Source organism: Acetivibrio sp. MSJd-27 (genome assembly GCF_018918095.1).
Lineage (GTDB): Bacteria > Bacillota > Clostridia > UMGS1840 > HGM11507 > HGM11507.
In genome coordinates this window covers 1-115,343 of sequence record NZ_JAHLPV010000007.1, presented here as the reverse complement: position 1 = coordinate 115,343, position 115,343 = coordinate 1, and the positions used below count along the sequence as shown (strand labels likewise).

Sequence of the window (115,343 nt, the reverse complement as noted above, 5' to 3'; positions counted from 1 at the left end):
CATATGCCCTGCACTTGTTAAATTCCTGCTTTTTGAGATTGTCGGTCTTGCAAGGCGCCAGCCTTGCTCTCTCCTTATATACCCAAAATCGAATTTTTCCCTGCAGGCAGGGTCGCAGAGTTTTCACAGAGCAAATTTTTCGTAAGACAAGGAAAAAGCGCAGAGCATACTTGACGTATGCACGAGCATTTTGACGCAGAATTGCGGAAAACTGGCCTGTGTAAACCATGTGTGATTCAGCTCCCTAATGCTTAAAAAGAGAGTCGGTGGGCGAACATTTTGTTCGCCCGCAAACCTTCTCTTCTATATTCTGATCTATTTCAAACAGGGAATGATATCCCATTTTCCCCTTCAATAAGGGCTTGGCCCGTCATTCAACGAGGACAAGGGCACTGCATAGCAGTGCCGCAATCAGCGAGAAACTGCACTCTTGCTGATTGCGGATATGGAACCCGCCGCCTTAAGAGGCGGGGGCCATCTTGCCCGCAGTTATAGGGGTAAACAGCATCCAATCCTACTGTTTTAAAAACCGGTCCAGCATCACTGCGACCTCCGCACGGGTAGCCTGTTTTTTCGCACCGAAGCTCCCGTCCTCATAGCCGTTCACAATGCCGGCTTTAGCCATTGCGTCAACCGCCTCTTTGGCATAATCGCTGATGGTTTCCGCATCAGTGAACGTTTTCGCGTCCCCCTGAGCCAGCGTGATGCCTTCCTTCTGTGCCGCCCGGTAGGTGAGCACTGCGATGTCCTCCCGGGTGATGTCCAGTCCCGCACCGAATTCGGTGTCCGAGACGCCCTTCACCAGTCCGCTGTTGACCGCGCTTGCCACATAGGGCGCGAACCACGCGTCCGCGGGAACATCGCGGAAGCTGCACTGGGCGCTTGCGTCGTAAACGCCGAGGGCGGTTACCAGCATCTTCACATATTCCTCCCGGGTGATGTTGTCATTGGGACGGAATTTCTTGCCAGGATCCTTTGCGATGATATTCCTGCCTGCCAATTCCAGAACGCTTTCTTCCGCCCAGGGTACACTGTCCAGATCGTCAAAAAGGATTTCCGGTTTCGGCGTCACAGTCGGTTTCGGCGTTTCAATCGGTGTTTCGATTGTTCCGCCTCCCCCTCCGCCGCCGGAGCCGCCGCCCGGGTTGACTGTGCTGCCGCTCTCGGTGTCGCTGAGAGCCTTGTTGAACGCGCTCACATAGGCGTCCTTGGTGTATACCGGCGTTTTCTGAAGCTGTTTGCTCAGATTTTTATAGAAGGTTTCCTTATTCACTTTTGCATAGCGGGAACCCGTTCCTGCCGCGATTCCGATATAGTCCTCATTGTATGCCTCAAACAGCGCTTTCAGCTCTTCCCGGTTGGAAGCGTGGTTGGAGGATCCCAAAAAGACTGCCACATGCAGCGCCTCCACCGCGTCCTCCGGCGTGGAATAGCTTTTTCCGCTGACCGCTTTCACCATATCCGCTCCGCCGCCCTTCGCGATCAGGGCGTCAAAGTCTGTCCGGTCAAAGCTGTTGCTGCGGTCATAAGCGTCCAGCGCCGCGGTCAGCTTTGCCGCCGAATCCGCCTTGGAGATCATCTCCTTGAGCATGGCGCCGTTGTATGCCGCCGCGATCTCCTTCACGGCGTTCGCCTCCGAGACCGAAACGGTTTTTAAGTAGCTGCAGACCGCCTGGCTGACCGCCGGATACTCCCCGGTGGCAAAGCCCAGAATCTTTTCATAGTCTTTGATAAACTGATCCATCGCTGTGTTGCCGGACGCCTTCTGCGCGTCCTGAAAAGCCTTGAAAATGTTTTGCACATCTTCGCTGCTGGTATAGATAATCTCAAAGGGAACCGTTGCGTCAAAGCCCCTTCCGCCGACGCTGGCAGCGACCAATCCGCTGTCAAAGTGGTCGTCCACCGTGATCAGGAAGGTAAAGCTCCCTCCCGCGCCGGTTGTGCTCTGCCCGATATACTGCACCACATCTTTCACATTCGCCGAGGTGGACTGCTTTAAATCCGCCAGTGTTTTTCCGGATTTCAGGATGACCAGCGTCACCTCCTCGCCGGAAAGCCCGGTGTCTGTCGTTCCGGTCACCGTGATCAGGGAATCCTGGGTGGTATAATCCACCGTCGCCCCCAATGCCGGCACCCAGGCCAGCATCAACAGGGCAAGCAGGAGAGATAACATTCTTTTTTTCATGGGATAACTCCTTTCCTAATTCCCGAACGGATCTTCCCGGAAGTTGAAAATAAACACTTCCTGGATGGTTCCGTAACGGCTTTTCGCAAAGAGATAGGAGGCTTTCGAGCCGGACGCGTCAGCGTCGTTGATATCGTTGAAACTTCCGGTACGGACATTCATCTGTCCATTGTCCTTTTCCTCGTAAACCACATACTTGGGTTTGCCAAATTTGGAGTTGCCCTCAAAGCTCCAGTAGACGTCCTTGATGGAGCCGACCTCCATGCCGGCCGGTTTTACGAACCGGACCAGAGCGGAGCCGGAATCCTTGTATAGCACCCGCGTTGTCAGGAAACGGAGCAGATATGCGTACTCTCCGATCTCCCCTCCGTTGGAGTTGATTTCGCTTAGGAATCCTTTCCCTTTTGTGATGGAATTCAGATTCAGCTTGAACTGATCCACCGAGAACATTCGCTCCAGCTTCGATATCTTGCCGCTGCCGATCGCCATCCGAACCACATCGCCCGGACGAATGGGATATTTTTCGCTTTCATAATCGGAAGCGGTAGGATTTTTGATGGACGCGCTGTAATCCACCAGCACGGATTTCTCCGTGAAGATGTATTCCTCCTCGGTTCCGTCGTTCTTACAGTTGACCACATAAAGCTTCTTCACGATATCGCCTTCGCTGTTGACGGTGTCGGTGAGCTTTTTGACCATGTACAGGGGATTGTCATTGTCAATGTTCGGGATGGTTTCCCCCTTGACGGTCAGGCATCCAAGCACACCGGCTTTACTGCGGTCAAAACAGGATACCGTGTAAGGTTTCTCCACCTGCAGGCCGCTGAAGGAAGCTACCTTATAATCGGCTGTTTTGGTCAGATCCTCGGGGACGTTGAATATCACCGTGGAGGAGGAGACGAGATTGCCCTCGAAGGCATTTCCGCCGTAAGTTACAACGGCTTCCTTCTGTCCGTTCACCAAAATCTGTTCCAAAGCATTTTCATCCACAGCGCCGTCAATGATATCCGGAACTGCGGTGTCCAGTATCTTTACCTCGTTATCCGAGTTGGTCTGGAACCGGATAACCTGGCTCAAATCCCCCTGCCCGCCATCGTAGCCATACTTGGCTTCCCGCAGGCCGGCAAGGATCGCTTCCGGCGTGTTTCCTTTGACCGAGTCCATCACCAGCTTGCCGGAGGTGACATACTGCCCCATCTCCCCCTTCTCGGAGAAAATTTTCAGCGTCACGCCCTCTTCCAGTCCTTCCGGCGGCATAGCGCCCACCAGGAAGCCGTACTGCAGGGTGGAAATGTTTTTGGTCTTGGGTGCGACCACACAGCCGTTGCTGTCCAGCAGGAAAGTCTCGGTGGTTCCCAGCGGGAGGCTGCCGATCTTCGCACTGTTGTCCTTGAAATACTGGGAGAGTTTATAGGATTTGTCCCCGATGGTGATCCACTCGTCGGACACCTGGTTGATAACCCCTTTTACACTGCTGTCCAGCACATTTATGATATTCACTTTTCTTCCCGTGGTATTTTTGGACTGGTAAACCTCCAGCACATCGTCCTTCTCCAGGGCGGCCATAGGAAGATTGATATCGTATTTGATCAGCTTGTTTAAGTCGGTGCTGTCGCTGTCGTCATAGATGACATTGTTGGAAGCGGAGTAACGGTCAATGATCGTGTAGGCGGAAGTGCTTACCTTATCCACCACCGTCACGGTGCACGCATTGATTTTGATAATGTCGTACAGGCTGTCGCTGTCGCTGTCAATCAGCTCCATGCTGCCGGCCTGCAGGGAAAACAGGCTCTCGTCAAAGGGAGTGTAAACGCCGTTGTAAATCACGTCGGCGCCGAACAGCACCTTTGCCGTGAGCTCCCGATCCTTGTTTTCTGGATCCGCGTAGTAGGTGATGGTCCGGTTGTCGTATTTGAAAAACTGATCCGCCGTGATGGTCAGCCCATAATTCTTGTTCTCGTCCTTCTTCAGGTAAATCAGGGTTTGATCGCCGGCTTCGTCCGCCTTGGAAAAGGCCAGCACCTGGTATCCCAGAAAGCCGTCCGCATTCAAATCCCCGGTGTTGAAGAGTTTCTCTTCATTGGTTTTCGTCTGTTTGATCCGAAGTCTCCCGTCCCCCAGATAATCCTCGCTGGAAAGGGAGGTCACGCTGTTTGCCGTCACCATACCCTTGCAGGTTTCAATCCCCAGAAATTCCTTCAGGAAATCGTCCCCCTTCTCATAGATGGCGGTGCTTTCGCTGGCGCCTGTCTGGCGGTATACCGGCACGCCGATGGCATTGTATATGATCTGGGCAACCTCGCCCCGCAGAGCGGGCTGTGCATAGTTTTTGCCGCCCAGCTTTTTCATCAGTCCCAGTTCCCCCGCCTGTGCAAGATACCCGGTCGGATAGGGAACTTTGGAAGCCAGAACCTTGTATCCCAGAATATCAACAAGGATTTTCAGCGCATCCTGCAGCGCGACCGGATCTTCCGGCCCGTAGATGCCGTTTCCATAACCGCTCAGATAGCCCATCTGGCAGAGATAGTTCACCTGATTGTATGCCCAGTGGGTTTCCGGCACGTCGGAGAAGTTTCCGCTCTCCACGCCCCATTCCTCCGGAACCCCCAGAACACGCAGCATCATGGCTGCGTATTCCGCGCGGGTAACCTGTTCTTCGGGTTTGAAAGTGCCGTCCTCATAGCCCTGCATGATGGACAGGCCGGCCAGAGTTTCTATGGCGTCGGAATAGCTGTTTTCACTGATGTCCTGAAAGGAAACCGCTGCCGCTGTTCCGGAGAACAGGCAAAGCATCGCTAAAAACAGCGCTGTTATTTTGTTTGACAGTCTCATCATTTCCCTCCTCACTGTTCAATGACCGTTGGACGGCCGAAAGCGTTCATTCCGCTTAAGGAATCCCACAGCATAACGGCGATGGAACCCTTGTTGTTTTCCAGGGTGTAGTCAATGGAAAGCTCATAGCCGCCGGTGACCGGAACAACCAGAACGTTAGTCTTCACGTCCTCCACGCCGCCGTTTTCCCCGTATTTCACAACGACGACTGTCGCCGTCAGGATATCGTCGGACACATTCTTCAGCGTTGTCTTTAAGGTGACCGTGTCTCCAGCCTTTGCCTGGGATAGTCCGGAAAGTTTCTCTGCGCCCTTGTAGGCCGCGAACCGGCCGAATACCAGAGGTTCCTTGGTTGTACCCTTCAGTCCGACGCTGTCCACAGAGAACTCTGCAGCCTGGCCGCGGGGTACAAAGAACATCACCCGTGCGGTGACCGCGCCCTCCGGCACCGTGAATGTTTCCTTTTTCAGAATCCATTTATTCAGGCTTGCATCGTTGCCGGAAAAACTCTGGAAGCTGTTTCCGCTTAACAGATTCAGCTTGGTGCTGTCCACATATTTTTTGCTCTGGGTGTCATACAGTTTTCCGTCCGCGTCGAAAAATTTCACCGCGTAGCCCAAACTGTTTGCCGTGCGGAACTGGAAGCTCAAGTCAAGAGGCATGTTTGCCGATACCTCAACCGCGTCGCTCCAGACGTACACTTCCTTTTCCTTGTTGGTCTTTTTGATCTGCAGCACCTTTGCGCCTGCCTGTGCGCCCGCGTCCGCCGCGATGGCAAAACTGCAGTCGGTGTCATTGTTGGAGGAGATTGCGTTTCCGTTTTTGTCGGTGACGCCGTTCCATCCTCCGTCCGCCTCAAAGCCCGGATTGCTGACAATCAGATCCGCCGTATAGGAACCTGTCTTGATTTTCAAAATGTCCCCGTCGGGCAGGAGCAGGTTTTCGTTTTTCCCTGCCGTCACCTTGAAGGAGGCGGCGGACGCATTTCCATTTACGTCGGTTGCCGTCACCTCAACCGTCTCCGTGCCCAATGTTTTGGGACGGTAAGTCAGCACGGTGCCGTTTAAGGATCCCTTGCCGGCCTTGTAAGTCATTGCGTCCCCGTCCGGATCGGTAAACACGTTTGCAATATCCACCGTAACGGTCTCGCCGATCTTGATGTTCTTGTCGGCAATCGGGTTTGCGATCACCGGAGAAGCGTTGGTGGAGTATCCCATTTTTACATTGTCTATCTGTGCTGTAAATGTCCAGTAAGGAGAGCTCATGAAACCAACCTTCACAAGAACCGTTCCCGCCGGAGCGGTCACTTTGGTGCTGAAGCTGTTCCATTTGCCTTTCAGTGTATTGTCCAGATCGTTATAGTTAAAGATACCGTTGGTGTGCTCCCAGTCGGTGTTTTCCACTGCTGTCCATTGGTTGCCGTTCCACACCTTACCGTCTTTATCATAGAAATTCACAAAGTAGGATGCGGCGCGGGTGGTGTTATAGTCGAAGGAGAAGGTGTATTCCACCGCTTCGTCCTTGTTTTTCTCCGCAGCCGCGAAGGGAGCGGAGGCAACCTGTAAGCCATAACCCAAAGCGTTTACATTCAGCGTATCGTTCAGAACCAGCCCCTGAGAGGCTCCGTCTTTTCCTGCCGACGCGTTGAGTTCATAGTAATGGGTGTCGCTCAGATTCATCTTGCCCATCGGGTTCCAGCCCGGGAACTCGTGGTTTTTCACCGGAGTGCCGCGCTCAAATTTCGGGTTGGGCACATTCAGATACCGCATCAGAGGTGTTCCCTCCGGCGTCTCGTCGGGAACCGCTTTCACCGTGACGTTGAAGCTCACCTCGGTCTCATCCTGTCCGTCGGAAGCGAAGATGGAAATCTTCTGGCTGTTCATTCCGTCCGGCGCAAAGCTGAATTCATTTTCGGAGGAGATGGTTCCCACATTTGCGCGGAAAGTCATATCGTCCGAATCGGCGTCGGTAAACAGGCTGCCCAGGTTCAGATAGATTTTTTCATCCGCCCAGATTTCCCTGTCGCCCGTGTCACCCGTGTAGACCGGCGGATGATTGACAGCGCCGGCGTTGGGAGTTCCAGTGACTCTGACGCCTGTCGAAACGTTATTTCTGGAATCTACCGTTTTCAGAATAAAGGTATACTGGACGCCGTTTGTCAAGCCTGTGACGCTATGCTGGCAGACGCCGGAGGCGACTTTATATTCGCCGACCAAATCATCCGCCCAGACCTCCAGCTGAATGTTTTCAAAATCCTTGTCGGTGGGATCCTTCCATTTCAGGAGAACGGAGCTGTTCTTTTCCTGAACCTGCAGTTCGGTGACCTCTCCCGCCGGCGTGGTGTCCTCCGCATACCAAACCCGCACGTCCTCCACATAGTAGTCGTTGGCATAGTTCGGAGAACTTAACATGACAACCTTGATTTCAGTGGTGCCTGCCGGGGCAAGCAGTGTTGTGGAAAAGTGTTCCCACTGGTTTTGGATATACGGAACGGGGTAACCCCAGCTCTTGTAGGTTGCAGTATCCGCCGCGATATATTCGCTGTACGCGTCGGTGATGGTTTTCCATCCGGATCCGTTCCAGACCTGGCCATCCTTGTTGTAGAAGTTCAGACCCCATCCGCCGTAGTTGGAAGACTTATAGTCAAATTCCAGCGTGTACTCGATTTTATATTGCTCGTTGCCTGCCGGCACGGGGAAAGAATCCGAGATCAGCTGGATGCCGTTTCCGGTTACGTTGCCGGTTAAGGCATCGTACAGGTGCAGCGCCCGGCTGCCGTCCTGGGCGGCTCCCTCTTTCATTTCATAGTAGAGATCGCTGTCGCTCAGTTTCATTGTCCCGATGGGATTCCATCCGGGAATCGTCTGATTTTTTCCGGTGTTGCCCCGCTCAAATTTGGGGTTAGGCACGTTCAGATAGATCTTTTCGCCCTCGTTTTCCGGCCGCTCGTCGATCACCGGAATTTTTTCAAATTCCGCGTTCACTGTCACTGCCTCCTCCGGCATGGAGAAGGTGTAGGTGAGCTGTTCAGAGCTGACCGCCTCGTTCAGGGAAACCGGTGCGCCGCTGTCCCCTGTGACGGTCAGAGCGCTTAAACGGTATTTGGAAGCCGGTGTCACCGTCAGGGTAACGGTTACGTCTTTTGCAGCCATGCTGACATCGGAGGTCACACTTCCGTTTGTCATGGCGCCTGATTTGACCGCATATTTGGTGACGGGTGTGGTCCCCTTGTGGGATACTCTTACGTCGTCATACATACAGGTCTGTACCGATCCCGCCGGGGAGAACAGAAATACTCTGGCGGTTGCCGCACCCTCCGGCGCGGTGAAGCTGTCGGAGAAATCCACCCATCTCCCCTTCATGGAAGCGTCGCCGAATTCCACCACATACAGGTTCTGCGCATTTTTCGGCGGATAGACCTGGCTGACGCCGGAACCGTCGATTAAGTTGGCTTTGGTGGCGTCCACAAAGGAACTGGTTTTCACATCGTACACCTGTCCGGCCTCGTTGAAGAAGCGGAAACCATAGGACATGCGGTAGGAGGTAAAATATTTGAAGTTCAGGTCATACTCTTTTCCCGCCGTCACATTGATGGGATCGGACCAGAAGTAGTCCCCCTTGTCTCTGGGACTGGGATTGTTCAAGGTCCGCAGCATGAATTTGCCCTCCGGCGCCGCAAAAGAGCCGGGCTTGGAAAAGTCGGTCAGATCCACATGATCGGACAGGCTGTAGGTGACCGTCGGGTCTGCCGGGAAGTCAACCGCATTGCCATCCTTATCGGTCACCTTGCTCCAGCCGGGGATATCAAAGTCCGCTTCAAAATCTCCGTTGGGAACTGTGATCTCTTTATCGGTATCATAGGTGATCTTCACATTGTCATAAATCGCGTTGTACACACCCTGATGGATCGGGTTTCTGTCGGTGAAGAATACCACCCGCACATAGTCGGGTCCATAGGTCGTGCCCAGTGTACGCTCGGTGTATTTGAAGAGACGGTTCACCTTGCTCCATTCGTTGGTGACAAAGCCGTCCATGGAAGCGATCGCATTGGGGTCATTCCAGCCATAGTAGCAGCCGCCGGAGCTGACCAGACCGTCCACTCTGTCCAGAGGTGCTTTCAGATAGTATTTCCAGCTTCCGCCGGTCCGTTCGCCGGTGGAAGCATTATAGCTGCTGCCCTTTAAAATGATATCGTCCGCAGTGCCGACCTGATTATCCGGTCCCTTGCTGCAGAATGCCAGAGAATGGTAAACCCTTGTTCCCGCGTTTGCCATATAGTCAAACTGCAGATTCAGATCCTTGCCCTTCGCCTCCTCAGGAATGACGATCGGATCGGTGTAAGCAGTCAGCCAGGTACTCTTGGAATTGTTGGTGGAAGCAAAGCGCAGTGCGCGCCCGGTTTCCGTTTGGGTCTGATTGGTGATGTTTGCGTATAAGTCGGTGTTGTTCAGCGGCTCTTCCTTCCAAGCGCCGTCGTTGGTGAAGGCTTCAAAGTTCCAGCCCGGTACGGAAAGAGGCATTTCCTCAAATCCGCTGTTGCGGACGGTCAAATCCGCCGGTTCATCTCCGCCGCCTTCGGCGCCCTCATAGCTCTCCGTGATTTTTATGTTATCGTACATCAAAGTCTGTTTGAAAATTTCGGGCGCGTAGAGGAACACCCGCGCGGTGACCGCCCCCGCCGGAGCAGTGAAATCATCCTCGCAGACGGCCCACTGGTTTTTCATGGACGCGTCGCCCAGTTCAAAGTGGTACAGATTGCGTTCCTGCGTGCCGGGATAAACCTGTCCGGCGCCGGATCCGTCAATCAAGTTCGCCTTGGTAGCGTCCACGAAAGACTTGGTTTTCACGTCGTAAACCTGACCTGCCCCGTTGAAGAAGCGGAAGCCGTAGGACAGCCGGTAAGTGCTGTAAAATTGAAATTGAAGTTTATAATCCCTGCCCGCCGTCACATTCACCGGATCCGACCAGAAGTAATCGCCGGCCGTCCCCACGTTGGTGAAGGTGCGCATCATGAATTTTCCTTCCGGCGCCGCGAAGGAGCCGGGTTTTGTGAAATCTGTGGTATCCACATGGTCGGACACACTATAGGTAACCGCCGGATCCGCCGGATAGTCCACCACACCGTCGGTGCCAGTGACCTTGCTCCAGCCGGGAATGTCAAAGTCCGCTTCAAAATCCCCGTTGGTGACGGACAGCTCGCCGCCGTCATAGGCTACCTTCACATTGTCATAAACCGCATTGTACACGCCGCGGTGCACCGTGTTCCGGTCTGTGAAGAACACCACCCGGACATAGTCGGGTGCCACCGTCTGGGAGGCATCGTAAGGATCCACCCTTTCCGCATACTGAAAGGTTCGGTCAACAGACGCCCAGCTGTTTTCCTGGAAACCGTCCAAGGAAGCGATCGGATCGCTGCTGTCCCAGCCGAAATAGCATCCGCCTGAATTGGTCAGCCCGTCAATCCGGTCCAGGTCTGTCTTTAAATATTTTTTCCAGCTTCCGCCTGTCCGCTCGCCGGTGGCCGCGTTCAGGCTGCTGCTTTTTAACACATAGTCGTCCTCATTGCCTGCAATACCGTCCTTACCGGTGCTGCAGAAAGCCAGAGAGTGGTAAACCCGCGTCCCCGCGTTTGCCAAGTAGTCGAATTTCAGGTTCAAATCCTTTCCCTTTGCCTCCTCCGGAATAGCGATGGGATCGGAATAAGCCGTAAACCAAGTGCTCTTGGAAGAATTGGTGGATGTAAAACGCAGCGCACGGTTGTTTCCCGCGGTTCCGTTTGTCTGGTTGGTAATATTTGCATATAAATCTACGCTGTTCATGGGCTCCTCTTTCCATGTGCCGTCGTTGGTCATGGCATGGAAGTTCCAGCCCGGTACAGAAAGAGGCATCTCCTCAAATCCGGCATTGCTCAATGGGATATCATTGGTCACCACGGAAGCGGCGGCGGGAAGAACCGGTACCCCGCCGAAGGAAGCAGCCGTAATCGATACCGCTGTGGCTATCCCTAAGATTTTTTTCAGCATAACACTCCTCCTAATATTTCAATTTCTTTTTAAAATCCGTTGGGGTAAATCCCCGCACCCTTTTATAAAGCCGGTAAAAGGATCCCTGGTCGAAAAACCCAACTTTGTATGCAACCTCATTGATACTCAAATCCTTGGTGATCATCAGCTTTTCCGCTTCGGAAACCCGGACGGAATCAATGTACTGTTTAAAGTTCTGACCCATCACCTTCTTGAATACCTTGGAAAAATAATGATAACTCAAATTGCACATCTGCGCCATCTGCTCTACGCTCAGCTCCTCGTTGTAATGCTTGTCAATGAAGCTGATGGCCTTCTCGATATGCTTCTTGCCTGAAATATCCTCCGGGCTGTCCTCGTATTCCACTTCCTCCTCCCGCAGGAGATAAGTGATAATCTGGTAAAACCAGCCCTTGATGGAGAGCTCATTCCCCGTCTTGTTTTCCAGGTACTCCCGGTGGATATTTTCAATATAGCTTCGGAGCATTCCGTCCCCGTGACGGTCCCCGATCACCTTGTACCCCTGTTCTATGGTGAACATATCCAGAAAGGAGCTTATGTATTTGCGCTCCACCGTGCTGTTGAAAGGAACCTCAATGAACTGGGGCGCAAAAAACATGACGAAAATCAGGCTTCCCTTATCCTTGGAAAAGGTGGAATGAACCGAGTTCCCTCCGATGCAGATCAGCTCGTTTTCATGGATAATCTCGGTCTTGTCATCCACCGTCACCATGAAGGAACCTTTCATACAGAAAATCATCTCCACATGCTCGTGAAAATGCGGCGGAGAGTATATCCGGTCCTCCACCTGCCCTTCTCCCCAGAAGCCCATACGAAACGGGAACAGTGGATTGGGGTTCAATAATTCCTCTTTTTGAATGTCCATTCTTCCGCCTCCTTTGCATTTTGTAGGGGCGGATATCATCCGCCCGGACAGCACAGCGCATTGTTCTCTGTTCCTTCTTCTCTGCGCCCCGTGCGGCAGGAGCAAGCCCCTGCCCTACACTGGATTTTCCAGTATTCTCATCGTAGGGGAGGGGCTTCCATCCCCTCCCGCCGTAGGGGCGAACTGCGTTCGCCTGCCTTTTCGTACATAACACAATGTGCCGTCTTGTACTTTGTTCTCTGTGCTTTATTTCAGCTCGTTATCATACTGGTAAACGCGGATATTGTCATAGTAAGCCTTGGTCGTCCACAGGTTGGAACAGCTGCACAGAACCCTTGCGATAATCGCGTTATCCGGCACCTTGGTAGTAATTTCAATCTCCTGCCAGCTGCCCACGCCGCTCTGCACATGAACCGGTTCCTCGTAAATCACATTCATTCTGGAATCATAGAATTTGACCAGGAAGCTGGTTCTTCCCTCGGCGATAAACAAATCGGTTTTCGCGGTGAACTTCTTGCCGGGCGTCACCTCCACCGGATAGCTTTCCAGCGCCATACCGATGCTCTCGGAGCTGTCCTCGATATACAGGGACTGCTTGCCTTGGTTCGCCTTGCGGTCGGTGACCTCGTACCAGGTTTCCTTGGTCACGTCGTAAATGTTCTTCCACTTGGGTACCTCGTCGCCCAGACCGCCCATCTCAAAGCTTGGGTTCTGTATGGGAAGCAGGTATTTTGCAATCTTCTGTTCTTCCTTTTCCTTCTCCTCCCGCTTGATGCGATCCTGTTCCATTTTATAATCGTATGCGATGTAGGATTTGAAATAGCGGTTCAGGTTTGCAGCCAAGTTATCGTCAATGCCGGAAACACCGTTTCCCGTGACAATCAGACCGGAGTCATTCCAGTACACTTCTCTGCCCAGCCCCTGTTCACACAGTGCCCGCAGAGGAAGCATTGTCCTGTCGTCTATCGTCTGTGCCGGCACATCCAGCGCAATGGCTTTTCCGTCCACCGTCATCTCCGTGCTGCCGATTTTCATTGCGATGTTCTTTCCCTCTATCTGAATGGTGACGGTCTGGGTTTCCTCCTCCCATCCAACGGTTCCACCCATGTTCTCGGAGATAAACCGTACAGGAACCAGCGTTCTTCCGTCCACAACCTCCGGGGCAACACTGCTGTTTTCCGGGTCGATCCGTTTCGGCGTGCCGTTTGCAACCGCCATGGAACTTCCCACTTTCAGGGTCACCGCCTTTTTCAGCAGTTCGTCCACCGCCGGGCGTTCCGCGTCGGGAATCGGATCCTTGACCGCGGTAATTTTAATCAGCTGGGAGCCGTCAGCGGTGTACACGTTGTCATCCTTGTCCAGCGCCAGCAGCTCGCCGCTTAACCCGCTGTACTCTTTTAAATTGATATATTCCAGCGTATCAATGTCAACCACATGAATGCCCTCGCCCGACACATACAGTGTGCCGTCGGATGCAAACCGCAGGAAGATGGGCCTCCAGTACTGCCCGCTGCCCCACTGGAAGGGCTTTAAGAGAACTTCCTTCTTAATTTCCAGCGTGTCCGGATCCAAAGCGAAGAGATAGCTTCGCACCGCGCCCCAGATAAGACCGTCCGGTCCAAGCTCCAGATCGCCGATCTGCACTTTGCCGGAAGGCACTTTATCCTTCGGGAAGTTGGGCGTAAATTCTTTGATCACCTGTTTTTTCTCCACGTCAAACACAAACATGGTTGCCTCCTTGGCGACCGGGTCAATCCCCAGACCGGGAGTGATACAGGTGGAACCGTATATCTTGCCGTCCTTGTAAGCCAGACCGACGATGCTGTGATCTTTCACCACATTGCGGTACACTTCCTTTGTATTTGTCGCCTCGTCATAGATGGTCAGCGCTCCGCCCAGCTTCCCGTAATTGGGAATGGTGCCGAAGAATACCTTTCCATCCGCCGTCATCACATTATAAGGACGGTCCTGATCCTCTCCGATGGTGAAAACCTTCTTTGCGGCAGGAACTTCGCCCTGCTTTGGATTCCCCATCCGGTATACGTGTCCGCCGGGATAAACCCCGAAATACATGTAGTTTTCATTGCCGCACATGTTCTCCGCCTGCCCCAGCGCGAAGGGAGTCAGCGCGTTGGTTTCCGGGTCGTAGACAGAACCCTTGGCCGCCACGTACCCGCTCATAAATATCTTATTGAAATCCGTATTGGAGGTAATGTTATGTATCTGCACGCCGGAGCCGCTCAGCTGCGCCTCGTCCATATTGCGGAACTTGCGTGCTTCCAGGTTGAACAGGAAAGGCACCCCGCTGTAAGTGATGGTCACAAGCGTCTTTCCCGTGTAACCCTCCTCCTTCAAGTCCATCCATCCGGAACCTCTCTGACTCAGATTGAATTTCATGTCTGTCTGATTGAGCTTCCCTGTCTCCAGGTCAAATTCCTGAAGATAGCCGCCGGCTGAGAAGTAGGTCTTTCCATTGTACTCCGGCGAAACAAAATAGGCCATGGATTTGAGGGCGTAATCTTCACAAAACTGTTTTTTCTCACAGTCATAGATCAGCATAACGGGATCGGTACCTTCTACACGGTTAGCATAAATAAACAGATACTTGCCCACCGTAGTCATCTCATACAGATCCGAAAAAGTGGTGTAACCCTCCCTCTGGGGAATCTCCACCTTTTCGGATTTTCCCGTCTTGGCGTCAATCCGGTACAATTCCCCGCCGTTGCCAAAGGTTCCCGCATACAGGCTTCCATTGTAATAACCCAGACTGCGGATATATTTGTTGTCCGCTTTGGGCGGATCGTAGGCGGAAAAAGTCTTGGTCTCAATATCGTATTTGATCACGGTACCCATAGGAAAAACGCCAACATACACATTCCCCTTCTCATCCACGTTCAAATCATAGCAGGCGGTCTGCCCCATGATAGAGCCCAGGTTTTCCAACTCCTTGGTCTCCGGGGAATAGCGGAATAAAAACGCTTTGTCCTGAGAGGCCATATAGACATTGCCGTTCTGATCCACCGCGTGAGTCCAGACGCTGCTGCAGCCGGTCAGCTTGAAGGTCCTCTCCAGCTTTTTGGTATCCATATTAAATACGTTAAAAACCGCAGGCGTTCCGGCCGAGGTCGTATACAGCATGTTGTATCCGTCCTCCATACCCGTCACGCAGTGGTTGGTCTGCACCTGCTCAATGGGGGTTCCCAGTGAGTAAGCCTCCATAAATTTCTTGCTGTTGAGCTTCTCGGATTTGAATTTTCCCACGTCGTCTGCCATCCCTTTCGTCCAAAATACCGGCACCGTGCAGAGTGCCGCCAAAAGCACCGCTGTCACGCGACGGAACTGTTTTTTCATAACCACATCATCTCCTTTTTTGATTCCGGATTTATTTTAAGTGCGGAGAAGAAACCTTCCTCTTCCAAAAATTGAGCATTTTTTGTCCTTTTCTTCACATTTTATTATACTTCAATTATATATAAATTTTCAGAAATCTCAATAGATTAATCTAATTTTACCCACCTCAGAAGGATGGCAAATTATGCCTAATACAGAGAGGAAATCGAAACCGGCTTTCCGCCCTGCTTCCGGGACATCTCAGCGGCAAAAGCCATCAGATGACTGTGCAGGGAATCGTTGATGTTGGTGGACATGGAGGAAAGCTTATCCATATCGGTATGCATCATTTCCTCCACCAGCATGTGGTCGCCGCCTCCGTGACCGTTCAATGCGTCATACTCATCGTTTATCACAATGGTTTCCGTCTCCTTCCCGAAGGGAGTCACATGGATTTTTCCGCTGACCATATCTGCGGTCAGCTCCCCGCCGGTGCACATCACTTTGATTTCCCGGTTTACCTGGCTGGTAAAACCGCACATGGTCAGGGAGGCCGTCACGCCGTCCTCAAAATCCATATTGACAATCTGATGATCCACCACATCGTTGTCACAGGCAAAAACGCATCTTCCGTACGGTCCCTCTTCCAGCGCCCTGCGGATTCCATCCTCGGTCAGATCCAGGGAGAGCACGTTGACCGGCCAGGATTGATTGACCCGCACGCCGGTGACCGGGGAGCCGATATAGATTTTCTCCGCGTCGAACGGGCATTCCCCTTTGATTCTGCAGCTGCCGTCCAGGCATCGTTTCCCGGCACCCTCAGGCGCGCTTTTTTCGTTGAAGTATTTCAGAGAGCCAAAGGAGGAAACCGCCCGGCACTTCTTTCCCGCCAGCCAGTAAAGAATATCCAGGTCATGGCAGCATTTCGCCAGAATCATCGGCGAGCTTTCGCTCTCCTTTCTCCAGTTTCCTCTTATGTAGCTGTGGGCGTAATGCCAGTAGCCCACGTTTTCGCACTGGTGCAGATCCACCACGCTGCCGATTCTGCCGCTTTCCAGAACCTCCTTGATTTTCGCGTAGAAGGGGGTGTAGCGCAGAACGTGGCAGACCACCACCGCGCGGCCCGTCTGGTTCGCTTTTTCGGTGATTGCGCGGCAATCCTCCAGGCTGATTGCCATCGGCTTTTCCAGCAGAAGGTCATACCCCTTTTCCAGTGCCATAATCGCATGCTTCTTATGCTGCCCGTCCTGGGTACAGATAAAGGCAAAGTCCGACATTTTATCCTGCCGGAAAAATTCCTCCGCACTGGGAAAACGCCGCTCCTCCGGAATGCCGTATTCCTCGCCGTAATCCGCAAGCACGTCCGGCCGAAGCTCCGCCACCGCTGTGATTTTCATCTCATCGGGATGCTGCTTGGCATAGGGCGAATAAGTATACCGCCCTCTGGAGCCGGCCCCAATCAATGATACTGTTTTTGTCATTTTGCTTCTTTCTCCTTGTCTTTGAAGAGCGAATTTTGCTCAATAAGAGAACAAAAATTGCTAAATTCCTCTTTTTGGTTATTTTTTCATGTCATGCCCCTGATTTTTCTAAAACACCAATTTCAGCTTAAAATCAAGGGCTAAAAAAACAGATTTTGTTCTATTTTCAATTTCAGTATAGCACGCTTTCCCATAAACCATTAATAGATTTTTGTTCAGAATTGAGCATTTTTTGTTCATTTTTTTGTTTTTCAAAAAGTGCATGACCGCAGGATGGCATTTCTCCGCTGTTTCCAATCGTCCTCTGCCCTGCGTAGGGGTCGATGCCCACATCGACCCGCCCAGTATACCGTCTACCGTAGGGGCGGATTCCATATCCGCCCGTCATTCAGAGTTTCTTCTCTATTTGTCATTCTGAACGAAGGGAAGAATCCCAAAGCCGGCTTGCCAAGGTTTTACGCTGGGAGTTTCCTCGATTCCTCGGAATGACAGGTGGATGGCAATTTCCCGACGTCGACCTCCGCAAAAAAGCGGTGTTCATCAATCGATGAACACCGCTTTTTTTAAAGACAACGATCCTTATATTTTTCTGCCATCTTCAAAAATAACATTTTGTGCTAAATTACCACGTTTTCACTTTGCTGGAATCTATACTTGTTTTCCCGTTTCCCTGTCGGTAAAGATGACATCATAATCATAATTTAAGACTTCCGCTATTTTCTTCAAATCTTTCTCTGAAAAGTTATCCCGTTTCATTTTATCACTCATTGTTGACAGGCTCTTATTCAATTTTTTCGACAAATCGGTAAGAGTCATTTCCCGTTCAATCAAAAGTATTTTTATTTTTTTTGCCGCAGACAAGTAATCCCCTCCTTTTTTTGTAATTATACGACTTTTTCCGAAGATAGTCAAATAATAAACGAACATTCTTTCCGACAAAGCGGATTTTTGTATTGACATTTTACGTTAATAGCCTTATAATATACGTTAATAAACGAATTTATTTCTATTATTAACGTATATTATAAGGAGGTAAACTTTTTATGAACAACGAGCCTTATATTTTTCTGCCATCTTCAAAAATAAAATTCCCTTCAAAAGTTACATCGCATGCCTTTGCAATGCCCTGTAAATCCTTTTCTGTTAAATTATCCCGTTTCAGCTTTGCACCAATATTTTGTGCTGTTGTTTCCGGTTCCATTTTTCCTGCCAAATCTGCAATTGTCATTTCTTTTGCAGCAAGTAACATCTTTACTTTGATTGCCATTCCCATAATCATCAGACTCCTTTTGTATTATTGTAAACTATATCATTTAGAAAATCAAATCCAAAATTCAAAAACAAACGAATAAGTTTATTATATAAATAAATTAATTTCAAATATAAAATAATAAATTTAGAAAAGAGGTTTTTTCTATGAACAAAAATTTTGATCCGGAGAGTTCCGAATCACTGACGAAAAGAAATAAGCAAACCATCCGTTTTTTGGAATGGATCCGCCGGTATCCCGGCTGGTGGTACTTAATTTGCACCCCCGGCGACGAACACATGGACATTGGGATGATGAAATCACTTATGGAACGTCTCTCGAAAGAAGGCTTTTATGAAATGATTTTTGTTTTGCTGACGGTACACCGAAATGCCGGCTTTATGGACAGCGTATTCAAGACCATGCTTCTTGAATTGATATTGGCTGGCTGGAAAGGGGAAGCCTTCCAAAAAGAGCAATGGATACGGAACCTGACCAATCTGTTCGCATAATGAAAAATTCCGCACAAAAAGCGGACTGTATATTTTTCTGCCCTGTCCTTTGTTCTCCGTCAGAGATTCCAAGTGCCTCGGAATGACGTCTTTTCCATTATTTCCAACCACCGCCATCCGATGTAGGGGAGGGGCTTGCTCCGCCCGCACCCTCATCACACGCAGTGCATTTCTATCCCTTTTTCTTCTCACATCTCCTGCCTGTAATGAAGAGGACTCTTCCCCAGCAGCTTTTTAAACATTTTGCTGAAGTAGGAGGTGTCGGAAAAACCGGTCTGCTCGGCAATCTCATTGACCGTCAGGGTGGTGTGCTCCAAAAGCTCTATGGCCCGGTCAATGCGCAGCTTGTTGATGTATTTCACAGGGGTTGTCATATAGATTCCCTTGAACACTCTCGTGAAATGGGTGGGGGTGATTCCGCACATTTTGGCCAGCTCCTCCACATTGATATACTCCTTGTCATAATTCCGGTCAATAAACTGCATAGCCGCCTGAATGGTGTTGTAAGAATGCAGCATATTTCCCTGTATCATCTGCTCCATAAGCATGTTTCTCAAAATATCATAAAGCAGCATCTTCGTTTTGAGCTTATATCCAAAACTGCGGTATAACCATACGTTTAAGATGTCGTCAAACATCTGCATAAATTTTTCGGGTGATTTAAGGGTATAGAGATAGCTAAAGGGATAACTGTTCCGATCGCTTTGTGCAAAGTCAAAGAGGATGGTGGTGTGGCAGAAGGGGACGGAAAGGCTGGAGGACTGATACCTCGCGTTTTTGGGAATATACAGAAGATCATGCTTTTTGACGTGCATGGTCTGGCCGTCGATGGAGGCGGTGAAATCCCCCTCCCCGATAAAGACAAGCCGGTGGTAGGACTCGAAGGTGGAGGTGTGCTTCCATGCGCAAGTCATCCGCTGGATATAGATACAGTTGATATCCCGGATGGTAATGTCGGATTCCGCATATTCCGTTAAATTGACCTTACTCATCTCTTTGTGCTCCTTGTACAATTTTTCGTTTTCATGATAGCAAAATATATTGAAATTGTCAAATCTCCGCGCAAAAGAAAAAAATCTGAAAATGTCGGAAATATACATAAAATATGAAACATACACCATTTACAACCGATCGGGGGAATATTATAATGAAACTGTAAAGGAAAAGAAAGGGAGCCCCCGTCTTTCGGGCGGCGGGTTTTCCCTGCTGTTCCGCCGGAAAACGGGCGTTTTTTTGCGGAATGGATTGGACACTGTGCGGGCATACCGTCGAAAAGGCCGAAGAGCAGGAAGCTGTTTGGATTTTTTCAACCTATATCCGCAAATCTTACTGTTTTTTCATTGAAAAGAAAGGGGAGTCAATATGAAAAAAAACACTGGAAAAAGAATCCTGTGTTTTCTGTTGATTTTCACCATGTTCTGCCTGCAGGGAATGGCAGCAGAGGTAGAAAAGCCTGTTTTTGAGGTAACTACCCGAAACATTGTGATTTCCGGAAAGCTCACAGAGGCAAAACCTTATGCGAATGTCACACTGGAAGTGTACCGGCCGGACTTCTCGCCGGGCAGCATCGATCCGTCCAGTCCGGATTTCGTGCAGCAGATGAAAGAAGCTCTTTTTTATCTGGAGCAGAAAAACGCCGACCGGGAAGGAAATTTCTGCTTCACGCTGGATATGACGGATTCCGCTGTCGGGGAGTATCCGGTGCGGATTTCCGCCGACGGAGCGGCGGCTCCCTATGAAACCACTGTTTTTTATGCCACTTTGGAGCACAAAACGGAATTTCTCAAGAATATTGCAGAAGCCCAGACTGCCGGTGAAGTGCAGCAGCTTCTCTCTTTGACGGATGAGAACTGCACCGTCGCCAAGCTGTTTCAGCTGACGGATCCCCTCTATTTTTCAGCGGATCCGGTCAAGACAGCGGAACTCTTTTTTCAGCTGAATCAAAAGAATCCCATCCACACGGAGGATCCTGCGGAATTTACCGAACGTCTTCTTCTGTGCTCTGTGCTGCAAAACCTGAATCAAGGCACCGTATTTGATTTGATGCAGTATCAGGCACTGTTTGAACCAAAGGAATCCTTTGTCACTACATATAAAACCAAGCTCACAGTGCAAACCCGCAGTTCCTTTACCGCCCTGTTTCAGGGCAAAGACCTGCAAAGCGCGAAGGACCTTCAGCAGGTCTTCCAGGAAACCGTTTTTCTGAGCCTGGTAAATCGCATTCAGAACTGGTCGGATATCCTTTATGCCATCGAACACCACGGCGAGGATATGGCGCTGGACATGGCAGCCTATCAGCGGTATTCCAAAAAGGATACCCTCGCGGTGGAACTGGCGAAAAAGAGTCCTTTCTCCTCGGTAAGCGACTTTGGGGAGGCTCTTTCCAAGCTGGCTTCCAAGCCTGTTCCGACACCGACGCCCCGTCCGTCCGGCGGAGGTGGTGGTGGTGGCGGCATTGTGTCCTCCGGCGGGCAGACTCTGCCCCCCATCCCGTCTGACACCTTCTCCCCTCAGCCAACCGCACAGCCCTCCGCCCCCCTGTTTGACGATCTTGCGTCCGTCCCGTGGGCGAAGGAGAGCATTGAAGCGCTGGCGGAAAAAGGAGTTCTCTCCGGTACCGGACCGAAAACCTTTGAGCCGGAACGGGAAATTCTGCGGGAGGAATTTGTGAAAATGCTGGTTTCCGCCTTCGGCATTGAGACCGCGGACGCGCCCTCCAGCTTTACCGACGTGCCTGCCGGCAGCTGGTTTTCCCCTTACGCGGCGGCAGCACAGAAGGCCGGACTGATTCAGGGCTACCCGGACGAGCGGCTGGGTGCGGGGGAAAGGCTAACCCGGGAAGAGATGATGACCCTCGCCTACCGGACGGCAAACTACAAAGGCATCTCCCTGCCGGACAAGGCAGAGGAGCTGTTTTCGGATGACAATGAAATCGCCGGCTTCGCCAAAGAGGCGGTCTATGCGATGAAAAACGCCGGCATCGTCAGCGGTATGGAGGATGGAAGCTTTGCTCCCAAACAGCCCTGCACCCGGGCGCAGGCCGCAAAAATACTGTATGGACTGATCACACAGGGAGGTGGGCAATGATGTTAAAAAAACTGACCGCGGTTCTTCTCGTCCTGTTTGGGGTTCTCACCCTGCCCGCATTCTCCGCGGAGGAGGAATTCCCAGAAAATCCGGTTCAGCCGGAGGCCGAGGAAGCCATCTCGTTTTTAAACGCCCTTGATTTGATTGACTTCTCCATAAGCGACGGAGCAAAGCCAATCAGCCGGGCAGAATTTATCACCGCCGTCTACCGGATGAACGGCTTTCCAGAGCCGGAGGGTGTCTGGAGCGGGCAGCCCTGCTTTTCCGACGTGCCGCCGGAGGCCTCCTGCGCCATTCCGGTTTACACGGCAAAGAGCATGAATCTAATCTCCGGTTTCTCCGACGGAACCTTCCGTCCGGAGGAAAGCATTACCGCCGCGGAGGCGATGACGGTGCTCATCCGTCTTTTGGGATACGGATACCGGGCGGAAGCGCTGGGCGGCTATCCCGCCGGCTATTATGCCGCTGCTTCCGACCTCCGCCTGCTGCGCAATTACAGGGGAAGCTACCGGGAACCCCTTCTCCGCGCGGAGGCGGCAATCCTGTTTTTCAACGCGCTTCATATCGATCTGACGGTGCAGACCTCCGTGCAGGGGGACGGCATCGGCATGGAGGTCAAAAAAGGAGTCACCCTGCTGACGCAGAATTTCCGGATTCACACGGTGCAGGGAGTTGTCGACGGTGTGGATATCACCAATCTGCGCGGGGACAACACCACGCCTCCCCGCCGGATTTCCGTCGCGGGTGTTCTGATCTCCGCCGGGGATCTCCCGGTTTATGACAATCTGGGCTACTTTGTAGACGCTTACTATAAAGAAACGGAGGACGGCGGAAGCAAACAGCTTGTGTACCTCTCCAAAAAAGCAAACAAAAATCAGGAAACCATCTTAAAAGCGGAGGACGTCACCTCCATTGAAAACGGAACGGTGAAGGCGGAAGACGAAAGGGGCAAAACCGTCTCCTGCCGCTATGAAAGCTTTGCCGCAATCCTCTACAACGGCACCGCCACCACCGCCGCTTTCAACACGGAACTTTTACAGGATAAAACCGGAACTCTGAAACTGCTGGACAACAACGGCGACAACACTGCGGATATCGTCTTTATCGACGTCTATGAAAACTATGTCGTCGGAAAGAAGGACAGCTCCGCCTGGAAAATCTATGACTACTACGACAGCAGCAAGCAGCTCACACTGGATACAAAAGCGGATGAGCCCTATGTGCTGCTCTATGATGAAAAGGGGGAGGAAACCTCCTTCGGCAAAATCGGCGATATGGCGGTTCTCTCGGTCTCCGCATCTCTTCCGGACGCGCCCCAGACTCTGATAAAAGCCTATCTGTCCAATCAGAAGGTCACCGGTGTTCTGCAGACCATCACCGAGGACACCAATGCCTGTTTCGTGAACGTGGACGGCAAAGAGATTGCGCTTACCCCCCTGTGCCTCCGCCTTGCGCGCAAAGAGCTTCAGCTCGGAACGGCGGTGGAAATCGGTCTGGATAAGGACGGACAAGGCGCCTATGTGAAACCGGCTCCCTCCGACCGGGAACAGTTCGGATATCTGATGGCGCTGCAGCAGGAAGAGGGGTTGGACGAGGGAATCCGGGTTAAACTGATGGACGCCCGGGGAAATTTCGGCGTGTATGATCTTTCCGACCGGCTGAAAATCGATGACGTGGCTTATAAAAACTATCCGGACAGCATCAAAACCGTACTCAACCGCTCTGCCAAAGCCATCTCGGGGGATATACCCGCCGGCTGCGTTGCACAGGCTGTGCGCTATACCCTGGACGCCAACGGTGCCATCGACTATATCGACACCGTTTTCAACACGCCGGACGGCATCCTTGGCACCCCCGCCAATCTCTCGGGAAAAAACAAGCTGTTTATGGTTCCCTATGAAAACCTGAATTTTAAAATCAACGCCCGCTCCCTGGGCGGAAAAATCCTGATCCCCAAAACGGCAACGGTGTTCCGGCTTCCTCTTCCCAATGATCTCACGGTGGATTGCATGGACGAGGAGCTCTACGAGATCGCCAACGGCTCCTATTTCGGGGATAACAATAATTACACCGGCGTCGCCTACTATTCCAGGGACGACATCGCCGGCGCGGAGCTCATCACCATCAAAAACGACGGAAAAGGCAGCTGGGGCTCCACCGAGACCCCCTTCTCCTTCTTTATAAAGTCGGTGAAAGCCATCGACAGCGAGGGCGACGCCCTCACCAAAGTCTATTTCAGCCAGTACGGCAAGGAGCGCACCCTCTTCTGCAAGGAGGACATCACCTTCACCGCGTCCAACGCGCAGGTATTCAAGCCGGAGGATATGCGGTGCGGCGACATGTTCCGCTATATGGAGGGAATGTCCGGTTATCTCACCGCCTTCAACCTGATCTACCGGCCGGAGGACGATACCTTCTACTCCACCTTCGGCACCGACGTCTACGATGCGCAGCGCCTGGTAAAAGGGTATGTCTACGGCGCCTATGCGGACGGCTTTAAATTCAAGGTCACCGACAACCCCGCCGATCTGGCCCAGATGGACGGGATGGAGGTCGTCCGATCCGGCAGCTTCCCCGTCATGATTTACGACAGCTCCGCCGCTGGCGAGGCAAAACGGCTCAAACAGGGCTCTCTGGATGACCTGATCGGCTTTGACCGCGCCGGAAGCGCCTGCTCCCGGATTGTAATCCAGCAGCGCTACTGCGAACCCATCAGTCTTTATATTGTCAGATAGGAGGATGCATATGAAAAAAATATTACGTCCGATCGCCCTGAGTCTCTGTCTCTGTCTCGCCGTTCCGGTAAGCGGGATGGCATGGGCTACCAAAAATGAAGATGTGATCGGCGGAAGCGGACAAAGCGGAGCCCAGTCTGGCAGCGACCTGTTTTACGACGATTTCTCAGCCGACAAGGAGGGCGGCGTTCCGCAGGGATACCAGCTTTCCCTGAACGACTGCCAGATCACGGTGGAAGAGACGGATGTGGGAAACGGGCAGAAGAAAAACTGCATGCTTCTGTATGACACCCGGAACGAGGGTTCCACAGATTTTGCAGGTCCCAAGGCCGTCCGCTATTTCGAGAAACAGAGCTCCGCCTTCGCCGTGGAATTTCGTTTTAAAACCGTGAAGACCAAAACGGATATCGCTCCGATCAATATTGAAATCAAGATGGACAACGACACCGCCTATTCCATCACGACTCCATCGGACACCGGAATATTAAGCTTCAACAACGGTTCCCCGAAGCCCATCGCGGGCAATCAGAAGCTGCCATTCGACACCTGGTTCACCGTGCGCACCGTCTTTGACATGGAAGCGCAGAAGGTGGATCTGCTGATCCAGTCGGACTACCTAAAAAATTACGAGGGCACCCTCCCCTCAAATATCGATTTTGACAAAAAACTGGGAAGAATCATCCTGACCAACCAAACGCCGCGGGAAACCTTTTCGGGGACAGCGGTCAACAATATCGCAGTCTCCATGAGCCGCTGGGAGGGAAAAAACTATTTCGACTACATCAAGGTGGAAAAGGATGCGCCCCGTCTGAAATCCAATGCCTCCGGACCGGCAATGAAGCCGCCCGTGGTGGAAAATCCGGCGGCAATCCCGTCCGGCAGATACCGGAACCTGTACTATGACGGACAATACTACTTCTGGAACGATCGTCTGCTCAGCATGGAAAGCCGAACTCTCATCTCCCTTGCGCCGTTCGCAGAGCTGCTGAACTTTGAGTACACCCTGGAGGACGGAAGCATCCGCATTGCCAAGGGGGAAAAGATGCTTGTCATGACCGTCGGCAAAACCGAAGCCTCCGTAAACGGCAGTCCCGCCGCCATGGACGCTGCGGCTTTTCAAAAGAGCGGCGTGCTCTATGTTCCGCTCCGTTTCGTTGCGGAAAATCTGGGCTATGCCGTCGGCTGGCGGGAGGAAACCCAAACCATAACCATCGAGGAGGTGCAGCAGCCATGAAAAAATGTTCTATCCTGCTTGCGGCCGTCATCCTTCTGCAAACCCTCTGCACGGCTGCCCCGGTCCTGGCCGCGGAACAGCCCTGGCCGACCGAATACAATCTCCAGGGAAAAGAAATGCCCTTCCGTCCGGAGGACAAATATGTGACCGAGCAGAACCCGCCGGATTTTTCCTGGCCCTCTGTCAGCTATGCCGACAGCTACGACCTGAAAGTCTGCCGGGATAAGGATCTCACGGATACCGCCTATGAAAAGAGCGGAATCACCGACAATTTCTATAACTTCGACCAGCCCTTTGCAATCGGAACCTACTACTGGAGCGTGCGGTTCCGCTCCGCGTCCGGCAACTCGGTCTGGACGCCCGCCCGCCGCTTCCGCATCGACCCGGACGCATCGGAATTCCCGGTTCCGCCCCTTGCTAAGCTGCTGGAAAAGATTCCGGAAAGCCATCCGCGCATCTTCACCACCAAGGAAGGGCTTTCGGATTTCCGCGCCCCTCTTGCCCAAGCTGAGGGCAGCTCCTATCTCGCCAAAATCACGCAGGAAGTGCGGGAGGCCATGGCACTCCCCCTTCCCTCCGAACCCAAGGCGGAGGATTACGCCAACAGCGACGACCTGTTCTACAAACTGCGGCTGGATCATCTGACCAAAACCACCCATCCCATGCTGAAAAGCGGACTGATTTACCTGCTGACCGGCGACAAGGAGATCGGACGCTTCGGAGTGGATTTGCTGACGGCCATGTCCAAATGGGATCCCAACGGTCCCACCTCCTACACCAGTCAGGATCAGGTGCACCGCGAGATCGCCTATATGGGAGCCGTCGCCTATGACTGGCTCTGCGATCTGATGACGCAGGAGGAAAAGGACACGGTGCTCTCCATGATCAAAACCCGCACCAAAACCATGGCGGATCATCTGATTGACGCAGAGGTTTCCATCAAGGAGCGCCCCTACGAATCCCACGGCTGGACGGCCTTCGGCTATATTCTGATCATCTCCCTTGCAACCTATCATGATCTGCCGGAGGCAGAACAGTGGATGGAGTTTGTGCTCCCCACCTTTCTGAACGTGCTGCCGCCCTGGAGCAATGAGGACGGCGGCTGGTCCCAGGGAACCTACTACTATACCGCCAGCACCAGTCAGAATCAACTGCTGTATGACATTCTGAAAAACGCCGGCATCATTGACATCGGACAGAAAGCGTGGATGCGCAACGAACTCTGGTTCCCCCTGTACACCTATCCGGCGGGTTCGGTGGGCACCTTCGGGGATTCCAGCTATTCCGCCCAGGGAAAAGCGCTTATCTATGCATACAGCCGTATGGCCGGACGGTACCAATCCGGCCTCCCGAAATGGGCGCTGGAGGAGATCGGAGACATCTCCATGGTGGAAACCTTCAACGACGGCAACCTGCCCGTCCTGCAATATCTAAACATTTTGGACGGCTATCAGAACATAGAAGCCGAAATGCCTCTTACCCTGCCCTCCGCCAAACGGTTCAAGGACATCGGCTGGGCGGCCATGCACTCGGATTTGACGGATCAGAACCGGATTTCCCTGTTTTTTAAATCCAGTCCCTTCGGCTCCTTTAACCATTCCCACGCGGATCAGAACACCTTCGTGATTCAGGCCTTCGGCGAGCGGCTCGCTATCGACAGCGGCTACTACGCTTACGGGACCGACTGGGAGAACAAATATGTGCGCCAGACCTTCGCTCATAACGGAATCACCTTAAACGGCGGGAAGGGACAGACCATCAACTCCTTCCTGGCAAAGGGAAGCCTGGATGAGTTTGTCACCCATCCGGATTTCGATATGGTGAAGGGGGATGCCAGCCAGGCTTACGAGAACCTGCTGAAAAAAGCCGACCGCTATATCCTCTATGTCCGTCCCGACACCTTCATTGTCATCGACGATCTGGAGTCGGCCAATGAAAAGGGCGCCAATTACGAGTGGTGGCTCAACGGCATGTCCGGAACCATCAGCGTGTACGAAAACGGCACGGGCGCAAGGCTCACAAAAGGCGCCGCCGCGCTGGACGCGCAGATCCAGTACCCGGAAAAAGTCAACTATCAGTACAGCAATATCTTTTCCGGCGCGGATCTGGCGGAGGTCGCAAGACCGGCCGCCTACCAAAACTCGGACACCCATCAAAGAATCTGGTTTGAGACGGAGAAGCTTCCCAAAACCAAGATGGTGACAACCCTGGATGTGCACCGCTCCTCCGAGAATCCGCAGTACATCGCCTCGGTTTCCCACGGCGATTACATCGAGCTGTCCTTCGAGAACGGAACCAAGGCCTATGTGAAAACCACCGACGCGGAAACGGTGGATACCGGAAGCATTCAATTCCGGGGAGCCGCTGTTCTGGTCAATGACGCTTCGGTGATGCTGGTTTCCGGCACTTATCTGAAAGCGGGAGAAACCGTTCTGGTGGACGCGGACAAAAACCTCTCCGCGGCAATGGGGCGTGGGCTTGTCAACCTGTCCGCTCCGGACGACACCACGGTCACTCTGGGCTATGCCGGCTGTGACAGCCTTCTGGACAGCAAAGGAAGAACACTGAACGAAAAAACAGGCGTGCGCTCTCTGGAGATAGCCGAAAGCACCGTTTCCCTCTCGCTGGACAAAGGGGATTACAACCTTTGCGTGAACGGCACCAAGGCGGAACCGGAGCTTCTCTCCAAAGAAATTTCGGTCACCATAAACGAAAGCACCGCTTCGGTATCCTGCAAGGGTTCTGCCGATCCGGCGGGAAACACCGTCCTTCACGGCAGAGCAGGCAACCCGGCGGGAATGTACCAGATTGTGGATCTCTCCCCCGGCATGAATCTTGCAAACGCCGAAAAAAATGAGATCAAATATCTCCCCGCAAACGCGCGGTTTGCCGCCTACAATGACGATAATCCCAATATCGTGCTCAAAACAGTGGATTTCCCGCTCTATGAAGCGGAAAAGATAGACGACCACGAAGCGCTGAAAAAATCCTGCACCGTCTTTCTGGAGGCGGAGGATTTTGCCTCCAAGGAGGGCGCTTCCGCGAAATACGATACCCGCGCCTTCCTGTCAGGCGGCGCAGGCCTGACCCAGCTGGATTCCACCAACGATTCCGCCGCCTATGAATTTGAAATTCCGGAATCCGGAACCTACCGCATGGTCTTGAAGCATGTGGCGTGGAACGAGGGAACTCAGCGTCAGTTCATCCTGGGCACTTACACCGGCATGTTTACCTGCCCCCTGACAGACGGCTGGGGCTCCGTGCCGGAACAGTGGAAAGGGATGGAGGTAAAAAACGATTTTTATCTGGAAGCCGGTAAGCACAAATTGACTCTGCGCGGTCTGAATTATAACTGGAATGTAGACTGGATCGGCTTTGTGAAAAAATAAAGGAAAGGAGCAGAAAACCATGAAAAAACAAATCGCATTTCTCTTAACCCTGTGCCTGCTTTCAGGCACGCTCTTTCCGGCGGCTGCGGCGGAACCCACGGTATCCGCAATCACATACAGCGACGGCTCCGGTCCCATCTCCTTTCTGACGCCCGGCGGAACCGTCATCGCACAGGTCACGGCGGAAAACGTTCCGGAAGGAGAACAGGCAGTTTTCCTCCTGGCTCTATACCGGGAGAACCGAATGATCGATCTGGCCGCCGACTCAAAAACCTTTGCATCCTCTGGCTCCGCCCAGTTTTCCGCCCAGCTGACCATGCCCGGGGACATCACCGGATGCTCGGTGAAAGCAGTCCTTTGGAACGGATTGGACGAAATGAAACCTCTCTGCACCGCCGGCTTGTTTCCAAGCGGCGATACCCAGTTAAAAACCCTGCGGCTGGACGGCGTTTTCCTGCCCGGCTTTGCGCCGGAAACCGACCGATATGAATACACCGTGGCGGATAATGCCTCCGTCTCCCCGTCCATTCTGCCGGACCGGATGGACGGCAGTGCGGACATCCGCATCCAGACCACCAAAACCTTTCCGGGCAAGAGCGTGATCACCGTCACGGCACCCGACGGAACCGAAGCGGTTTACACCTTGCACTTCAAGTGCACCGGAACCCCGGAGGACTATATCACCGGTTTCCAGTCCCCCAGCGGAAACACCCTGCAATTCGAACTGAAAAACGGCAGCAGAGCTTACCGCTCCGATTCCAATGTTTCCTATGTCAACCTGTCCGAACAGCTGAAGAACGCTGCTTACATCCAGGCGGAAAGCGCTGGAAGCGGCTCGGCGGATTCCTTTACCCTGAACCGCTCCGCCACCGTCATGCTGCTAAGTCCTCAGCCACTCTCCCTGCCGGAGGGCTGGACAGAGGATGCCTCCCTGACCGCCCAGCGGTATCAGAAGGTGGATCCCTCCACCCCGGGCTACGGAGCCTATGAGGAGCTTTCCTACGGCTATTCCAAGGAATATTCCGTCACCGATTCTCCCGTAACCGTCACCCTTCCGGAAACCGGCGCCTCCTGTCTGACCGCTGTCCGTTTCACCTACGATGAAATCTGCGGAAGCCTGCTGGAACCGGAAAAACCCCGGGTAACCAACTTAAAATATCTCGGGCCAACCAATCAGGACGGCACGGTATTTGACGGACAGCCGGTGTACGGAACCAACTTCGGCAACGGCAAACAGCTTTACACTAACTATAACAATATCGTCTGCAACAGCCTGGATCCCTCTCTGGAGGGGAAGGATTATATTATCACCTTCAATCCGGTTGCGGGTACGATACCCGCCTTTGTGAAAAGCACCTGGTTCGGCGGGAAAGGTATCGACTGGCTGAGCTTCGACATCCGCCAAAATGCCACCATCCGGGTTTTCACCCAGGGCGCCATCGACGCGCTCACCTGGCCGGCGTGGGGCTTCACCGCCAACACCGCGCCAAACGGACTTTACTTTGACCGGCTGAATACCGACTGGCCCAACGCGGACCGCTCCAAGATGGACCGGATGTATACCAAATATGTGGAGGCCTCGGAGGACTCCCCCGCCACGGTAAAACTGCCTAACGCCCCCTATACCAACGCAAACAAATGGGGCTATGTGGTGGTCATTGATTTCGACGAATAATTGGTTCCGCCGTTGCTGTCTGCGGTATACCCGTAGGGGCGGATTCCATATCCACCCGAATGTTCCGCTCGCCCGTCATTCTAAGCAAAGCGAAGATTCGCCTTGCCTTCTCGCCAAGGGGTTCGTCATGTGAGATTCCCCGTCCTTCGGAATGACAGGAGGACAGCAATTTTCGGCTTCGCCATTGTAGGGGAGGGGTTCCATCCCCTCCCGCATCGTAGGGGCGAACTGCGTTCGCCCGCCTATAAAAAAAGAATAATAAAAACATCCCCATGCAATCTCTTTTTCGGACAGCAGAACCGCGGATGGTTCTCTTTCTCCTCGTTCCAGTTCCGCCGCGGCAAAACCGTCTGAAAAACAAAGATAATAAAAGAAAAGAGGTCAAAAAAATGAAAAAATGTCTGTCATTCTTCCTTGCTTTGACTTTCCTGTTTGGCATTACAGCGGCGCCCTCCTTTGCGGAAGGCCCCCACACCATCACCATCCAGATCACCGGAAACGGAACCGTCACTCCAAATGAAGGCGGCTCGGCGCTGGTAAACGACGGTGAAACCGCCACCTTCACCTGCACACCCGCGGAGGACTATTACGTGTCGGCGATCTCCTTCAACGGAAACAGCGTGATTGTCAACCAAAGCGGCCAGTACACCACCGAGCCGGTGACCGCGGACGGCACCCTCTCGGTGACTTTCTCGGAAAAATCCGCCGAGCGGTCGGTTTCCACCTTCTCCAGCGTATTCTATTCCGGTCTGGCACAGAGCATCACCTTCGGAACCGTGGCCCAGGCAAAGGGCTATGACGTTCTGGAATACGGCATTCTGTGCTCCGCTTCCGATACAAATCCGACTTTGGACACACCGGACGTGATCAAATGCGCGGCAAAAACCCCCTTCAACGCCAAGGGACAATACGGGATTGAACTGAAAAACCTGCTTCAGACGCTTCCCTCCAGCTACTATACCCGCGCCTATGCCATCTATGGCCAAGGCGGTATCCCCTCCGAGCCGGTTTACGGTTCTCTCAGCGCGCAGGTGGACGAGACATCCTTCTATCCTGTCACTGATATCCGTTACACCGGGCCGGAATCCACCGTCAATCCAAGCTTTGACACAGCGCCGGTGCTCATCAAAAGTTTCAAGGACGGCGAACAGCTCTACGTTAACACCGCGGTGCTCAAATGCGACAACCTGATGCCTCAGTACAGCGGAAAGCCTGTCATTTCTCTGTTCAACCCCATTGCCGGAACAACGCCGTCCGATCTCAAAAGCGCATGGTACGGCACGACGGGATACAAATGGCTGACCTTTTCCATTCACAAGAGCGCGACCATCCGAGTATTTTCCGAGGGAGGCATCACCCCGCTTCAAAATGCTGGCTATGGCTACGGCTACACCGAGGAGACCACAACCGAAAACGGCGGCTTTTACTTCTCACGCCTGAACAGCGATTGGCCCGATGCGGAACAGTCCAAAATGACCCATATGTATACCAAACATTTCGAGGTGACGCCGGGTGAGCCTCAAACCGTTCAGCTCCCCAACGCCCAGAATATGAACAGCAACAAATGGGGCTATGTGGTCATGATCGATTTTGATGAATCGGTTATCCCCGTCATACAGCCGGAAATCACAAACATCACCTACAAAGGACCCACGGACAGCAGCTTTGACACATCAATTGTTTCCGGCACGCTGGAAAACGGTGTTCCCATGTACACCAACTATACCACGGTATCCGCCGAAAACATTGCCGGCGAACTGACAGGACTGCCATACCTTTACACGGCAAATCCCATTGCCGGAAGCGCCCCCCAGACCATCAAGGACGCCTGGGGCAATAAACTGATTTCCTGGTACACCTTTGACATCAACAAGAGCGCAACCGTATGCATCTACACCGACGGTGCGGCGCTGGATTACGGAAATGACGGCTATACCAAGGAGACCTCCTCCACGCCTTATTTCCAGAAAAAGAACAACAGCGATTACAAAGATATGACCACAAGATACGTCAAGCACTTTGACGTGCCGGAAGGAGAGACGGTCACCGTCAGCATTCCCAATGCCCCCTGGTTTGGAACCGCGAAATGGGGTCATCTGGTGACGGTTCAGTTTGATTAATCATGCAAAAGAACACTCCCATGCCGACAATTCCTAAGAACCGGCATGGGAGCTGCTTTTTGACGGAAACACAGAAAGGAGAAGATTCGTTTATGGCATTTCCCAAAGAGTTTATCTGGGGCGCTTCCACCGCCGCCTTCCAGATTGAGGGCGCAAAGCAGGAGGACGGAAAAGGGCTTTCCGTCTGGGATGTATTCTGCGAGAAGGAGGGCGCCGTGTTAAACGGCGACACCGGCGAAACCGCCTGCGACCACTACCACCGCATGGAGGAGGACACTGGTATCATGGAACAGCTGGGGCTGCAGGCCTACCGCTTTTCCGTGTCCTGGCCCAGCATTTTTCCGGAGGGTGCCGGCAAGCCGAATCAAAAGGGGGTAGATTTCTACGACCGCCTGGTGGACAGCCTTCTTACAAAGGGCATCGAGCCCTACATGACCATGTTCCACTGGGATTATCCCTATGAGCTGTACTTAAAGGGCGGCTGGCTGAATCCGGACAGCCCCAAATGGTTCGGGGAGTATGCGGCGTTTCTGACGGAGCATTTCTCCGACCGGGTGAAAAACTATTTCACCCTCAATGAACCCCAGTGCTTTATCATGCTGGGGCATTATGACGGAGTCAACGCCCCGGGCGTCAAACTCTCCAAGCGGGATATTTTCCGCGCCATCCACCACAGCCTGATGGCGCACGGCGAGGGCATGAAAGCCATCCGCGCCAACGCGAAGCAGCCGGTCAAGGCCGGCTACGCCCCCTGCCTGTCCGCGGTCTATCCCCGCACCGAAACGCCAGAGGAGATCGAAGTGGCAAGGCGGGAAATGTTCTGCCTCAACCGGGAAAAAATCGAGGCAAGCTTCTCCCGCTTGTTTGACTTGAACAGCTGGTGGATGGATCCGGTTTATCTGGGCAGATATCCGGAGGATGCCTTCACCTATTTCCAGGAATACCTTGACTTTGTCAAGCCGGAGGATCTGAAGCTCATCGCTCAGCCGGTGGATTTCTTCGGCCTGAACATCTATTCGGGCGCGGAGATCTATCACCAGGACGGAAAGGCCGTATATTCCCCCAAGAAGACCGGAAGGCCTCAGACCTATATTGGCTGGGATGTGGAGCCAAAATGCCTGTACTGGGCGCCACGCTTCTTCTACGAGCGGTATCATAAACCGATCATCATCACCGAAAACGGGCTGGCCAATCAGGACTGGGTTATGGCCGACGGAAAGGTGCACGATCCCCAGCGGATCGATTTCCTCACCAAATACTTGAAGGAGTATGAGCGCGCCATTCAGGACGGCGTGGAAGCGGCCGGCTATTTCACCTGGTCGCTCATGGATAATTTCGAGTGGGCATTTGGTTACAGCCAGCGGTTTGGCCTGACCTATGTGGACTATGAAACCCAAAAGCGCACTGTTAAGGATTCCGGTTACTGGTATCGTAAAGTGATTGAAACCAACGGCGCATGTTTGGGATAAAAATCTTGGCTTTCTGTCATCCCAAGAACGATTGAAAGAAAAAACTCCCCGGCAAAAAGGAAAAATTCCTTTTTGCCGGGGAGTTCTTCTTGTATACAGCTCATTTTACTCTTTCCCGCCGTTCAAAGCACAGCATATTGCCCTTCGTAGGGGAGGGGCTTGCTCCTCCCGTTTTGCTTTATGTGAATTGTTCTCTGTCCTTTGTAGGGGCCGATGCCCACATCGGCCCGTTTCTCTTTATTCTCCCCTGCCCATCGCTATTTCAAATAATCAATAATCATCGAAAACACATTTTTCACGGTAAGAATACGGATTTTTTCCCGATCCCCGTTCAAGTTGAGCTTCCGTGTAACCGACGCGCCGCTGGTATGGAACCCAATATAGACCAGCCCCACCGGTTTCTCCTCGGTTCCGCCCCCGGGGCCCGCAATCCCCGTCACACTGACGCCGATATCCGCACCGGAGAGCTGTTTGATGCCCTTTGCCATCTGGATGGCCGTCTCCTCACAGACCGCCCCCTGGTTTTTCAGCACCACCGGACTGACCCCGACAATCTTAGACTTTATCGCGTTGGAATAGGTCACCACACCGCAGTCAAACACTTCGGAGGAACCGGGCAGATCGGTCAGCGTCTTTGCCACATATCCCCCTGTACAGGACTCGCAGAAGGCCACCTTCTTTCCCTTCTTCCGCAAAAGCTCCATGGCTTTGCTTGCCAGGGTGTCCCCATCCTCGCCGTAGATATGCTTTTCCAGTCTTGCATAAACCTTGTCATAAACCGGCTTCAGAATCTTTTCGGCATCCTCCGGCGTATTGCCCCGGGCGGTCAGCTTTAAAAACACTTCCCCGATCTTGGCATAGGGGGCAAGAACCGGATTTTTCGTCCCTGTCATGATATCATAGAGCAGTGCCTCAATCCCAGATTCCCCCATGCCGAACACCTTGATGGTCTTCTCCTTGATGAAGGTATGGCTGTCTTCTGTCAGATAGGGAATGACAAAATTGTGAAACATAGGCTTCAGCTCCCGCGGAGGGCCGGGCAGAAGTACAAAAACGGTTTCCCCGTCCTTCAACGCCAGCCCAGGCGCCGTACCGTAGTCATTGCGGAAAATGGTTCCGTCCTTGAACACCATCGCCTGGCGCAGATTATTGTCCGTCATGGTGCGGTTGAGCTTCAGAAAATAATCCCGGATGCCGTTCTCCACCTCCTTGGAGGGGATCAGCGGATGTCCGGAAACCTTGGAGACTGCCTCCTTTGTAATGTCGTCATAGGTAGGCCCCAAGCCGCCGATGGTGACGATTAAATCCGCTCGTTTCCGCGCAATATCCAAAATTCCAACCATCTCGTCCATCTCGTCCCGCACAGCGGTGTGAAAGGCGGTCTGAATCCCCAGATTATTCAGTTCCTTTGCAATATAAGGGGCATTGGTGTTGACAATATCCCCCGTGACAACCTCGGTTCCCACCGATACAATTTCGCATCTCATAATGATTCCTTCTTTCTGCGCTCTGCTCTTTGTTTTTCTTTCAGGATTCCTGCCGGTAAAAGCAATCCTCTTCCCATTTTAACGGATTTGTTTCAATGTATTCCCAAATTTTTTGATATTCTTTCTCGTTGCGTATGATGTGATCGTGGAATGATTTTTGCCAGATTGGCAGCCCGATTTTCTTAGTTACCGAACCTTTAAACTGCTTCATAACTCTGGAAATCGTAGGGGCGAACTGCGTTCGCCCGTCTTTATCCGGCAATATAAAGATAAGAAAATGAATATGATTCGGCATAATAACATATTTGTCAACCAAAACATTTGGATAAACACCATTTATTTTCTGTATTTCGCTTTCTATTATCATACCAACAGAAGACAAATGCATTTTCTCGCTCGGACGAACACAGTTCGCCCCTACTGTATGCTCCCACAACAATGTGATATGATTTTTTGTACATATTGTAATGAAATATGCTCCAACGGAGGAATAATCATACGCTTTCAGCCGATTCGGCTTTCGTTTCGGAAACTCCATACGCTCCACCTAAATTGGTTTGCCAATTCTTTCAACAATCTCCTTATTTCTTATATTGTAGGGGCGAACTATGTTCGCCCGTTTTTCATCGGAAAAATATACAATTACATTTCCGCTTCATACTGCAATGCAATCACTTCCGCATTCTCTACCGCCTCGTCCACCATTTTCGACATATCCACCTTTGCCTCAATGCGCTCCACCACGTCCAGCATAGGCTTGGTTTTCGGATGCTTCGGGGTAAACACCGTGCAGCAATCCTCATAGGGCTGAATGGAGATATCAAACGCCCCCATCCGGCGGGATATCCCAACGATATCCTCCTTGTCCAGCCCAATCAGAGGACGGAACACCGGCAGGGTCACAGCGGAATTGGTGACATGCAGGGCATACATGGTCTGGCTTGCGACCTGCCCCAGGCTCTCCCCGGTCACCAGCGCCCTCGCGCCTTCCCGCTCCGCAATCCGCTCGGAAATTTTCATCATATACCGCCGCATAATCAGCGTCATATACTCGGAGGGGAATTTGTCGTTGATCTCCAACTGAATATCGGTGAAGGGTACCACAAACAGCTTGAATTTATCGCAGTACCGGGTCAGCACCTTTGCCAAATCCACCACCTTCTGCTTTGCCCGCTCGCTGGTGTAGGGATAGGAATGGAAATGGACGCCGATCAGCTCCACCCCTCTTCGCGCCATCAAAAATCCCGCCGCGGGGCTGTCAATCCCCCCGGACAGCAGCAAAGCCGCCTTGCCGTTGATACCCACCGGCAGTCCGCCCGGTCCCTTCTCCTTGGAGGCATACACATAGGCGCCCTCATCCCGGATTTCCACCCGCAGAACGGCCTCGGGATGGTGCACATCCACATCAATGATTCCGTTTAAATGATCATACAGGTAATTCCCGACCTCCTGGTTGATGTCGGGTGATTTTAAAGGGAATTTCTTATCGGAACGCTTGGATTCCACCTTGAAGGTTTTTACCTTCCCCCTAAGCGCCTCCATACAACGCAGAGCTTCCGCCTTCACCTGCTCCATATCCTTTTTAAGATGCTTTGCCCGGGTGACCGACACAATGCCGAAAACCGTCAGAAGCCTTGCGATTGCCTCCTCATAGGGATAGGACGGATCCTTCGGCTCGATATAGATGGTGGCCTGCATTTTTTTGATTTTGTACTCGCCCAGCCCGTTGATTTTAAATTTGATATTCTTGATGAGCTTTTCCTCAAACAAAGGGCGGTTCTGCCCTTTTAAGATAATCTCACCGTATTTGATCATAATCACATCATTCATGTGTTTCTTCCTTTTCTGTTTTAAATTTTTTAGGATGGAAACCGTCGCCTGCCGCAAAGAGCGCAGAGGACAGAGAACAAAGGGCATAGTTTGACAATCCCTTCACCACAAGCGGTCTCCCTCCCTTACACAAGGGAAGCTATAGGGTGTGCGAAGGCTCCCTTGTGTAAAGGGAGCTGTCAGCGGAGCTGACTGAGGGATTGGAGGGCGAACGCAGTTCGCCCCTACAGTAAATAGTAGACGGTAAATGGTATACCGGGCGGGCCGATGTGGTCATCGGCCCCTACGACGGGAGGGGCTGGAACCCCTCCCCTACAACGACACCACCGGAATATTCGCCGTAGGGGACGATGCCCTCATCGTCCCGAAACAGTTCCTCTTCCCTGCGAAGGGCAAAGGACAGAAAAAATGCACTTTGTTCTTTGCCCTCTGCACTGGGATACTCACCGAATCCGCAGCTTTCTCTGCAAATCCTCCACGGCCTCCCGTATGATTATCGCCGCTTCCCGTATCTCCTGCATGGTGGTTTCGGTGCTGAAGCTGAAGCGGACGGAGCTGTCCGCCCGCTCCCGGTCATGCCCCATCACCTCCAGCACCTTTTTGTGCTTTTTGTCGTTGGAAGCGCAGGCGGAACCGCTGGACACATAGACCTCTTTCTGCTCCAGCGTATGCAGAAGAATCTCCGACCGGATTCCCAAAAAGGAAGCGTTGACGATATGGGGCGCGCAGTTATCCGGTGGAGTATTGATCTCCACCCGTTTTATCTTCCGAAGCTCCTCGATAAAATAGCGCTGTATTTCCCGCATTCTCTCGATTTTTTCGGGCAAATCCCGCATGGTAAGCTCCGCCGCTTTGGCAAAGCCGGCGATACCGGGCAGATTTTCCGTTCCGTTGCGCAGACCGTTTTCCTGTCCGCCGCCGAACAGCACCGGCTCCATCAAAAGCCCCTCCCGCACATAGAGGGCACCCACCCCCTTGGGTCCATGCACCTTATGGGCGCTGACGGTCACCAAATCCGCCCCCAGCTCCTTCACCGAAAAAGGCATCTTACCATAAGCCTGCACACAGTCGCAGTGCAGCACCGCGCCGGATTTCTTCTCCTCCAGAATCCGCCGGATCCGGGGAATGTCAAACCAGCTTCCAACCTCGTTGTTTACCTGCATGACGCTGACAAGGGCGGTTTCCTCACAGAGCTCCCGCTCCACAAAGGCATAGTCCAGACTCCCCTCCCGGGAAACCGGAATATAGGAAACACGGTATCCCTCCTCCTCCAGACGGCGGAAGATATTCAGAACCGAAGCGTGCTCCACGGCGGAAACCATCACATGGTTTCCCTTTCTCCGGTTGCGCCTGAGATAGCCGAGAATTGCAATGTTATTGGCCTCCGTCCCGCCGGAAGTGAAGGTGATTTCCTTTTCCTTCGCACCCAGGGTGGCGGCAATGGTTTTCCTCGCCTGCCTTAACGCCTGTTCGCTTGCAAAGCCCAGGCTGTGCAGGGAGGAGGGATTTCCAAACCCTTCATATAAGCTGTGCGACACCGTCTCCACCACTTCCAGGTAGGGGCGGGTGGTCGCGCTGTTATCCAAATAATACATTTTAATCACCAAATTTTATTTTACAATAATCCAGCTTAATATTCAACTAAATTCCGAAAGAAAACGCGGAAAAATCAAATTCATTCAAAACTTCAACCAGTCATCAAACGTTTTTCATTCTGCAAAGCACAATCGCGCTTTGCACATTGTTTTTTAAATAAAAAAGTTTTTCATTCCGAAAAACGCAGCCGCGCTTCGCACGCTGTTTTTTGAAACATGCAATTGCGCACGATCCCACGCAATTTCCTATGTTATAAAATATGCCGCACGCTTCTGCGTGCGGCAATATACAATCCTTTTTCTATTCAAAGACGGCGTTTGCTATCAAATTCGCGGAGTAGTATGCAAACATGTCCCCGCAGAAAAGATCCAGGGTAGAAAACTCCAGAATATGAATTCCGGTATCCGAATAGGTCATCACATCCATCACTGCGAAATCATAGGTATCGGATTCCGCAACATACTGTGAAATCCAGTAAGTATTGTTTCCAACCTTTTGTTCCGCCAGGGATTCAAAGTCTTTGACTCCGTCCCTTCCCTTCATACTGTTCTGTATCGCGCTAACCTGTGATTTCGCCTGTGAAGCGGGCAGCTGTATATCATAGGTGATCACGTCAAGCGCAAAATTGGAGAAAGTAAACTGGGAGTGGTACATCCCGGGCGTGTTTCCGTTTCCAGGCGTATATTTTTCCAGTTCCTTCTGCTCCCAGCCGCTGCTCAAATCCAAGGATATCTTTGTTTTTGGCAGAGTCATTTTTCCCAGAGTCGGTTCCTCGTCAGAGCCATCATCAATGATGATAAGTTTGTTGGGATCCACTGCTCCAAGCTGTACGGAATTCCAGATCTGAGTGAGCTGTTTGTCATCAAAATCTGCTTTTTTTGTTCCGGATGAGATCATCTGCATATTGATAAAATAATCGCCGGAAACAGCCAGAATCGCTCTCGTCCCAAAATAGATGTTTCTCGCCTGCGCGTCAAAGCTGAGTTTTGCACCTTTCACATCGCCCTGCTCAAAATTCCCGCTGTCGTTCACCGTGACGTACTTTTCATTGAACATTCCAACCAGAGAAGGCTTGATGCTGTTCTGCAGAGTTGCCGGGCTGTATTTCTCGGTGTTTTTATCGGCGGAAAAATAGATGCCAACCCGGTTGTCCCCTTTCTCCCAGGAAAAGTTTACTCTGGAATGATCGGTTTCGTTCTCCAGCTTCCAGTCCGCCGGCACCTTCATGGAAAGGCCGTTTGCCTTGTTGCGGTACTCTCTGAAATTCTGAACATCCACGTTGCTGTAGTCGGCGGCGGCTTCTTTGTTGAAGCTTCCCAGCTTCAGGTTTTCCAGAATCCCCTCAAAGGCAGCCTTGTTCGCCGTGAAGGTCTCCTGGCTTCCCGCGTTCACTGTCACCATATAATAACGGTTGTCCAGCGCGGTCAGATAAACCTTCGTATACACACTTTCCCCGACCACGGTCAGGGTTTTAAAATTCCTGCCGTTAAAGGAGGCGTCTGTCTTATCCATAATGGTTTTATCCTTGTAGGAGTCCTGGGTCTTTTTGTATATGGTGTCCAGTGTTTCCTCCCCCAAAGAATCGGCGTCAACCCGGACGCTTGCGTTTGAACCGTCAGAGAAATGGTAGACCGTCCCGTCAAAACTCCGGTAAGTAAGCCGGTAATTTTCCGGCATTTTTGTATACCAATTCAGATAACTGTCCCCGACATATTCTTTTCCGCTGTTGATCACTGCGCCGTAATTCACCGTACTTAGCGGACAAACCGCCAGCTTGCGGACCGTGACCCGAGCCGTTGCGTCGTCGTAAGAGACGAGAGAGCCGAAATTCTCACTGATAAATCGAAGAGGAACCATCGTGGTATCGTTTTTCAGGACAGGTGCCTTGAGCATTGTGCTCTGTTTTCCGTTGATATAAGCGTCCAGCCGCCCAATCCATATCTCAATCACGACACCGTCATAGGTCAGCGTAATTTTCTCTTCCGTACCTTCCCAATCAACTTTTGCATCGAAGGCCTCGGATATCACGCGCAGGGGCACTAAAGTTGTCCCGTCCTCCTCATAGGGAGCAACAACTGTCACGTCTTTTCCGTTGATACGAAGGGTATCATCCCCAATGCGGAATGTGATCTCTGTCTCAACATTGTCCACGGTCGATACGGTTATCGCTCCCCGTGCAGGTTCTGCCGGTACAGAAACCGGCGCCTTGTCCAAAGCTCTTGCATACATCGGCAGATTTACAAAATCCGGATACACCGTTTGCTGCGGCGCCGCCGCTCCCACAGCTGAAAATGTCAGCAATCCCGCCAAAGCCACACTGATGATTTTTTTCATACTCTTCTCCTTTTCTTTTTGTGTTGTTCTCATAAAGCATTAGAAAGTGGAACCCCATATGCCCTGCACTTGTTAAATTCCCGCCTTTTTGGATTGCCGGTCTTGCAAGGCGTCAGCCTTGCTGCACCCTTGCGCACCGAAAAGACGAAAATTTTCCTGCGTGCAGGGTCGCAGAGTTTCCACAGAGCTAATTTTTCGTAAGACAAGGAAATTGCGCAGGGAATACTGACGTATGCGCGAGCATTTTGACGCAGGATTGCGGAAAATTGGCCTGTGAAAACCATATTGTGTTTCACTCTCTAATGCTTAAGCATTAGAGAGTCGTATCCCATATGGGTTTCGCGCCCGAATGCTTATGAATTCCCCTATTCTTACGCATTTTCAGCGAAGCCGCCGGGCTGACGCTGAAAAAGAAAGCCCTGCTTTTTTTCGCAGGAATCTCTCGCTTTACGTTTAGCACTATTATATACTATCATTGGAACTATTTCAATAATATTCTATAATTTCCTATTATTTTGGATTTTCTATTTTTATTTGGTAATTTTATCAGAAATCTTTTCCATATGCGGGATCTTATGTATCTATGCTGTTAAGAATCCGCTTTATGATTGCTTTGGATTTTTGATTCCATTTTTCGTCCGAATGAAAAAAGTGCAGGAAATTTCCAGAAAGGAAATCCCGCACTTCGTCTCTTTCTTTGAGGAGTGTATTTCAAAGAAGTTCTCCCCTGGCATGGGCGAAAAACGCTTTCAGCAGGGCAAGGCATTCTTGTTCCATCATTCCCCCGTACACCTCAACCGGTGTCTGAAAGCAGTAATCCTGAAACAGGGTGTTCCCCCCGGCAAGCGACCCCATTTTGTCGTCATAGGCGCCAAAGTAAACCCGCCTGAGTCGGGCGTTTAAGATGGCTCCGGTGCACATCAGGCAGGGCTCCAGCGTGACATAGAGATCGCAGTCCGTCAGCCGCCAGCTTCCAAGCTTTTCACATGCCTCTTCAATCGCCAGGACTTCTGCATGGCAAAGCGCGTTTTGCTTCGTTTCCCGCAGATTATACCCGGATGCAATCACTTCATCTCCCTTTACGATGACTGCGCCTACGGGGATCTCCCCTATCCGCGCCGCTTTTTTTGCCTCTTCCAGCGCCATCTGCATATATTTCATGCTTCTTCCTCCCAGCTTCTTTTTCATCCTCTCTTCCATCTTACAGGAAAAGGGGGATTTCGTCAATCGTTCTAAAAAACATACAAACCATATCCATGCAAAGGAATGTTTTCGGTTCTTTCCCATCATTTTGAAAAATTTAGCGGTTTTCTCTTGTAAAAACAGCAGAATTGATTATAATAAATATAAGAAAACAAAAAGCAGAAGAACAAGAGAAGGGAAATATCCCCCCATCTTGCGATAAACAATAGGAGGAATGTAAAATGAAAAAGTATGTTTGCGAAGTTTGCGGCTATGTCTACGATGAAGCTTTGGGAGACGAATCTCTGGGGATCGCTCCCGGCACAAAATTCGAGGATCTGCCGGATGATTTCACCTGCCCGCTGTGCGGCGTAGGCAAAGAATCTTTTGCAGAAGAAGAGTAAGTTTCTCGAAAAGAAAACGGCTCGGTTTTAAAAAGCACTCCTCTGTGAATCCATGTGATAACATGTTTTGCAGACGGAGTGCTTTTTTATTATTTTTTCCTGTATTTTTCTTTATCTCCTTTTAAAAAGGGCGAAATATGCTTATATACGGCAAAGCTGATTATCATATTTAATAATCCTTTGATAAAAGTAAATGGTACATTAAAAACCCATAAAGCTTGCCAAAGTGTTTCTACTCTTGGATTTATCATTTGATACATACCCATTATAGTTTCCAGAGGCATAAACTGCATATAAATGGGATAAACAATAGAATAATTAGAAAAAGCGCTTAAAACAGCCATGCTGACTGCCCCACAAAGTGAACCTATCAACGCTCCTTTCCGATTATTCATTTTTTTGTATATCATTCCTGCCGGAGCAACAAAACATACCCCCAAAATGAAATTAGAGAGTTCTCCAACACCACCCGTAGTAGAAAACATCAAATTCACCAGATTTTTGACTAGACAGACTACAATACCGGAAATTGGTCCTAGGGCAAACGATGCAATCAAAGCTGGAAGTTCCGAAAAATCCAGTTTAATAAAGCTTGGCATCAATGGTACTCCAAAACTTAAAAACATCAGTACCGATGCCATTGCACCGAGAATGGCTGTCATAGTTATTTTTCTGACATTCACTCTTCTCTTTTTTTGTTTCATAAAACATACCTCACTTTTCTATATTTGAAACGGTATGTCTTCCGGCAAATAAAAACGCCCCGGGTATAACCCAGGGCGAATCAATGCGTATTTCAAAAATATGCATTTTGCTTCTTTTATCCGGACTGTACCGTTGGTTCTGGATTCACACCAGCTCAGCCGCAAAAAGCGGGTCGTGGACTTGCCGGAAAAACCGGATCACCACCAGTGAGGAATTTCACCTCGCCCCGAAACAAACATATCATTTCTCTTTTTATTATACTCCAAAATTTTCTGTTGTCAACAAAAATTAAAACAAAAATGTCGCAATGGAACGCGGCGGCATCTCCATGCTCGCCTGTTCTCTGTGATAGACAATATTGACCGGCATCTTCTTCTCCTCCCGGTTCAGCACCACCAGAACAATACCGCCGTCTGGGTTTCTCACAGCCAAAGCATCGATTTTCTCAGTATACCGGCTGGTTCCCAAGCGCTTCGCCCCCGGACGGATAAATTTTGAAAAGTGTCCGATATAGTAATAGGAATTCTCAAAAGAAATTTCATCTTTCGCCGTATCCAGAATGATCGGAGCACTGCAGTAATTTCCCACATGGTTCGGGCCGCCCTTTTCATCAAGTGCCAGATTCCAGTCCAGGAAGGTGGTCAGATTGTGATTCATATTGCCGATGATATCATGAGCGTACCGCTCCCCGACGCACCACTTGCCCAGAAATTGTTCCGCTTCCTCCTGACAGCCCTCCGTAAACACCAGCTCTTTGTCCGGATATTGACGGCTGATGAAGTCAAGGGCTTCAAAATGATCGCCGCCGTACCAGTGCACACCCACGCCGTCCACCAGACCGTCTGCAATTTTAAGGGTATCCCTCGCCCGCTCGTAAGCCATTACTTTATTGTGATCCCAAATGAATATTTTTGTGTTCAGATAAGGGCTGTTTTTCAGAGCCGGATAAAGGTAATCCCGCACAAAAAGACCTTCCTCCTCGGCTGTATAGACGCAGGAATCCCAAGTCTGCGTCGCGGCCGGTTCATTCTGAACGGTCACCGCCCAGATCGGCACGCCTTCCTTCCAATATGCATCAATGAATTTCACATAGTGCTCCGCCCAGGCTTTTTTGCATTCATCCAGCAATTTTCCGCCGTGATTGCGGTCTTTATTGGTCTTGAAATGTGCCGGCGGGCTCCAGGGAGAAACCAGCATTTTCAAGGGGGCGCCGTTTATCTCCATTGCTTTTTTCAGAGTGGGAAGGATCCATTTTTTATCCCGTTCAATGTGGAAGGTGGACAGATCCATGTCCCCTTCTTCAATACACGAATAATGCCCGGTTGAAAAATCACAGCTTCCCATATGTACCCTGCCCACGGAATATCCGATTCCATCCGGACCAAAATAAGCGTTTAATACCTTATTGCGGTTTTCTTCCGACATTTTGGACATGGTATAGCAAAAGGATTCGGTAAAAGCTCCTCCAAATCCCTTTATGGTCTGAAATTCCAGGTCGTCATGCACATTGATGACTTCCATCTCAGAGGGGTTCTTTTCAAAGGACAGATCCGCTGTCTGTGTCAGGCGCAGATCGCTGTCTTTGGCTGTCAGAAAAACTTTCATTTTCATTCTCCTTTTTCATTTTTTTGACGGAACGTTTAAAATCGCTGGGCGAGTAACCCCGGACGCGCTTGTAGATACGGTAAAAACAGGTGATATCCTTGATGCCAACACTGTTTGCCGCCTCTGAGATATTCATATCCTCGTCCAGAATAAAGCGCTCTGCCGCGGTCACCCGGACATAGTCCAGATACTGTTTATAGCTTTTTCCTACAATCCGCTTGAACAGCTTGGAAAAATAATGGTAGCTGAAGTCCATTTTATTGGACAAAAGCGTCAGATCCAGATCTTCCATGTAGTGATTGTCAATGTATTCCAGCACCTTGTTAAACGGCTTGGAATAATCTTTTTCCGCAGGGTTTTGGTTCACGCTGATGTATCCGTTGCGAAGCATGGCGGAAACCATCTGATAAAAATACCCTTTCACATCAAGCTCATATCCGATTAAGCCCGCCTTGTAAACCTCATACATCCGTTTTAAAATAGTCTCCAATTCATTCTCAGCGCCGGTTCCGCGGCTGATTCTGTATTCCCTGCCGTTGTTGAAGCATCCCAAAAACTGATTGACATACTGCACTTCCATGGAACTGCAATAGGTGGACTTGATCATCTCCGGATAAAAGCACACGACAAAACAAAGCGTTTCGCCCGGCATCAAGTCATCCGTATAGTGAATCGCCTTGCTGCGCACAAAAATAATGTCGTTCTGACTCAGTTCAAACCGTTCACCGCCGATCGCTGCTTGTGCCCGGCCTTTCACCACATAAATCATTTCCATATATTCATGCCAGTGAGGCTCTGAATGAAACCGGTAATCCCCTGTCCCTTGGAGATACACCTGCATGGGATAACTCCCCTGCTTTACATTGTTTTCCTTCGGTGCCTGCATCAAGTTCACCTCGCAATCTTTCCATTTAACTATAGCTTATTTTGCGAAAAAAAGAAATATCTTTTTTTGTTTTATTGCAATTTTAGTTTGCAATTTTTGTTTTCTAAAAAGATTTTATTTGAAATAATTTTGTATTTTTGGCTTTTTTCAACCTATTTTGGTCTAAATTATGACAAGAACAGCCATCGGATAAATTGGGGATTGCCAGGACAGCTCAGTTGATGTACAATAGAATTTGACAGAAAAAAAGGGGGGCACCTGCCAACATGAGAATGCGAAAGAAAAAACACCGTGAGGACCGGATTGAAAACTGCAAAGAATACCAGATTGAAAATTTGGAAGCATTTCGGGAAGATCCCTGCTCCGTTTTTCCGAATCCAGGACCAATTCATATCGAAATCGGCTGTGGGAAAGGGAAATTCATCACACAGATGGGGCAAAAATATCCCAACATTAACTTCGTGGCAATTGAAAAATGCCCGGACGTGATTCTGATGGCTATGGAAAAGGTCAAGGAAGCGGGACTTACCAATGTCAAATTTATCATTGGGGATGCAAAAATCCTGTCCGATTCTATGAAAGATCACAGTTTTGAGCGGCTGTATTTAAACTTCAGCGATCCCTGGAAAAAATCTGGGCAGAAAAAACGCCGTTTGACCTACCGGGATTTTCTTGCCATTTATGAGCGGATCCTGATCCCGGGAGGAGAACTGCATTTTAAGACGGATAACCGAAAATTATTTGAGTTCTCCCTCAATGAGTTTGCGGATTGTGATCTGAAAATGAGAAATATTACATTCGATTTGCATAACAGCCGTTTTGAAGAAAATGTCATGACGGAGTATGAGACCTTGTTTGCAGAACAGGGAATGCCCATATACCGCTGTGAAGTCATCTTCCGGCAAAATGAGGAGGAATAAAAATGAAGAAAAAAACGCTTTCCCTTCTGCTGGCACTTGTTATCGTCTTTGGCTATATCCCTGCCGCGGCAGAGGAAACCGTCTCCAGAGCAGAATTTGTGATGAATTTAGGACAATTTTTTGCCATTCGCCCATCCCTTTATCAGGAAATGCCATTTGACGATGTCAGCATGGAAAAAGGCTATGCGCCCTACGTCAGCTGGGCGCGGCAGAACCGTATTGTCCAGGGCAGCGGAAATAATCTTTTTTCGCCGGAATCCCCTATCACCCGGGAAGAAGCAGCGGTTATGCTCCTGCGCACCTATCAATATGCAAAGCAAGGACCTCAGGGTGCCTGGATGATTCATCTGGATTACTCCGATTTGGAAAGCGTCAGCCATTGGGCAGGCGAAGCGGTTGCATTTTGCACCTTAAAACAGGTTATTCCCCCGGTTGGCAGTGCTTTCTGCCCGCAGTCCCCCATCACCGAGGAAGAGACAAAAAATATCATCGGGAGCTTTTCCGCTCAAATAGCAAGCGGTCTGTATGCCGCGGCGGTGGAAGACGCGAAAACCATTGAACCGGAAGAAATCCTCCCTGTGGTTTCGGTAGCGGAAAACAGTCCCGACGTCACCTGGAATGAAGAAGGGAAAGTTCTGATGCTCTCTATGCACAAATATCCCGACAGTTATCCGGAGGGCACTTCCGTCACCCTGAAATGGGGGGAAGTGTGGACCTTTACCGATAAGGAAATCAAAGCCTGGTACCGCGCTAACAAAGAGGGGGTTTTCAATTGGCCCCTGCGGTTCAAACAGTTGATTGGTCTCCCTCTGGATTCCAGTTATACCCATGTGAGCGGCTTTTGGGTTTCCCCCGAGAATTTGATCCGCCCAGCCTACGAACCGGACATCTCAAAATCCGTGATGACAGATCACTTCGCCATACAGCCATCCCCTGCTTTTCTTTCCTGGTTTGAGGGGAACACGAAATGGTCCTACGAGGAAAGCGCCTATCCCTGGACCAGACTAGGCTATACGTATGACTGGGCCTATAATGGAAAAGAATACGGCCTGTCAGAATTTCTGATTCAAAAAGACGCTCAGGTGGATGTCGCCTTTACTTATACCATTGATGCATTTTTGGACTGGCTGAATCAGTAAAAATCCTATCATCATAACAGCGGAGAAAACCGTATGCAGACTCTTGGTGTTGTCAATAGCATTGCATATATCTGCGGCTTGGAACAGTATGACCAATCCGAAGTACAACTCTCCAAGTTTTTGACGAATAAAGTCTTGACCGCCTGTCAGACATATTGTAAATAGTAGAACGGAGATTTATATGAGACGCTTTATAAATAAGCTAAGAACTATGGGAATAATCGGCATACAAGCTTTTTGTATTTATCGAATAGGAAACTTTATATACTATAAAATAAAAATTCCAGGGTTAAGACATATCTTATGGTTTCTTTATTATGTTTTGGATATTGTGTTTGTCCGAATATTTGCTCATGCAGAAATTGCTCCAGAATGCAAAATCGGAAAAGGGGTCAATTTTGTACACGGAGCAAATGGCGTTATAATCAGCGGCGGCACAGTCATACATAATAATGTAACAATTTATCATCAAACGACCATAGGTGTTGTTAACAATAAAAAAGGCTCTCCTGTTATTGAAGATGACGTATTTATTGGGGCTGGAGCAAAAATACTGGGTCCAATTAAAATAGGAAAAGGCGCTAAAATCGGTGCTAATGCAGTAGTATTATGTGATGTACCGGAGTTTTCAACAGCGGTTGGCATACCTGCTAAGATAAAAAACGTTACGAATAAGATCATAAACTGACATTTTTCTCTTACCCAGAGAACATGATATTGCTTATTTGTTATCCCAGGAAAGCGGATAGTGTGATTGTAAACTGCTTTAACCATGTTAATTATGATATTTTCGGGAATGCAGGCGTTCCTATGCAGAACATTCTGCAATCGGCTCCAGAGACAGAAATCAGATGGATTTTTTCGGGCTTGCTCCACAAAACCAATCCGTCGATATTTCCTTTGCTTGCTCATGTATAAATAAAGAGAAACACTATAAAAACACTTGCCGAAAACAAGAAACGTTTCGGCAAGTGTTTTCTTTTTCCATATTGGTATATTGCTAATTCCGAATAAATTCCAAAATTATTCTGCCTTCCTCAGCGGTTCTTATCTTTCCATGCGCAATCAAGCGGTTCCCGTCAAACACAAACAGATAGGTGCTCAGCTCCCCTGTCTTGAAATTCCGGACGTCCTGTGTCTGAAACTCCAGTTCCTTTCCCATATAATCTGTAAAAATAGGATTGCTCTCTGGAATCCATTCGCGAAGAGAAAGCTGATTCAGCAATTCATCCGTGACAACCACACGCCGAGTCAGTATACTGTTTATCACAAATTCACAGTCATTCCCAATCACCGCATATTTGGCGGTCTGCATTGCGTTGCCGCCCTCGTTCCGATACGGCGGCAGTTCGGATACCCTATGGAAATAGTCCGTGAAGCTTTCCAATGTCTCCGCCGCGCTTCGGATGGCTTCCTCGGTAAAGGCCTCCATTCCGCTCCTTTCATGGAGCAGTGTTCTTCCCCCATAAGCACCTGCAAAAGCGGTGTCCGGATCATCCAAATCCGAGTAATTGTCATAAACAACGCACCGGATTTCATCCGCGTTCGGTATCAGGGCGAACAGAACCGCCATGGTCTGTTCAAAGCCCCTATAATTGAGAAAACGATAGTCCGCTCTGCTGTCTACTTTATAGTTTACGGTAATACCATATGGCTTGTGGTCTGTTTGCAGCTGAATGGTGTCTACCGGAATTCCGACAAAATCAAGCATACCGACAATATTCATTACCCCTACGTTGTCGCCTGTATAAGTTCCCTTATATTCATACAGTCTGGTTATGTCACTGGCAGGCACGGAACCGTCCGGCGCAATCCCTTTGACACTGTTTTTCACCGTGCGCGATGCCGTTTTGCTCATTTGAAGATACTCATTGCTCAGCGCTGTGTCTCCGCCTTCCCACGCCGGATGGCGCACGTCGGTCGGAATTCCGAAAACGTAGGTATATCCGTTCTCACGGAGCACGACCGTTCGTCCGCCGGGCTCGTTTGCCTCCTCGTCCGACGGGGAGCCTTCCATCCGCTGGATATAAAACAGGTCGCCCATACCGTCGCCATAGGTTTCCCGGATCGCCTTGTGATATACCGTTACGGTCTCACCGTTTTCCTCAATTTCATACCGCCCCTCCCAATCTCCGGGGATTTCCATAGAAAAACCCAAGGCTCTGTTCTGATAAACAACCGGATTGCCGCCGCAGGCGACAAAAGCACCGATCGTCAGCGTGATAAGCAGCACAACCGCAAGCAGAAAGGCTCCGGTTTTCTTTTTGTCCTTGCTGAGAATATTTGCAAAACGTTTTTTCATCTCTCTTTTTCCTCCTTTCAAGCAGGTGGAAAGCGAGGTTGCTCTTTCATTCTGAACGGCTTGAAGAATGGTTCGGGAGTAAGTCTTCCGGAATGCCAGATCACGGTTTTCCGTCACCATATCATCACAGGAAAACTCCAGATCTTGGTTGGCAAAACGAGTCATTGCATACACCAGAGGATTGAACCAATGCACCGCGTTGGCGGCAATCAGCAGCAGCTTATACCATATATCCTTCCGCTTATAGTGAGCCGTCTCATGAGACAGGATAATGGCAAGCTCCTCCTCGCCGTATTCCTTATCGGGAAGCAAAATCACCGGCCGGACAAAACCAACCAGCATGGGGCTTTTTATCTTCCTGCATATTTTAACCGGCGGATTGCCTTCCCCGGCACTGACGCACCATGGCCGGATTCTTCTTCGGAAAAGAACGTAACCGGCCAGATGCCGCAAAAGAAAGAGAGCCGCGCCTGCTGCCCAAAGGATAAAAAGCATATCCTGCAAGGAAATCGATTTGGGCGGATCCGCGGCAGGTGTAACCGTGGGTATCTTGGAAGGAGCCGCAGGCGAAAAAGCTTCCCCCTGCATTTCCTGAATGGCAGTATTCGATACCACGGGTATTCTCACAGGCGCCTCCGGCAGTGAAAAATGGATGGGGATCAACAGCCGTACCGCCACGGCGAGCCAGACAAAATATCTCCATTTCGCGGCGTACCTCTTCCCCAGCAGGGGGGACAACACAAGCAAACCCGCTATCACCACTGACATAGAGAGGGATATGCTGAAAATATTGCCGAGCATCTATTCCGCCTCCTCGATAAATTGTTTCAGTTCTTCCAAGTCCTCTTTGGAAAGATTGTTACCCTGATAGAGGGAAGCAATCAGTTTTTTTACAGAGTTCCCACACACTTTCTCCAAAAAACTCTTGCTTTCAAATTCCAGATATTCTTTTTCCGAAACAGCAGGCGTGTAAACATTGCGTTTTCCCTCCTTGCCGCTGGTCACAAAGCCTTTCCCCTCCAGCCGTTTCAACAGCGTTAAAACAGCGGAGCGCTCCCAGGATTTTTGCTTGTTGAATTCCCCCACAATGATATCGGAATTGGCGCTTTTCCCGTTTTTCCAGATAATCTGCATCACCAGAAGCTCCGTTTCAGGAAGCTTTTGCAATTTTGTCATTCTTTTCACTCCTCTTTCAATCAGTCGGGAAGCGTTTGCTTCCATTTTTTCTCGAAAATATCCTTCCGTCCGCACAAGCATTTAATTCTTTTTATACATTTGTATAAGCTAATTTCATTATACAAATGTATAATGAAATTGTCAAGTACTTTTTGAATTATTTTAAGATGCTTCCGAATCGTTAAAACTGCCTGTATTGCGAATTGGCTTTTTATGAAACAAAAGTTGCCAGCGCGCCATTTTCATGCTACACTTTTCATAGAAATAACAGAAAAACATAAGCCCGCATTGCTTGCTGTTTTTAAAATAGGCAATTACGATTCCATCCGCATCATTTCTCATGAAAAAAATTTGTGTATTTTGAAAGAATTCTAATCCAAGCTGTGTCTAAGCATCAGAAAGGGGGGAGAAACTTGGAACCGTTCACCGATATGGAAAGAATCATGGAGCAATACGGAGACGCCCTTCTGCGGATGAGTTACCTGTATCTTAAGGACTATCATCTCGCGGAGGACGCTGTGCAGGACACTTTCCTTAAAATTTACAAAAGCTATCACGGATTTCAGGGAAAATCATCTGAAAAAACCTGGGTGATGCGGATTGCGATCAATGTCTGTAAAAATTACTTGCGCACGGGCTGGCTGAGAAGAGTGGTGCCATCCCCCGTGCTTTTGGATTCCCTGTCCGCAGAAGAATTTCCAGAGGAGGATGACCTTCTGCCCCGCATTTTAAATCTGCCGCCGAAATACAAAGAAGTATTGCTTCTCTATTATTATCAGGAACTGAAAATACGGGAAATCTCTGACATTCTGTACATTCCGGAATCTACGGTATCCATCCGTCTGAAAAGGGCGCGGGAGCAGCTGAAAATCCAATTGGAAGGAGAGAATGAACTTGAACAATAAAATAAAAGAGACGATTGACTCCGCATTGCGTGAAATGCATATGAGCGGCACGCTGAAAGACAGCATCCGGAGGAAGGTTTCATACCAAGGCAAAAAACATATCCGCCCAATGATTGCCATGGGTGCCGCCTGCCTTTGTATCGTGCTGGCGGTCACAGCCTTGGCCGCCAATGCCGTGCAAAATTACACCATGGAGTTTTACCTGCGCTATCTGTCCATCGAAAAAATGGCGATGGCAGATGCGCAAGCGCAGCAGTATGGACCGGATATTTATCTGAAAGGGTTGGAATCGGACGATATCTATGAACAATACTTTTCCATCAATAAGCTGGTAGAATATTATAACGAAGAACCCATCCGGCAAAAGGCCGTCAAAGCCATTTCCCCTTTCCTGGACAATCCGGAACAAAAGCTGAAACAGGCCGCTTCTTTGGCGCTGAGCATTCTGAACAAAACCTATGACAACCCCAACATTTATCATTTGGACGAAGAGGTTAAAATTTTTACCCTTTTCCCCGACTATTCCGATTATGGAAGCCACAATGAAATATGGATGATAAAAGACGGTATTCTCAGCAAATTTTATTCCTTTCAGGAACCAAATATGTATATTACCTCTATTATTCCTTCCCCGGACGGAAAGCTTTTCGCAGTTTCCACTTGCTCCAATAAAAGCAGCTACCTGGTCATTTTCGATTCCGCCAGAACAACGGTCAGTCCCGAGCTGATCGATTCTGCCCGTCTGCGTCTCGCACAGGACAGGCAGCTAACCGTCTGGGAACGCATCGACCACGAGAATTACACTGGTCTGAACCCGAAGGATATCTCTTGGCTGTCCAACGATATCCTATCCTTTCAGGCAGATTTAAGCTATAATGGCGCAGAAATTGTTGTTCCGGCGGCAATTACGTATCACTTTTCATCAAAACAGCTTACGATCGAAGAGCTCGCTGAATAAGCGGCTCCATTTGGAAAGCCAAGGAAGGGATGCCGCTAATGCGGCATCCCTTCCTTTTCCAATATTTATTTCTTTTTATTGCTGATAGACAATCACATTGTCATAGTATGCTTCCGTGACCCACAGATTGCTGCAGGAGAGCATCACCCGTACATATTTCGCGTTGTCCGGAACCTTTGACTGTACGATCACAGTCTGCCATTGACCCTGCCCGGTCTGGACATTCTCGGAAATGGTATTCCCAATCTCATTGATGTTTTCGTCACAGAACTTTATGGAAACGCTCGTTCTACCGGAGTTGATAAACAGCTTTGTATTCAGAACCAGCGTCTTTCCCGGCGTGACCGGAATCGGATCGCTTAAGATGCCGTTGCTGGCGTCTGTTTTGGTATCGATAAGCTTAAAGCTCTGGTTTCCTTTATAGGATTTTTCATCGGAAATCCCCATGGTGAAACCTTCCATATTTTTAAACACCTGTGACCAGCCCTTCGGAATCATTGTCCCGGGTGCGCCTTCCTCAAAGTCCGCATTGGTCACCTTGCCCCTATCGAAACGATTTGCTTCGGCTTCTTCTTTCGCAATATCCTCAAGTCTCTGTGCCTCCGCTTCCTTTTGAGAATAATCATAAGGGCCGTAGCTGTGCAGATAGGAGTTCAGCTTCCGAACCGTCTCCGCGTCGGCTGTATTGTCCAAAATGTTTTCCTTATCGCTTACAATAATCAGACCGCTGTCATCCCAGAATACCTGTTTGCCGAAAGCCTGCTCCGCCAGTGCCCGCAGCGGCAGCAGTGTCCGGTCATTCACTGTCTGTGCGGGAACATCCAGTGTGACGGTATTCCCGTTTACATCCATCTGATTGCTGCCAATCACCAATTTAATCGTCTTGTCGGATGTTTTCAGCGTTACAGTCTGCGTCGCGTCATCCCAGCCGACCTCCGCGCCTAGGCTCTCCGCAATAAACCGTACCGGAAGCAGGGTTCTGTCATCCTTCGTGATGGGACGGACGGACACGTTCGCCGGATCAATCTGCTGAATTTCACCGTTTGCAACCGCGTTGGCGTCTCCCAGTTTCATGGCGATTGCGCCGTCCAACAGATGATAAAGCTCTTTTTTATCCGAGGAGGTAACCTCCGTGTTGGTCACCGCGATTTTCATCATGTTCGCCGCATTGCCAAAATAGATATTTCCTTCCGAATCAATGTCCATCAGGTTGGGCTCATATTTGGAATACTGCTTTAAGTCAATGTTCTCCATGGTTTCCGGATCGACTACATTGATACCGCCGACGGTAATATAGAGAAGACCGTTTTTGTCAAAACGAATGTGTCTGGGCTGCCACTGGTGACCGGAATCACTGAATGTTACATCGCCAATCACCTTGGACTTCACGATATTGCCGGTTCCCGGCTCTATCGCAAACAGATATCCCTTGGAAGCACACCATAACAGTCCATCCGGACCAACCTCAATATCACCGATAATATTTACATTGCCTTTCATCTCCGCCGGCCACTCTGGAATCCATTCTTTGATCTTTTCCCGTTTTTCCAGATCAAACATGAACATTTTTGCTTTTTTCTCCGGATATTCGATTCCCAAGCCGCCGGAGGTAGTTGTGGAGCCGTAAATAATGCCGTCTTTATATGCCAATCCTACAATGGATTGGTCCTTTACCACATTGCGGTACACTTCATATTCGCCGGTCTTTTTATTCATAATGGACAGAGCGCCGCCAACCTTGCCGTAAGTCGCGATACTGCCGACGATGATATAATCGCCCGCGTCGTCAATGATATACGGTCTGTCCTGATCGTTTTTGATGGTAAACAGGACTTTCGGATTGTTTTTGCTGACCTCCTGTTCCGGATCAAAATAGCGCACATCTCCCTGTGCATAGACACCGAAATACAGCTTATCGTCAATGCATTTGATATTTTCAGTCTGTCCCATAGGGAAATATCTGGTTTCTCCTGTTTGCGTATTGTATTCAATCCCTTTTGAACCCAGATATGCACCTGCATAAATCTTGTCATCGGGTCCGGTGACGATGTGTTGCATGCTCAGGTCACCGCCCTTCATCTCATCCCCGCCGGTCATGGTCTGAATTTTTTTGGATTCCATATTCAAAAAAATCGGTTTCCCGGCATAGCTGATACTGACCAGCGTATTCTTGCCGAATCCATCATCACGACCTTCAAAGTCTACCCACCAACCTTTGCGGTTTGTAAAGGTTGTTTTAATTCCTGTTGGAGTCGTTTCTAATGTTTCCAAATCCAACTCCTGGATTTGCCCGTCAAACATCAGATAGGATTTTCCATCCTTCTCTGGAGAGGCGTACAGACCGCCGCCCGCGTTTTTAAAGACCTTGTCGGTATATTCATCCTTTTCGGGATCAAAGAGCATCCACACATTGTTGCCCTTGCCTGCCGCACCGTATGTAATGATTTTGTTTCCCACAACCGTCTGTGCGTACACGTTGGTCACTTCCGTGTAGTACTCCGGGCGGATCGGAACTTCAATCACTTTTTTCTCGCCGTTTTTCGGATTGATCTTCACCATAACCGCATTTCCGGTGCCGTTGCTCCCTGCATACAGGAAACCGTTATAATAGGAGAGAGACCGCACATAGGGGTTGTTGGGATGTGCCTGTCCGTAATCGGTAAATTTCTTTGTTTTCGGATCGTATTTTACCACTGCCCCGCTGGGATACGTCCCCATATACAAATTGCCTTCCTCATCAAAGCAGCTCTGGTAAGCATTTCCGTTTCCGAGGATGGATCCAAGGTTTTCCACCTCTTTTGTCACCGGAGAATACCGGTATAAATAAGCCGGTGTAGAAGTCAGAATATAGACATTTCCATCCTTATCGATATTGTGCTCGACAGCGGAAGTACCGGTCAGCGGATAAGTCCGCAGAAGCTTCATGTTGTCCATATCATACACATTGAAACTTGCCGGTTTTCCGGTAGAAGCTGAATACAGAATATTTTTTCCGTCTTCCTTTCCAACCACACAGTCGTGGGTTGTCACCTCTTCAAACGGCTTAATCGCCTTAACTGCCTCAACAAAATGGAGATTGTTGAGCTTTTCCGATTGATACGCTGCGTCCTGCGCAGAGGCAACGGTAAAGGAACCGATTGCTACTGCTGCTGTGATACCCACAGCGATGGCTTTTCTGAACATTCTGTTCATAAGTCACACTCCCTTATAAAATTTTTATTGTGGTTTAGCCCAATACCACAGCTACATTATACAATAGTTATCGCCATTCGTAAAGATTTTATTGAAATTTTCCAACAAAAACAATTTTTTTAATTCTCAGGATGATAATAGGCGTAAATGCTTTCCGCAGCCTGACGGGAAACACACTTTGCCAGTTCTCCGGCAGTAGCCTGTTTGATTGCCGTCAGAGAACCAAACGCTTTGAGTAAGCTTTCCCTTGTCTTCGGCCCCACCCCTTTTATTTGCAGCAGTTCCGATTTGGTCGTATTTTTGGTGCGCACCAGATGGTGATACCGCACGGCGTTATTGTGGGTTTCCTCCTGCATGGCGGCAACCAGATGAAACAGAGGCGGATTGTCATAGACATGGTACTCTCTCTCATCCGAGGTAATGTCGCGGGTACGGTGTTTATTGTCCTTCACCAAGCCGAACATTGGAATTTCCAGACCGGAGAGTGCCAGCGCTTCCTTGGCAATCCGTACATGGTTCGCCCCTCCGTCCACAAAGATGAGATCCGGCAGATCGATAAATTTCAAATCCTTCGCCTCCACTTTTTCCTCTTCCAGAAGCTGCTTTTCCTCCAGATAGCGCACCAGCCTTCGGTATATCACTTCTTTCATGCACTCATAGTCATCCTGCCCGTCCACGTATTTTATTTTAAATTTACGGTATTCCTTTTTTCTTGGCATTCCGTCAATAAAGACGGTCATAAACCCGACAATATCCGTGCCCGAGGTATTGGATATATCGTAAACCTCCACCCGTCTTGGAATCGCCGGCAAATCCAGCAGCTGTTTCAGCTGTTCCAGAAGATAGGTCTTTTTGTTGTTGGAACGCTGTTTTACCGCCTCCAGCGCATTTTTATAGGCCAGATCCACCAGTTCTTTTTTCTTCCCCTTCTGCGGAACGGCAAGATAGACATTCTGCCCTTTCAAATGGCTGAAATACGCCGAAAGAACATCCATATCCTCCGGTTCGCAGGGAAGCAGAATCTCTTTGGGAATCCTGTCCGGCTCGTCATAAAACTGTTTCAAAAAATCCCCCAGCATGTCATCTGTCTTTTCCTCATCGGGAATAAACATGTTCTTGGAGCCCAGCAGCTTGCCGCCGCGGATAAAAAGAATGGTAAAGCAGGTGCTTTTTTCATCACAGCTGGTCCCAATGATATCGTAGTTTGCATCCCTGGGCGCGGAAATCTTCTGCTTTTCTAAGATACTCTTCAAATAATTGATTTTATCCCTTGTATCCGCCGCCTGTTCAAACAAAAGCTGTTCGGAATACTGCATCATTTCCGCTTGAAGCTTTTTGATGATCTTGTCGGATCTTCCCTCCAGAAAATCAATCACATCGCTGAAATTCTCACGGTACTGCTCTTTTGTGATGTAATTCATACAGGGACCGCTGCACTGTTTGATATGATAGTTCAAACATTCCCGTTCCTTACCGATATCCTTCGGCAGATTCCGGTTGCAGCCGCGGATCTGAAACGTTTTTTTCAGCAGATCAATCGTGTTCTTTACAGCGAAGGAGCTTACAAAAGGTCCGTAAAATTTCGCATTTTTGTCGTCAATCCTGCGTGTCATCAGTATCTTTGGATAATCCTCGTTTACCGTCAGCTTGATATAGGGAAACGTCTTGTCGTCTTTCAGCAGAATATTATATTTCGGCCGGTACTTTTTGATGAGATTGCACTCCAGCATCAAAGCCTCCACCTCGGAATCCGTCACAATCCAAGTGAGATCCCGGATATGGCTGACCATCGTAAGCGTTTTATTATTGTGGGATTTCGACTTCATAAAATACTGGCGTACCCTGTTTTTCAGAATTTTAGCCTTTCCTACATAGATGATATCATTGTTCTGATTTTTCATCAAATATACGCCGGGCTTTTCCGGCAGCAGCTTTAATTTCTCCTTAATTTGCTCCATTATCCGCTCCATTCCTGATTCCACCTGCCATTCATCCAAGATAATCCGCAAAATGATCCTAGCAAAAAACGCCCTTTCGGGCGTTTACACACATTATTCGTCAAAATTGGAATTGATTAAATCCACCAGCTGATTGACTGCCTGTTCCTCGTCCGGCCCCTCTGCAATCAATGTCACATTGATTCCCCGGGTGATTCCCAGTGACAAAACACCAAGAAGGCTCTTGGCACTGACGCGCCTTTCATCCTTCTCGATCCAGATAGTCGATTTAAACTCGTTTGCTTTCTGGATAAAAAATGTAGCAGGCCGCGCATGGAGGCCAACTTGATTTTGTACAACAACTTCTTTAGAATACATGAATAACCGCTCCTTTTTAAGCGTAATAGTAACTTATGGTAAGTACTAGAATACTAAATTTTTTTTCAATAGTCAACACTTTTTCTGTTTTTTCCGGTTTTCCTCTTCATTTCGTGAAGTTATTATACCACAACAACGAAGGCGGCGGAATATCGCCGCAGTATTGTGATACAATGTTCTCCGAAACTCTTCGTATTTTTAATGCGCTAGAGATTCGTGAGGTTATTATACCACATTTCCATTGTTTTAGCAACATTTTTTATCTTCTCTTTTTCAATTCCTCAAAGATATCATTCCAGGTGAGTCCCTGCTCATAGAGTACAACGCTGACATGATACATCAGATCTGCCACCTCATAGCTCACCTCGGCCTTGCTTCTGTTTTTGGCGGCAATGATCACCTCAGCGGATTCTTCTCCCACCTTCTTGAGCATTTTGTCAATGCCTTTTTCCAAAAGATAGTTGGTGTAAGAGCCTTCTTTCGGGTTCTTGTCCCTGTCGGCAATCACATCGTAAACTTCCTCTAAAATCGTCTGTGTCTTTTTGGTTTCCATTTCTTTCATATCGGTTTCCTCCACTTCTTTGTAAAAACAGGAATACTGCCCTGTATGGCAGGCAGGTCCCGCAGGTTTTGCTTTGATTAATACGGTATCATTGTCACAGTCCAGATAAATCTTCTGCACCTGCATGATATTTCCCGATGTCTCACCCTTTTTCCACAGCTTCTGCCGGCTGCGGCTGTAAAACCAGGCAACCTTCTCCCTGCAGGTCAGATCAAAAGCTTCCCGGTTCATATATGCCACCATCAATACATCACGGGAATCCGCGTCCTGCACCACGGCAGGTATCAGCCCGTCCTTTCCAAATTTCAGTTCCATTTATGCTTCCTCCTATATTCTTACAGGAATATCCCGCTCCTTCAAGTATTCCTTCACCTGGCGTATCGTCAGCTCCTTATAGTGAAACAGGGAGGCGGCCAGCACAGCGTCCGCTTTCCCTTTGACAATGCCGTCATAGAAATGTTCCAGCTTTCCCGCGCCGCCGGAGGCGATGACGGGAATCGACACCATCTCGGATATCTTTGCTGTGATCGCATTGTCATAACCATTCTTTGTCCCGTCGGAATCCATGGCGGTCAAAAGGATCTCTCCAGCCCCCAGCGCCTCCGCTTTTTTCGCCCATTCCAAAGCGTCTATACCGGTATCCTTTCGTCCGCCGTGTACATAGACCGAGTAATTGCCATCCTCTTTCCGCTTCACATCCATTGCCACCACAACGCACTGGCTGCCGAACTTCTCCGCGGCGTCATGGATCAGCTGCGGATTCTCCACAGCAGAGGAATTGATGGAAATCTTATCCGCCCCGGCACGGAGAATGTCTCTGAAATCCTCCACCGTGCGGATTCCTCCTCCAACTGTGAAGGGAATAAATACTTGGCTCGCCACTGCCTCCACCATGTCAATCACAATATTCCGGGCGTCAGAGGAAGCCGTAATATCCAAAAATACCAGCTCGTCCGCCCCCTGGCGGTCATATTCCTTTGCGATTTCCACCGGATCACCTGCGTCACGCAGATTGACAAAATTCACACCCTTGACCACCCTGCCATTATGCACATCCAGACAGGGAATGATTCGTTTTGACAGCATATCGGTTCCTCCTATCCGATTCGGATTGCTTCCTTCAGTTCCACGTTACCGGTATAGATTGCCTTGCCGACAATCACACCTTTTACGCCGGTTTCTTTCAGCTTTTCAATATCCTCCAGACAGGAAACACCGCCGGATGCAATCACATTCATACCAACGGAATGCGCCATCTGTGCCATCTCTTTAAAATTAGGTCCCTGCAGAGTGCCGTCGGTGGCAATATCGGTGTACACAATTGTCCGAACACCGATGGCTTCCGCCTCCTTTGCAAACTCCACCGCGCGGGAGGTGCTCAGCTTCTCCCAGCCGGAATAGGCGACAAAACCATCCTTGGCATCGATGCCGACCACGATCTTCTCGCCGAATTCCTCCACCGCTAATTCCAGAAAGCCTTTGTCCTGAATAGCGCTGGTTCCCAGAATCACTCGCTGTACACCGTGAAACAGATAGTCTCTCACTGTCTCCAGGCTGCGAATACCCCCGCCGGTCTGAACGGGAACCGGCATCTTCTCAGCGATCTCAAAAAGAATCTCTTTGTTCTTGCTCTCCCCGTCCCGCGCACCGTCCAGATCTACCAGATGGATAAATTCCGCTCCCGCTTCCGCAAAGCCCTGTGCTACTTCCAGAGGGTTTTCGTTATACACGGTAACCTTATCATAGTCCCCCTTATACAGGCGAACACATTTTCCGTCTTTGATATCAATTGCAGGATAGATGATCATTGTTTTCTCCTTCGTATGTTTTATTCCATGAAATTTTTCAGTATCTTTAACCCGGTTTCCCCGCTCTTCTCCGGATGAAACTGGGTGAGGAAGATGCTCCCCGTTTCCACCGCCGCGTCAAAGGAAATGCCGTATTCACAGGTTGCCGCGACTTCATTGCGGTTCTCCGCCTCCAGATAATAGGAGTGCACGAAATAGACATACGGATTCTCCAGGCCGTCAAACAGCCTGCACTTTTTCTGTATCTTTAGATTATTCCAGCCCATCTGCGGAATTTTTAGATCCAGTGTATCAGGGAAGCGCTTGATTTTCCCCTTTAAGATACCAAGCCCAAGCGGTCCGTTTCCTTCCTCACTCTGCTCATAGAACAGCTGCATGCCAAGGCAAATACCTAGAATGGGAATCTTTTTCTCCACAGCGTCATAAACCGCCCTGTGAAGTCCGGTATCCTGCAGGTGCTTCATAGCGTCCTCAAAAGCGCCCACGCCAGGCAGAATGAGTTTGTCACTGCTTAAAATTTCATCCCTGTCTCCGGTTACCGTGCACTCAAATCCCAAAAAACGCACCGCTTTCTCCACGCTGTTTAAATTTCCCGCACCATAGTCAATGATCGAAATCATCTGACAGCCTCCTTAATCCTTTCTTCTTTGCCTTTGCAGGCACTTCTGCGTTCGCCCGCATTTCAGTGCATAGAACAGCGTGCAAAGCGCATTGTTCTATGCTCTTTGTTCTCTGCGCCCCTTGCGGCACGAGCAAGCCCCTGCCCTACGGGATGTTTCTTTCGGGACAATATAGAATCGTCCCCTACGCTGCATTTTCTGGTATTCCCTTGTAGGGGAGGGGTTCCATCCCCTCCCGCCGTAGGGGCGATATCAGCCGACCGCACCATTCCATTCCCTGTAGGGGTTTTCCTACGTTCGCCCATCTTTTCGTACATCGTACAGTGCGCTCTTTCTATGCTCCGTATATCTCCTTCACTTTTTCCATCAGCGTCTCAATCCGTTGCCGCTCCATCTTCATGCTGACCCGGTTCACCACAAAACGGGCGCTGATGTCACAGATTTCTTCCAGAACCGTCAGGCCGTTTTCTTTCAATGTTTGTCCGCTCTCCACAATATCCACAATCACCTCAGACAGTCCGACCAGCGGAGCCAGTTCGATGGAGCCGTGCAGCTTGATGATCTCAATGGTCTGCCCCTTCTGCATTTCAAAGTATTCCTTTGCAATTTTCGGATATTTGGTGGCAACCCGGATATTATTGATGTGCTCCAGCCTGCCCTTCATCTGCGGCAAGCCGCAGACGCACATCTTGCAGTTTCCAAAACTCAGTGTCAGAAGCTCATAAAGATTTCTGCCTTCCTCCAGCAGCGTATCCTTTCCCACAATACCAATATCCGCCGCCCCGTAATCCACATAGGTCGGCACGTCGGAGGCCTTTACCAAAATAAATTTGAACTTGTTTACCTCATCGGTAAAAATTAATTTCCGGGTTTCTTTGGTCATCTCTTCACATTGTAACCCCGCTTTGATGAAAATGTCAATCGCCAGTTTGGAAAGCCGTCCTTTTGCAAGCGCAACCGTTATATATCGCATGGATGGATATCCTCCTCTTTTATCAGTTCTTCATACGTGGTAAATTCCGACTCTGTGCCGTCGAACAGCTCAACTCTGCCGTCCTCCAGCAGGAAGATGGCGGAGGGAATTTCTCTTTTTGCAATGTATTCCCTATCCGGCGCATCTGCTTTTTTCATAACCACGCAATAGCCGTCATGCCGCAGTGTGTCCGCCAGAAAAATGGCTTCCTTCCGTTTATTCTCAGCGTATGCGATCAGCACGTCCTCTCTGACCTTCTCATAATCCTTTTTCTGATAATATAGGGATGACGCCAAACGGCTGATGGAAATCGCAGCGCCGGTGGCGCTGATTTCCGCCCCGAATTTCTTTGACAGCTTATCATATCTTCCGCCGCCGCAGATGGGGAATCCAACGCCATAGGTGAATCCTTTAAAGGTAATCCCAGTATAGTACTTTAAACTCTGTATCATTCCCAGATCAATGGAAACATATTTTTCAAAGCCATATTCCTCAATAATACCGTAAACCTCTTTCAGATTGGAAAGCGCGCCTCTGCTGGTGGCGTTTAAGGGATATTCCGCCAGCTGATCCAACAGCTCCGCACCGCCGGACGCCAACGTGATCTGATTGAGGATCTCTTTTTTCTCAGCACTTAGGGGGATGGATTCCAAAAGCGCGTTCAACCCAAAGCCGTCTTTCATATTGATACAGTCCACAATCTGAGCCATCAAATTCTTTTCGATCTTTGCTTCCTCCATCAAACCCCGAAAAAACATCACCTGTCCAATCTCTATCTTGAACTCTTCCAGACCTGCCGCCAGCAAAGCTTTGATGGTGGTAATGATAATTTCCGCATCCGCTTCGGAGGAGGGATCGTTTAAAAGTTCAATGCCGGACTGGGTAAACTCCCGCTGGCGGCCGCCCTTCTCCACATCCTCATAGCGGAACGCGTTGCCCAAATAGGAAATCCGCATGGGAAAGCCGTCATTTTCCAGCTTGGTCGCCATGATTCTGGAAATGGGTGTCGTCAAATCCGGGCGAAGGGTCAAAATACGTCCCTGACGGTCAAAAAAGCGAAAGCATTTTTCCGCTTCGATCCCGTCAAGACCGTCAAACACATCATAATATTCATAGGAAGGCGTCTCCACCTCAAAATAACCGCATCCCTCAAATACATTCATGACATCGCTTTCCACCAGCCGTTTGTGATGGCATTCCTCAAAAAGAGTATCCTGAACCCCTTCCGGCGTGTGGATGGATAATTTTCTCATGGCAAACGCACCTTTCTGATTTAGCATGCTAAAGTTCTAAATTATTAAACTCATTATATCCTTTTTTTCTTTTCTTGTCAATGCCGATTTTGATTTCTGTGAAAATGATACAAAAAAAGCCCCGGATGTTTCCGAAGCTTTCAAAAACAATATAAAAATTCAAATCAATTAAACAACATCAAAACCGCCCTGGGAATTGGATTGATATGTAGTAATTCCAACATCAGAATCGATCCCATTTTCCGCCAAAAATTCATTTAAGGTTCCTGCTGCAATTGTCTCATTGGAAACGAATTTTTTCATTTCCAACTCAGGCTTAACGTATTTTTTCATTACAACCGCCCTCCTTTACCTTTTTATAATGTCATCCAAAGTTCTCCCGTTCCAGTTCGTTACTCATATTATAATCAAAAACTTTCCATTTGTCAATACCCATATTTCAATTCACAAAAATAATCGAAAAATTGTATCAATCAAACAAAAAAACGGAATTCTTTTTTCGAAAATTACGAAATCTCCGAAACCGTCCGTTCGATTTCATAACTTCACTGCACCAGTCCAAGATGCGGCAAAAACACGGATCGGCTTGTTCTGTGCGCAATGCAAGTGCTTCAACCTTGCACAGGGAAGAATCCAGCCACAAGTTTATACCGAAAAAAGCGGTTTTGGCAGCTACTCCTCCATCGCTGCTTTTTGCGTATTGATCTCCCGGAAGATGTCCGGATCAAATTTAAATTTCCGTTCATAGGTCATCAAGCCGTTCTGTTCCTGCTCCACGTCATAGAGCTGGGTATAGCAGAAGCCCATGATGTTTTCGTTTTTCAAAAGCGCTTCGGTCAGAGCCCGGTAACGGTTAATAAATTCCTCCTCCGTCGCGGGCGCTTCCCCATAGCCCCATCCGCCTTTCTGTTCGCCGCTCCATTGAATCCCTCCATATTCGCTGACAAAATAGGGCTCTCCCCGGTATGTCTGTCTCTCCTCAAAGGGATTAAAATATTTGGTTTCATAATGCGTGCGGAATTCTTCCCCATCCTGGCAGTAATCGTGCACATCAAAAATATCGGTCATCACATGATAATTTCCGCTGGTATCTATAACCGGACGCGTGGGATCAACCGCTTTGGTCGCCCGGTACACCATTTCCAAAACCCGGTCGTCCTGACATCTGCCGTTAAAGTCCCAGGTTTCATTGAAGGGGCACCAGCCTATCACACAGGGATGGCTGCTGTCCCGCTCCACCGCTTCCAGCCATTCGGGAAGAAAATAGGATACCTGCCCTTTTTCGGTGATATCCAGCCCCCAGTTTGCATGCTCACCCCAGACCAGATATCCCAGCTTATCCGCCCAGTAAAGAAACCGCGGTTCAAAGATTTTTTCATGCAGGCGGGCGCCGTTGAAGCCCAGCTCCATAGCGTATAATATATCCTTTTTCAGGCTCTCATCATCCGGCGCGGTATAAATGCCGTCGGGATAAAAGCCCTGGTCTAACACCCATCTGCCGAACACTTTTCTTCCGTTCAGCAGAAGCGCCTTTCTGTCAAGCCCTACCGAACGCAGTCCAAAATAGCTCTGCACCGAATCGCGTATTTTCCCGTCTTTCTCAACCGTAAGCTGCAAATCATACAGATTCCCCTGTCCGATATCCCACAAGTGCTTTTCCTTCAGGGAAAGGGAGAATGTTACACAGCCGGAAACACCCTTTGTGCTTGCCGTTCCCATCGGCTTTCCTTCAAAGGAGGCAGACGCCGTGACAACCACTTCCGGCTCTGCTTTCGGGAATATCACCGTGATAGTCACTGCACCGTTTTCCGTGTCGGGAACCGTTTTCACCTGCTTGATATGGCATTCATCTACACATTCCATCCAGACGGTCTGCCAGATTCCCGTCGTTCTTGTATAGAAACATCCGGCGGAATGATATTCAGCAGACTGCTTTCCCGCAGGCTGGTTATGGCTTCGGATATCATCCTCCGCGCAGACCGCAATACTGTTTTCCCCCTCCTTCAGCCATTCGGTAATATCAAACCGAAAGGGAGTATAACCTCCCCTGTGTTCTCCTGCCAAACTGCCATTGACATAAACTCTTGCAGAATAATCTACCGCGCCAAAATGCAAAATAACGTGTTTTCCGCTCCATTCTTCTGGAATAGACACGCTTCTTCGGTACCACACACAGTTCATAAAATCAGTATTTCCGATACCGGAAAGCTTGCTTTCCGGACAAAACGGAACGGTAATCCGTCCTTTCAAATGGGTTCTTTCATAAAATTTTTTCTCGATCCCGTTTTTTCCGTTGTCGATTTCAAACTCCCATTCTCCGTTTAGATTGAGCCATTGATCTCTTTGCAGGATTGGGCGGGGATATTCCGGTCGTGGAATTGACATTTCCAGCACTTCCTTTTCTGTTTTTTTCTTATTATAAGCGCTTTCCATCTGTTATTTCAATGATTTATCATCTTAAATAATTGACTTTTTCTCTTATTTATACGATAATATAAGGAAATTAAGATGTTCCCCGCCTTATCAGGCTAAGGGTTCCTCTTCATTTTTTCAGTGGGAGTACAATCTCCCACTGAAAAAATGGAAGAATGGGGCTTTGCCCTTATTGAATAAAATGATACCGTTTCTTAAGCATTAGGGAGTCGAACCCTATATGCCCTGCACTTGTTAAACTTTCGCCTTTTCGGATTGTCGGTCTTGCAAGGCGTTAGCCTTGCTGCACCCTTACGCACCAAAAAACGAAATTTTTCCTGCATGCAGGGTCGAAGAGTTTCCACAGAGCAAATTTTTTGTAAGACAAGGAAAAAGCGCAGATCATCCTGACGGATTGACGAGCATTTTGACGCAGGATTGCGGGAAATTTGCCTGTGGAAACCATATTGTGTTCGACTCCCTAATGCTTAAAATATATTTCCGAAAAAAGGAGGAAACCTTCATGAAATTCATTCGCGTCAAATCCCTGTGGCCTGAAAAAGAACATTTCTATTTAGAGCGGCCGGATACCGGGGAGGAATCTATTTTTCTTCATTTTCTGTCGCCGGCCGAGGTTTGGCTGGACGGGCGCTGGAATCCCGTTGAAACCGGCGCCTGTATTTTTTATGACGCCCATTCCTTACAGCGGTTCCGCACAAAAGAAAACCGCCTTCTGCATGATTGGTTTCACGCAGAAGGCGATTGCAGGGCCGTTATGAAAAAATATAAGCTATCCTTCAATCAGATCTATTATCCTGCCCACGATGAACGGATCACCCGTCTTATACAGGAAATTGAGCTGGAAATGCTGAGCCGGAAACCGTTCTTTGAAGACATTTGCGCCCTGAAAGCGGAAGAGCTTTTTGCCCATCTTGCCCGCTTTCTCTGTCCGCCGGAGCACAGGGTGGCGGTTCAACCCGATATCAGACAGCGCTTTGTGGAACTGCGCAGCCGGATCCATCAGACGTTTGAGCAGGACTGGACCGTAGAGAAAATGGCTCTGGAAATCAGTCTGAGCCCCTCCCGTTTTTATTCGCTGTACAAACAGATTTTCGGCTTAACTCCAAAACATGATTTGCAGATAACTCGTATCGAACACGCAAAAATCCTGTTAATGCAAAACCGTTATACCGTCGAGCAGATCGCCGAGATGGCAGGATACCGCAATCCCTATCACTTTATCCGCCAGTTTAAGCAGTTCACCGGCGTAACCCCCGGAAAATACGCTAAATCGTAAGCCCGGTAAAGCTCACATCCTTAAAGGATGCCATTCCGCCGCAGCGGAAGGCATGATGAGGTGTCTCGATAAAGTCATAGCTCAATTCTTCCATCTCATCGATTCTTCCTATCAGGTAATCTCCCAGCCGTACCTTCATGTCATAAAGCCTGTAAATCATTGTGCCGTAGCGGGCATTTATCGTCTCCCAGCCAAACGCCTTGTAGAAATCCATCCATATTTTCCGGTGCAGGCTCCAAAGTTCATGATAGTGCTCCGTCAGACTCTGAAGTTTTTCCTCATACAGGTATTCCAGATAATCCATATCCTTGTTTTCATATGCCGGGCGCAGCCTTGTGAGAATCTCACATTTTTCAATGGAGATCCGCAGTACCATCTGCACATACTCCATCAGCATTGGATGGCGGTTTTTCTGCTGCCGCACAACCTCCAAAGCCTCTTCATACCGCTTTTGAATATCACTCAAATCGGACCTTCCGGTCATATTGTACATCGGATCCGAATAGAATATCTTTTTGCCCATATAATTCGGATGAATCAGTCCTTCCCAGGTGCAATCCTTTGTGAAGGGATAGTGAAACTGCGAAACAGCCGCCATCTCGTCATAGTCATAACCGGTTACAAAGGTTACCATATCCTTGATGTGCTCCAGAGAACAATCCCTGCCGTGGTAGCAATATTCTGAGAAAACCGGAAGCCCCGCAAGTCCAAGAAAGTGGTTTGTATCCGTGCCGTCGTCTCCCCACATGGTAGCGTATACATCGGTAATACCCTTCTCACAGCACTGCTTCATCGCCGGGATCATGGATTGAAAGGTGAACTCGATGTTGGGCAGAAGCCCGCACCAAGTCCAGATTCCACCGCCGAACAAAATCTTTTTCCCAAGCTTCTGATGGGCTTTGATAAGTGCGCTGTAATCCTCCTCATCGGTATGATAATAATCGTAGTATACCAAATCCACATCCGGAATTTCAGCAATTTTTTCCTCCGGCACACTGTTGTTCCGATCATAGTATTCATCGGTTTCCGAACCGAAACGGAAAAACATATCGCTCCACATCATCGGCCTGAAATCGTATTTTTTGCAGATTTCCGTCACTCTGGCAAGATGCCTGTTTATCATATCATATTTATCCGCAGCGCCGTGTTTTTTGAAATAATTGCCCATTCCGACACCGAAAGTCTCATCCATTCCCACGTGGATGCGGCCGCTGCGGAAGGCTTTGCGCATGGTTTTTATCATCGCGTCAATCAGTTCATAGGACTTCTCCTCCCCGCACAGGATAACGCTGTCGGTATCCTTGACGGGATCCGCCTCGCTCCACCGGAAATATTTCTCCAGATGCCCCAGCGTCTGAATACAGGGTACAACCTCCACCCCCATGCTGTCGGCAAACCGGTCAATTTCCATAAGCTCCTCAACGGTGTAGCGCCCCCGGCGGTATCCAAAGAATGGATAGTCCTCCAGCTCATAGACATCCTCTGTGTAGAGCATCAGAAAATTCATGCCCAGAGCCGCCATATAACTGATATATTTTTTCACAGCTTCCACTTTCATCACACCGCCGCGGGACATATCCAGCATGATCCCGCAGGAGGAGAAGCACGGCTTCTCCATAATCGTGAAACTCTTTTTTCCCTCAAAGATGTTTTTCGCCATCAGCATCAGCCCGCGGGCGGCGGACGTCTTATCCGCCGCGCCGATCACCGCCTTGCCGTTCTCGAAGCTGACAAAAATCCCCTCGTGTTCTATCGTCTCGATATATCCGTCGTAAGTAAATCCAAGCAGCGGAAATACCGTGTTTTTTATTTTTGAAAACGTATCATTGCTTATCATGGCATTCTCCTAATCCGTGCATTTGTAAATCACCGCGTCATAGTCGTAAGCATAAAGCTGGAAGATAAATACTTTATAGTATTCCTTCGGATTCTGCTTATAGCCCATCAGATCTCCATAGTTGCCGAGCCGCACTTTATTGTCACCCTTTGTGTCATCAAAGACATACATGCTCTTTGCCAGCCGATGACCCTTTTCCTCCGCCGCCAGATTTTCCGGCGGTATGGCTGCGGGATCTTCCTTGGTGACCGTGTAAACATTTTTATATACGCTGCAGATATATCCGTAGACATAATCCCGTCCTGCTCCGTAAGCCGGCGCTGGATCTCCCTTTATATTCTTCTGTTCGGAATAGTCGAACAGAAGGTCAAAGTAGGAAATCTCACCCTTTGCATTCTTTCCGAGGAACATGACGTCTCCCGGTGTGATATCCGCAAACAGCTCGCCGTCCTTCGTGAAGGCAGTCCTCTTAACTCCCTGATACCAGTAGGTTACCTTGTGGACAATATCGCCCTTTTCATTGACCGCTGTCACAATCTTTTCAATCAGACTGCAAACTTCATAGGTTCCGAAACTATTCGCCGCGGTTCCCTGAAGCATGATTGCCGAGGCCTCCAGCTCAGAATCCGTCAGCTTATACGCCGTGAACGAATAGGTTTGCCCGTTTGTCAGAGCGCTGGGCTTGACAATGGAAAAATCGTCGTCGGCAGCCGCGGCGATATCACCCTCCGGCAGCATGAACACCTTGCAGTCCGAAGATAAGAATACCTCGCCGTCAAACTGGGTGGTGGAGAGATAATACTTCATGGAAAAATCCTTAACCTCATCGCGCCCTACCGTTTTTGTCAGCTGCGTCAGCGTATTGGCGCTGTCCTCCCCGCCGTTTCTCGCGACGGTATCAATGGTGGTCAAAACACCGTTTTCATTGATCTCGTACCGAATCATCTGCCGTTCTTTTAAAGCATTTCGCTCCGAATCGAAAAATCCGCTTACAGCGGAGAGCGTTTTGTCTCTCGTGCCGTCCACCGTGATCTTCTCACCAGTTTTCACAATCCTCATTTCGTCCTGATCGGTAAACAGCTTCACGTTTAAGAAATCGGAAAAAGTATCCTCCTTCATCATTCCAAGCAGATAAGCATAACCGCTCTCACTGCCGTTTTTCGGCTTATAACCGGCTGCTTTTCCGTTTGTGTTTAAGAGAAAGACGCCGAAAGAGCCAGTCTTCAAAGCGGGATAGCGATCGGTAAAGTCTTTGGTGATCGCAAAGCGGTCGCCGGTATCCAGCGTGATATATCCCTCTTTGGAATCCAGAAAAATTTCATGGATCGCTCCGACCTTCTTGCTGTTGGAGCGGTAGATCCGGCAAAGCTTCCCATCCTTGCTTTGAAGAACACTCAGCACATTCCATTCCAGCAGATAAGACACATCGATCTTCCTGCCGTCCTGATCATAAATGATACAGTCGTCAATGTCCCGGACCGAAATGGGGGAAGCGTTGTATTTCAGCTGAATCACCTCATTGTCGGTGCTGATTTTATCCACAATGAAGGTTTCGTAATCCGTGATGATCACAATGTTATAGCTGCCGCTGTCATTGTTTTCAATACAGGTGACCGTACCATCCTTAATCTGATACAGTCCCTTGTCAAATTCCTCAATCGCCTTGCCGTTATATATAATATTTGCGGCAGGAGAAATTTTCAGTTTGTAATCCTTGTCATTGTTCTCATAAAGAAGACTTCCGTTTTCATAGCCAACCATCTGTGCGGAGGTGACAGTGACAGCCCTGTTGTCCTCCAGTTCCTGATAGCAAACAACGGTTTCCTCCGCCTGATTGTAATAGACCTTAACCTTATAGCCGAGGCGTTCCCCGATATCCGTGCCGTTTGCTTTCAGCAGAAGATTCCCGACTTTCACATAGCCCTGCGGGAGTCCCTCCGGCTTGTTCAGCAGCGTATGTTCATTTCCGTTGACCACATCCTTTAAGGTATAAATCCCGTGATACTGGGACAATACATTCTGCCCTTTCACTTCCTGTCTGGAAACAGAGCCATCGCTTCCCACACGGATCACCTGAAACAGATCGGTCTCCAGAAAATTGGAAGAGAGAAGCGCCAGCTGACCTAAGGTAACGGTCTCGCTCTGCGCAATCTTCAGCCCTTTTAACATGCCCTTCTCATTGGCAACCGAGAAATAACCGCTGGGATATCCGCCGGAGTACTGGGCAAGCTGTCCGTATCCCAAAGCTTTCACAAAAGCGGCGACCGCTTCCGCATAAGTAATCTCATCCCCCGGCCGGAACAGCCCCTCTGAACCGTTCAGGATTCCCAGCTGACTGAGGATCTCAATCGCTGACGCGGCGCTGTGGGAAGCCGGCACATCTGCAAAAGCTTCTCCGCCGGAGAGCGCTATATCCATATTCATCATCTTTACCAACAGCGTGCTGAAATCCGCACGGGTTACCTTGTTTTCCCCGCTGACTGCCTCGTCTTTCACATCGCAGAAGCCCAGCCGCACAAGCAGCTGTATGTTTTGAATATATTTTTCCGTATTCTCTGCACCGGTATCCTCCGCAAAAGCGGGGAACACCTGCCAAAACATCGCAAAGGCCAAAAACAGCCCAATCATTTTCCGAATATTACGCATCCTTCTCATCCCCTTCTATTCCCATAAGCTGATAGACCAGCTGAGCGGCCTGGGCTCTGTCACAGAAGTCCTGCGGCCTTACCGTACCATCCTCATAGCCGGAAAGAATGCCCGCCGCGCTCAGAGCGGCAACCGCGTCATAGGCATAACCGGAAACCAGATTCATATCCGCAAACTGCTCGGAACGCTCATTCAGGGAGGTTCCCTTCCGCTGTGCCGTTTTGTAGAGCATTGCAGCGGCCATCTCACGGGTAAGCGGTTCCTGCGGGCTGAAAACGGTTTTATCGGTTCCGCTGACAATTCCGCTGTGATAAGCAATCGCCACATAATCCCGGAACCAGTCGTTTTCCCCGACATCCTCAAAGGGAATCTCCTTCTCGCCGTTGTTGAGATCGAACGCGAGAACCAGCATTTTCACAAACTCTGCTCGGGTTACCAGATTCTGCGGAACATATTTTCCTTCCGCCTGCCCTTTGACCACGCCCTTTTTATAAAGCGCATTCACCGCTTCCTGCGCCCAATCATAGCCCTGCATATCGTCAAATGCCGGTGTGTCTGCCGGTTCCGGCGAGGAGGTCGGCACGGGCGTTGGCGTGGCAGAGGGACCGAAGTCGACAATCGTTCCACCGCCGGAAGAGCCGCCGGAAGACGGTCTTCCGCCGGAGCCCGATTGACTGTTTTCCTCTTTCTTCGCCTGCGTCACCAGCGCGTCAAACTTGGTTTTCAGTTCCGTGAAATCGGAAAACTGCTTTCCCGTCATTCCGATATCAACGGGATCCGTATCTTTTAAGCGATTGTATTCCGTGAGGGACAAACCGATTTGCTCATCCATGGAGGTGATCAGCTTTTTGGTCTGTTTATAGTTTTCAGAACAGGAAAAGCCGCTTAAGATCGTCTGTTTTGCAAAGTCCTCCGCCAATGTTTCCGGAACCGTATATTTCACACCGCCCAGTCTGCTTTGCGTCTCTGTTTTTGCACGGTCGGAAATCACCTTGCTGTAAACCTCATAAACCGCCGGATCAAACCCAAAGATTTCATGATAGCCGTCCAGAATAGCGCCGACATCCTTCTTGTCATAAATTTTTCCCAGCACACAGGCGTAACCGAATATTTCATTCAGCTGGTTGACGCTCTGAAACTTCTGTTCCGGCAAGCTGCCGCGCATCGCGATCAACGCTTCGCAGGCAGTCGCTTTTCCTTCCGGAGACAGCAGATCATATGCAGAGGCATCCATCCCGAACGATTCCTGATATCCCGAGATCAACTCATCTGCTGTCTGGGCATTCTCCGCCGCGTTGAAGCGATCCAATCCATTCTGAATATAGTCCGCGGTATAATATCGGATCGCATCGGTCTGGACATCCGCAGCACCGTTTACGCCGCTGCGTACTTCATAGATTCCGCTCTCGCCTTCCATCTGAAAGACAAATTCCGCTTTTCCGTCTGTTGTCTTTTTCTGTGCCGCAAAGGAGGGAGCCGCTTCCGCTTCCCCTTCTTTTCCCTGTCTTCTTACAAGAACGGCCGCTTCCCGGACAACATCCGGCTCTTTGGTGTCAATTGCGACGGTGATCATGGAGGTGTCCGTATCCACCTGAGTGGAAACCTCCCAGGTCCCTTCATAAGCCGGAACCTGCATCTGATAAGCGGAAGAGCTCTTTTCCGTATTTCCATAGGAAACCACTGAGGAAACCGGAATCGGCAGTCCCTCTGCTTTCCATGCAAACAAACTGAGATTTTCTCCGTCTGCAATATCGCTGTCCACTGTCACTTCCGTACGCTCCGTCTTTTCACTGCCCGCTGTCATGCTCACTGGGTGCTGAGCCAACTTTTTCAGCTCATTCTGCGCACTGTAATACGCCGCGTACAGAGCGATTGTCTCCTCGCCGGCGGTTTCATTCTTTACATTCGCCTGATATTGGAAAGTGCCGGGCTGAAGCCACTGGATTTCGTCTGTGCCGTCGCTCAGCTTCATCTGTTCGGCATAGAGATAAGCTTTTCTCGTCGTAAAGGATTTTTGGCAGGGGATCTCCAGATTGTCAATATCCCGCAAGCCGACGCCTTTCAGCGTATATTTCGTCTCGTAATCCAGCGGTTTATCCAGAATCAGCGTAAAGTCATAGGGATTGAGCACGCTCTGTTTAACCTCTGTCACAACAGCGTCAGTCCCCTCCAAAGAGAAGGATCCCGGCTTCACGGTATTCAAATCCGCGATACAGCTTAGATTGATGCTCAGTTCCTTCACCTCGGAGTTCTCCGGGTTGTTGATCTCCGTATTTCTGACCGTAGGATACTCATAAATTTTCATGTAATCAATGTCAATAAAGGAGGTTCCTCCCCACTGAATATTTCCCAGCATACGCAGACGGAAACTGCCGGAGGTGGCGTATCCGTTCCCCGGGATATCAGAACCGACAATCTCTCCGTTCAGCAGAATCGTCCTCTTTGCCTCCTGGTTGTCATAGACCACCGTGATGGTGTTCCATTCATTGATCGGAGCGGTTCCCAAGAGTGTTCCGCCGTTTTTGTCATAAATGCCGTCCATGTTGGTGCCAGCTATTTTCTTGATCAAGCAGAACGGGGTGCCTCCCGCCTCACCGTGATAGGTAAGGCTGTTGGTCGCACTGGGATTCAGGCGTCTGTACCGAAATTCCAGAACCATTTTCGGTTTGCCGGGCGGTGTGAAAATTTTATTGACTTCCACATTGTTGGTTCCTGACCCCGCCGTGCAGGTCATTCGGAGCATTCCGTTGCCGGTTTCATCGACATACCGGAAACAGTTGCCGGCCGTCCCTTTGTTGAGCGCATTCAAATATTTTGGATCCAGACTTCCTTTCAGCACGTGAATCTCGGTTTCATCCGGTTCATAATTCTTGACATAGTCTTCATCATAGTAATAGGTAAATGCCGGATTTTCCGCCAGCACCGGAAACACTGTCAAACAGGACAGAACGATCAGTGTGCTGAGCAGAACGGCTGTTCCCTTTTTGAAAAATTTCATTCTTCTCCTCCTCCATCCGGATTTACTGCATGATATTGTATATCAGCTGTGCGGCCTCCGCTCTGGTCAAATTCTGTTTCGGGGCGAACTGTCCGTCCCCGACACCCTTGATCTTGCCGGAGCCGTACAGCAGTGCCACCGCTTCCTTCGCATAATCGGAAATGGAAGCGTAATCGGTGAAATCATCCTTCGACTGCGGCAATTCGATTTCTCTAAGTCCGCAGACGCGCCGGAGTATCACAGCCGCCATCTCGCGTGTAATCTGCTCCTCCGGTGCAAACAGATTCTCCTCCACGCCGGAAACAATCCCATTTTCGTTTGCCGCCAGCACAGAGCGGTAAAACCAATCCGTGCTCTGAATATCTTGAAATGGATTCTTATCGGTGTTTGCCTTAATCTCAAAACCCTCCGTCACAATCTTTACAAATTCTGCGCGGGTCACAGGATCGCCGGGTGCAAACCGTTTTTCCGCTTTCCCCTGTAAAACACCTTTTTCCGCTAAAGCTTCCACAGCCTCATTCGCCCATTCAAAGCCGGCCATGTCCGTAAACGCCGGGGTTTTCTCTCCCTGATTTTCACCGGTTGCAGGAGGTGTGGTTGGGGTTGTTCCGCCTGTTCCGCCCGTTCCTCCCTGCCCGGAAGAACCGCCGCTTCCAGATCCGCTGTTTCCTGTTCCTTCAGACGGTTTCGTGGTAGGCTGCGGATCGGACGGCGTGTTATCTTCCTTAGGGACTTCCTCGCCGTTTACTGCTTTCATCGCATTTACAACCGCTTTGGACGCCGCTTTCACCTCTTCGATATCCGTCTCTGCAGTGATCGCTTTCGCTTTAGTCAGCGCTTCGGTGAAAGCACTCCACTGCGCTTCATCCGCATCGCCTTGTTTCATTTTATCCGCTTTTTCAATGATAGCGCGCAGCCGCTGCCGCTGATTCATGGGCAAGCGAGCCAGCGAAGTTCCGTTCTGGTAATACAGATTGCCCTCGCTGTCACGGCACAGATACATGATGTCTCTCGGTCCTTTGTAGAGGGTTTTGGATTCCATTGTCTCGACATTGACTGCCGTTATCTTTCTGCCGGCGGTAGTATACATGGTTCCGTCATCTCCCCACAGAATTTCATGCCCGACAAACTTACTTCCCTGAGAAGCACCGGGATAGAGAGATTTGCTCTTCACAACCTTTAACGTATCCGGATCCATGGCAAAGATGGTTCCATCCTTGTCGGATACCGCCCACAAAAGCCCGTCGGGACCGAAGCTCATCCGCCCGATGACGACGGAAGTAGTCCCCACTTTCGGAATATCCGGCACAACCTCTTTCAGCACCTCGCCGGTCTGTGCGTCCAGCACGGCTACTTTTGCCTGCGATTCAATCGGATCGTCTCCGAGACCGCCGACAATGGTCGAACTTGCATAAATTTTGCCGTCCTTATACGCCAAACCGGAAATCCCCTGGTTTTTGATCGCTCCTACATAGGCTTTGGTATTCGGATTTCCCTGCTCGTCCTCGGTGTAGACAAAGATCGCTCCGTCATGCTTTCCATAAGACGCAATGGTACCAAACAGAAGCATGTCACCCGCAGGTTCTACGACAAAAGGCCGATCCTGCCCGTCATTCTCGTCATAGATTAATCCGGGATTCCCCGCCGGATCGCCCTTTAAGTAGTTGACTGGTTTATTCGGATCATACCGGTAAAAGGCAGAGCCTGTATACGTTCCGTAATAAACCTTTCCTTTCCAGATACCCAAGCCTTCGATCTGACGGAAATTCGGAATGTTAAACAGAATCTTTCCGGTTTTGATGTCATAAGCGCTGGTGGAACCCTCGTTTCCGCTGATATAGATGATATCGTCCTCCGAGCAGCGGATAGCGGTCGGTGTGACAAAGGAGCCTGCCTCCGTCGTACCGAAATCGGTCGGCACCGGATGGAGAACCCCCTCCTCCGGAACGATATAGCTGTTGAGCATTTCACCATTCATCCACATCAATGCCCATCTGCCGTCGCGCAGCTTCAGCCAGTCGAAGCCGATATGGCTGGAGCCCATAACGTTTTCAGGGACAGTCCCAATCTCCTGTTTTTCTTTTGTATCGGTGTTATAACTGTATACTTTATTTCCCGCCACGAAATAAATCAGGCTTGGATTTACCGGAGATGGTGGAGAAATCGCGTAATATCCGCCTGCCGTCTGAATTTTAAACTGATCCACCGTCTCGAAGGTTTCCTCGTCAATGACATAAACCGTTGTGCTGAAAGCGACAAATATCTTGCCGTTTGCGACAGAAACCCTGGAAATGAACGTACCTCCGGATTCCCTTGTATTCTGTGGAAGTTCTATTTTCTCTCCCGTTTCGCGATTGTACTGAATCAGCGCCTGCACGTTAACGTTACCGCCGCAGCCGGCATACAGATATTTATCCGTAGCGTACAAGCCCTGCACATAGTCCGCGCCTTCCTTCATCACGCCGAGATCCGTATAGGTCTTTGACGAAATATCGTATTCAATGGCGTGACCGTCCTGCTTGCTGGCATAGCCCGCAATGATCAGCTTGTTGCCGCTTGCGGGAACGATATGCCAAAGAAACTTATGGGTCGGGGACACAACGCCCAAATCCTCATATTCTTTGGTGATGGGATTATAGCTATGTAATTTCCCGTCGTTTGTCCCGGCAAAATAAATCAGATCATTGGGTCCCTTCGCGACAGCCCACGCTCTGGTGATCCCCGGGATCGGCTTGGAGGATTTCAGCTCTCCTGTCTCCGCATCGACCACACAGAAGGTACCGGGTGCGCCGGATGCGACAAAATAGACCTCCGGATTTCCGTCTGCGTCATAGCCGTACGCTGCTTTCATGGCAGAGCCAAGACGCACAACGCCTCCCAGATCCACCGGCACTGTGAAGGAAGGCCCGGTGGTCAGCGGCTGTCCGTCATCCTCGTCCTGGCCTTGCCCGGGGGTATCCGTTCCGGTATAGCTGGTTTTGATTCTGGTCACTCTTACATTGTCCAAATATACCTCCTTTCCCTTTGAAAGGTCAGCACGGAATTTAATCACGCGCAAAACATGGGGATTCGGCGGTTTCGCATAGATTATTTTCTCTGCAACGAACTCGTCATTGACAAACAGCTTCATCTGATTCGCCTGTACGTCGCACAAAATGGTAAAGTGGTTCCACTGCATATATTCGTAGTTCATCAAATCCTGATAAGCTTTGGAACCGTTAGTGGTTACATATTGCCCCTGCACTTTGTTTTCAATCAGATTGACCAGCACATCGTTTGTCAAAAAACCGTATTCCTGTAAAAAACAATAAATATTGTTTCCCATGGTTTTCAAATCAAAATCGATCCGAAAGTCGGTGGGATCCGCCGCTGTGTTAAGAGACTTTAACATGTCTACACTGACGGTCGTATCCGTGGTGTTATAAAATTTCACAACCTTGTTATCGGTCGCACCGTCGTATACAACCATTGTCTTGTCCTCCGCTACGCCGGACCAGTTGGTTGTCCCGTAGACATACACGTTGGACGATCCGGGAACTACAGTCCCCGCCTCATACCCTTCAAAGTCGTCAGAAAATAACACTTCCCCTTCCTCTGACGGCAGAACTTCCACTGCGAGAGCTGGAACCGCGCCCATACAAAGAGCACATATCAGCAAACAGCACAGGGAAACCCGCAATGTTTTTTTCACATACATTTCACATACCTCCTATTTATTGTATATCATTCCTGATATCTTTGTTATGTCTCCGGCTTCTCCAGCGATTGTTCCTGCAATCGTTTGAATTCCGAAGGGGAATAGCCGGCCATTTTTTTAAATGCCCTGGAAAAAGAATGGATGGATCCATAATTTAATTTCTCGGCAATCTGTGTAAAACTCATCTGATCCTTTTGTATAAAATCTTTTGCTTTCTCAAAACGGATTTCATTGTAATATTCCTGCAAGGATCTTCCGGTTTTGTTCGCGAAAAGATGAGAGATATAAAAATAGCTGTATCCAAGCTTCTCCGCAATCAAAGGAAGATTCTGAATTCCCTCGATATTGTTTTCGAGATAATGAATCACTTTATAGACAATCTTGTTTCCCGCATCCCGTTCATTTTCAGGCAAATAAGGAGTCGAAGAATTTCCGGAAAAGCTTCGATACGCCATTATAACAATCTGTTTCAAAAACATCTTCATCATTTCTTTGGAGCACTCATTGTTCTCTATAATCTCGGAAAAGAATTTGACGAAAGGGTATTCCATCCCAATGGTATCCCTCGCAATCGGGTAAACAACCCTGTCAAAAGCCTGTTTGATTTTACAAAGCAGATCGTTGTGCAGTGATTTTTCATTAAAATCAAATCCCAGATAAAAATAGCGGAAAGGTTCGCTTGCATCTGCCTTTCCCGAGTGAAATTCTCCAGGCACATTCAAATAAATATCTCCCTGCTTGACCTTATAGCTTTGATCGTTTGTGCAGAACGTACCGTACCCTGAAATAACCAGGCTGATCTCATAGCAGATTTGCTCATGCTTTTCAATGAACCTGTCACCCTCGCAGAAAAGATCGCCGATTTGAATTAATGTTATCTCGTCAGAGATGTCCTGATTTTCCGTGTAACAATTATTAAAATGCAATTTCCCTTTATATTGCTTCTTGAAATTGAATATCTCTTCCATAGCACCTCAGTTCCTTTTCTGTTTCCTATCGCCATGAAACCACTATTCTTTTCTTTTATTTTATCAAAATACTCCTTTTTTGTCTTTGTCATAATATGCGGTACTGTTGTACAATGATTGCTATTTTTGAGGATACTGCATACTATTTCCCAAAAAGCAAACAGAGATTTCAGTGATATCAGACAAAGGAAAGTGGCTCCGTGTGCGCAGCCGGCTATCAAAAAAAGCTGATAACCGTGACAAAAACGCCTCAATTATCAGCCTTATTTTTTAATCCTTTCTCCAGACCATTCTGTTTACGACTCCCGTATAGCTTTGAATCAGCTTCACAACCTTCACCGATACATTTTCATCCGTATAGTCGGGAACAGGGATACCGTAATCCCTGTTTTGATTCATTTCCACTGCCGTGTCCACGGCTTGGAGTACCTGTTCCCGCGTGATTCCGGCCAGAATAAAGTTGCCTTTGTCCATCGCCTCCGGCCGTTCGGTACTCGTTCGGATACAGACCGCCGGAAACGGATGACCTGCCGACAGGAAAAAGCTGCTTTCCTCCGGCAGTGTACCGCTGTCCGAAACCACCGCAAACGCATTCATCTGCAGATGATTGTAGTCATGGAACCCGAGCGGTTTATTTTGTATGACTCTCGGGTCAAACTGAAATTTCCGTTTTTCAATATACTTCGCACTTCTGGGATGGCAGGAGTAAAGGATTGGCATATCATATTTTTCCGCCAGCGCGTTTACCGCGTTCATCAGGCTGAAAAAGTTTTCTTCAGTGTCAATGTTTTCCTCCCGGTGCGCGGAGAGCAGAATATAGTTTCCTTTTTTCAAACCAAGGCAGTTCAGCACATCGCTCTTTTGAATGGCTTCCAGATTGGCATGGAGCACCTCCGCCATCGGCGAGCCGGTCACATAGGTTCTTTCCCTCGCCGTCCCCTCCGCATTCAAATAGCGGCGGGCATGTTCGCTGTAGCACAGGTTCACATCGGAAATATGGTCGACAATCCTCCGGTTGGTCTCCTCCGGCAGACACTCGTCAAAACAGCGGTTTCCCGCTTCCATATGGAAAATGGGAATGTGCAGGCGCTTTGCACTGATTGCCGAAAGGCAGGAGTTGGTATCGCCCAGTATCAGAAGCGCGTCCGGCTTCTGCTCCGCCATAAGACGGTAAGACTTTGCAATGATATTGCCGATGGTTTCGCCTAAATCGTTCCCCACCGCGTCCAGATAGAAATCCGGCGCGCGGAGCCCCAGATCGTCAAAAAACACCTGGTTGAGCTCATAGTCATAGTTCTGTCCGGTGTGCACCAGAATCTGTTCAAAATAGATATCGCATTTTTTGATCACGGCGGCAAGGCGGATGATCTCCGGCCTTGTTCCCACAATGGTCATCAGTCTCAGTTTACTCATATTCCTTCTCCTCGTGAAACCTCTTCAAAGTAAGTATCCGGCCGGTCCGGATCAAAGCATTCATTGCACCACATAAAGGTCACCAGATCGGTTTCCCCCTCATTGACGATGCTGTGAGTGTATCCGGTGGGGATATCCACAACTTCTATGTTCTCGCCGCTGACATGGTAATCGATCACTTCATCGCCGCCGATTTTCCGAAACCGGATCAGCCCTTTTCCACTGACCACCACAAATTTTTCATTTTTCGTGTGGTGCCAGTGGTTCCCCTTTGTGATACCAGGCTTGGAGATATTGACGGAGAACTGTCCCCGGTCCGGCGTGCGGATGATCTCGGTAAAGCTTCCCCGTTCGTCGATATTCATTTTCAGCGGATAGCTGAATTGATCTTTGGGAAGATAGCTTAAATAGGTGCTGTACAGCGCCTTCTCAAAAGGGTTGTCCAGCTTGGGCACAGACAGGGTCTTTCGGCTCTCCCGAAAGGAATACAGCAAATCCGCAATTTCTCCCAGTTTAACGGCGTGAACCACCGGAACCGAACAGAAATCACCCTCTCGGTTTTCCTGTCCCGACAATGCGCAGAGAAACTCCTCCACCACATCGTCAATATATACCAGCTTCATATCCGTATTGGGATCGTTTATCTGGATGGACAAGCCGTTGGCAATATTATGGCAGAAGGTCGCCACAGCGCTGTTATAATTGGGCCGGCACCATTTTCCAAACACATTGGGAAGCCGGTAGACCAGCGTCTTTACCCCATTTCCCCTGCCGTAATCCAAAAGCAAGTCTTCTCCCGCTTTTTTGGATCGCCCGTAAGGATTATCAAGGGCCGCCTGAATGGAGGAAGTAATCAATACCGGCGCTTTGTTCCCATTCTTTTTCAGGGATTGAAGCAGTACTGAAGTGAATCCGAAATTTCCCTCCATAAATTCGTTCTCATCCTTTGGACGGTTCACGCCCGCCAGATGGAACACAAAGTCACAATCCTTTGTGTAGAGATCGAGCAGTTCGGGATTGGTATCCATATCATATTCATAAAGGGTGAGCTCCGAAGTCAGCCCATCCTTTTTAACCTTGCCGTCTTTTATATTATGCAGCTGTGCGATCAGATTTTTTCCGACGAAGCCCTTGGCTCCGGTAATCAGCAGCCTCATCGTCTCTCCTCCCACTGTGCGATTTCATCTTGGATATATCTCAGGCTGAGAAGCTTTTCCTTCACCTGTTCCACCGTCAGAAGCTCTGTATTATTAGAGTTGAACTCTGTCAGAGAATTGCGCTCCTTATCGCCTATCTTAAAATATTTATCGTAATTCAGACTGCGCTTGTCCGCAGGTACGCGATAAAAATTCCCCATGTCAATTGCATGGGCGCACTCCTCGTTGGTGAGAAGTGTCTCGTACATTTTTTCGCCGTGCCGAATCCCGATGACTTTGATTTCATTCTCCGCATGAAACAGCTCTTTCACCGCCCGCGCCAGCACTCCAATGGTACAGGCGGGTGCTTTCTGCACCATGATATCCCCGCTCTGCGCGTTTTCAAAGGCGAACAGCACCAGCTCTACCGCTTCCTCCAGACTCATGATAAAGCGGGTCATTTTCAGATCGGTCACAGTCAGCGGCTTTCCGGCTTTGATCTGTTCGATAAACAGCGGAATCACGGAACCTCTGGAACACATCACGTTGCCGTAACGAGTTCCGCAGATCAAGGTTTTATCCGGTGATACCGTACGGGATTTCGCCACAAACACTTTTTCCATCATGGCTTTTGAGGTTCCCATCGCGTTCACCGGATAAGCCGCCTTGTCTGTGGACAGGCAGATTACTTTTTTTACCCGCTCTTCGATGGAGGCGGTCAGAACATTGTCCGTGCCTATCACATTGGTTTTCACTGCTTCCAGCGGAAAAAACTCGCAGGAGGGAACCTGCTTTAGTGCAGCAGCGTGAAAAATATAATCCACCCCGTGCATCGCGTTTTTGACGGACGCCAGATCACGCACGTCGCCGATATAAAACTTAATCTTTTCACTCAATTCCGGATATTTTACCTGGTATGTATGCCGCATATCATCCTGCTTTTTTTCATCCCGGGAAAAGATGCGGATCTCGCCGATATCGGTATCCAAAAAACGGTTCAATACCGCATTGCCGAACGAACCAGTCCCCCCGGTAATCAATAGTGTTTTTTCATGAAACATGGATTCTGCCATCTCGCTCTCCTCTTTCATTCTATTTGTGATGATTTCCTGTTTTCTTCCAAAAATTCGGTTATTTTTTCTACGGATACGGCGACATCAAAATGTTTTTCCGCATAGATGCGCCCTGCAAGTCCCATTTTACGGCGCAATTTACCATCACAAGCCATTCTTTTTATCTGAGCTGCAAAGGTTGCCGCATCCTCGGAATAAACCGCGGCGCCGCATCCGCTTTGACGTATCATATCCCCAATGTCGGTCACCCGATCCGTCGCCGCCAACACCGGCATGCCAAACTCCATATAGGACAGAATACGGGATGGATAATTCGGAATCGTAAAACGGCAGTCCAACAGGATCAGTCCCACATCGCATTCCCGCACAAAGGCTTCATATTCCTCACGATGCAGATTTTCAAGCATAACATAGTTTTTGCATCCGCCCCGTTCCAGCCGCATTTTTGCAGAATTCTTTTCACTCCCGCGCCCCACCAGGACAAAAAAGATTTTTTTCTCTTCTTTTAAGGATATCATAGTTTCCGTCAAAAAGTCAAGCGCCTGCGGTTTTCCCAGATTGCCTCCAAAGAGAAAAACCACCGCGTCGTCAGGAATTCCATATTTTTGGCGGAGCGGAAACTCCTCGGAACGCGGCGCAAGCGGACGGAGCTTTTTGGTGTTTGGAAAAATCGACAGTTTATCTGACGGAAGCTGCGGATTATGCTTCAAAAGATACTGCCGGTTTGCCTCCGACATGCAACCAATATAACTGGCACATTTGTAAAGCTTTTTCTCCTGAGAACGAAAAATCCGATAGAGAACACCATTGGGACGGTATAAGCCGAGATCGGCCCCATTTTGCGGAAAAATATCCTTGAGCATCAAAAAAGAAGGGCATTTGAAATATTTCATTGCCCACGCGGCCGTTTTCGATAAAGTAACCGGCGGCGATTCAAATAAAATAAGATCAAATGCCTGTTTTCCAATATATTTCCTGATTCCGCGTATCATCTGCCTTGGAAGCAAATAGGCGGCCATTCCTTTTCGGATAAAATTCACATTATAGTACGGCGCCGTACGCACCCGCAGAACCGAAAGATTCCTTTCCGTGCCGATCCGTGTGACACCGTCCGCGGTATTGCCAGCTGCAGTGACAGTCATTTGATGTCCAGCCTCATGAAGGGCTTCCGCCAAATCCGTATAGATTGTCGCGCCTTCCTGTTCGGCAGGAAACACCGTGGAGAGATACAAAATATTCATGCCCGTTCCTCCTCATTCCACAGATGATAAATACTGTTCAACGATTTTTCAGAAAAGCCGCACTTGTGATAAAAATTGACTGCAGGCGTGTTGTTGAGCTGTGTACCGACCAGAATGAATTTCATTCCTTTGGCGGCTAAAAAACCTTTCAGTTTTCCTATCATTTCCCCTCCGATTGACTGCCTTCGAAAAGAGGAAGAAACCGCAATCAGTTCAATCCGGGCGCTCTTGGTTTCAAAATTCATGGAGAACAAAATGTAACCGACGCAGCTTCCCTTTTCTTTCACTGTCAGAAAATACTTATCCGGTTTATCAAACGCATTTTCCAGCCATTTGATGTGCACATTGTCTCCATTCAGTGCTTTCAGAAACGGATCCGTATGAAATCTGGAATAGCAGTATGCGCCCTCGGCAATTTGTAAAACGGTTTCATCCCGAGGCTTATCCGCTGCAATCTCATAATTCAGACCACTTGTTATACCGGTACCGCCGGAGAGAATCTTCTTTTCAAACTGAATGTTGATATCCGCAAGATAAGCTTTCGTCTTGGAGCCAATCATACGGTTATTACAGTGCAGATCGGCAGTGTTCACAATGGTCAGAAACGGATATTGATCCGAAGCCGAAATCAGCCGCTTTATATCCTCTTCGTCCATTGCCCCGTTTATCACTGCTTTCGCACAGGGACAGCCAAAAAAATCGGTATCCCAAGCAAGGGGCTGGATTTTCAGTACACTCATATAATTTTCTCCAATACAGATGCTTCTTCTTCTCTCTCTTCCGGTTGTCCGGTGAAAACACTCTCCCTTTTGATGACACTGAAAATGGTCTTAAAAAAGATCCGAACATCAAGCCAAAAACAGATATGATCGATATAGTAGATATCAAGGGCAATCCTCTGTTTCCAATCAATGGAATTCCGGTAATAAGCCTGTGCCAGACCTGAGATACCCGGACGAACCTCCAATTTTCTGCATTCCTCTCCCACATAGAGGGAAAACTGTTCCGGAAGATCAGGCCGAGGTCCGATAAAACTCATATCCCCCTTCAGAACATTTAAAATCTGCGGCGCCTCGTCAACACTTATCCTTCGGATGAATTTTCCAATTCCTGTGAGTCTCGGATCGTCCAAAGCGTTGTATGTGGAACCGTCCGCATTTCTCAAATCAGGCGCGTTCACGCGCATGGTACGGAATTTGTACATTTTAAATCGTTTCCCGTTTTTCCCAAGGCGGTACGCATTGTAAAATACGCTGCCTCTGTCTGAGGCATAAATAACCGGCGCAAGCACAAGGAAAAGAAGGAAAAAAAACGGCAATGCCATAAGGGAAAGCAAAATATCCAAAACACGTTTTATATATTTTCCGTACATAACTCTCAATCCTTTAAAATACGTTTTATCGTTTCAGCCACATAATACGCGTCATCTTCCGTCATTTTGGAGTTCAGCGGAAGGGTGACCTCATTTTCAAACATTTCATATGCATTTGGATAATTTTCTATGCGGAAACCCATATTTTTATATGCGGTGTGCATTGGGAGCGGTTTATAATGCACATTGCTCGAAATCCCTTTTTGGGCAAGTTTCCTCATAAATATGTCACAATACTCCCGGCTCTTATCCGTAAGCCGTGTTAAGTACAAATGCCCGTTTGAGCGGTGCGCAGGGCCGAAATGGTTCAAAACCTGTACTTTTAAATCCTTCAAGCCCTCATTATATATCCCAATCACTTTTTTTCTTCTGCTCATCATCTCTTCATATCTGTCCAGCTGTCCCAGCCCGATCGCAGCGGCAACATCCGTCATATTGCATTTGTAGGCAAGGGATATAATATCATATTCCCAGGCATCCGCTTCTCTTTTGGAAAACGCGTCTCTGTCCTGTCCGTGCAGGGACAGCAGCATATACTTACGGTATAACTCCTCATAATCGATTCCAGACATGCCGCGCCAGGTCACCGCCCCTCCTTCCGCTGTCGTCAAGTTCTTGACCGCGTGGAACGAAAAACACGTGAAATCCGCTGCCTGACCGGACAGCATTCCATGACGGGCAGCTCCAAAGGAATGCGCCGCGTCAGCTATAATTACAACTCTTCCAAACGCCTTCTGCAAATCATTCTGAGGATGAAACAATTCCTTTTTTTGATAAACAGCGTCATATATCCGATCATAGTCACACATAATTCCCGCCAAGTCAACCGGAATAACTGCTTTTGTGCGTTCGGTAATTGCATGTTCCAGCTGCGTATAGTCCATTTCATAGGAACCCTTGGCAACGTCGACCAATACCGGTATCGCCCCCACATGCGCAATCACGCTTGCGGAAGCTGTATATGTATAAGCGGAGGTGATCACCTCATCCCCGGGGCCAATCCCCAATATTCTCAAGGTCATTTCCAGACAGGCAGTCGCCGAACTGAGACAGACCGCTTTCTTCGTGCGGCAAAACTCCGCTATCTTCTGTTCAAACCGTTTTGTTTTCGGTCCGGTTGTAATCCAGCCGGACTTCAGGACACGGATTACCTGTTGAATTTCTTCCTCTGATATATCGGGCGGAGAAAATGGTATCTGTCTTTCTGAACACATAATTATGAATACCCCCTTACCATCTTGAACCCACACACATTAAATAAGGCTTTCTGAATCGAAAACTCCATTTTATTTCATGAGTTTGTAAACTTTATCAGAAGCCCCCTATTTCAAAAAAAACCGCAACCCAGAAAGACTGGCTTGCGGTAACTGGCTATCATAACCCTTAAGAAGAGTGTTAGACCCTATAGCTTTGCGTACCTGCTTTTCAGCAGGGCTGCTCTTATCACATTTTGACGGCGTATCCTATACAACACGCTTATATTATCATTATACAAATTTATTTCAAAAAGTCAATATATTTATTCATTGAAAAATCTGTAATAAAACAAGAGAAGGCGAAAAACAAAGGCCTGTTTCAAACTCTGAAACAGGCCCCTGTTTTTGGAAGAATCCTCATATATGTACCACAAAAACTTACAATATGATTATAGTACAGGATTCCCTTTTCTGCAACAGGTTTATCTTTCCTAAGCTCTGGTACAGAAGGAAATCATTCCATTTTTGCAAATCAATTCCGGTTCCCCTTGAATCAGGGGCAGTGCATAATCAAAAAATTCATCCGTAACCCCGGAGCCATCTTTCTCGATCATAGACAGGGGCATTTTCTTCTCCAGATTTGCAATGTCAGCCACAGGTTTCGGCGTATAATCAATTTCATACCAAGCGGTGTCTTTGCGGTCAAAGCAAATCATAAACCCGTTGTCTCCGTTCTCCAGCCATTCCACCGCTTTCTGACCTGCTAGAAAAGCTTCCTCCACATCATTTTTCGCGGCTCCCTGGGAAAAACATCTCTGCAGAGTGTTGAGCTCGACCGTACGGGTTTTATAGCCCAGATTTTTTTTGATATAATGTTCCAGCGTGCGTCCGGCACCGCCCAGAACAGCATGTGCAAACTGATCGTCCTGATTTGATTTCTTGTCGGAATATTCGCAGATATAAGTGCCGTTGGCGTCCTTAATCCCTTCGGATATCGCTACAATCAAGCTCTTGCAGGTTTTGTTCTTCCTCTCGATCTGCCTGAGAAATTCCTCCATCTCAAAGGGAACCTCCGGCAGGCACACGATATCTGCCCCATGAAAGTACTTATCCCTTGCCAGACAAGCCGCTCCGGTGAGCCATCCCGCGTTGCGCCCCATAATTTCCACCAGCGTCACGGAATTGATATCGTACACCTTTGCGTCCAGTGTAAGCTGGCGGACGGCATTGGCCACAAACTTCGCTGCGGAACCATAGCCGGGCGTATGGTCGGTACCCGCCAAATCATTGTCAATGGTTTTCGGAACACCGGCAATTTTTAGATTTTTTCCTGTTTTCTGTGCATAGCGGTAAAGTTTATCTACCGTATCCATTGAATCGTTTCCGCCGATATAGAGGAAATACTCGATATCGTACTTTTGGAAAACCGAAAAGATTTTTTCATAGACTGCTTCCTCCTCATCCACTGCAGGAAGCTTTTTCCTGCAGGACCCCAGATAGGAAGAAGGTGTCTGCTTCAAAAGCTGAAGCATCTTTTCATCCTCGAATTTGTCCAGGGAAATGATGTGTTCCCCAACAACACCATTGATCCCGTTTATAGCGCCATAGACCTTGCGCCCGCTTCTCAATCCCGCGCTTACAACCCCCGCAAGCGAAGAATTGATCACCGCAGTCGGTCCCCCCGACTGCCCAACCAGTAAATTTCCCATTGTTTTTCTTACTCCTTTAGATAATGATTTTGCCTTCTATCATAACATGCATGATATGAGCCATAATGTCGAGCGGCTGTTTGTCAAAGACCACGATGTCCGCGTGTTTCCCTTCCTTCAGCGAACCCACAAAGGCGTCGATTCCAACGCTTCTGGCAGGATTTATGGTGATTGCCTCCAAAGCCTTTTGATATTCCATCCCTTCCCGCCAGGCCAGAGTGGCACAAAGAGGCAGATAATTAATCGGAATAACCGGATGATCGGTTATCAATGAGATATCCATTCCCATCTCGGAGAGCTCTTTCGGCGTTTGAAAGGACAAATTTTTCAGTTCCGGTTTGGAGCGTTCGCAGAGGCAGGGCCCCACCAAACATTTTGCATTCAGCTCCTTCAGCTCCTCTTTGATTTGACGTCCGTCCGTGCAGTGATCCAGGGTATAGTCCAAATGAAATTCCCTGGCAATCCGCACAGCGGTCATCATATCGTCCGCCCGATGGGCATGGGCTTTCATCTGTATTTCCCCACGCAGAAGGGGCAGCAGACTCTCACACTTCGCGTCATACTCTGGTTTTTCACAGTCCTCTTCCCCGTTTTCATATTTCTCCATTGCATCCAGATATTCTCTAGCCTTGGAGAGCTGTTCCCGAATCAAAGCGGCAGTCGCCATCCTGGTCACCGGAGACTGGTTTTTGTCGTGATAAACGCTTTTCGGATTTTCCCCGAAAGCACATTTGATCGCCGCCGGATTCTTCAAAATCATCCGGTCTACCCATTTGCCGTAGGTTTTCATGGCGACAAAGCTGCCGCCCATTGCATTGGCACTGCCCGGCCCTGTCACTACCGTTGTGACTCCTGCCCGCCAAGCTTCCTCAAAGCTATGGTCAAACGGATTGATGCCGTCGATGGCCCGAAGATGCGGTGTAACCGGATCCGAGTCCTCGTTGATGTCATCTCCCTCAAATCCAAGACCATCCTCCATCAGCCCGATATGGCAGTGGGCTTCCACCAGCCCCGGCAGAACAAACTGCCCGGCGGCGTCAATCACATCCTTGTCATCCGCAGGACAGTCCTTCATCTCACCCAGCGCGGAAATCAATTTTCCCTCTGTCTGGATAAAACCCTTTTCAATTATTTTTCCGCCATCCATCGTCAGGATGGTTCCGTTTTTTATTATCATGTATTCCTCTCCGTTATATAGTAGTGAGCTTCCGGTTGACAGCAACCAGTAGAACAACCGATTCAGCCGAGTCATAAACCCGTAAAAAAGCACAAAGCACAGCGTGCAATGCGCATTTTCTTCTATCCTTTGTGATAGATTGATTTTATTATACCATCCGGCAATTAAAAAATCTACCGTTTCATGATATTTTAGCGAGTAAAATATTCTTACAGCAAAAAAGCAGCTTTCCACAGCTGCTTTTTCAGATAGTATGAAAACCACTCTCTCAATTATTTTCACCCATTTGATATAGATACACACAACCAAACACAACGAACAACTTTTTCATACTATCTCTTTCATATTTAAAAATATAACTGCGGGCAAGATGTCCCCTGCCTCTTAAGGCGGCGGGTTCCATATCCGCAATCAGCGGAAGTGCAATCTCCCGCTGATTGCGGCACTGCTATGCAGTGCCCTTGTCCTCGTTGAATGACGGGGCAAGCCCTTATTGAAAAGCAATTTTCATTTTGTCCTGTCAGTAGGACATGATTTTTGTGAATCCAGTATATAATATCTTTGTCCTATTGTCAAGACAAAATGAGGTTTTATTATGAAAAAGATTCAACAATATGATAAATTGAATATCATCGGTTCTCGGATTAAGAAAATTCGCAAAGAGAAGAAAATGAGTCAAAAAATTTTATCAGAAAAATTAGAACTCATTCCTGTGTATCTTTGCAGAGGTTCTATTTCCAGAATAGAAAACGGAAACCGCGCCATCAATGATATTGAAATTGATGGCATTGCCAAAGTATTAGGTGTTGAGCCTAATACTTTGTTTAACTGGGAAGAAGACAATAAATAAATTTCCTCATAGGGACAACTGCGAGTGTGTATTACACACTCGTTTTTTATTTACGATAATATCCTGTAAAACAGCCGTGTAGGGGACGATGCCCACATCGTCCCGCCATGCTCTGATTCCATAACAATTAATAAATAGGGATGATTCAACGATTCATTCTGCTGATATACATAACTATTTTTCGGGACGATGTGGGCATCGTCCCCTACAATGATTGTTCCCGTTCTGCTTGCCCGGGATAAAAACAATCTTCCTTCCATCTTATGGGATTGGTATCAATATACTCCCAAATTTTTTGATAATCCCGTTCGTTTCGGATAATGTGATCGTGAAAGGAACGCTGAAATACTGAAAATCCGATTTCTTTTGTTACCATAATTTTAAAAGATTGGATCAATTGCGGTATAGACTGCGTAGGGGACGATGCCCACATCGTCCCATCTTTTTCCGCTTGAATAGCGATAATCATATGAACATGATTTGGCATTATTACATATTTTTCAATTCCCTTTATTCTGCTAATATATTTATGTACAATTTCCCCGTATTCGGATAATTCTATTTTTGGGACGACGCCCGCATCATCCCCTGTATTACCATCAATTATTTGGCCTAAAATTTCTTTTCTGTTTTTTGTACATACCGTCACAAAATAGGCGCCGTTTTGACTGTAATCATACCCTTTTAACCTTGTTGGCTTTCTTTTCGGCAACTCTGCCATTTCACTCCACCTCAACGTTCTGCACGGCTTGTTCCCGTGTTCTGGTCAGATTATTCATCCATTTCTTTGATTGAATCCGCTTAAGAACCAAACCGGTTTTGATCAGCTGGTCGCTGTTCAGCACCAGATAAACCACCGGCGCGTAAACCTGGAATCCAAGAGCGCACACAGCCCCCGCAGGATTGGAAAGGAAGATAAGCGGCAGGATATCAATCATCAGCGATCGCTTAATGTCCCCTCCTGCACGAAGAATCCCTACGATCCCCGAATTGTTGATGGCGCGGAAGGTGATAATCAGAAACATCACCAGAATCATGTGCATTGCAATGGCCCGTGTGGAGTCATCGATTTTATAAAGTTTTAAAATCAGGGGGGAAGACAGATACACCAAACCGCCGCACACCAGCCCCAGCACCACGGAGGACTTCAATATGGTTTTGGCACAGCGGTATGCCTTGTCAAACTCGCTCATTCCCGCAAGTTTCCCTATCGTGATGGAAGCGGCCCCTGTAAAGCCGTACACAGCGACCGTTGCCAGCCGTTCCAGGGTTGAGGTGATGGAATAGGCTGTGATGGATCCGGTTCCAAGCCGGCCGATCATCGCACTGTGAAAGGAGATCCCAATGCCCCATACCAGTTCATTGAAGATAACCGGCAGACAATAGCGGATAAAATCCCGGAAGATTTGCCGATCCATTCTATAATATTTTTGAATCCGGTACCGAAGCAAGGAATCCACCCGGAAAAGATAAAACGCCGTGAAGGCAAATTCATAGATTCTGGCAATCAATGTGGCCAGCGCCGCGCCTTCTATCCCCATCGCCGGCGCCCCCAGCTTCCCGAAAATAAAAATATAGTTGAGAACAGCGTTTACCGCCACCGAGCTCCCCGTCACATAAAGCTGAATTTTCAGCTTCTCCACGCTGCGGAGAATGGACAGCACTGTGGTGGAAAAGGCATTGAACAGATAAGACAAACCCACGATCCGCAGATACTTGGCCCCCTGCGCAATGACATCCGCCTCATTGGTATAAATGCGCAGAACCTGCGACGGAAACAGGCATACCAGCAGGCTGAACAGCAGGGAAAGCCCCAGGCTGAAGCAAAGGGAGATGGTTATGATCTTATTGATGCTGTGAATATCCTTTCTGCCCCAGTATTGAGAGGTCAGCACACAGGAACCGGAAGAGAGCCCAAACACAAACAGGGTAAAAATAAAAAAGGGCTGGTTCGCCATAGCCGCGGCCGAGACGTTCACCTCTCCCAGCTGCCCGATCATCAGAATATCCACCATGTTCAAGCTGACGCTGATTAAATTTTGAAACATAATCGGTATGGCAAGCAACATCAGCTGTCTTAAAAAATGTTCTCTGTTTCTCAATTCCACAAAACTCCTCCTGTCAAAAGAATAGAGGGCAAAAAGCGCAGCGCTCCTGTCCTCTATCACTCAACATATCTTTGTTCCCATTCCATAGGAGCGCCGCCGCTCCATTTGCCATGTTAAGAATTTTCCACCAGCAATTTCTGTTTGATATCCCACAGCTTCTGGGACAAATCCACATAATAGCTGTGCGGGTTTTCAAACCGTTTCACCTCATCCCAGATACGGTCAATTTCATTCAGGCAATAAGATTTCACCTCGGATAAAGGCGGAAAGTCATAGACCAGCCTGCCCTTGTCCATCACCTGCACCAGCAGCTTTTCCGCTTTGAAATTGGTAACCTTTTTGCGTTTCCAGGTATGCTCCGGATCAAACAGTTCATAAGGCTTTGACTCATCGATCTCCTCATCAAACAGCGTGATCACATCCGCCACGGCCATGCCGGTGTCTTTATTATAAAGCCGGTACAGGGATTTAAAAGCCGGATTGGTGATCTTCATCACATTTTCGCTGACCTTGATTTTGGGAATTTCCTTTCCGTCCTGAAAGACCGCGGACAGTTTATAGACGCCGCCGAATACTGGCTCCGATTTGGAGGTAATCAGCCGTTCGCCGACCCCGAAGGTGTCAATGCAGGCTCCCTGCACCAAGGTATCCCGAATAATATATTCATCCAGGGAATTGGATACCACGATCTTGCAGTCCTCAAACCCGTTTTCATCCAGTATTCGCCGCATTTTTTTAGACAGGTAAGCAATATCCCCACTGTCGATCCGTACGCCCTTAGGCCGAAATCCTTGCGGCACCAGCACTTCATTAAACACTTTAATCGCATTGGGAAGCCCTGATTTCAGAACATTGTAGGTATCGATCAGCAAGGTACAGTCACCGGGAAACATCTCCGCATAGGCCTTGAACGCCTCGTATTCGCTGTCAAAGCTCTGCACCCAGCTGTGTGCCATCGTGCCCAGCGCAGGAATTCCGAACATTTTGTCCGTAATCGAACAGCTTGTCCCGACACAGCCGGCGATATAAGCCGCTCTCGCTCCGTAGACAGCAGCGTTGATTCCCTGTGCCCGGCGGGAACCGAACTCCATGACGGCCCTTCCGTTTGCCGCACGGACAATCCGGTTTGCCTTGGTTGCAATCAAGGATTGATGGTTTACCGTCAGCAAAAGCATGGTCTCCACCAGCTGCGCCTGAATGATGGGCCCCTTTACCGTCACAATCGGCTCGTTGGGGAAGATTGGCGTCCCTTCCCTCACCGCCCAAACATCACAGGTGAATGCAAAGTTTCGGAGATACTCCAAAAAATCCTCGCTGAAAATGTGCTTGCTGCGAAGGTATTCGATATCACTGTCGTCAAACTTCAGATCATTCAAGTATTCCACAAGCTGTTCCAAGCCGGCCATAATGGCAAAACCGCCCTCGTCCGGCACCTTTCGGAAAAACATATCGAACACTGCTTCGGTGTCTTTAAAATGATTGTTAAAATAGCCTTGGGACATGGTAAATTCATAGAAGTCCGTCAGCAATGAGAGATTTAAATCCTTTGCCATAAAATGCTCCAATCTGCCGTTTTCGCCGGCTTTTTTCCTTTTTTCAGAACCATCCGAAAAAATTTCGTTCCTCTTTGCAAAAAAATCTGAAATTTTTGAAATTATTGAAACTTTTTTAACCTGGTACAAGTCTAAAAAGATGAAACCCCACTTCAATAAGGGCTTGTCCCGTCATTCAACGAGGACAAGGGCACTGCATAGCAGTGCCGCAATCAGTGAGAGATTGCACTCCCGCTGATTGCGGATATGGAACCCGCCGCCTTAAGCATTAGAGAGTCGAACCCTATATGCCCTGCACTTGTTAAACTTTCGCCTTTTCGGATTGTCGGTCTTGCAAGGCGTCAGCCTTGCTGCACCCTTACGCACCAAAAAAACGAAATTTTTCCTGCATGCAGGGTCGAAGAGTTTCCACAGAGCAAATTTTTTGTAAGACAAGGAAAAAGCGCAGATAATCCTGACGGATTGACGAGCATTTTGACGCAGGATTGCGGAAAATTTGCCTGTGGAAACCATATTGTGTTCTACTCTCTAATGCTTAAGAGGCGGGGGCCATCTTGCCCGCAGTTATAACTCAATGAAGTGGTTTACCCCTTCATTTTTCAGCGGGATTTCATCCGCTGAAACCGTTGAATAATGGGCGAATGCCCCTTATTGAACACAATATAACCTCCACCTTGGCCTCTCAATTTGATTGAGAGGCATTTTTTTCGGAGAGAATTCGTTTCTCTTTTATCTATTTTGTTTTCTTCCCGCAGCGCTCCATCACAGAGACATCGGGCGGTACCAGTATGGTTTTAAAGTTGCTGTAGGTCACCATGCCCGGTTTTGCACCCGGCGGTTTTTTCACAAATTTAATCTCGGTATAATCAATCTCCACTTTGCCCGAGGTGTTCGCTTTGGAATGGATCGCCGCCAGAACGGCCGCCTCGTACAAGGTCGTATCCGGTACCGCAAGTCCATTGGTTACCACCAGGGTGTGGGATCCGGGATAGGTTTTTACATGAAGCCACAGATCCCTTGGGCGCGCGATTTTAAAACTCAATTCATCATTTTGACGGTTGTTTTTCCCCACCAAAATCGGGAATCCATCACTGCTGACAAACTCCTGATAGGCGGTTTTGGCCAGCTTTTTCTTTTTCCCGCTTTTCGCTTTGAGGTACCCCGCCTGCGCAAGCTCCTCCGCTATCTCATCGATCTCATCCTGGGTGGTAATCCACGCAAAAGAATTCTGTACGCTTTCCAGATAAAACAGTTCTTTCTTTGCTTTTTCCAGCTGCTTAGCAGCCATTTCTTCCGCCGTTTTCATCTTCTGATAGCGTTTATAATACCGTTGGGAATTCTGTGCAGGTGAACTGTTTTCATTCAGCGGAATCACAATTTTCTGATTCCCTTCATAATAGTTTTCCGCTTCCAGTTCCTTTTCACCGCCCTTTAAGCGGTACATGTTGGCGGTGATAAGCTCGCCGTAAAGACGGTATTTTTCCTTGTCCGACGCATCGAAAAGGGTTTGGGAGTGAATGCCGATTTTCTTTTCCAGCTTTTCCATCTGGCTGTTTAAATGCTTCTGCAGATCATGGCTGCGCTGATTCATCTTCCGCTTCAAGTGCAGCCGGCGGTAAAAAGTATCCACCATCCCGCTCACGGAATCCGAATAAGCAGTGGAAAAGCCTTCCCTATACTGTGTCAGCTCCACACAGGAAAAATATTTCGGCATTCCCTGCTCTGACACGATGCACGGGTGAAATCTTCCGTCTTTCATATCCTGAAAAAAGGCTTCCGCTTCGGTCATCAGCCTCGCCCTGCCGGACATATTGTCGGAGGTGAGGATCTCCTGGAAGGTACCGAAAGCACGGTAAGCGATCTCGCGGGATACCACCGGAGAAACACCCAGAAAGGTCTCCATGGCAAATTTGTCCGCGCGGATATCCTCTTTTATCAAGAGAGCTTCCTTCAGCTCCGCCGTGTCATAGTCCAGAAAATCCAGCTTATCCTGCGCGGGTGCCGTCTCATAAAAAAGGCCTGGCAGAAGCTGGCGTTTGCTGGAAACCGTCAGATCAACCCGCTTGATGGAGTCGATGACCAGCCCCTTTTCGCTGACCAGGATAATGTTGCTGTGCCGCCCCATGATCTCAATATACAAAGATTTCTCACAAAGATCGCCCAGTTCATTATAGGTTTCCACACAGATACAGAGGATTCGGTCTGATTTTATCTGACGGATTCCGGTTATTTTCCCCGAGCCCAGATGCTTTCGCAAAAGCATGCAGAACAAGGGAGGGGAGGCCGGATTCTTGAAGCTTTCATCGGTCAGATGAATCCGGGGATAGTTTGCGTCCGCACTCAAAAACAATTTATAGTTTTCTCCGCCGTTGCGGATGAGCAGCACAATCTCGTCGCTCTCCGGCTGGTAGACTTTGTCCACTCTGCCCCCCAGCAGTTTTTCCGTCAGTTCTGTCTTTACCGCGTGCAGCACCACGCCGTCAAATGCCATAGTATTTCTCCATTCCGCCGCCCAAGCGGCTCCATCAAAAAATCCTTAGAAGGATCGTCTCAAATTATCTACAAATTCCTTGTTATCCTTGGTACAGACCAGACGGCTGATGACATTCTCCGTCACTTCCATCACGTTCTGACCGTAAAGTGCTTTACGGATTGCCCAGATAGCCTGCAATTCATTGGAATCCAACAGTAAATCCTCTTTTCGCGTACCGGAACGGTTGATATCGATAGCCGGGAACACTCTTTTCTCTGAAAGTCTCCGATCCAGATGAACCTCCATATTTCCGGTGCCTTTAAACTCCTCGAATACCACATCGTCCATCCGGCTTCCAGTGTCCACCAACGCGGTGGCCAGAATGGTCAAAGAGCCGCCGTTCTCAATATTCCGGGCAGCGCCGAAGAATTTTTTCGGCTTGTGCAAAGCCGCCGGATCCAAGCCGCCGGACAGGGTTCTGCTGGAGGGGGCAACCGTCAGGTTGTACGCCCTTGCCAAACGGGTCAGACTGTCAAGAAGAATCACCACGTCCTTTTTGTGTTCCACCAAACGCTTCGCCCGCTCCAACACCATTTCCGCAACGATGGTGTGGTTTTCCGGCAGTTCGTCAAAGGTGGAGTAAATGACTTCCGCGTCCACACTGCGCTTGATATCCGTCACTTCCTCCGGACGTTCATCAATCAGAAGCACAATCAAAAGCACCTCGGGATGATTGTGCTTGATGCTGTTGGCAATATCTTTGAGCAGAGTGGTTTTTCCCGCCTTTGGCGGCGCCACAATCAAACCTCTCTGTCCCTTGCCGATCGGGGCAATCAGATCAATCATCCGCATGGCAAAGGCGTTGGATTTTGCTTCCAGCCGGAGTCTCTCGTTGGGATAAATCGGCGTGAGCTGTTCAAAAGGAACCCTTCGGATGGCAGACACCGGCGGATCGCCGTTAATGCTGTCGATATAGATGAGAGCCGCAAATTTTTCGCCCTCCCTCTGCATCCGCGCTTTTCCCTTCAGCCAGTCGCCCGTCTTCAAATTAAATTTGCGGATAAAGGTCGGAGACACAAAAATATCATCGGGACAGGACAGATAGTTATCGCCCCGCAGAAATCCGTATCCGTCCTCCAGCACCTCGAGAATCCCGCCCACGTGGTCGTTGTCCTTTGGCTGCTCCTGCGGTTTCTGAAAGACAAATGCCGCCTTCTCGGCTTTCACCGTTTTTTCCTCCGGTTTTATTCTTCTTTCCTTTTCCGCTGTTTCCTGCAAAGCCGGCTCTTTTTTTAAAGTTTCCTTTTCAATGGAACCTTTTTCTTCATCTGCTTTGGGTGTCTTCCCCTTCCGGGGGGATCCTTCGGCGTATTGCTTTTCCACGGTTTCTCGGATAAGCGTTTTCAGCTCCTCCTTTTTTAACTTGGAGCTTCCTTTGATTTTTAACTCTTTGGCATACGCCTTGAGTTCATCAATCTTATAGTTTTCAATCTCCTTCACAGAAAACATAAAGTTATTCCTTTCCCTCCCGCATCTTCCGAAATACGGGAAACCTCACGAATGATTCTTTTATTTTAAAACATGTCTTTTTTCGCAAGAAAAATAGCTGCTATGCCGGTGATTGCAAGAGACAATACAATGGGAAACCAAAAATGCGGTACCGGCAGCCCTTCCACATTCATTCCATAAAAGCTGGATATCATCGTTGGAATCGCCATCAGAATTGTGATGGAGGTCAGCACCTTCATCACGATATTCAAGTTGTTGGAGATAACCGATGCAAAGGCGTCCATTGTTCCGCTCAGGACGCTGGAATAAATGTTGGACATCTCAATCGCCTGCTTGGTTTCTATCAGAACATCCTCCATCAGTTCATCATCCTCCTCATACATCTTGACAAACCTTCCCCGGCGCATCCGTTCCATAGTGATCTCATTCGCTTTGAGAGAGGTGGAGAAGAACACAAGGCTTTTCTCCAAATCCAAAAGCAGGATGAGCTCTTTGTTTCGCAGGGAACGGTGGAGCTGTTTTTCCACATTCTTGCTGATGCGGTCAATCTGTTTGAGGTAGAACAGAAAACGGGTTGCCACCCGATACAAAATCTGCAGAATGAACCGGGTCTTCATGTGGGTGTGCACATTGCGCACCTGGCCGGTCACAAAACCGTTCACCACTGAGGTATCCTTGGTGCAGACGGTAATGATACAGCTCTCCGTCGTGATGACCCCCAAAGGCAGCGTCTCGAAAATAACCTTCTGCTCTTCCTTTTCGGTGGTCGGAACGTCCACTACGATCAAAGTCTGCCCGTCCTCCGCTTCAATACGCGAAGTCTCCTCCACGTCCAATGCGGCATTCAGGAAAGAGGGATCCACATGAAACTGCCTGACCATCAACTCCAGTTCCTGTGAGGAAGGAGCCACCATATTTATCCAGCAACCTGGTTCAAATGTATTGATTTCTTCAATCCTGCCATTGTTTGACTTGTAGATGTAGTACATTCGTCTCACCTTCTTTTCTTTTTTATAACATCAAAAATTGCGCGGAATCATGCGCAATTGCATGTTTCAAAAAACAGCGTGCGAAGCGCGGCTGCGTTTTTCAGAATGAAAAACTTTTTTATCTCATATATTTTTTGCCCTTTGCCGCTGGCAAAGGGCGAGAACAATTATTCCCAGCCATTCAGAAATGCAACAGAAACGCTCTGCCGGACGGTATAAACCTTCCCAGCAAAAGCATACAGAGAAAAATCCTGTTTGTTTTTATGTATTACAGAGGATATCTGGGCTTCATCCCAAAGAGCGTTATCCGCTCATTATACAGTATTCTGCCCACAGCCGATACCTGCAAATCATCCCGCACAACCTCATAAGCCTTGGTCGTTGGAAGATAAGATATCACCATTATGATTAAGTATACCACAATAATCCCCTGGACACAACCGAAAATCCCGCCTAAAAACGAATTAACCGGCCCGATAATTTTGACTTTATTGACAGCTTTTCCGATTTTTTTCACCAGAGTAATCAAAAGACGAATCCCCACAAAAAGCAACAGGATGCTGATGACATTGATGGTTAAAACAGCAAGTGCTTCCGCACAGTAAACAAGAATGCTGTCCGTTGTCTGCGTCACCGCTTTTTCCACAGAATTGCGCAGAAAACCGGGCAGATTTTGAAAGAATTCCGGCATGGACTGCGCCATCTGCTGATTGGAATCAAGGGAATGAAAAATCCAGTCACGGATACCGTTAAACAGAGGCGTGTTCATCAGAAGCCCGGCAACCCACGGATAAATAAGCCAGGTAAACACCGTGGTGAAAAAGATGGAAAACAGGCTGAAGACCGCGCGGATCAGCCCGGCCTTGATCCCGTAAACGGTAAAGCCGAGAATGATAAGAAGAATACTAATTCCTGTAATGGTAAAAGGCATACAGCGCTCCTTTCCCTCATAAGCATTAGGAGTTGAACGTAACATCTGGGAAATCGATTTAATTTACAATATCAATCTCGGTGGTGCCCACCAGGACAATCTTTCCCTTTCCTCCGGAGAGCACTTTTTTGATATCCTTGGAAATTTCCTGACGCCGCAGCTCCTTGCCGTTTCGGCTGACAACATGAAACCCTTTTTTTACGTTAGCGATGATATTTCGGCCGTCAAAGGATAGGTTCCCGATCTCCTTATCCGATACATACACTCCTTTTTCTATGCCTTTTTCATCGACAATAACGATGCGGTATTTGCTCTCGTAATTGCTGTTGAACACCAAAGCCACTTCGCCGCCGTTTAAGTACTGAAAAGCGGAGAGCTCACGTCCTTCATAATCATAGCTGTAAACCGTATCCCCTTTTTCATTAAAGTGGATAACACTGGTATCCGAGACGCCCACAATATTTTTATTCCCATTATAGAATTTCAGATTCGTCAAAAGCATATTTTCTTTTGCCGACCGAGCGTAAGGCTCCGGCTGTGTAATCTGAAAAAACGTTAAATGATTGTTCAGCTTTCCGCTTGTGATATCCACGGAAGAAATGACAAGGCTCTGCCCGTTGTCCGAAAGGGCCGCGTCCAAAATATTGCTTTCCCCGGAATGCCATATAAAAATCTCCTGACCGTCTTTATCATAAATTTTGACCTGTTCCTTGGAACCGGAATCCTCTGTCACCGCGGCAATATACCCATTGTCAAACAGCTTTGCAAAAATGATATTGTAATCGGTGGTTATGACTGGAGATACGCTTCGCTGATTAAATTTGATAATGCTTTTTCCGCCCCTGTCATAAACGATGCAGTGGCTCTCCCCTGTACGCAGAACCGGAGCATTGAACGAAACCATCTGGGTCGTTAGATTGCTGAAAGTGGCTTCCCAGGCGGCTTTTCCGTTCAAATCATACGCTTTTATGCCATTTTTGGAGCAGCTTATCACATGCTGCGAAAAGACGTCATACTCGGTGACGAAACTGCCGTCCACCGGTATATTCACTGCAGCCTTTTGATTCAAATCGTGGTACAGCATCCCCCGTATAAATTGATTGGAGGTGATCAGGTAAGCGCCCAAAGAGATCAGAACAATCAATACAATGAGAACCCCCGTTGTAACACGGCGGCGGCGCAGGCGTTTTTCCTTCTGCAGCCGGCGGTTCTGTAAGAATTCTTCATTTTTCTGTTCATTGATTCTATCCTGTTCGTCCAATTTGTCTCACCGCCTGTTCTCAAATTTCGAAATATCGTAATATACCTCTTTCAGATAAAGCCCCTGAGGCGGCGCGGTAGAGCCCGCCTTTCGCCGGTCCCTTCCTTCCAGAATACCCGGAATGCAGTCTTCCGGAAAGGAGCCGCGTCCGATTTTCAGAAGAGTTCCCGCTATAATCCGCACCATATTGTACAAAAAGCCGTTTCCAGTCACCTCAATGGATATCATCGGACCGCTTTTTTCCACGGTCAAATCATAGATGGTGCGGATCGGAGACTTCACCTGCGCGCCCGCCGCCATAAAAGCGGAAAAATCATGTGTGCCGCAAAGATCTTGCCCTGCCCGCCGCATCTTCTCCACATCCACCTCGCCGGGATAGAAGTAAGCGCGGTCTGCCAGAAGCGCATTGCGGGTTCTATCGTTCCAAATCTGATACAGATAGGTCTTTCCCTTCGTATGGTATCTGGCATGGAATTCCATGGGTACCTCCCTGCATTCATGAACTGCAATGTCATCAGGAAGAATACAGTTTAATGCCAGCGGGAAGCGTTCTTCTGGAATTCCGGAATTTGTTGTCACATTGAAATAAAAATTCATAGCATGCACTCTGGCGTCGGTACGCCCGCAGCCTATGACGGTTACCTGCTCGCCGGTCTGTTCCATAAAAGCCTTTTCCAGCGTTTCCTCAATACTGATAAACCGTTTTTGTTTTTGGAAGCCAAAGTAATTTGTTCCTGCAAAGGAACAGCGAAATAATAAATTTCTCATTCTTTTCTTAAAACCCTCTGATATCGAATCCAATGATCCGGATGATAAGAATCAAAGCAAACAGCAAGAGCATGAAGCCCCAGGCGTACGCGTCCAGCCTGGTATACTTGAGCTCTTTGAGCCTGGTGCGGTTCTCGCCGCCGTTATAGCATCTCGCCTCCATAGCGGTGGCAAGATCTTCGGCACGCCGGAAAGCGCTGATAAACAGGGGCACAAGAATCGGAACCAGATTTTTCCCCCTCTTAATCAAACTCCCTGTCTCAAAATCCGCGCCTCTGGCTTTCTGCGCCTTCATGATTTTGTCCGTCTCCTCAATCAGTGTGGGAATAAAGCGCAGCGCGATGCTCATCATCATGGCAAGTTCATGCGCCGGCACCCCGATTCTCTGAAAAGGGGACAGCAGCCGTTCAATGCCGTCTGTCAATGTGATTGGGCTGGTGGTATAGGTTAAAAAGGAAGTCCCGATCACTAAAAAGATAATCCGAAGCGCCATAAAGACGGCGGTAAAGATACCCTCATAGGTCACATCCCAGAAAATAAACCGAAACGCTACTTTTCCATCGGTCATAAACATATTCAGGATTACGGTGAATACCACAAAAAACAAGATCGGTTTCAAGCCCTTAAAAATGAATTTTGCAGGAATCTTAGAAAGAAAGAGCAAAAAAATGTTGAATAACAAAAGAACGCCAAAACCGATAAAGCCATCCACCACAAAGATCATCACCATATAGAGCAGGGTGATCAGAATCTTGGTTCGGGAATCCAGCTTATGTACAACAGAATCAGCGGGATAATACTGTCCCAAAGTGATGTCCTTCAGCATTTCATATCCCCCCGTTTCCCCAGCACACGCAAGATTTCATCCCGTCCTTCCCCGGTTGTCAGTATATTTGTGTTGACCGGATAACCGGCCTTTTTCAGCTCGAAGAATACCTTTGTCACCTGGGGAACAGACAAACCGATTTTTTCCAGTTCATCCACTCTGGAAAAGACCTGCTCGGTTCCTCCGTCCATCACGATTTTCCCGTGATCCATCACGATAATTCTGGAAGCATTGTTCGCAATGTCCTCCATCGAGTGAGATACCAGAATAACGGTGATCCCCCAGCTTTCGTGCAGCTGCTTAATCCGGTTCAAAATCGAATTTCTGCCTTTGGGATCCAGCCCTGCTGTCGGCTCGTCCAAAATAATAATGGAAGGTTTCATCGCCAGAACACCGGCAATCGCCACTCTTCTCTTCTGTCCGCCGGAGAGTTCAAACGGAGATTTCTCCAGCATTTCCTCCCGGATTCCCACAATATCGCAGGCGTCATAGACCCTCTGTTTGATTTCTTCCTCCGAAAGGCCCATGTTTTTCGGTCCGAATGCAATATCCTTATACACGGTTTCCTCAAACAGCTGTGCCTCGGGATATTGAAACACCAGCCCTATCTCAAAACGTATCCGCCTGATTTTCTCTTTGTCAGACCAGATATCCTCGCCGTTATAAAATATTTTGCCCTCTGTCGGCGTAAGCAGCCCATTCAAATGCTGAATCAAAGTGGATTTTCCCGAGCCGCTGTGGCCAATCAAGCCAATAAATTCTCCTTTTTCAATGGAAAAACTGACATTCTCAATCGCAGTCTTTGAAAAAGTAGTATCCGGCATATAAATATGAGTCAGGTTTTCTACTTTTAACAGCACTTCTCCGTTCCCCCTAACAGTTTCTCCAATTCACCGACGCATTCCGCAACGGTCAGTTTATCAAAAGGCACATGGATACCCGCGCGCCGCAGCTCAAACAATAATTCTGTGGTTTGCGGGACGTCCAGTCCGGTCTGTTTTAAAACCGCTACGTTCTTGAAGACATCCCGCGGTTTGTCATCGATAAGAACCTGCCCTTTCTCCAGAACGATAATCCGGTCGGACAGAGCCGCCTCCTCCATATAATGGGTGATAAGCACAATGGTCAGCCCATAATCCTTATTCAGCTTTTTGATCGTCTTCAAGACTTCCTGCCGCCCCATGGGATCCAGCATGGCGGTTGGCTCGTCCAGAACAATACATTCCGGCCGCATCGCGATGATGCCGGCGATTGCCACCCTCTGTTTCTGCCCGCCGGAAAGCATATGAGGTGCCCTGTCCCGGTACTCATACATTCCGACCGATTTCAGAGCCTCATCGACTCTCTTTCGCATCTCCGCCTGAGGCACGCCAAGATTCTCGCAGGCGAAAGCCACGTCCTCCTCCACCACAGAAGCTACAATCTGATTGTCGGGATTCTGAAATACCATGCCCACATTGCGGCGCACCTCCAATGTTTTTTCCTCACAGGAGGTATCCAGCCCGGCCACGTACACCTTTCCGCCGCAGGGCAGCAGAATGGCGTTCAGATGTTTGGCAAAAGTGGATTTCCCCGAGCCGTTGTGCCCCAGAACAGACAAAAACTGTCCCTTGGGCACCGTGATGTTTAAATGATCTAGAACCAGAACGCTTTCCTCATCCTCATTCATATACTGATAGGAAAGATCCATGGCTTGAATGATTTCTTCCAATTGCTTCAACTCCAAATTGTATGAAATTACGTTCTACAGAAACACGCATCTTCCGGTAGAACCGCAAGGCAGCACATACGGGCTGTCCGAAATCGGAAGACCGATTTCGTTGGCCTCCACCTTGCAGGAAAAACGCCTGCCCACTGTCATCATCAATATATTGTACAACACATTCGGTGCAAGACCGGTGGTATAAGAATTGATGATAAAAAACAGCGGTTTGTCCGAGAGAACCCGGGAACACAGTTCCACCAGATCGAAAATTTTATCTTCCAGCGTCCATATCTCTCCTTTTGGTCCCCTGCCATAAGAGGGGGGATCCATGATGACCGCTTCGTAAAAACTGCCGCGGCGGATTTCCCGCTCTACAAATTTTACAGCGTCATCCACAATATAGCGGACCGGTTTCTCCTGAAGCCCGTTCGCCGCAACGTTATCCTTTGCCCAGGCCACCATCCCTTTGGAGGCGTCCACATGGCAGACCTGCGCCCCCGCCTTCAGAGCCGCTACCGTCGCGCCGCCGGTATAGCCGAAGAGATTCAAAACCTTGATCGGGCGGTTCGCACCCGCGATTTTCTCCCGCGCAAAATCCCAGTTGCAGGCCTGCTCTGGAAACAATCCAGTATGCTTAAAGCCGGTGGGCCGCACGATAAATTTCAAATCCTTATAATTTATTTTCCAGCTCTGAGGCATTTTTTCGTCGTAGATCTCCCAATTTCCCCCGCCCTTTTTGCTGCGGATATACTTGCCGGAAACCCGGTGCCATTTTTCTTTTGCATTGCGGTAAGACCAGATTACCTGAGGATCCGGACGGATGCAGGTAAAATTGCCCCACCGTTCCAGCTTTTCTCCGTCCGCCGTGTCCAGAATCTCATAATCTTTCCATTCGTCTGAAAGCCACATCATATGCCAACCTCTGCAATTCTTGATATTATAAAAAATTTTTCATTCCGAAAAACACACGCTTGCTTTGCTCACTATTTTCCAACTGTGTATTATTAAAAATTATGATACCACAACAATGAAGGCGGCGGAATGTCGCCGCAGTATTGTGATTCAATCGTTCTCCAAACCTCTTAACATTTTCAATGTTTTAGAGGTCTATGAGGTTATTATACCATAAATCTGCCGTCAAAACGAAGTTTTGAGTGCGCGAAAACATTCGCGCCGTTGTCATGCTTGACAACACGGCAGTATTTTCGGTGTAATCAAAATCATTTTTGTATTTTACAAATGCAAAAAGCTTGCCTTGCAAGCAATTGAAAAGATTCCTATCTTTTCAATTTGATTTTATTATACCACAACCATAATGGTTTTGAAAGAAATTTTTATGATTCTTTCTTACAATAATTCAAAGTCAATTTGCCGCAAAGCTGGTGAAGCTGCCTTGACGCGTACCCGCACCCGATCGCCGATGGAAAAGGTTTTGCCGGTGCGCTTTCCGACCGCCGTGTAGTTCGTTTCGATAAAATCAAAAAACTCTCCCTCAATATCCGCATAGCGAATCAATCCTTCAATGGTGTTTTCCAGTTCCACAAAAATGCCGAAACCGGTAACGGAGGAGATGATTCCTTCCATCTCTTCCCCGATAAACTGCTGCATGTATTCCGCTTTCTTGATATCCTGTGTATCCCGCTCCGCATTGTCGGCAATCATTTCCCGATCGGAGGACTGCAGAGCCGCCCGTTCGGTCAGCGCCTGATATCTGGCAAGCGCCTCACCCTCCATTTTATTCTCCAGAATAAGCTTCAAGATCCGGTGGATAATCAAGTCCGGATACCGCCGGATAGGAGAGGTGAAATGACAGTAATACTTTGCCGCAAGCCCATAATGCCCTTTGTTCTCAGGGGAATATTTTGCTTTCATTAAAGAGCGCAGCATGATAGTGGAAATGATTTTTTCTTCCTTTTTTCCCTTGCACAGCTCTAAAATCTCCAGAAGCTGCCGGGGCTTTATCTCCTTTGGCATTTTGATGCGGTATCCCAAGTTTTTCACCAGAATGAAAAATTTCTGCATTTTCTCGGATTCCGGTTCCTCATGAATGCGGTATACAAAAGGCTTGTTTTGCCAGAAAACATATTCCGCAATGGTTTCATTGGTAATCAGCATAAACTCTTCAATGATAAAATTGGAAATACTCAGTTCATATTTATATATACCGACAGGCCGGTTATTCTCGTCCAGCTCCACCTTACACTCCGGAAAATTGAAATCCAGGCTTCCCCGGGCCCTGCGTTTTTCCCGCAGCAGCATGGCAAGTTCCTTCATCTGAAACAGCATCGGCTCAATATCCTTGTATTGCTTCAGGTCCTCCCCGGAATCTCCCTCAAGAATTCTTGTCACATTCCGGTAAGTCATCCGGTGGCAGGATCGGATGACCGACGGATGTACCTGATGATCCTTCACCTTTCCGCTTTGATCGATCGTCATGAAAGTGCTCATTGCCAGTCTGTCCTCGTGAGGGTTCAAGCTGCAGATGCCGTTGGAAAGCTCCCGCGGCAGCATCGGAATCACCCGATCCACCAGATAGACGCTCGTTCCCCGCTCAAACGCCTCCTTGTCCAGCTGGGATTTGTCCCGCACATAATGGCTGACATCCGCAATGTGCACGCCCAGATAATAATCTCCGTTTTCCAGTTTTTTCAAAGAAATGGCATCGTCCAAATCCTTCGCGTCATCGCCGTCGATGGTGATAATGGTCTCCCCGGTCAAATCCAGACGTCCCTTTTTATCCTCATCACTGATTTTACTGACGCGCTTTGCCTCCGCCATAACCTTTTTGGGGAATTCCTCGGACAGCCCATACTGCTTGATGACCGATAAAATATCGTTGTCCGCTTCATCCGGAAAACCGATCACCTCAACAATTTTCCCCTCCGGCTTCTTGTTTTTTCCTCCGTACTGGGTTAAACGGCAGACCACTTTCTGTCCGTTTTTCGCGCCGTTTATCCCTTTGGACGGGATATAGATGTCCATATTCATTTTCTTTTCATCCGCAATCACGAATCCAAAGTTCTTACATTTTTGAAAGGTGCCGACTAAACGTGTATTGGCACGCTCCAGAATTTCCACAACCTCCCCTTCGCTTCGCCTGTCTTCCGTTGCCTGCCTGACAATTTTAATCAGAACGGTGTCGCCGTTCATTGCGCCGTTGACACAATCGCTTTTGATAAAAATATCCTGTCCTTCCTCTTCCAGAAGCTCGGCAAATCCAAATCCCTTGTCATGTCCTACAAATTTCGCCTTGTGACAGTCGCCTTTCTCGTTATAAGCATACCGTTTCTTTTTGGTCAAGTGGAGCTTATCCTCCCGCAAAAGCTGCCTTAAAACCTCTGTGAATTCTTCCTTGTCGCTTTCCGGAACCTCAAGCACTGCCATCAGCTCGTCCAAGCGCAGAGGAGTATTTCTTGTCTCCTTTATAAATTCAAATACTTTTTGTTTTCTATCCATTCCAATTCCTCTTTTTTCTGTAAAATCTTAAGAAGCTATCTCAATTTTAGTTATATGTAAAACCGTTTTGAAAAACACATTTTTTCTATCTATCAAGATATCAAGAAAATATCAAAAAAGCTCCGCCTTCCAAAGCGGAGCTTTTTGATTACTTTAATAAATATGCCAAAACAAGTGAAATAACCACAAACAATACTGCGGAAATCTCTGTCATCTTCTTTAACATACCGTCTATCGTACGGCCCTTATTTTTTCCGAAAAATGTTTCAGCACCGCCGGCAATACTTCCGGATAAGCCATAGCTGTTTCCGTGCTGCAACAGAACAGTAACAATCAAAAACAATGCGACAATGATCTGTACAATCAAAAGTACGGTCTTTGCGACTTCCATCTTCACACCTCCACTAATCAATATTGCTTTTGCTATTTTATCACATTCCGCACAAAAATACAAGCATAAATTCAAATGTTTTGTGTTTTCCTGCCGTAAATGGGAGGTAATTTGAAAAAACAATTGCATAATATGCATATTTGAGCTATAATAAATTGATAAAGTTAAGACAAAGTTGTTGGCAAAAATCCAAAACACTTGTGTGACAGAACCAAAGGAGAACCAGTATGAGTATCGATAAGAAAACAGCTGTCGCGTATATGTGCTCCTCCTGCGGCGAATACTCCTTTTTCAGCCTGAACGCCTTTGTGTTTTCGGGTTCCAGGAAACAGAAGCTGGAGTGCAGCTGCAAGGGCTCCCAGCTTGAAATCACGAAGAATACAACAAAAACCTTTAAACTTGATATGGACTGCCCTATCTGTATGGAAAAGCATGCCTTCACCGTTTCCCAAAGCCAGTTCTGGAGCGGGGAACCTTTGATTTTTTCGTGTCCCTTTTACGAGGCTAATATTTTATTTATCGGGGAAGCTGATAGAATCGAGCAATGCGTGACAGAATATATTAATGAGGAATTGCAGCAGATAAAAAATGAATCGCCCGCCAAGGGAATGGATCTGGAGCTCCTATACAATACCTGTAAAAGCATTCACCTTTTGGACAAGGAAAAGGACTGCTTTCAGATATGCAGCTGTGAGGAACCCGATCTCACCCTTGCCTACAACGACTGTGATATCTATATCATCTGCAAATCCTGTCACAAGTGCAAGCCCATTCCTTTGGATGAAGTGGATAACTTTTTAAAAACATTAGAAAATAAATAATTTTGGAGGTAACACAATGTTAGTTACAGGAAAAGAGATTTTACAGCACGCACACAAAAACAACTATGCTGTCGGCGCGTTCAACATCAGCAATCTGGAAATTGCAAAGGCTGTGCTTGACGCTGCATCCGAGTGCAAAGCGCCGGTTATTTTACAGACATCTGAAAGCGCAATCAAATATGCAGGCTTCCAGGAATTGTCCGCTATTGTTAAGGTGCTGGCTGACAAAACACCTGTTCCGGTTGCACTGCACCTGGATCATGGGACAACCTATGAAACCATTATCGGCTGTATCCGGAATGGCTGGACATCCGTTATGATTGACGGCTCCCACCATCCGCTGGAAGAAAACATTGCTGTGACAAGCGAAATTATCAAAGTCGCAAGAGCTGTCGGCGTTTCCGTTGAAGCGGAGCTGGGCAGACTCAGCGGTGTAGAGGACAATATTTCCGTTTCCGAGAAGGACGCATTCTATACCGATCCGCAGGAAGCGGTCACTTTCGTAAAAGAAACCGACGTTGATTCCCTGGCGATTTCCATCGGTACCGCCCACGGAAAATACAAAGGGATCCCGAAACTGGATCTTGACAGACTGCAGGAGATCAAAAAACTGGTCAACATCCCGATCGTTCTTCACGGAGCGTCCGGCGTTCCGGAAGATCAGATTCGCGAAGCAACGAAACTGGGCGTTAACAAAATCAATATTGACACCGATATCCGTGTCGCTTTCTCCGATGCTCTGAAAGAAGTTTTCCAGAACAAACCGGAAGAATACGATCCCAGAAAACTGCTGACAGCTTCCATGGCAAATATGAAAAAGGTTGTTATGAGCAAAATCGAAATGTTCGGTTCCTGCAATAAAGCGTAATTTCAAACGGTTCAAAAGGCGCCGCTCAAATAATTTTGAGCGGCGCCTTTTTTGTGCCTGCCATTATCATTTTGCCTTTTAAATCTCACTTGTTTGATAAGATATTTTTATCCCTGCAGAAACTAATTTTTAAAAACCTTTTCCAAATACTCTTCCGGTAATTTTTTGGTAAACAGGCTGACAAGAGGAACAATGAGCAGGGAAACCGCCATTGCCGCAACCCCATATGTAGGAGCATTCGCACTTGCCGCTTTGAATGCAGCGTTGAGTCCGTTTGCCAATTGAGGGCTTGTCATCATATCAAACAGTAGCATTCCGCCGACTGTCACAAGACCGCCAAGCATCCCGGCCCATGAACCCGCTTTCGTAACCTTTTTGGAGTAGATTCCCCAGAGATAAGGACCGATGAAGCAACCGGATACACCCCCCCAGGAAAAAGACATAATCGATACGATAATCGCCAAATTCATCGTGGCAAACCAGAAGGATAAGCCCACAAAGAGGAAGCACAGGAAGCGTGTCAGCGCCATCTGATGCTTTGCTGAATAGTTCTTTTTTACCGTAGGAATCAAATCCACCGATATCGCCGATGCCGAGGTCAATACAACCGAAGCCAGTGTAGACATAGAAGCGGAAAGCAGCAAAAGCAGTATAACGGCAAGAATGATATTGGTAATCAGATTGCTGCCGCCCAAAGCCTGCATCAGCATGGAAGGAATGACAGCGTCATGCCCGCCCTGGGGCAGCTGATTGTTCAAAAGCAGACGGGAAAGTGAACCGATAAAATATGCACCGCATCCAATAATCAAAGCAAAAAGCGCTGAGACCACGGTTGCCGTCTTAATCGCTTTCTCATCCTTAATCGCATAGTATTTGTTTACCATCTGGGGCAATCCCCAAGTTCCAAAGCTGGTGAGCAATATATTTGTGCATAAAAACTTCCAGTTATCTCCGCCCCATATATTTGTCAGCATGGGATCGATGGCTTTGATTTTTGCAATCCCTTCCGAAAATCCGCCGACAGCTGGATTCATCACAATCGCAATCACCATCGCAATCACGCCGAATATCATGATAATCCCCTGTATAAAATCCGTGTAAGCGGTTGCTACATAGCCGCCCAACACCAAATAAACAGCGGTCAGAACAGCTACAATCAAAATCCAAACGGTCACGGAAACCGATGGAAAAACCGCGTTGAACATTGAGCCGAGCCCTTTATAGACTGCGGCGGAATAGGGAACCAGAAAAATAAAAATAATGATAGCCGCATATATTTTCATGCCGGTACAATGGTAACGCCCCTCAAAAAATTCCGGCATTGTTTTCACATTCAAAGTGTGTGTCATGGAACGGGTGCGTTTTGCCAGCAGAAGCCATGCCAGCAGACATCCCAGTATGGCGTTTCCAACGCCGATCCAAATGCTTGCAAAGCCAATATCCCAGCCATGTTTTCCCGCATAACCTACGAAGATAACTGCTGAAAAATAGGATGTGCCATAAGCAAAGGCTGAAACCCATGCCCCGATTTTCCGGCCTCCAAGCAAGAAGCCATCCATTGTTTTGGTATGCTTTGAGCTGATAACGCCCACCGCCACCATTAGAATCGCAAAGAGACATAATGCGACAATCGATACAGTCTGTACCATTTTTACCTACCGTCCTTCTCCATTTTTTACATATTGATATAACCCTACACGCACCAGTGTGCGTACTACAAAAAATATTTTATCATACTTTGTCAGAAAAGGAAAGTCTTTTTATTGTTTTTTCAAACACAAACTATCAAAGCGGCAGGTATCAGAGGGACTGTTCTAACAACAGTTTCAGAAAATGAGTATTTTTTTCAGGCGCCACATTTCCTGGTGAAGAAAATCCATCTTTTGTATTTCCCGTATTAGCATCGTATGATCCATGTGTATGCGTTATCGCAATGGCATCAGAGTCAAACTCTTTAAAATAAAAACCTGTGCTTCTCTCTTCATGTATTTCATAATCATTTCTTGGCTCATCATAATAGAAATACTCATTTCCATCTTCATCAATGCCCATAAAAATGAACAAAAAATATTCTTCTTTATCATCAATAGACTTCTGTCCAATATACAGTCCAAAGTCTGCTGCTTCGTCGGCTGATGAAAAATGATCAAATGGTGCTAGTCCACTCGGATCAACAAACATAATCGGTAGTTATACAAACCTCTTTATAAATGCTTGATTTTGTTGTTTTTAACTTTTTTCTCTTATGGGGCAGATTGCTCTGCCCCATAATGGAAAATTTTTATTATTGTTCAGCCATTTGCCTCTGTGTTAAAAATTCTAAATATGTCATGCTTTGTTCCTCATCAATATATCCGTCCATTCTAAATCTGTTGTCCACTCTGTCGTAATACTTATATCTTTTTTGATGTAAAAACCTTTCAAGCAGTACAAAAAAATCGTCTTGGCTGATAATGGAATTTGGATTTTGAATAAAATCATCTTTATCATTCATCAGTCCATGATCTTTCGCTTTTTCAAGGATTAAATCAAAGTCTGCTTTGTCAGATTGCAGGCATCTAATCATAAACGCTAAACATTCTTTTGTAGTAACTGCCCGTTTGGGGAAGAAGAAAAAATCCGTATTTTTTAATGTGTGCGATGTTCTTTCTGTCGGATAATCAACCACACATTCCTCGCCGTATGCAATTCCAGCTAAATCTGCACATCCAAAATATGAAAAAGCAGCTGTGTCCGCAAAGGAAATCAAATCAGCACCATTCAGTTTTTCTATTTCCTCATCAGTTACTCCAATCACTCTCATAATCGTAACCAAACATTCTTCGCGGGTAATTGCGTCAGGATTAGAAAAACCACTTTCGTCAAGAATATTTAACTGATTTAGCATAGTCCTAATTTCTAAAACACAAGAATTATCAGCATACACATTTATCATCCCTAAAAGATACATTATTGCAACAACTGCGATTATCAATTTTTTCATCGTAATCATCTCCTTAATATGCCGTCTGGTTAGTAAGTCCGTGTTCTGCTCGCAATGTATTTTCGGTTAATGTATCAAAGAGGCGGTGCTATTGATAACTTCAGAAAACTGGCAATTCTAAGGATGTCAATAGAACTGTCGCTTGGCATTTTCAATATTAATCTTGATATATACTCGTTTTTATAACTACATCATATTCATTGAAATCGATTCTATAATAGCTTAAAAATAAATCTTCTTTCTTTTTTCCTAATGTATAGGTTATATGATCATTAGATACTACACATTGGTTTTGTCCTAATAAGTTTAAAATTTCATTTTTATTCATAGAAATTATATCATATTTGTGTTCCAGATCATTTACGATATAAATTCTACTATCTGGATTTTCATTCCATACTTCTATAGAAAATTCCGTCAAAATAATATTAGTATTATCATCTATTTGCATATGTCTGTAACATAATAATAATATAAATGATAAAATCACTATAAAAATTATACTAACTAAACTTAAAAAAATTTTTTTCATAATTTTCCCCTATTCAAGATAGATTAATCCGCCATTATTCGCTCTCTCTTTTATCCTTTTAATTGCCTCTGCAACTCTATGCTCTGAATAACAAAGACTTCCTTGATAGCGCCCCACGCCATTATGAAATAAATCCATTTTTGTTCTATTGAGAGCTGCTATATCATTAAAATTATCAGGTATACCATACTCATGAGCATTCGTAAATAATCTTGTAAACTCGCTTCCTGCTCCGCTAGCAACCGATATTGCATTCCATAAAGCATGCTGAAATGCATTAGCAATTGTGCTGTCATTATTATGACCATACTCTGATTTTGTAGTACTAATAGCGCTATCAGCAGCTAATCCTACAATTACTCCTTGCGTCGGGTTTGTATAAAAAAGCACAGCTTCTGTACTTGTTAAATTTTTATACACTTTATCATTTAATTTAACCTGTGTTGAAGGTATTTTTTGTTTATCGCCTATCGCACGAACTACATTTGCCAATTCTTCAACCTCTTGTTTCATATTGCCTATATTATATCCTTGCTTCTCAAGATTATCTGGTGTTATATTAAAAAAGTAGACAGAAAATATAAAATATGATATCATTTTTTACACACCCTACAAGGAGGTATTTGTATGTCAACTTCACAAAGAAAATATGATGAAAATTTCAAGAAAAGCATTGTCACGCTCCATCAAAATGGTAAGACGCAAACACAGCTTGCAAAAGAATACGGCATCTCCCTCACAGCCATCAGCCGCTGGGTAAAACAATACTCTGAAATCAAAATCGATGA

The 115,343-nt window shown here is 48.4% G+C and carries 87 protein-coding genes and 2 riboswitches; of the genes, 20 read left to right on the top strand and 67 right to left on the bottom strand.

Annotated elements, in window-relative coordinates; translation table 11 throughout:
• Positions 1 to 514: 514 nt before the first annotated feature.
• The 8 genes from KQI32_RS04405 to KQI32_RS04370 form a co-directional block, all read right to left on the bottom strand.
• Positions 515 to 2,185: an S-layer homology domain-containing protein gene (locus tag KQI32_RS04405; protein WP_216424127.1), complete on the bottom strand. Its 1,671-nt coding sequence runs from the start codon at positions 2,183 to 2,185 to the stop codon at positions 515 to 517.
• A gap of 15 nt (positions 2,186 to 2,200) precedes the next feature.
• Positions 2,201 to 5,020, bottom strand: a complete 2,820-nt coding sequence (locus tag KQI32_RS04400; protein WP_216424126.1) for an S-layer homology domain-containing protein — start codon at positions 5,018 to 5,020, stop codon at positions 2,201 to 2,203.
• 8 nt (positions 5,021 to 5,028) lie between these two features.
• A complete protein-coding gene (locus KQI32_RS04395; RefSeq protein ID WP_216424125.1) occupies positions 5,029 to 11,040 on the bottom strand; it encodes an Ig-like domain-containing protein in 6,012 nt (2,003 codons plus the stop codon).
• 10 nt (positions 11,041 to 11,050) lie between these two features.
• Entirely contained in the window at positions 11,051 to 11,926 is an 876-nt protein-coding gene (locus KQI32_RS04390) for a helix-turn-helix domain-containing protein (RefSeq protein ID WP_216424124.1), read from the bottom strand.
• A gap of 246 nt (positions 11,927 to 12,172) precedes the next feature.
• Entirely contained in the window at positions 12,173 to 15,277 is a 3,105-nt protein-coding gene (locus tag KQI32_RS04385; RefSeq protein ID WP_216424123.1) for a copper amine oxidase N-terminal domain-containing protein, read from the bottom strand.
• A gap of 188 nt (positions 15,278 to 15,465) precedes the next feature.
• Positions 15,466 to 16,737, bottom strand: coding sequence for a Gfo/Idh/MocA family protein (locus tag KQI32_RS04380; protein ID WP_177691637.1), 1,272 nt, complete (start codon positions 16,735 to 16,737; stop codon positions 15,466 to 15,468).
• Positions 16,738 to 17,385: 648 nt separating this feature from the next.
• Entirely contained in the window at positions 17,386 to 17,598 is a 213-nt protein-coding gene (locus KQI32_RS04375; protein WP_216424122.1) for a helix-turn-helix transcriptional regulator, read from the bottom strand.
• Between the two features lie 196 nt (positions 17,599 to 17,794).
• Positions 17,795 to 18,010 carry a transcriptional regulator gene (locus KQI32_RS04370; RefSeq protein ID WP_216424121.1) on the bottom strand — a complete coding sequence of 72 codons (216 nt, stop codon included), beginning with the start codon at positions 18,008 to 18,010 and terminating at the stop codon, positions 17,795 to 17,797.
• Positions 18,011 to 18,153: 143 nt separating this feature from the next.
• Between KQI32_RS04370 and KQI32_RS04365 the strand changes: the two genes are divergently transcribed.
• The gene (locus KQI32_RS04365) at positions 18,154 to 18,498 is read left to right on the top strand and encodes a hypothetical protein (RefSeq protein WP_216424120.1); all 345 of its coding nucleotides are present in this window, start codon (positions 18,154 to 18,156) and stop codon (positions 18,496 to 18,498) included.
• Between the two features lie 188 nt (positions 18,499 to 18,686).
• Here KQI32_RS04365 and KQI32_RS04360 read toward each other — a convergent pair whose 3' ends face one another.
• Entirely contained in the window at positions 18,687 to 19,490 is an 804-nt protein-coding gene (locus KQI32_RS04360; RefSeq protein WP_216424119.1) for an AraC family transcriptional regulator, read from the bottom strand.
• 370 nt (positions 19,491 to 19,860) lie between these two features.
• On the opposite strand from KQI32_RS04360, the gene KQI32_RS04355 reads away from it, so the two are divergent.
• From KQI32_RS04355 to KQI32_RS04335, 5 genes are read left to right on the top strand one after another with little or no spacing between them, the layout of a single operon-like run.
• Positions 19,861 to 21,585, top strand: a complete 1,725-nt coding sequence (locus KQI32_RS04355) for an S-layer homology domain-containing protein (protein WP_216424118.1) — start codon at positions 19,861 to 19,863, stop codon at positions 21,583 to 21,585.
• A complete protein-coding gene (locus tag KQI32_RS04350; RefSeq protein ID WP_216424117.1) occupies positions 21,582 to 24,320 on the top strand; it encodes an S-layer homology domain-containing protein in 2,739 nt (912 codons plus the stop codon). The genes KQI32_RS04355 and KQI32_RS04350 overlap by 4 nt, the downstream gene beginning before the upstream one ends.
• 10 nt (positions 24,321 to 24,330) lie before the next feature.
• Positions 24,331 to 25,554 (top strand): copper amine oxidase N-terminal domain-containing protein, encoded by a 1,224-nt coding sequence (locus KQI32_RS04345; RefSeq protein WP_216424116.1) that lies wholly within the window; start codon positions 24,331 to 24,333, stop codon positions 25,552 to 25,554.
• Positions 25,551 to 28,943, top strand: a complete 3,393-nt coding sequence (locus tag KQI32_RS04340; protein ID WP_216424115.1) for a DUF4962 domain-containing protein — start codon at positions 25,551 to 25,553, stop codon at positions 28,941 to 28,943. Before KQI32_RS04345 ends, KQI32_RS04340 begins: the two co-directional genes overlap by 4 nt.
• A gap of 19 nt (positions 28,944 to 28,962) precedes the next feature.
• Positions 28,963 to 30,618: a hypothetical protein gene (locus tag KQI32_RS04335; protein ID WP_216424114.1), complete on the top strand. Its 1,656-nt coding sequence runs from the start codon at positions 28,963 to 28,965 to the stop codon at positions 30,616 to 30,618.
• Here the strand turns inward: KQI32_RS04335 and KQI32_RS04330 are convergent.
• Positions 30,599 to 30,886, bottom strand: a complete 288-nt coding sequence (locus KQI32_RS04330) for a hypothetical protein (RefSeq protein ID WP_216424113.1) — start codon at positions 30,884 to 30,886, stop codon at positions 30,599 to 30,601. The genes KQI32_RS04335 and KQI32_RS04330 overlap by 20 nt on opposite strands.
• Positions 30,887 to 31,007: 121 nt before the next feature.
• On the opposite strand from KQI32_RS04330, the gene KQI32_RS04325 reads away from it, so the two are divergent.
• Both KQI32_RS04325 and KQI32_RS04320 read left to right on the top strand, forming a co-directional pair.
• Positions 31,008 to 32,738, top strand: coding sequence for a hypothetical protein (locus KQI32_RS04325; RefSeq protein WP_216424112.1), 1,731 nt, complete (start codon positions 31,008 to 31,010; stop codon positions 32,736 to 32,738).
• A 92-nt stretch (positions 32,739 to 32,830) separates the two neighbouring features.
• On the top strand, positions 32,831 to 34,207 hold the full coding sequence (locus tag KQI32_RS04320) for a GH1 family beta-glucosidase (protein WP_216424111.1): 1,377 nt from the start codon (positions 32,831 to 32,833) through the stop codon (positions 34,205 to 34,207).
• Positions 34,208 to 34,464: 257 nt separating this feature from the next.
• Here KQI32_RS04320 and KQI32_RS04315 read toward each other — a convergent pair whose 3' ends face one another.
• The 6 genes from KQI32_RS04315 to KQI32_RS04290 form a co-directional block, all read right to left on the bottom strand.
• Positions 34,465 to 35,694, bottom strand: a complete 1,230-nt coding sequence (locus KQI32_RS04315; RefSeq protein ID WP_216424110.1) for a competence/damage-inducible protein A — start codon at positions 35,692 to 35,694, stop codon at positions 34,465 to 34,467.
• A 40-nt stretch (positions 35,695 to 35,734) separates the two neighbouring features.
• A complete protein-coding gene (locus KQI32_RS04310) occupies positions 35,735 to 36,232 on the bottom strand; it encodes a transposase (protein ID WP_216424109.1) in 498 nt (165 codons plus the stop codon).
• A 104-nt stretch (positions 36,233 to 36,336) separates the two neighbouring features.
• The gene (thiI, locus tag KQI32_RS04305) at positions 36,337 to 37,524 is read right to left on the bottom strand and encodes a tRNA uracil 4-sulfurtransferase ThiI (RefSeq protein ID WP_216424108.1); all 1,188 of its coding nucleotides are present in this window, start codon (positions 37,522 to 37,524) and stop codon (positions 36,337 to 36,339) included.
• Between the two features lie 443 nt (positions 37,525 to 37,967).
• Positions 37,968 to 39,119, bottom strand: coding sequence for a cysteine desulfurase family protein (locus tag KQI32_RS04300; RefSeq protein WP_216424107.1), 1,152 nt, complete (start codon positions 39,117 to 39,119; stop codon positions 37,968 to 37,970).
• Between the two features lie 301 nt (positions 39,120 to 39,420).
• On the bottom strand, positions 39,421 to 41,454 hold the full coding sequence (locus KQI32_RS04295) for a copper amine oxidase N-terminal domain-containing protein (protein ID WP_216424106.1): 2,034 nt from the start codon (positions 41,452 to 41,454) through the stop codon (positions 39,421 to 39,423).
• Between the two features lie 711 nt (positions 41,455 to 42,165).
• Positions 42,166 to 42,615, bottom strand: a complete 450-nt coding sequence (locus KQI32_RS04290) for a nucleoside deaminase (RefSeq protein ID WP_216424105.1) — start codon at positions 42,613 to 42,615, stop codon at positions 42,166 to 42,168.
• Between the two features lie 263 nt (positions 42,616 to 42,878).
• Between KQI32_RS04290 and rd the strand changes: the two genes are divergently transcribed.
• Positions 42,879 to 43,040, top strand: a complete 162-nt coding sequence (gene rd / locus KQI32_RS04285) for a rubredoxin (RefSeq protein ID WP_177691048.1) — start codon at positions 42,879 to 42,881, stop codon at positions 43,038 to 43,040.
• Positions 43,041 to 43,129: 89 nt separating this feature from the next.
• Here rd and KQI32_RS04280 read toward each other — a convergent pair whose 3' ends face one another.
• The 3 genes from KQI32_RS04280 to KQI32_RS04270 all read right to left on the bottom strand — a co-directional run bounded on the left by KQI32_RS04280 (position 43,130) and on the right by KQI32_RS04270 (position 46,236).
• Positions 43,130 to 43,744, bottom strand: coding sequence for an ECF transporter S component (locus tag KQI32_RS04280; RefSeq protein ID WP_216424104.1), 615 nt, complete (start codon positions 43,742 to 43,744; stop codon positions 43,130 to 43,132).
• Between the two features lie 104 nt (positions 43,745 to 43,848).
• A riboswitch (FMN riboswitch) is annotated at positions 43,849 to 43,983 on the bottom strand.
• Positions 43,984 to 44,033: 50 nt separating this feature from the next.
• A complete protein-coding gene (locus KQI32_RS04275) occupies positions 44,034 to 45,350 on the bottom strand; it encodes a glycoside hydrolase family 30 beta sandwich domain-containing protein (protein WP_216424103.1) in 1,317 nt (438 codons plus the stop codon).
• The gene (locus KQI32_RS04270) at positions 45,283 to 46,236 is read right to left on the bottom strand and encodes an AraC family transcriptional regulator (RefSeq protein WP_216424102.1); all 954 of its coding nucleotides are present in this window, start codon (positions 46,234 to 46,236) and stop codon (positions 45,283 to 45,285) included. Before KQI32_RS04270 ends, KQI32_RS04275 begins: the two co-directional genes overlap by 68 nt.
• 266 nt (positions 46,237 to 46,502) lie before the next feature.
• On the opposite strand from KQI32_RS04270, the gene trmB reads away from it, so the two are divergent.
• The 4 genes from trmB to KQI32_RS04255 are packed head-to-tail and all read left to right on the top strand — an operon-like array spanning position 46,503 to position 48,983.
• On the top strand, positions 46,503 to 47,156 hold the full coding sequence (gene trmB / locus KQI32_RS04265; RefSeq protein WP_177691056.1) for a tRNA (guanosine(46)-N7)-methyltransferase TrmB: 654 nt from the start codon (positions 46,503 to 46,505) through the stop codon (positions 47,154 to 47,156).
• Positions 47,157 to 47,158: 2 nt separating this feature from the next.
• Entirely contained in the window at positions 47,159 to 48,295 is a 1,137-nt protein-coding gene (locus tag KQI32_RS04260; RefSeq protein WP_216424101.1) for an S-layer homology domain-containing protein, read from the top strand.
• A 33-nt stretch (positions 48,296 to 48,328) separates the two neighbouring features.
• The gene (locus tag KQI32_RS13530; RefSeq protein ID WP_256443633.1) at positions 48,329 to 48,460 is read left to right on the top strand and encodes a hypothetical protein; all 132 of its coding nucleotides are present in this window, start codon (positions 48,329 to 48,331) and stop codon (positions 48,458 to 48,460) included.
• Positions 48,461 to 48,476: 16 nt separating this feature from the next.
• Positions 48,477 to 48,983 (top strand): serine O-acetyltransferase, encoded by a 507-nt coding sequence (locus tag KQI32_RS04255; RefSeq protein WP_177691060.1) that lies wholly within the window; start codon positions 48,477 to 48,479, stop codon positions 48,981 to 48,983.
• Between the two features lie 312 nt (positions 48,984 to 49,295).
• Here the strand turns inward: KQI32_RS04255 and KQI32_RS04250 are convergent, their stop codons facing one another.
• Together KQI32_RS04250 and KQI32_RS04245 are read right to left on the bottom strand one after the other, a co-directional pair.
• The gene (locus KQI32_RS04250; protein ID WP_177691062.1) at positions 49,296 to 51,398 is read right to left on the bottom strand and encodes a M56 family metallopeptidase; all 2,103 of its coding nucleotides are present in this window, start codon (positions 51,396 to 51,398) and stop codon (positions 49,296 to 49,298) included.
• Positions 51,399 to 51,773, bottom strand: coding sequence for a BlaI/MecI/CopY family transcriptional regulator (locus tag KQI32_RS04245; protein WP_177691064.1), 375 nt, complete (start codon positions 51,771 to 51,773; stop codon positions 51,399 to 51,401). It lies immediately after the preceding gene.
• Between the two features lie 413 nt (positions 51,774 to 52,186).
• Between KQI32_RS04245 and KQI32_RS04240 the strand changes: the two genes are divergently transcribed.
• Both KQI32_RS04240 and KQI32_RS04235 read left to right on the top strand, forming a co-directional pair.
• Positions 52,187 to 52,678 carry a sigma-70 family RNA polymerase sigma factor gene (locus tag KQI32_RS04240; RefSeq protein ID WP_253291050.1) on the top strand — a complete coding sequence of 164 codons (492 nt, stop codon included), beginning with the start codon at positions 52,187 to 52,189 and terminating at the stop codon, positions 52,676 to 52,678.
• Entirely contained in the window at positions 52,668 to 53,636 is a 969-nt protein-coding gene (locus tag KQI32_RS04235) for a hypothetical protein (protein ID WP_216424100.1), read from the top strand. The genes KQI32_RS04240 and KQI32_RS04235 overlap by 11 nt, the downstream gene beginning before the upstream one ends.
• Positions 53,637 to 53,711: 75 nt before the next feature.
• On the opposite strand, the gene KQI32_RS13345 is transcribed toward KQI32_RS04235, so the two are convergent.
• From KQI32_RS13345 to KQI32_RS04175, 12 genes are all read right to left on the bottom strand, one after another.
• On the bottom strand, positions 53,712 to 56,828 hold the full coding sequence (locus KQI32_RS13345) for a stalk domain-containing protein (RefSeq protein ID WP_253291048.1): 3,117 nt from the start codon (positions 56,826 to 56,828) through the stop codon (positions 53,712 to 53,714).
• A 119-nt stretch (positions 56,829 to 56,947) separates the two neighbouring features.
• The gene (gene uvrC, locus KQI32_RS04225; RefSeq protein ID WP_216424099.1) at positions 56,948 to 58,798 is read right to left on the bottom strand and encodes an excinuclease ABC subunit UvrC; all 1,851 of its coding nucleotides are present in this window, start codon (positions 58,796 to 58,798) and stop codon (positions 56,948 to 56,950) included.
• A gap of 81 nt (positions 58,799 to 58,879) precedes the next feature.
• Positions 58,880 to 59,143: an HPr family phosphocarrier protein gene (locus KQI32_RS04220; RefSeq protein ID WP_177691851.1), complete on the bottom strand. Its 264-nt coding sequence runs from the start codon at positions 59,141 to 59,143 to the stop codon at positions 58,880 to 58,882.
• A gap of 259 nt (positions 59,144 to 59,402) precedes the next feature.
• Complete coding sequence (hisIE, locus tag KQI32_RS04215) at positions 59,403 to 60,020, bottom strand: bifunctional phosphoribosyl-AMP cyclohydrolase/phosphoribosyl-ATP diphosphatase HisIE (RefSeq protein ID WP_216424098.1); 618 nt, start codon at positions 60,018 to 60,020, stop codon at positions 59,403 to 59,405.
• Between the two features lie 12 nt (positions 60,021 to 60,032).
• On the bottom strand, positions 60,033 to 60,791 hold the full coding sequence (hisF, locus tag KQI32_RS04210) for an imidazole glycerol phosphate synthase subunit HisF (protein ID WP_216424097.1): 759 nt from the start codon (positions 60,789 to 60,791) through the stop codon (positions 60,033 to 60,035).
• Between the two features lie 11 nt (positions 60,792 to 60,802).
• Complete coding sequence (gene hisA / locus KQI32_RS04205; protein WP_216424096.1) at positions 60,803 to 61,513, bottom strand: 1-(5-phosphoribosyl)-5-[(5-phosphoribosylamino)methylideneamino]imidazole-4-carboxamide isomerase; 711 nt, start codon at positions 61,511 to 61,513, stop codon at positions 60,803 to 60,805.
• A gap of 20 nt (positions 61,514 to 61,533) precedes the next feature.
• Complete coding sequence (gene hisH, locus KQI32_RS04200) at positions 61,534 to 62,133, bottom strand: imidazole glycerol phosphate synthase subunit HisH (RefSeq protein WP_216424095.1); 600 nt, start codon at positions 62,131 to 62,133, stop codon at positions 61,534 to 61,536.
• 62 nt (positions 62,134 to 62,195) lie between these two features.
• Positions 62,196 to 62,438 carry a hypothetical protein gene (locus KQI32_RS04195; RefSeq protein ID WP_216424094.1) on the bottom strand — a complete coding sequence of 81 codons (243 nt, stop codon included), beginning with the start codon at positions 62,436 to 62,438 and terminating at the stop codon, positions 62,196 to 62,198.
• A 29-nt stretch (positions 62,439 to 62,467) separates the two neighbouring features.
• A complete protein-coding gene (gene hisG, locus KQI32_RS04190) occupies positions 62,468 to 63,106 on the bottom strand; it encodes an ATP phosphoribosyltransferase (RefSeq protein ID WP_177691846.1) in 639 nt (212 codons plus the stop codon).
• Complete coding sequence (hisZ, locus tag KQI32_RS04185) at positions 63,094 to 64,359, bottom strand: ATP phosphoribosyltransferase regulatory subunit (RefSeq protein WP_216424093.1); 1,266 nt, start codon at positions 64,357 to 64,359, stop codon at positions 63,094 to 63,096. Before hisZ ends, hisG begins: the two co-directional genes overlap by 13 nt.
• 168 nt (positions 64,360 to 64,527) lie before the next feature.
• Positions 64,528 to 64,692, bottom strand: a complete 165-nt coding sequence (locus tag KQI32_RS04180) for a hypothetical protein (protein ID WP_177691844.1) — start codon at positions 64,690 to 64,692, stop codon at positions 64,528 to 64,530.
• 339 nt (positions 64,693 to 65,031) lie between these two features.
• Entirely contained in the window at positions 65,032 to 66,744 is a 1,713-nt protein-coding gene (locus KQI32_RS04175) for a glycoside hydrolase family 2 protein (RefSeq protein ID WP_216424092.1), read from the bottom strand.
• A gap of 550 nt (positions 66,745 to 67,294) precedes the next feature.
• Here KQI32_RS04175 and KQI32_RS04170 point away from each other — a divergent pair.
• A complete protein-coding gene (locus KQI32_RS04170; RefSeq protein ID WP_216424091.1) occupies positions 67,295 to 68,068 on the top strand; it encodes an AraC family transcriptional regulator in 774 nt (257 codons plus the stop codon).
• On the opposite strand, the gene KQI32_RS04165 is transcribed toward KQI32_RS04170, so the two are convergent.
• The 14 genes from KQI32_RS04165 to KQI32_RS04100 form a co-directional block, all read right to left on the bottom strand.
• Positions 68,058 to 69,905: a beta-N-acetylhexosaminidase gene (locus KQI32_RS04165; RefSeq protein WP_216424090.1), complete on the bottom strand. Its 1,848-nt coding sequence runs from the start codon at positions 69,903 to 69,905 to the stop codon at positions 68,058 to 68,060. The two genes, KQI32_RS04170 and KQI32_RS04165, sit on opposite strands and share 11 nt — an antisense overlap.
• Before the next feature lie 9 nt (positions 69,906 to 69,914).
• Positions 69,915 to 72,551 (bottom strand): S-layer homology domain-containing protein, encoded by a 2,637-nt coding sequence (locus tag KQI32_RS04160; protein ID WP_216424089.1) that lies wholly within the window; start codon positions 72,549 to 72,551, stop codon positions 69,915 to 69,917.
• Positions 72,544 to 75,549, bottom strand: a complete 3,006-nt coding sequence (locus tag KQI32_RS04155; RefSeq protein WP_216424088.1) for an S-layer homology domain-containing protein — start codon at positions 75,547 to 75,549, stop codon at positions 72,544 to 72,546. The genes KQI32_RS04160 and KQI32_RS04155 overlap by 8 nt, the downstream gene beginning before the upstream one ends.
• 22 nt (positions 75,550 to 75,571) lie before the next feature.
• On the bottom strand, positions 75,572 to 79,246 hold the full coding sequence (locus tag KQI32_RS04150) for an S-layer homology domain-containing protein (protein ID WP_216424087.1): 3,675 nt from the start codon (positions 79,244 to 79,246) through the stop codon (positions 75,572 to 75,574).
• A gap of 44 nt (positions 79,247 to 79,290) precedes the next feature.
• Positions 79,291 to 80,214 carry an AraC family transcriptional regulator gene (locus KQI32_RS04145; RefSeq protein WP_216424086.1) on the bottom strand — a complete coding sequence of 308 codons (924 nt, stop codon included), beginning with the start codon at positions 80,212 to 80,214 and terminating at the stop codon, positions 79,291 to 79,293.
• Positions 80,215 to 80,484: 270 nt separating this feature from the next.
• Complete coding sequence (gene wecB, locus KQI32_RS04140) at positions 80,485 to 81,627, bottom strand: non-hydrolyzing UDP-N-acetylglucosamine 2-epimerase (protein WP_216424085.1); 1,143 nt, start codon at positions 81,625 to 81,627, stop codon at positions 80,485 to 80,487.
• Entirely contained in the window at positions 81,624 to 82,784 is a 1,161-nt protein-coding gene (locus tag KQI32_RS04135; RefSeq protein WP_216424084.1) for a capsular polysaccharide biosynthesis protein CapF, read from the bottom strand. Before KQI32_RS04135 ends, wecB begins: the two co-directional genes overlap by 4 nt.
• Positions 82,781 to 83,824: a polysaccharide biosynthesis protein gene (locus KQI32_RS04130; protein ID WP_216424131.1), complete on the bottom strand. Its 1,044-nt coding sequence runs from the start codon at positions 83,822 to 83,824 to the stop codon at positions 82,781 to 82,783. Before KQI32_RS04130 ends, KQI32_RS04135 begins: the two co-directional genes overlap by 4 nt.
• A gap of 26 nt (positions 83,825 to 83,850) precedes the next feature.
• Positions 83,851 to 85,077: a glycosyltransferase family 4 protein gene (locus tag KQI32_RS04125; protein ID WP_216424083.1), complete on the bottom strand. Its 1,227-nt coding sequence runs from the start codon at positions 85,075 to 85,077 to the stop codon at positions 83,851 to 83,853.
• A complete protein-coding gene (locus KQI32_RS04120) occupies positions 85,074 to 85,817 on the bottom strand; it encodes a GNAT family N-acetyltransferase (RefSeq protein WP_216424082.1) in 744 nt (247 codons plus the stop codon). The genes KQI32_RS04125 and KQI32_RS04120 overlap by 4 nt, the downstream gene beginning before the upstream one ends.
• A complete protein-coding gene (locus tag KQI32_RS04115) occupies positions 85,814 to 86,449 on the bottom strand; it encodes a sugar transferase (RefSeq protein ID WP_216424081.1) in 636 nt (211 codons plus the stop codon). Before KQI32_RS04115 ends, KQI32_RS04120 begins: the two co-directional genes overlap by 4 nt.
• A gap of 5 nt (positions 86,450 to 86,454) precedes the next feature.
• Complete coding sequence (locus KQI32_RS04110) at positions 86,455 to 87,663, bottom strand: DegT/DnrJ/EryC1/StrS aminotransferase family protein (protein ID WP_216424080.1); 1,209 nt, start codon at positions 87,661 to 87,663, stop codon at positions 86,455 to 86,457.
• 145 nt (positions 87,664 to 87,808) lie between these two features.
• A riboswitch (cyclic di-GMP riboswitch) is annotated at positions 87,809 to 87,898 on the bottom strand.
• Positions 87,899 to 88,136: 238 nt separating this feature from the next.
• On the bottom strand, positions 88,137 to 89,354 hold the full coding sequence (locus tag KQI32_RS04105) for a 6-phosphofructokinase (RefSeq protein WP_216424079.1): 1,218 nt from the start codon (positions 89,352 to 89,354) through the stop codon (positions 88,137 to 88,139).
• 16 nt (positions 89,355 to 89,370) lie between these two features.
• The gene (locus tag KQI32_RS04100) at positions 89,371 to 90,531 is read right to left on the bottom strand and encodes an amidohydrolase (RefSeq protein WP_216424078.1); all 1,161 of its coding nucleotides are present in this window, start codon (positions 90,529 to 90,531) and stop codon (positions 89,371 to 89,373) included.
• A 595-nt stretch (positions 90,532 to 91,126) separates the two neighbouring features.
• Here KQI32_RS04100 and KQI32_RS04095 point away from each other — a divergent pair.
• A complete protein-coding gene (locus KQI32_RS04095) occupies positions 91,127 to 91,381 on the top strand; it encodes a helix-turn-helix domain-containing protein (RefSeq protein ID WP_216424077.1) in 255 nt (84 codons plus the stop codon).
• A 205-nt stretch (positions 91,382 to 91,586) separates the two neighbouring features.
• Here the strand turns inward: KQI32_RS04095 and KQI32_RS04090 are convergent, their stop codons facing one another.
• The 15 genes from KQI32_RS04090 to secG all read right to left on the bottom strand — a co-directional run bounded on the left by KQI32_RS04090 (position 91,587) and on the right by secG (position 109,351).
• Positions 91,587 to 92,102: a transposase gene (locus tag KQI32_RS04090; RefSeq protein ID WP_216424076.1), complete on the bottom strand. Its 516-nt coding sequence runs from the start codon at positions 92,100 to 92,102 to the stop codon at positions 91,587 to 91,589.
• Position 92,103: 1 nt separating this feature from the next.
• Positions 92,104 to 93,489: an MATE family efflux transporter gene (locus KQI32_RS04085; RefSeq protein ID WP_177689718.1), complete on the bottom strand. Its 1,386-nt coding sequence runs from the start codon at positions 93,487 to 93,489 to the stop codon at positions 92,104 to 92,106.
• Positions 93,490 to 93,602: 113 nt separating this feature from the next.
• Positions 93,603 to 95,042, bottom strand: coding sequence for a nicotinate phosphoribosyltransferase (locus KQI32_RS04080; RefSeq protein WP_177689719.1), 1,440 nt, complete (start codon positions 95,040 to 95,042; stop codon positions 93,603 to 93,605).
• 733 nt (positions 95,043 to 95,775) lie between these two features.
• Complete coding sequence (locus KQI32_RS04075) at positions 95,776 to 97,533, bottom strand: NFACT family protein (protein WP_216424075.1); 1,758 nt, start codon at positions 97,531 to 97,533, stop codon at positions 95,776 to 95,778.
• A gap of 45 nt (positions 97,534 to 97,578) precedes the next feature.
• Complete coding sequence (gene rho / locus KQI32_RS04070) at positions 97,579 to 99,024, bottom strand: transcription termination factor Rho (RefSeq protein ID WP_216424074.1); 1,446 nt, start codon at positions 99,022 to 99,024, stop codon at positions 97,579 to 97,581.
• 65 nt (positions 99,025 to 99,089) lie between these two features.
• A complete protein-coding gene (locus KQI32_RS04065) occupies positions 99,090 to 100,013 on the bottom strand; it encodes a magnesium transporter CorA family protein (protein WP_216424073.1) in 924 nt (307 codons plus the stop codon).
• 268 nt (positions 100,014 to 100,281) lie between these two features.
• On the bottom strand, positions 100,282 to 100,944 hold the full coding sequence (locus KQI32_RS04060; protein ID WP_177692095.1) for a CvpA family protein: 663 nt from the start codon (positions 100,942 to 100,944) through the stop codon (positions 100,282 to 100,284).
• 58 nt (positions 100,945 to 101,002) lie between these two features.
• Positions 101,003 to 102,205, bottom strand: coding sequence for a DUF5711 family protein (locus KQI32_RS04055; protein ID WP_216424072.1), 1,203 nt, complete (start codon positions 102,203 to 102,205; stop codon positions 101,003 to 101,005).
• Between the two features lie 6 nt (positions 102,206 to 102,211).
• Positions 102,212 to 102,973, bottom strand: a complete 762-nt coding sequence (gene truA, locus KQI32_RS04050; RefSeq protein WP_177692093.1) for a tRNA pseudouridine(38-40) synthase TruA — start codon at positions 102,971 to 102,973, stop codon at positions 102,212 to 102,214.
• A 7-nt stretch (positions 102,974 to 102,980) separates the two neighbouring features.
• Positions 102,981 to 103,799: an energy-coupling factor transporter transmembrane protein EcfT gene (locus KQI32_RS04045; RefSeq protein ID WP_177692092.1), complete on the bottom strand. Its 819-nt coding sequence runs from the start codon at positions 103,797 to 103,799 to the stop codon at positions 102,981 to 102,983.
• A complete protein-coding gene (locus KQI32_RS04040; protein WP_177692091.1) occupies positions 103,793 to 104,659 on the bottom strand; it encodes an energy-coupling factor transporter ATPase in 867 nt (288 codons plus the stop codon). The genes KQI32_RS04045 and KQI32_RS04040 overlap by 7 nt, the downstream gene beginning before the upstream one ends.
• Positions 104,650 to 105,510 (bottom strand): energy-coupling factor transporter ATPase, encoded by an 861-nt coding sequence (locus KQI32_RS04035; RefSeq protein WP_177692090.1) that lies wholly within the window; start codon positions 105,508 to 105,510, stop codon positions 104,650 to 104,652. The genes KQI32_RS04040 and KQI32_RS04035 overlap by 10 nt, the downstream gene beginning before the upstream one ends.
• A gap of 33 nt (positions 105,511 to 105,543) precedes the next feature.
• Positions 105,544 to 106,413, bottom strand: a complete 870-nt coding sequence (locus KQI32_RS04030) for a class I SAM-dependent methyltransferase (protein WP_216424130.1) — start codon at positions 106,411 to 106,413, stop codon at positions 105,544 to 105,546.
• Positions 106,414 to 106,851: 438 nt separating this feature from the next.
• The gene (gene rnr, locus KQI32_RS04025) at positions 106,852 to 108,960 is read right to left on the bottom strand and encodes a ribonuclease R (RefSeq protein WP_216424071.1); all 2,109 of its coding nucleotides are present in this window, start codon (positions 108,958 to 108,960) and stop codon (positions 106,852 to 106,854) included.
• Between the two features lie 148 nt (positions 108,961 to 109,108).
• Positions 109,109 to 109,351: a preprotein translocase subunit SecG gene (gene secG, locus KQI32_RS04020; RefSeq protein ID WP_177692088.1), complete on the bottom strand. Its 243-nt coding sequence runs from the start codon at positions 109,349 to 109,351 to the stop codon at positions 109,109 to 109,111.
• 227 nt (positions 109,352 to 109,578) lie between these two features.
• Here secG and KQI32_RS04015 point away from each other — a divergent pair, with 227 nt between their 5' ends.
• Both KQI32_RS04015 and KQI32_RS04010 read left to right on the top strand, forming a co-directional pair.
• On the top strand, positions 109,579 to 110,172 hold the full coding sequence (locus KQI32_RS04015) for a hypothetical protein (protein ID WP_177692087.1): 594 nt from the start codon (positions 109,579 to 109,581) through the stop codon (positions 110,170 to 110,172).
• A gap of 16 nt (positions 110,173 to 110,188) precedes the next feature.
• Positions 110,189 to 111,040, top strand: coding sequence for a class II fructose-1,6-bisphosphate aldolase (locus KQI32_RS04010; protein WP_177692086.1), 852 nt, complete (start codon positions 110,189 to 110,191; stop codon positions 111,038 to 111,040).
• Between the two features lie 122 nt (positions 111,041 to 111,162).
• Here KQI32_RS04010 and KQI32_RS04005 read toward each other — a convergent pair whose 3' ends face one another.
• The 5 genes from KQI32_RS04005 to KQI32_RS03985 form a co-directional block, all read right to left on the bottom strand.
• On the bottom strand, positions 111,163 to 112,689 hold the full coding sequence (locus tag KQI32_RS04005) for a sodium:solute symporter (protein WP_216424070.1): 1,527 nt from the start codon (positions 112,687 to 112,689) through the stop codon (positions 111,163 to 111,165).
• A 151-nt stretch (positions 112,690 to 112,840) separates the two neighbouring features.
• The gene (locus KQI32_RS04000; protein WP_216424069.1) at positions 112,841 to 113,221 is read right to left on the bottom strand and encodes a DUF4329 domain-containing protein; all 381 of its coding nucleotides are present in this window, start codon (positions 113,219 to 113,221) and stop codon (positions 112,841 to 112,843) included.
• Between the two features lie 103 nt (positions 113,222 to 113,324).
• On the bottom strand, positions 113,325 to 114,023 hold the full coding sequence (locus tag KQI32_RS03995; protein WP_216424068.1) for a hypothetical protein: 699 nt from the start codon (positions 114,021 to 114,023) through the stop codon (positions 113,325 to 113,327).
• Between the two features lie 157 nt (positions 114,024 to 114,180).
• Positions 114,181 to 114,555 carry a hypothetical protein gene (locus KQI32_RS03990; protein WP_216424067.1) on the bottom strand — a complete coding sequence of 125 codons (375 nt, stop codon included), beginning with the start codon at positions 114,553 to 114,555 and terminating at the stop codon, positions 114,181 to 114,183.
• A 9-nt stretch (positions 114,556 to 114,564) separates the two neighbouring features.
• On the bottom strand, positions 114,565 to 115,152 hold the full coding sequence (locus KQI32_RS03985) for a hypothetical protein (RefSeq protein WP_216424066.1): 588 nt from the start codon (positions 115,150 to 115,152) through the stop codon (positions 114,565 to 114,567).
• 30 nt (positions 115,153 to 115,182) lie between these two features.
• On the opposite strand from KQI32_RS03985, the gene KQI32_RS13615 reads away from it, so the two are divergent.
• The coding region (locus KQI32_RS13615; protein ID WP_216424129.1) for a helix-turn-helix domain-containing protein at positions 115,183 to 115,343 on the top strand (161 nt) is incomplete at its 3' end.

Coding starts and splice junctions, on each gene's coding strand:
- KQI32_RS13530 (WP_256443633.1), top strand. CDS start 48,329: ATGCAGACTCTTGGTGTTGTCAATAGCATTGCATATATCTGCGGCTTG.
- rnr (WP_216424071.1), bottom strand. CDS start 108,960: ATGGATAGAAAACAAAAAGTATTTGAATTTATAAAGGAGACAAGAAAT.
- KQI32_RS04095 (WP_216424077.1), top strand. CDS start 91,127: ATGAAAAAGATTCAACAATATGATAAATTGAATATCATCGGTTCTCGG.
- KQI32_RS03990 (WP_216424067.1), bottom strand. CDS start 114,555: ATGAAAAAAATTTTTTTAAGTTTAGTTAGTATAATTTTTATAGTGATT.
- KQI32_RS04315 (WP_216424110.1), bottom strand. CDS start 35,694: ATGAGATGCGAAATTGTATCGGTGGGAACCGAGGTTGTCACGGGGGAT.
- KQI32_RS04195 (WP_216424094.1), bottom strand. CDS start 62,438: ATGGGCGAACGTAGGAAAACCCCTACAGGGAATGGAATGGTGCGGTCG.
- KQI32_RS04390 (WP_216424124.1), bottom strand. CDS start 11,926: ATGGACATTCAAAAAGAGGAATTATTGAACCCCAATCCACTGTTCCCG.
- KQI32_RS04045 (WP_177692092.1), bottom strand. CDS start 103,799: ATGCTGAAGGACATCACTTTGGGACAGTATTATCCCGCTGATTCTGTT.
- hisH (WP_216424095.1), bottom strand. CDS start 62,133: ATGATTTCGATCATTGACTATGGTGCGGGAAATTTAAACAGCGTGGAG.
- KQI32_RS04065 (WP_216424073.1), bottom strand. CDS start 100,013: ATGTACTACATCTACAAGTCAAACAATGGCAGGATTGAAGAAATCAAT.
- KQI32_RS04170 (WP_216424091.1), top strand. CDS start 67,295: ATGAAATTCATTCGCGTCAAATCCCTGTGGCCTGAAAAAGAACATTTC.
- KQI32_RS04340 (WP_216424115.1), top strand. CDS start 25,551: ATGAAAAAATGTTCTATCCTGCTTGCGGCCGTCATCCTTCTGCAAACC.
- KQI32_RS04370 (WP_216424121.1), bottom strand. CDS start 18,010: ATGGGAATGGCAATCAAAGTAAAGATGTTACTTGCTGCAAAAGAAATG.
- KQI32_RS04295 (WP_216424106.1), bottom strand. CDS start 41,454: ATGAAAAAAATCATCAGTGTGGCTTTGGCGGGATTGCTGACATTTTCA.
- KQI32_RS04355 (WP_216424118.1), top strand. CDS start 19,861: ATGAAAAAAAACACTGGAAAAAGAATCCTGTGTTTTCTGTTGATTTTC.
- KQI32_RS04290 (WP_216424105.1), bottom strand. CDS start 42,615: ATGAAATATATGCAGATGGCGCTGGAAGAGGCAAAAAAAGCGGCGCGG.
- KQI32_RS04090 (WP_216424076.1), bottom strand. CDS start 92,102: ATGGCAGAGTTGCCGAAAAGAAAGCCAACAAGGTTAAAAGGGTATGAT.
- KQI32_RS04080 (WP_177689719.1), bottom strand. CDS start 95,042: ATGGCAAAGGATTTAAATCTCTCATTGCTGACGGACTTCTATGAATTT.
- KQI32_RS04115 (WP_216424081.1), bottom strand. CDS start 86,449: ATGTACGGAAAATATATAAAACGTGTTTTGGATATTTTGCTTTCCCTT.
- KQI32_RS04250 (WP_177691062.1), bottom strand. CDS start 51,398: ATGCTCGGCAATATTTTCAGCATATCCCTCTCTATGTCAGTGGTGATA.
- KQI32_RS04345 (WP_216424116.1), top strand. CDS start 24,331: ATGAAAAAAATATTACGTCCGATCGCCCTGAGTCTCTGTCTCTGTCTC.
- KQI32_RS04155 (WP_216424088.1), bottom strand. CDS start 75,549: ATGAAATTTTTCAAAAAGGGAACAGCCGTTCTGCTCAGCACACTGATC.
- KQI32_RS04075 (WP_216424075.1), bottom strand. CDS start 97,533: ATGGCATTTGACGGCGTGGTGCTGCACGCGGTAAAGACAGAACTGACG.
- KQI32_RS04310 (WP_216424109.1), bottom strand. CDS start 36,232: ATGGAGTTTCCGAAACGAAAGCCGAATCGGCTGAAAGCGTATGATTAT.
- KQI32_RS04130 (WP_216424131.1), bottom strand. CDS start 83,824: ATGTTTCATGAAAAAACACTATTGATTACCGGGGGGACTGGTTCGTTC.
- KQI32_RS04160 (WP_216424089.1), bottom strand. CDS start 72,551: ATGCGTAATATTCGGAAAATGATTGGGCTGTTTTTGGCCTTTGCGATG.
- wecB (WP_216424085.1), bottom strand. CDS start 81,627: ATGAGTAAACTGAGACTGATGACCATTGTGGGAACAAGGCCGGAGATC.
- KQI32_RS04270 (WP_216424102.1), bottom strand. CDS start 46,236: ATGCAGGCACCGAAGGAAAACAATGTAAAGCAGGGGAGTTATCCCATG.
- KQI32_RS04350 (WP_216424117.1), top strand. CDS start 21,582: ATGATGTTAAAAAAACTGACCGCGGTTCTTCTCGTCCTGTTTGGGGTT.
- KQI32_RS04400 (WP_216424126.1), bottom strand. CDS start 5,020: ATGATGAGACTGTCAAACAAAATAACAGCGCTGTTTTTAGCGATGCTT.
- KQI32_RS04175 (WP_216424092.1), bottom strand. CDS start 66,744: ATGTCAATTCCACGACCGGAATATCCCCGCCCAATCCTGCAAAGAGAT.
- hisA (WP_216424096.1), bottom strand. CDS start 61,513: ATGATCATCTATCCTGCAATTGATATCAAAGACGGAAAATGTGTTCGC.
- hisG (WP_177691846.1), bottom strand. CDS start 63,106: ATGCGATATATAACGGTTGCGCTTGCAAAAGGACGGCTTTCCAAACTG.
- KQI32_RS04275 (WP_216424103.1), bottom strand. CDS start 45,350: ATGAAAGTTTTTCTGACAGCCAAAGACAGCGATCTGCGCCTGACACAG.
- KQI32_RS04125 (WP_216424083.1), bottom strand. CDS start 85,077: ATGAATATTTTGTATCTCTCCACGGTGTTTCCTGCCGAACAGGAAGGC.
- KQI32_RS04330 (WP_216424113.1), bottom strand. CDS start 30,886: ATGTTTTTATTATTCTTTTTTTATAGGCGGGCGAACGCAGTTCGCCCC.
- hisZ (WP_216424093.1), bottom strand. CDS start 64,359: ATGAGAAAATTATCCATCCACACGCCGGAAGGGGTTCAGGATACTCTT.
- KQI32_RS04320 (WP_216424111.1), top strand. CDS start 32,831: ATGGCATTTCCCAAAGAGTTTATCTGGGGCGCTTCCACCGCCGCCTTC.
- KQI32_RS04145 (WP_216424086.1), bottom strand. CDS start 80,214: ATGGAAGAGATATTCAATTTCAAGAAGCAATATAAAGGGAAATTGCAT.
- KQI32_RS04325 (WP_216424112.1), top strand. CDS start 31,008: ATGAAAAAATGTCTGTCATTCTTCCTTGCTTTGACTTTCCTGTTTGGC.
- KQI32_RS04365 (WP_216424120.1), top strand. CDS start 18,154: ATGAACAAAAATTTTGATCCGGAGAGTTCCGAATCACTGACGAAAAGA.
- KQI32_RS04005 (WP_216424070.1), bottom strand. CDS start 112,689: ATGGTACAGACTGTATCGATTGTCGCATTATGTCTCTTTGCGATTCTA.
- KQI32_RS04165 (WP_216424090.1), bottom strand. CDS start 69,905: ATGATAAGCAATGATACGTTTTCAAAAATAAAAAACACGGTATTTCCG.
- hisF (WP_216424097.1), bottom strand. CDS start 60,791: ATGCTGTCAAAACGAATCATTCCCTGTCTGGATGTGCATAATGGCAGG.
- KQI32_RS03985 (WP_216424066.1), bottom strand. CDS start 115,152: ATGATATCATATTTTATATTTTCTGTCTACTTTTTTAATATAACACCA.
- KQI32_RS04280 (WP_216424104.1), bottom strand. CDS start 43,744: ATGAAACAAAAAAAGAGAAGAGTGAATGTCAGAAAAATAACTATGACA.
- rho (WP_216424074.1), bottom strand. CDS start 99,024: ATGTTTTCTGTGAAGGAGATTGAAAACTATAAGATTGATGAACTCAAG.
- KQI32_RS04220 (WP_177691851.1), bottom strand. CDS start 59,143: ATGTATTCTAAAGAAGTTGTTGTACAAAATCAAGTTGGCCTCCATGCG.
- KQI32_RS04360 (WP_216424119.1), bottom strand. CDS start 19,490: ATGAGTAAGGTCAATTTAACGGAATATGCGGAATCCGACATTACCATC.
- KQI32_RS04015 (WP_177692087.1), top strand. CDS start 109,579: ATGAGTATCGATAAGAAAACAGCTGTCGCGTATATGTGCTCCTCCTGC.
- KQI32_RS04255 (WP_177691060.1), top strand. CDS start 48,477: ATGAGACGCTTTATAAATAAGCTAAGAACTATGGGAATAATCGGCATA.
- hisIE (WP_216424098.1), bottom strand. CDS start 60,020: ATGGAACTGAAATTTGGAAAGGACGGGCTGATACCTGCCGTGGTGCAG.
- KQI32_RS04395 (WP_216424125.1), bottom strand. CDS start 11,040: ATGCTGAAAAAAATCTTAGGGATAGCCACAGCGGTATCGATTACGGCT.
- KQI32_RS04100 (WP_216424078.1), bottom strand. CDS start 90,531: ATGATAATAAAAAACGGAACCATCCTGACGATGGATGGCGGAAAAATA.
- secG (WP_177692088.1), bottom strand. CDS start 109,351: ATGGAAGTCGCAAAGACCGTACTTTTGATTGTACAGATCATTGTCGCA.
- KQI32_RS04000 (WP_216424069.1), bottom strand. CDS start 113,221: ATGTTTGTTGATCCGAGTGGACTAGCACCATTTGATCATTTTTCATCA.
- KQI32_RS13345 (WP_253291048.1), bottom strand. CDS start 56,828: ATGAACAGAATGTTCAGAAAAGCCATCGCTGTGGGTATCACAGCAGCA.
- uvrC (WP_216424099.1), bottom strand. CDS start 58,798: ATGGAGCGGATAATGGAGCAAATTAAGGAGAAATTAAAGCTGCTGCCG.
- KQI32_RS04105 (WP_216424079.1), bottom strand. CDS start 89,354: ATGGGAAATTTACTGGTTGGGCAGTCGGGGGGACCGACTGCGGTGATC.
- truA (WP_177692093.1), bottom strand. CDS start 102,973: ATGAGAAATTTATTATTTCGCTGTTCCTTTGCAGGAACAAATTACTTT.
- KQI32_RS04335 (WP_216424114.1), top strand. CDS start 28,963: ATGAAAAAACAAATCGCATTTCTCTTAACCCTGTGCCTGCTTTCAGGC.
- thiI (WP_216424108.1), bottom strand. CDS start 37,524: ATGAATGATGTGATTATGATCAAATACGGTGAGATTATCTTAAAAGGG.
- KQI32_RS04245 (WP_177691064.1), bottom strand. CDS start 51,773: ATGACAAAATTGCAAAAGCTTCCTGAAACGGAGCTTCTGGTGATGCAG.
- KQI32_RS04030 (WP_216424130.1), bottom strand. CDS start 106,413: ATGTGGCTTTCAGACGAATGGAAAGATTATGAGATTCTGGACACGGCG.
- KQI32_RS04300 (WP_216424107.1), bottom strand. CDS start 39,119: ATGTATTATTTGGATAACAGCGCGACCACCCGCCCCTACCTGGAAGTG.
- KQI32_RS04385 (WP_216424123.1), bottom strand. CDS start 15,277: ATGAAAAAACAGTTCCGTCGCGTGACAGCGGTGCTTTTGGCGGCACTC.
- KQI32_RS04260 (WP_216424101.1), top strand. CDS start 47,159: ATGAAGAAAAAAACGCTTTCCCTTCTGCTGGCACTTGTTATCGTCTTT.
- KQI32_RS04010 (WP_177692086.1), top strand. CDS start 110,189: ATGTTAGTTACAGGAAAAGAGATTTTACAGCACGCACACAAAAACAAC.
- KQI32_RS04405 (WP_216424127.1), bottom strand. CDS start 2,185: ATGAAAAAAAGAATGTTATCTCTCCTGCTTGCCCTGTTGATGCTGGCC.
- KQI32_RS04110 (WP_216424080.1), bottom strand. CDS start 87,663: ATGTGTTCAGAAAGACAGATACCATTTTCTCCGCCCGATATATCAGAG.
- KQI32_RS03995 (WP_216424068.1), bottom strand. CDS start 114,023: ATGAAAAAATTGATAATCGCAGTTGTTGCAATAATGTATCTTTTAGGG.
- KQI32_RS04380 (WP_177691637.1), bottom strand. CDS start 16,737: ATGACAAAAACAGTATCATTGATTGGGGCCGGCTCCAGAGGGCGGTAT.
- trmB (WP_177691056.1), top strand. CDS start 46,503: ATGAGAATGCGAAAGAAAAAACACCGTGAGGACCGGATTGAAAACTGC.
- KQI32_RS04060 (WP_177692095.1), bottom strand. CDS start 100,944: ATGCCTTTTACCATTACAGGAATTAGTATTCTTCTTATCATTCTCGGC.
- KQI32_RS04180 (WP_177691844.1), bottom strand. CDS start 64,692: ATGAAAAAATACGTTAAGCCTGAGTTGGAAATGAAAAAATTCGTTTCC.
- rd (WP_177691048.1), top strand. CDS start 42,879: ATGAAAAAGTATGTTTGCGAAGTTTGCGGCTATGTCTACGATGAAGCT.
- KQI32_RS04120 (WP_216424082.1), bottom strand. CDS start 85,817: ATGAGTGTACTGAAAATCCAGCCCCTTGCTTGGGATACCGATTTTTTT.
- KQI32_RS04135 (WP_216424084.1), bottom strand. CDS start 82,784: ATGAGGCTGCTGATTACCGGAGCCAAGGGCTTCGTCGGAAAAAATCTG.
- KQI32_RS04150 (WP_216424087.1), bottom strand. CDS start 79,246: ATGTATGTGAAAAAAACATTGCGGGTTTCCCTGTGCTGTTTGCTGATA.